The organism is Candidatus Paralachnospira sp. LCP21S3_A2, from assembly GCF_052118925.1.
Lineage (GTDB): Bacteria > Bacillota > Clostridia > Lachnospirales > Lachnospiraceae > Lientehia.
Window position 1 is genome coordinate 1 of record NZ_JBQKGG010000003.1, and the last position, 115,343, is coordinate 115,343.

At 49.1% G+C, this 115,343-nt stretch carries 94 protein-coding genes and 3 pseudogenes (1 of these 97 running past the window's edge); 86 read left to right on the plus strand and 11 right to left on the minus strand.

The features are described 5' to 3' along the window. Nucleotides 1–318: 318 nt before the first annotated feature. The 26 genes and pseudogenes from ACTQ3K_RS03395 (at nt 319) to ACTQ3K_RS03520 (ending at nt 37,188) form a co-directional block, all read left to right on the plus strand. On the plus strand, nt 319–807 hold the full coding sequence (locus ACTQ3K_RS03395; protein ID WP_441566084.1) for a pyridoxamine 5'-phosphate oxidase family protein: 489 nt from the start codon (nt 319–321) through the stop codon (nt 805–807). Between the two features lie 49 nt (nt 808–856). Further along, the gene (gene sfsA / locus ACTQ3K_RS03400; protein ID WP_441566083.1) at nt 857–1,561 is read left to right on the plus strand and encodes a DNA/RNA nuclease SfsA; all 705 of its coding nucleotides are present in this window, start codon (nt 857–859) and stop codon (nt 1,559–1,561) included. Then, nucleotides 1,558–2,148, plus strand: a complete 591-nt coding sequence (locus ACTQ3K_RS03405; RefSeq protein ID WP_441566082.1) for a nitroreductase family protein — start codon at nt 1,558–1,560, stop codon at nt 2,146–2,148. Before sfsA ends, ACTQ3K_RS03405 begins: the two co-directional genes overlap by 4 nt. 2 nt (nt 2,149–2,150) lie before the next feature. Then, nucleotides 2,151–2,882: pseudogene (locus tag ACTQ3K_RS03410) on the plus strand (SIR2 family NAD-dependent protein deacylase); the annotation flags it as partial. A 59-nt stretch (nt 2,883–2,941) separates the two neighbouring features. Then, a complete protein-coding gene (locus tag ACTQ3K_RS03415; RefSeq protein ID WP_441566090.1) occupies nt 2,942–3,877 on the plus strand; it encodes a DUF1848 domain-containing protein in 936 nt (311 codons plus the stop codon). Nucleotides 3,878–4,192: 315 nt separating this feature from the next. Continuing rightward, nucleotides 4,193–5,320: an Ldh family oxidoreductase gene (locus tag ACTQ3K_RS03420; RefSeq protein WP_441566089.1), complete on the plus strand. Its 1,128-nt coding sequence runs from the start codon at nt 4,193–4,195 to the stop codon at nt 5,318–5,320. 457 nt (nt 5,321–5,777) lie between these two features. Beyond that, entirely contained in the window at nt 5,778–7,433 is a 1,656-nt protein-coding gene (gene leuA, locus ACTQ3K_RS03425; RefSeq protein WP_441566081.1) for a 2-isopropylmalate synthase, read from the plus strand. Nucleotides 7,434–7,753: 320 nt separating this feature from the next. Then, nucleotides 7,754–8,872: a UDP-galactopyranose mutase gene (gene glf, locus ACTQ3K_RS03430; protein WP_441566080.1), complete on the plus strand. Its 1,119-nt coding sequence runs from the start codon at nt 7,754–7,756 to the stop codon at nt 8,870–8,872. A 1-nt stretch (nt 8,873) separates the two neighbouring features. Beyond that, complete coding sequence (locus ACTQ3K_RS03435; RefSeq protein WP_441566079.1) at nt 8,874–10,136, plus strand: lipopolysaccharide biosynthesis protein; 1,263 nt, start codon at nt 8,874–8,876, stop codon at nt 10,134–10,136. Nucleotide 10,137: 1 nt separating this feature from the next. Beyond that, on the plus strand, nt 10,138–11,136 hold the full coding sequence (locus ACTQ3K_RS03440; RefSeq protein WP_441566078.1) for a glycosyltransferase family 2 protein: 999 nt from the start codon (nt 10,138–10,140) through the stop codon (nt 11,134–11,136). After that, on the plus strand, nt 11,133–12,098 hold the full coding sequence (locus ACTQ3K_RS03445) for a glycosyltransferase family 2 protein (RefSeq protein ID WP_441566077.1): 966 nt from the start codon (nt 11,133–11,135) through the stop codon (nt 12,096–12,098). The genes ACTQ3K_RS03440 and ACTQ3K_RS03445 overlap by 4 nt, the downstream gene beginning before the upstream one ends. Nucleotides 12,099–12,118: 20 nt before the next feature. Beyond that, on the plus strand, nt 12,119–12,844 hold the full coding sequence (locus ACTQ3K_RS03450) for a glycosyltransferase family 2 protein (RefSeq protein WP_441566088.1): 726 nt from the start codon (nt 12,119–12,121) through the stop codon (nt 12,842–12,844). Continuing rightward, a complete protein-coding gene (locus ACTQ3K_RS03455) occupies nt 12,841–13,215 on the plus strand; it encodes a DUF2304 domain-containing protein (protein WP_441566076.1) in 375 nt (124 codons plus the stop codon). Before ACTQ3K_RS03450 ends, ACTQ3K_RS03455 begins: the two co-directional genes overlap by 4 nt. A gap of 1 nt (nt 13,216) precedes the next feature. Next, nucleotides 13,217–14,050, plus strand: coding sequence for a glycosyltransferase (locus ACTQ3K_RS03460; RefSeq protein WP_441566075.1), 834 nt, complete (start codon nt 13,217–13,219; stop codon nt 14,048–14,050). Nucleotides 14,051–14,072: 22 nt separating this feature from the next. After that, entirely contained in the window at nt 14,073–16,034 is a 1,962-nt protein-coding gene (locus ACTQ3K_RS03465) for a DUF2142 domain-containing protein (protein ID WP_441566074.1), read from the plus strand. Nucleotides 16,035–16,133: 99 nt separating this feature from the next. Then, nucleotides 16,134–18,632 carry a glycosyltransferase family 2 protein gene (locus ACTQ3K_RS03470; protein ID WP_441566073.1) on the plus strand — a complete coding sequence of 833 codons (2,499 nt, stop codon included), beginning with the start codon at nt 16,134–16,136 and terminating at the stop codon, nt 18,630–18,632. A gap of 121 nt (nt 18,633–18,753) precedes the next feature. Continuing rightward, on the plus strand, nt 18,754–19,308 hold the full coding sequence (gene rfbC / locus ACTQ3K_RS03475) for a dTDP-4-dehydrorhamnose 3,5-epimerase (protein WP_441566072.1): 555 nt from the start codon (nt 18,754–18,756) through the stop codon (nt 19,306–19,308). Between the two features lie 26 nt (nt 19,309–19,334). After that, the gene (locus ACTQ3K_RS03480; RefSeq protein WP_441566071.1) at nt 19,335–20,777 is read left to right on the plus strand and encodes an ABC transporter permease; all 1,443 of its coding nucleotides are present in this window, start codon (nt 19,335–19,337) and stop codon (nt 20,775–20,777) included. Between the two features lie 19 nt (nt 20,778–20,796). After that, nucleotides 20,797–21,531 (plus strand): ABC transporter ATP-binding protein, encoded by a 735-nt coding sequence (locus tag ACTQ3K_RS03485; RefSeq protein ID WP_441566087.1) that lies wholly within the window; start codon nt 20,797–20,799, stop codon nt 21,529–21,531. Nucleotides 21,532–21,580: 49 nt separating this feature from the next. Then, nucleotides 21,581–22,414, plus strand: coding sequence for an NAD-dependent epimerase/dehydratase family protein (locus ACTQ3K_RS03490; RefSeq protein ID WP_441566070.1), 834 nt, complete (start codon nt 21,581–21,583; stop codon nt 22,412–22,414). A gap of 24 nt (nt 22,415–22,438) precedes the next feature. Then, the gene (locus ACTQ3K_RS03495) at nt 22,439–24,634 is read left to right on the plus strand and encodes a rhamnan synthesis F family protein (RefSeq protein ID WP_441566069.1); all 2,196 of its coding nucleotides are present in this window, start codon (nt 22,439–22,441) and stop codon (nt 24,632–24,634) included. 27 nt (nt 24,635–24,661) lie between these two features. Then, nucleotides 24,662–29,308, plus strand: a complete 4,647-nt coding sequence (locus ACTQ3K_RS03500) for a GH25 family lysozyme (protein WP_441566068.1) — start codon at nt 24,662–24,664, stop codon at nt 29,306–29,308. A gap of 20 nt (nt 29,309–29,328) precedes the next feature. Then, on the plus strand, nt 29,329–32,100 hold the full coding sequence (locus ACTQ3K_RS03505) for a L,D-transpeptidase family protein (RefSeq protein WP_441566067.1): 2,772 nt from the start codon (nt 29,329–29,331) through the stop codon (nt 32,098–32,100). Between the two features lie 91 nt (nt 32,101–32,191). Beyond that, complete coding sequence (locus ACTQ3K_RS03510) at nt 32,192–33,736, plus strand: glucosyltransferase domain-containing protein (protein ID WP_441566066.1); 1,545 nt, start codon at nt 32,192–32,194, stop codon at nt 33,734–33,736. A gap of 49 nt (nt 33,737–33,785) precedes the next feature. Then, on the plus strand, nt 33,786–35,627 hold the full coding sequence (locus tag ACTQ3K_RS03515; protein WP_441566065.1) for a hypothetical protein: 1,842 nt from the start codon (nt 33,786–33,788) through the stop codon (nt 35,625–35,627). A 229-nt stretch (nt 35,628–35,856) separates the two neighbouring features. Next, nucleotides 35,857–37,188, plus strand: a complete 1,332-nt coding sequence (locus tag ACTQ3K_RS03520) for an N-acetylmuramoyl-L-alanine amidase family protein (protein WP_441566064.1) — start codon at nt 35,857–35,859, stop codon at nt 37,186–37,188. Between the two features lie 99 nt (nt 37,189–37,287). Here ACTQ3K_RS03520 and ACTQ3K_RS03525 read toward each other — a convergent pair whose 3' ends face one another. Further along, nucleotides 37,288–38,328, minus strand: a complete 1,041-nt coding sequence (locus ACTQ3K_RS03525) for an acyltransferase family protein (protein ID WP_441566063.1) — start codon at nt 38,326–38,328, stop codon at nt 37,288–37,290. Nucleotides 38,329–38,347: 19 nt separating this feature from the next. Further along, the gene (locus tag ACTQ3K_RS03530; protein ID WP_441566062.1) at nt 38,348–39,697 is read right to left on the minus strand and encodes a glycosyltransferase; all 1,350 of its coding nucleotides are present in this window, start codon (nt 39,695–39,697) and stop codon (nt 38,348–38,350) included. Nucleotides 39,698–39,932: 235 nt separating this feature from the next. On the opposite strand from ACTQ3K_RS03530, the gene ACTQ3K_RS03535 reads away from it, so the two are divergent. From ACTQ3K_RS03535 to ACTQ3K_RS03575, 9 genes are all read left to right on the plus strand, one after another. After that, the gene (locus ACTQ3K_RS03535) at nt 39,933–42,062 is read left to right on the plus strand and encodes a glycosyltransferase family 2 protein (protein ID WP_441566061.1); all 2,130 of its coding nucleotides are present in this window, start codon (nt 39,933–39,935) and stop codon (nt 42,060–42,062) included. A gap of 109 nt (nt 42,063–42,171) precedes the next feature. After that, the gene (locus ACTQ3K_RS03540; RefSeq protein ID WP_441566060.1) at nt 42,172–43,182 is read left to right on the plus strand and encodes a glycosyltransferase family 2 protein; all 1,011 of its coding nucleotides are present in this window, start codon (nt 42,172–42,174) and stop codon (nt 43,180–43,182) included. Between the two features lie 140 nt (nt 43,183–43,322). Further along, nucleotides 43,323–44,723 (plus strand): undecaprenyl-phosphate glucose phosphotransferase, encoded by a 1,401-nt coding sequence (locus tag ACTQ3K_RS03545; protein ID WP_441566059.1) that lies wholly within the window; start codon nt 43,323–43,325, stop codon nt 44,721–44,723. 29 nt (nt 44,724–44,752) lie between these two features. Further along, nucleotides 44,753–46,378, plus strand: a complete 1,626-nt coding sequence (locus tag ACTQ3K_RS03550) for an LCP family glycopolymer transferase (protein ID WP_441566058.1) — start codon at nt 44,753–44,755, stop codon at nt 46,376–46,378. A 371-nt stretch (nt 46,379–46,749) separates the two neighbouring features. Then, on the plus strand, nt 46,750–49,596 hold the full coding sequence (locus tag ACTQ3K_RS03555; RefSeq protein WP_441566057.1) for an NYN domain-containing protein: 2,847 nt from the start codon (nt 46,750–46,752) through the stop codon (nt 49,594–49,596). A gap of 48 nt (nt 49,597–49,644) precedes the next feature. Continuing rightward, the gene (locus tag ACTQ3K_RS03560) at nt 49,645–50,556 is read left to right on the plus strand and encodes an RluA family pseudouridine synthase (protein ID WP_441566056.1); all 912 of its coding nucleotides are present in this window, start codon (nt 49,645–49,647) and stop codon (nt 50,554–50,556) included. 18 nt (nt 50,557–50,574) lie between these two features. Continuing rightward, nucleotides 50,575–51,090, plus strand: coding sequence for a hypothetical protein (locus ACTQ3K_RS03565; RefSeq protein WP_441566055.1), 516 nt, complete (start codon nt 50,575–50,577; stop codon nt 51,088–51,090). Between the two features lie 250 nt (nt 51,091–51,340). Then, a complete protein-coding gene (locus tag ACTQ3K_RS03570) occupies nt 51,341–52,714 on the plus strand; it encodes an MATE family efflux transporter (protein ID WP_441566054.1) in 1,374 nt (457 codons plus the stop codon). Then, entirely contained in the window at nt 52,711–53,643 is a 933-nt protein-coding gene (locus ACTQ3K_RS03575; RefSeq protein WP_441566053.1) for a ketopantoate reductase family protein, read from the plus strand. The genes ACTQ3K_RS03570 and ACTQ3K_RS03575 overlap by 4 nt, the downstream gene beginning before the upstream one ends. A gap of 51 nt (nt 53,644–53,694) precedes the next feature. On the opposite strand, the gene ACTQ3K_RS03580 is transcribed toward ACTQ3K_RS03575, so the two are convergent. Further along, on the minus strand, nt 53,695–54,219 hold the full coding sequence (locus ACTQ3K_RS03580; protein WP_441566052.1) for a TetR/AcrR family transcriptional regulator: 525 nt from the start codon (nt 54,217–54,219) through the stop codon (nt 53,695–53,697). 200 nt (nt 54,220–54,419) lie between these two features. On the opposite strand from ACTQ3K_RS03580, the gene ACTQ3K_RS03585 reads away from it, so the two are divergent. Continuing rightward, nucleotides 54,420–55,277: a DegV family protein gene (locus ACTQ3K_RS03585; RefSeq protein WP_441566051.1), complete on the plus strand. Its 858-nt coding sequence runs from the start codon at nt 54,420–54,422 to the stop codon at nt 55,275–55,277. Between the two features lie 183 nt (nt 55,278–55,460). Here ACTQ3K_RS03585 and ACTQ3K_RS03590 read toward each other — a convergent pair whose 3' ends face one another. Further along, entirely contained in the window at nt 55,461–55,853 is a 393-nt protein-coding gene (locus ACTQ3K_RS03590; RefSeq protein ID WP_441566050.1) for a VOC family protein, read from the minus strand. A gap of 136 nt (nt 55,854–55,989) precedes the next feature. Between ACTQ3K_RS03590 and ACTQ3K_RS03595 the strand changes: the two genes are divergently transcribed. From ACTQ3K_RS03595 to ACTQ3K_RS03685, 19 genes are all read left to right on the plus strand, one after another. Next, nucleotides 55,990–58,098, plus strand: coding sequence for a M28 family peptidase (locus ACTQ3K_RS03595; protein ID WP_441566049.1), 2,109 nt, complete (start codon nt 55,990–55,992; stop codon nt 58,096–58,098). Beyond that, nucleotides 58,088–58,738: a GNAT family N-acetyltransferase gene (locus ACTQ3K_RS03600; RefSeq protein ID WP_441566048.1), complete on the plus strand. Its 651-nt coding sequence runs from the start codon at nt 58,088–58,090 to the stop codon at nt 58,736–58,738. Before ACTQ3K_RS03595 ends, ACTQ3K_RS03600 begins: the two co-directional genes overlap by 11 nt. A gap of 36 nt (nt 58,739–58,774) precedes the next feature. Then, nucleotides 58,775–59,332: a flavodoxin family protein gene (locus ACTQ3K_RS03605; protein WP_441566047.1), complete on the plus strand. Its 558-nt coding sequence runs from the start codon at nt 58,775–58,777 to the stop codon at nt 59,330–59,332. A 155-nt stretch (nt 59,333–59,487) separates the two neighbouring features. After that, the gene (locus ACTQ3K_RS03610) at nt 59,488–59,967 is read left to right on the plus strand and encodes an RNA polymerase sigma factor (RefSeq protein WP_441566046.1); all 480 of its coding nucleotides are present in this window, start codon (nt 59,488–59,490) and stop codon (nt 59,965–59,967) included. Next, a complete protein-coding gene (locus tag ACTQ3K_RS03615; RefSeq protein WP_441566045.1) occupies nt 59,964–60,719 on the plus strand; it encodes a hypothetical protein in 756 nt (251 codons plus the stop codon). The genes ACTQ3K_RS03610 and ACTQ3K_RS03615 overlap by 4 nt, the downstream gene beginning before the upstream one ends. Before the next feature lie 264 nt (nt 60,720–60,983). Then, a complete protein-coding gene (gene malQ, locus ACTQ3K_RS03620) occupies nt 60,984–62,489 on the plus strand; it encodes a 4-alpha-glucanotransferase (RefSeq protein ID WP_441566044.1) in 1,506 nt (501 codons plus the stop codon). Nucleotides 62,490–62,540: 51 nt separating this feature from the next. Continuing rightward, nucleotides 62,541–63,167 carry a hypothetical protein gene (locus ACTQ3K_RS03625; RefSeq protein ID WP_441566043.1) on the plus strand — a complete coding sequence of 209 codons (627 nt, stop codon included), beginning with the start codon at nt 62,541–62,543 and terminating at the stop codon, nt 63,165–63,167. A gap of 117 nt (nt 63,168–63,284) precedes the next feature. Beyond that, a complete protein-coding gene (locus ACTQ3K_RS03630; RefSeq protein ID WP_441566042.1) occupies nt 63,285–63,743 on the plus strand; it encodes a hypothetical protein in 459 nt (152 codons plus the stop codon). Further along, nucleotides 63,709–64,848, plus strand: a complete 1,140-nt coding sequence (locus ACTQ3K_RS03635; protein ID WP_441566041.1) for an ABC transporter permease — start codon at nt 63,709–63,711, stop codon at nt 64,846–64,848. Before ACTQ3K_RS03630 ends, ACTQ3K_RS03635 begins: the two co-directional genes overlap by 35 nt. After that, nucleotides 64,832–65,713, plus strand: a complete 882-nt coding sequence (gene cdaA, locus ACTQ3K_RS03640) for a diadenylate cyclase CdaA (protein ID WP_441566040.1) — start codon at nt 64,832–64,834, stop codon at nt 65,711–65,713. The genes ACTQ3K_RS03635 and cdaA overlap by 17 nt, the downstream gene beginning before the upstream one ends. Next, a complete protein-coding gene (locus ACTQ3K_RS03645; RefSeq protein ID WP_441566039.1) occupies nt 65,691–67,028 on the plus strand; it encodes a CdaR family protein in 1,338 nt (445 codons plus the stop codon). The genes cdaA and ACTQ3K_RS03645 overlap by 23 nt, the downstream gene beginning before the upstream one ends. A 28-nt stretch (nt 67,029–67,056) precedes the next feature. Continuing rightward, nucleotides 67,057–67,320: an HPr family phosphocarrier protein gene (locus tag ACTQ3K_RS03650; RefSeq protein WP_441566038.1), complete on the plus strand. Its 264-nt coding sequence runs from the start codon at nt 67,057–67,059 to the stop codon at nt 67,318–67,320. Further along, the gene (locus tag ACTQ3K_RS03655) at nt 67,321–68,715 is read left to right on the plus strand and encodes an O-antigen polymerase (RefSeq protein WP_441566037.1); all 1,395 of its coding nucleotides are present in this window, start codon (nt 67,321–67,323) and stop codon (nt 68,713–68,715) included. Continuing rightward, on the plus strand, nt 68,708–69,601 hold the full coding sequence (locus ACTQ3K_RS03660; protein ID WP_441566036.1) for a radical SAM protein: 894 nt from the start codon (nt 68,708–68,710) through the stop codon (nt 69,599–69,601). The genes ACTQ3K_RS03655 and ACTQ3K_RS03660 overlap by 8 nt, the downstream gene beginning before the upstream one ends. A 30-nt stretch (nt 69,602–69,631) precedes the next feature. Beyond that, nucleotides 69,632–70,834: a class I SAM-dependent rRNA methyltransferase gene (locus ACTQ3K_RS03665; RefSeq protein ID WP_441566035.1), complete on the plus strand. Its 1,203-nt coding sequence runs from the start codon at nt 69,632–69,634 to the stop codon at nt 70,832–70,834. 291 nt (nt 70,835–71,125) lie between these two features. Further along, nucleotides 71,126–72,601: a 23S rRNA (uracil(1939)-C(5))-methyltransferase RlmD gene (gene rlmD / locus ACTQ3K_RS03670; RefSeq protein WP_441566034.1), complete on the plus strand. Its 1,476-nt coding sequence runs from the start codon at nt 71,126–71,128 to the stop codon at nt 72,599–72,601. Nucleotides 72,602–72,841: 240 nt separating this feature from the next. After that, nucleotides 72,842–73,450, plus strand: a complete 609-nt coding sequence (locus ACTQ3K_RS03675; protein ID WP_004844708.1) for a type IV toxin-antitoxin system AbiEi family antitoxin domain-containing protein — start codon at nt 72,842–72,844, stop codon at nt 73,448–73,450. Further along, nucleotides 73,450–74,382 carry a nucleotidyl transferase AbiEii/AbiGii toxin family protein gene (locus ACTQ3K_RS03680; RefSeq protein ID WP_118646003.1) on the plus strand — a complete coding sequence of 311 codons (933 nt, stop codon included), beginning with the start codon at nt 73,450–73,452 and terminating at the stop codon, nt 74,380–74,382. Before ACTQ3K_RS03675 ends, ACTQ3K_RS03680 begins: the two co-directional genes overlap by 1 nt. Further along, nucleotides 74,366–75,010 carry a hypothetical protein gene (locus ACTQ3K_RS03685; RefSeq protein WP_441566033.1) on the plus strand — a complete coding sequence of 215 codons (645 nt, stop codon included), beginning with the start codon at nt 74,366–74,368 and terminating at the stop codon, nt 75,008–75,010. The genes ACTQ3K_RS03680 and ACTQ3K_RS03685 overlap by 17 nt, the downstream gene beginning before the upstream one ends. 255 nt (nt 75,011–75,265) lie before the next feature. Here the strand turns inward: ACTQ3K_RS03685 and ACTQ3K_RS03690 are convergent, their stop codons facing one another. Continuing rightward, the gene (locus ACTQ3K_RS03690) at nt 75,266–75,802 is read right to left on the minus strand and encodes an IS3 family transposase (RefSeq protein ID WP_441566032.1); all 537 of its coding nucleotides are present in this window, start codon (nt 75,800–75,802) and stop codon (nt 75,266–75,268) included. Then, nucleotides 75,799–76,083, minus strand: coding sequence for a transposase (locus tag ACTQ3K_RS03695; protein WP_441566031.1), 285 nt, complete (start codon nt 76,081–76,083; stop codon nt 75,799–75,801). Before ACTQ3K_RS03695 ends, ACTQ3K_RS03690 begins: the two co-directional genes overlap by 4 nt. Nucleotides 76,084–76,371: 288 nt before the next feature. On the opposite strand from ACTQ3K_RS03695, the gene ACTQ3K_RS03700 reads away from it, so the two are divergent. From ACTQ3K_RS03700 to ACTQ3K_RS03710, 3 genes and pseudogenes are all read left to right on the plus strand, one after another. Continuing rightward, nucleotides 76,372–77,670, plus strand: coding sequence for an SEC-C metal-binding domain-containing protein (locus ACTQ3K_RS03700; RefSeq protein ID WP_441566030.1), 1,299 nt, complete (start codon nt 76,372–76,374; stop codon nt 77,668–77,670). A 441-nt stretch (nt 77,671–78,111) separates the two neighbouring features. Continuing rightward, nucleotides 78,112–80,016 (plus strand): annotated as a pseudogene (locus ACTQ3K_RS03705) (TIGR02452 family protein); the annotation flags it as partial. Between the two features lie 138 nt (nt 80,017–80,154). Beyond that, nucleotides 80,155–80,775, plus strand: a complete 621-nt coding sequence (locus ACTQ3K_RS03710; protein ID WP_441566086.1) for an O-acetyl-ADP-ribose deacetylase — start codon at nt 80,155–80,157, stop codon at nt 80,773–80,775. A gap of 306 nt (nt 80,776–81,081) precedes the next feature. Here ACTQ3K_RS03710 and ACTQ3K_RS03715 read toward each other — a convergent pair whose 3' ends face one another. Then, nucleotides 81,082–81,531, minus strand: a complete 450-nt coding sequence (locus ACTQ3K_RS03715) for an Rrf2 family transcriptional regulator (protein WP_441566029.1) — start codon at nt 81,529–81,531, stop codon at nt 81,082–81,084. 318 nt (nt 81,532–81,849) lie between these two features. Between ACTQ3K_RS03715 and ACTQ3K_RS03720 the strand changes: the two genes are divergently transcribed. Next, complete coding sequence (locus tag ACTQ3K_RS03720; protein ID WP_441566028.1) at nt 81,850–82,476, plus strand: DUF3786 domain-containing protein; 627 nt, start codon at nt 81,850–81,852, stop codon at nt 82,474–82,476. Here the strand turns inward: ACTQ3K_RS03720 and ACTQ3K_RS03725 are convergent. After that, complete coding sequence (locus ACTQ3K_RS03725; protein ID WP_441566027.1) at nt 82,398–83,045, minus strand: TetR/AcrR family transcriptional regulator; 648 nt, start codon at nt 83,043–83,045, stop codon at nt 82,398–82,400. The genes ACTQ3K_RS03720 and ACTQ3K_RS03725 overlap by 79 nt on opposite strands. A gap of 173 nt (nt 83,046–83,218) precedes the next feature. Here ACTQ3K_RS03725 and ACTQ3K_RS03730 point away from each other — a divergent pair, with 173 nt between their 5' ends. The 3 genes and pseudogenes from ACTQ3K_RS03730 to ACTQ3K_RS03740 form a co-directional block, all read left to right on the plus strand. Further along, nucleotides 83,219–83,989, plus strand: coding sequence for a nucleotide-binding protein (locus ACTQ3K_RS03730; RefSeq protein ID WP_441566026.1), 771 nt, complete (start codon nt 83,219–83,221; stop codon nt 83,987–83,989). A gap of 17 nt (nt 83,990–84,006) precedes the next feature. Continuing rightward, on the plus strand, nt 84,007–84,219 hold the full coding sequence (locus ACTQ3K_RS03735; protein ID WP_441566025.1) for a nucleotide-binding protein: 213 nt from the start codon (nt 84,007–84,009) through the stop codon (nt 84,217–84,219). 118 nt (nt 84,220–84,337) lie between these two features. After that, nucleotides 84,338–84,499, plus strand: a pseudogene (locus tag ACTQ3K_RS03740) (nucleotide-binding domain containing protein); the annotation flags it as partial. A gap of 82 nt (nt 84,500–84,581) precedes the next feature. Here the strand turns inward: ACTQ3K_RS03740 and ACTQ3K_RS03745 are convergent. Next, complete coding sequence (locus ACTQ3K_RS03745) at nt 84,582–84,914, minus strand: sporulation initiation factor Spo0A C-terminal domain-containing protein (protein WP_441566024.1); 333 nt, start codon at nt 84,912–84,914, stop codon at nt 84,582–84,584. Between the two features lie 259 nt (nt 84,915–85,173). On the opposite strand from ACTQ3K_RS03745, the gene spoIIID reads away from it, so the two are divergent. The 10 genes from spoIIID to ACTQ3K_RS03795 all read left to right on the plus strand — a co-directional run bounded on the left by spoIIID (nt 85,174) and on the right by ACTQ3K_RS03795 (nt 96,804). Beyond that, nucleotides 85,174–85,428, plus strand: a complete 255-nt coding sequence (gene spoIIID / locus ACTQ3K_RS03750; RefSeq protein ID WP_441566023.1) for a sporulation transcriptional regulator SpoIIID — start codon at nt 85,174–85,176, stop codon at nt 85,426–85,428. A gap of 83 nt (nt 85,429–85,511) precedes the next feature. After that, nucleotides 85,512–86,501 carry a putative ABC transporter permease gene (locus ACTQ3K_RS03755; protein WP_441566022.1) on the plus strand — a complete coding sequence of 330 codons (990 nt, stop codon included), beginning with the start codon at nt 85,512–85,514 and terminating at the stop codon, nt 86,499–86,501. A gap of 477 nt (nt 86,502–86,978) precedes the next feature. Continuing rightward, a complete protein-coding gene (locus ACTQ3K_RS03760; RefSeq protein ID WP_441566021.1) occupies nt 86,979–87,983 on the plus strand; it encodes a rod shape-determining protein in 1,005 nt (334 codons plus the stop codon). A 122-nt stretch (nt 87,984–88,105) separates the two neighbouring features. Continuing rightward, entirely contained in the window at nt 88,106–90,316 is a 2,211-nt protein-coding gene (gene recD2 / locus ACTQ3K_RS03765; protein WP_441566020.1) for an SF1B family DNA helicase RecD2, read from the plus strand. Nucleotides 90,317–90,364: 48 nt separating this feature from the next. Next, nucleotides 90,365–91,069 (plus strand): ComF family protein, encoded by a 705-nt coding sequence (locus ACTQ3K_RS03770; RefSeq protein ID WP_441566019.1) that lies wholly within the window; start codon nt 90,365–90,367, stop codon nt 91,067–91,069. Between the two features lie 81 nt (nt 91,070–91,150). Further along, nucleotides 91,151–92,089 carry a SpoIID/LytB domain-containing protein gene (locus ACTQ3K_RS03775; RefSeq protein WP_441566018.1) on the plus strand — a complete coding sequence of 313 codons (939 nt, stop codon included), beginning with the start codon at nt 91,151–91,153 and terminating at the stop codon, nt 92,087–92,089. A gap of 51 nt (nt 92,090–92,140) precedes the next feature. Further along, nucleotides 92,141–92,941: a peptidoglycan DD-metalloendopeptidase family protein gene (locus tag ACTQ3K_RS03780; protein ID WP_441566017.1), complete on the plus strand. Its 801-nt coding sequence runs from the start codon at nt 92,141–92,143 to the stop codon at nt 92,939–92,941. Nucleotides 92,942–93,084: 143 nt separating this feature from the next. Further along, nucleotides 93,085–93,678: a TetR/AcrR family transcriptional regulator gene (locus tag ACTQ3K_RS03785; RefSeq protein ID WP_441566016.1), complete on the plus strand. Its 594-nt coding sequence runs from the start codon at nt 93,085–93,087 to the stop codon at nt 93,676–93,678. Between the two features lie 278 nt (nt 93,679–93,956). Beyond that, a complete protein-coding gene (gene putP, locus ACTQ3K_RS03790) occupies nt 93,957–95,498 on the plus strand; it encodes a sodium/proline symporter PutP (protein WP_441566015.1) in 1,542 nt (513 codons plus the stop codon). Between the two features lie 85 nt (nt 95,499–95,583). Continuing rightward, complete coding sequence (locus ACTQ3K_RS03795; RefSeq protein WP_441566014.1) at nt 95,584–96,804, plus strand: PrsW family glutamic-type intramembrane protease; 1,221 nt, start codon at nt 95,584–95,586, stop codon at nt 96,802–96,804. A gap of 407 nt (nt 96,805–97,211) precedes the next feature. Here ACTQ3K_RS03795 and ACTQ3K_RS03800 read toward each other — a convergent pair whose 3' ends face one another. Further along, complete coding sequence (locus tag ACTQ3K_RS03800) at nt 97,212–97,643, minus strand: CYTH domain-containing protein (protein ID WP_441566013.1); 432 nt, start codon at nt 97,641–97,643, stop codon at nt 97,212–97,214. 297 nt (nt 97,644–97,940) lie between these two features. Between ACTQ3K_RS03800 and ACTQ3K_RS03805 the strand changes: the two genes are divergently transcribed. The 11 genes from ACTQ3K_RS03805 (at nt 97,941) to ACTQ3K_RS03855 (ending at nt 111,772) form a co-directional block, all read left to right on the plus strand. Next, a complete protein-coding gene (locus ACTQ3K_RS03805) occupies nt 97,941–98,414 on the plus strand; it encodes a MarR family winged helix-turn-helix transcriptional regulator (RefSeq protein ID WP_441566012.1) in 474 nt (157 codons plus the stop codon). Further along, on the plus strand, nt 98,404–100,146 hold the full coding sequence (locus ACTQ3K_RS03810; protein ID WP_441566011.1) for an ABC transporter ATP-binding protein: 1,743 nt from the start codon (nt 98,404–98,406) through the stop codon (nt 100,144–100,146). The genes ACTQ3K_RS03805 and ACTQ3K_RS03810 overlap by 11 nt, the downstream gene beginning before the upstream one ends. After that, nucleotides 100,130–101,788, plus strand: coding sequence for an ABC transporter ATP-binding protein (locus ACTQ3K_RS03815; RefSeq protein ID WP_441566010.1), 1,659 nt, complete (start codon nt 100,130–100,132; stop codon nt 101,786–101,788). The genes ACTQ3K_RS03810 and ACTQ3K_RS03815 overlap by 17 nt, the downstream gene beginning before the upstream one ends. 209 nt (nt 101,789–101,997) lie before the next feature. Beyond that, the gene (locus ACTQ3K_RS03820) at nt 101,998–102,546 is read left to right on the plus strand and encodes a DJ-1 family glyoxalase III (RefSeq protein WP_441566009.1); all 549 of its coding nucleotides are present in this window, start codon (nt 101,998–102,000) and stop codon (nt 102,544–102,546) included. 319 nt (nt 102,547–102,865) lie between these two features. After that, nucleotides 102,866–104,152: a trigger factor gene (tig, locus tag ACTQ3K_RS03825; protein ID WP_441566008.1), complete on the plus strand. Its 1,287-nt coding sequence runs from the start codon at nt 102,866–102,868 to the stop codon at nt 104,150–104,152. Nucleotides 104,153–104,174: 22 nt separating this feature from the next. Next, nucleotides 104,175–104,762 carry an ATP-dependent Clp endopeptidase proteolytic subunit ClpP gene (gene clpP / locus ACTQ3K_RS03830; protein ID WP_441566007.1) on the plus strand — a complete coding sequence of 196 codons (588 nt, stop codon included), beginning with the start codon at nt 104,175–104,177 and terminating at the stop codon, nt 104,760–104,762. 4 nt (nt 104,763–104,766) lie between these two features. Beyond that, nucleotides 104,767–106,032 (plus strand): ATP-dependent Clp protease ATP-binding subunit ClpX, encoded by a 1,266-nt coding sequence (gene clpX, locus ACTQ3K_RS03835; RefSeq protein ID WP_441566006.1) that lies wholly within the window; start codon nt 104,767–104,769, stop codon nt 106,030–106,032. Nucleotides 106,033–106,096: 64 nt separating this feature from the next. Beyond that, on the plus strand, nt 106,097–108,394 hold the full coding sequence (lon, locus tag ACTQ3K_RS03840; protein WP_441566005.1) for an endopeptidase La: 2,298 nt from the start codon (nt 106,097–106,099) through the stop codon (nt 108,392–108,394). Nucleotides 108,395–108,499: 105 nt separating this feature from the next. After that, a complete protein-coding gene (yihA, locus tag ACTQ3K_RS03845) occupies nt 108,500–109,141 on the plus strand; it encodes a ribosome biogenesis GTP-binding protein YihA/YsxC (protein ID WP_441566004.1) in 642 nt (213 codons plus the stop codon). After that, nucleotides 109,110–110,492, plus strand: a complete 1,383-nt coding sequence (locus ACTQ3K_RS03850; RefSeq protein WP_441566003.1) for a 5-bromo-4-chloroindolyl phosphate hydrolysis family protein — start codon at nt 109,110–109,112, stop codon at nt 110,490–110,492. Before yihA ends, ACTQ3K_RS03850 begins: the two co-directional genes overlap by 32 nt. A gap of 134 nt (nt 110,493–110,626) precedes the next feature. Beyond that, nucleotides 110,627–111,772, plus strand: a complete 1,146-nt coding sequence (locus ACTQ3K_RS03855) for a toxic anion resistance protein (protein WP_441566002.1) — start codon at nt 110,627–110,629, stop codon at nt 111,770–111,772. Between the two features lie 55 nt (nt 111,773–111,827). Here ACTQ3K_RS03855 and ACTQ3K_RS03860 read toward each other — a convergent pair whose 3' ends face one another. After that, nucleotides 111,828–112,343, minus strand: coding sequence for a DUF4364 family protein (locus ACTQ3K_RS03860; protein ID WP_441566001.1), 516 nt, complete (start codon nt 112,341–112,343; stop codon nt 111,828–111,830). 323 nt (nt 112,344–112,666) lie between these two features. Between ACTQ3K_RS03860 and rho the strand changes: the two genes are divergently transcribed. From rho to ACTQ3K_RS03875, 3 genes are all read left to right on the plus strand, one after another. Next, the gene (gene rho, locus ACTQ3K_RS03865; RefSeq protein ID WP_441566000.1) at nt 112,667–114,496 is read left to right on the plus strand and encodes a transcription termination factor Rho; all 1,830 of its coding nucleotides are present in this window, start codon (nt 112,667–112,669) and stop codon (nt 114,494–114,496) included. Between the two features lie 207 nt (nt 114,497–114,703). Next, entirely contained in the window at nt 114,704–114,910 is a 207-nt protein-coding gene (rpmE, locus tag ACTQ3K_RS03870) for a 50S ribosomal protein L31 (protein ID WP_441565999.1), read from the plus strand. A gap of 73 nt (nt 114,911–114,983) precedes the next feature. Next, nucleotides 114,984–115,343, plus strand: the 5' end (the start) of a protein-coding gene (locus ACTQ3K_RS03875; protein ID WP_441565998.1) for a DUF1385 domain-containing protein. The gene runs 588 nt beyond the window's last position; 360 of the gene's 948 nt are visible here — the first part of the coding sequence; the start codon lies at nt 114,984–114,986; the stop codon falls past the right edge of the window.

A 115,343-nucleotide genomic window follows, 5' to 3' on the forward strand; every position in this document is an offset into this window, starting at 1 on the left:
TGTTGAGTTTTCTTACATGACATGATGAGTTCCTCCTCTTGTTATTATACATTTTATTTGTATCAAGGGAATATCTCATTTTTGTTTTGTACTAATTAGATGCTAACATCATAGCGACTGTTGGTGGAAGATAAGTGAGTACAAGATATACGAAAGAAGAATTGGAAGAATATAATGGCAGACTCCATTATGTCTGAATACGCTACTCTGAGACTTGAAAAGGCTGCTGATGAGATTCAAAATTGCTAGGGATCAAAGTGATGTTCGGGAAGAAGACAGCCATAAGAAAGAGCAGAAAGGAAAAAGGTAAGGATTTTTATGCGAAGAAGAGATAGAGAAGTAACAGACAGCAATGAAATAATACATATCCTTGATTCGGGCAAGGTTTTGCATCTCGGTTTAGTGGATCAGGGAAAGCCATACATAGTTCCCATGAACTACGGCTATGTTTTGGAAGGTGATAAGCTCGTATTTTATTTGCATGGGGCGTTAGAGGGGCGTAAGCTTGACATTATCAGAAATAATTCTGATTGCTGCGTTCAGATTGAGTGTGATGTACAGCCATTTTCAGGTAAAGTTGCCTGCCAATATGGATGCAGCTACTATTCTTTTGATGGATTTGGAACGGCAAAGATTGTGGAAGTGCCGCAGGAAAAAATCAAGGCATTAAGTGTATTGATGAAAACACAAACGGGTAAAGATTTTGTGTTTAATGAAAAATTGGTTTCAATTGTTAGTGTTATTCGAATTGATTGCGATTATTATACGGCAAAGTACAGGCCGCTTCCAGTGAATCCAATCGTGTAATAATGAATGCTTCAGCACATAGAAATCATCAGATAATAGGAAACGGCACATGAAATATGATAAGATAGTGGAAGCCTTTTTCATAGAACGTCCCAATCGTTTTATCGCGCGGGTAAAGATTGATGGATCGGAAGAGGTAGAATCGGTTCATGTAAAGAATACGGGACGTTGTCGTGAATTACTGCTGCCGGGGGCGGAAGTGATTTTGGAAGATTGTATAGAAAAGAGCCCAAATCGAAAGACTCGTTATGATTTGGTTGCGGTTAAGAAGAATAAGACATGGGTTAACATTGATTCTCAGGCACCGAATAAAGTGGTAAAAGAATGGCTGATGAAACAGGGGTATGATTGTATTAAACCAGAGTATACCTTTGGAAACAGCCGGATGGATTTCTATATGGAAAAAGGAAAGCAAAAATATCTAATGGAAGTCAAAGGCTGCACCCTTGAGATAGACGGAGTTGGATATTTTCCAGATGCCCCGACGGAAAGAGGAGTTAAGCATTTGCGGGAACTTGCAGCTGCGTGCGGACAAGGATATAAATGCTTGATTGCATTTGTGATTCAAATGGAAGGCATCAGTGAAGTCAGGCCGAATACGGCAACGCATCCCGAATTTGGCGTTGCACTTCACGAGGCGAAGGCAGCAGGTGTTGAGGTGCTTTTCCTGAAATGTCATGTTGGGATGGATAGGTTGGAAATCATAGGAGAAGATGAGCCTTGGGGTCAAGGCACTAAGAGAGAGGAATTATGATACGAGAAATTGAGAATAGAAGAAGTATAAGAAAATATAAGCCGGATGAGATCGAAAGGAAGTTAATAGAAGAGATCATATACAGTGCTTCCCTCGCACCATCTGCTAAAAACAGGCAGCCTTGGAAATTTATTGTATATCAGGGTGAAGAAAAGGATAAACTGGTTGATGTCATGCGTCATGGTATAAATTCAGAAAAAATGACCCATGAGCTTATGCCGGAATGGGCATTTGCGATACCGGATGCTGAGAATTCCGTCAGAATCATGCAGGAGGCTCCCTGCCTCATTGCAGTGCTTAACACCAATCAGCATACGCCATTTGCAAACATTGAAAATGAAAAGCGAATTGTTGAAATATGTGATTCATTGTCCATAGGTGCAGCGATTGAAAACATGATTCTGACAGCAACGGGATATGGATTGGGCACCTTATGGATTGCCAATACTTGTTTTGCCTATAATGAGCTGATGGATTTTATCGGAACAGACAGCCAGTTGACGGGAATTGTTGCGGTTGGCTTTGCCGACGAAGCTCCGGCCAAAAGACCAAGAAAACCATTCGAAGAAATCGTTGAGTACAGATAGGTAAATCGGGATTTTCTGATATGTATGCAGGAGGCTTCTATCCATATAAAACCTTGGAAAAACACTGGGGATACTGGTGCAGATATATCTATATTAATCGATATATGGATGCGCCAAAACCGGTATATCAGAACCTGTATGATCTGGTGAAAGAGAAGGATTATTTTGTACTGACGACAAATGTGGATCATTGTTTCCAAAAAGCCGGCTTTTATAAAAACAGAATCTTTTATACACAGGGAGATTATGGTCTGTTTCAATGTAGTGAGCCTTGCCATAAGAAAACCTATGACAATGAAGAAACAATTAAAAAAATGGTGCTGAGTCAGGGATTTCAGATAAAAGACGGGGAACTGCAAAAACCGGAAGACGAAGAAATAAAGCTTACAGTTCCGACAAGTTTGATTCCATATTGTCCGCACTGCGGTAAGCCGATGAGTATGAATCTCAGATCGGATCAGACATTTGTTGAAGATGAGGGATGGCACCAGGCAGCAGAAAAGTACGAGAAATTTATACAGGATCATAAAAAGCAGAGAATAGTGTTCCTTGAACTTGGTGTAGGATATAATACTCCCGGTATTATAAAATATCCGTTCTGGCAGATGACAAACACATTTCAACATGCATTTTATGTGTGTCTGAATCAGGGTGAAGCATATGCACCTGCAGAAATAACGAGAAAGTCTGTTTATATGAATGAAGATATTGGAGAAATTCTGAAAGAACTGTAGATTTGTGATAAAGGGCGGCTGTGAACGGGGTGAATAGCGACAAGAGAGGGTGTGATAAAATGATAATACAAACAGGAATGAGAACAGATATACCTGCATTTTATTCAAAATGGTTTTTGAATCGGATAAAAGAAGAATATGTATGCGTGAGGAATCCCTATAATCCCAAACAGGTGACGAAATACAGCCTTTCACCAGAAGCTGTGGATCTGATCGCATTCTGCACGAAGAACCCTTTTCCAATGCTGCCATTTCCGGATGAATTAAAACCATATGGTCAATACTGGTTTGTAACAATTACACCTTACGGAAAGGATATTGAGCCAAACGTTCCGGATAAAGAAACTGTGATGGAAGGTTTTAAAGAATTGTCGGATGTCGTGGGTGTAGACAGTATGGGATGGAGATATGATCCGATTTTTATAGATAAAAAACATTCTGTGGAGTGGCATATATCTGAATTTGAAAAAATGGCTGAAATTCTTGCCGGATATACAAAGACATGTGTGATCAGCTTTATAGATATTTATAAAAAGGTGGAGCGCAATTTTCCGGAAGCAAAATCAGTACGGGCAGAAGACAGGACTACGATAGGAAAGGCATTTGTAAAAATAGCGTCTAAGTATGGAATGGTGTTGAAGCCTTGTGCAGAAGGAGAAGATCTTGCAAAATATGGCGCAGATTGCTCCGGATGTATGACGGTTCATACATTTGAGACAGCTCTCCATAACAGGCTGGAAGTTCCAAAGAGAAAGAAAAATCAGAGAAATGGGGAATGTGCATGTCTTTTGGGGACAGATATAGGTGCCTATGATACTTGCGGACATTTGTGTAAATACTGTTATGCGAATGTAAATCCGGTTTTGGTCAAAGAAAATATGAGAAAGCATAATCCTGAGTCCCCGTTTTTAATTGGTGGATATATGCCAGGTGATATGATTCGTGAGGCAATTCAGAAAAGCTGGATTGACAGACAGATTCGATTGGAATTTTAGAATAAAATTGCATAATAACGGTAATGCCAGTCTGTTGGTCACCGTAACTCCAAACATATAAGACATTTGTCAGACGATTCGACAAGAATATCAGGAATATGGCGTTCTGGGGAATAAAGCTTCAAAAGAGGGGGTAAACATAAAACCTGCTTGCAATTTTAAATTGTCTATAGTATAATCAGGTTAATTGGTAATACCAATATATTTACAGGTATTACCGTAAAAGATCGAAAAATAGAAATGCAGACAGTAATCGGAGACGGAATCGGAGACGGAATCGTTGTCTGTGGGAAATTTTTATCGGAGGAAACTGCTATGGGATATGTAACCTGGGGATATGAAAAGCTGGATCGTTTTTGCCATGATGTATTCTGCCGGTTCGGCTTCAGTGAAGAGGAAAGTCGGATCATCAAGGATGTGCTTCTGACAGCAGATCTGTTTGGAATTGAAAGCCACGGCATGCAGCGGATGGTCCGTTATCATAAAGGAATCGAAAAGGGGACGATCCACCCGGAGGCGAAGCCGGAGGTAGTATTTGAGACACCGGTTTCGGCGGTCATTGACGGACATAACGGCATGGGACAGCTGATTTCGGTTTATGCCATGAACAAGGCCATTGAAAAGGCAAAGACCACAGGCATCGGTATGGTAAGCGTCCGCGAATCCAACCATTTCGGGATTGCCGGTTACTATGCGAAGATGGCTTCCGATCAGGGACTCCTCGGAATGGCCTGCACTAACTCGGAGGCGATCATGGTACCGACTTTCGGAAGAAAAGCCATGCTGGGCTCCAATCCCATTGCGGTGGCCATGCCGGCAGATCCGTATCCGTTTCTGTTTGATGCCTCCACGACAGTTGTAACCAGAGGAAAGCTGGAGATGTACAACAAGATGGGAAAGGCGCTGCCGGAGGGCTGGGCGCTGGATAAGGATGGTCATGAGAGCACGGATGCCCCGGATGTCCTTGCCAACATTGTTGCAAAAAAGGGCGGCGGGATCATGCCCCTTGGAGGTTCCGAGGAGATAAGCGGAAGCCATAAGGGCTATGGCTACGGTATGCTCTGCGAGCTGTTCAGCTCGGTTCTGTCCCAGGGCATCAACTCAGACCGGTGCTGCACTTTCCCCGACAAGACCGGGATCTGCCACGGCTTCATGGCAGTGAATCCGGAGATCTTCGGTGATGCTACCGAGATCCGGAAGAATTTTTCCTGTTATCTGGAGCGGCTGAGGGAAAGCCCGAAGGCGGACGGAAAGGACCGTATCTACACCCACGGCGAAAAAGAAGTATTCGCCGAAAAAGAACGGCGGGAGCATGGAATCCCCGTCAATGACAATACCATGGTGGAGCTGGCAGATCTCTGCCGGTATCTGAAGATGGATTTCAGTTCCTACTTCGAGGGCTACAAGGTGAAGAACGGAGGATTCTTCGAGGGAAATTATTAAAAGCAAGCCAACACCATTTTATTTCTCAGGAACCATGTTTCCTGTACCCTTCCTATAGAGAGGCACAGACCGGCAGGCCTGTGCCCTTTGTTTATCGGAAAAGCCCTTCCTGATAAACAAAAATGCTGTACAGGAGGCTTTTGATCCATGCCACGATGGAATCTCTCCCATTAAAAAAAATCATACCTGGCGGTCCGGGAAAAGAATTGTAATCCGAAAATCGCTGTGTTATAATCGTAACGGATTAAAATATAAACGATGGGACTGATGAAATATGGGGCTTCCGCTAAGAAGTGCATTAGAAAGAGTAAGATGTATATTATAGAAAACTACAGCGTGATCTATCGACTATGAACGCGGGAATCGATCAAAAACGGTGAAAATCAGAAAAGAAATCCGACATAAAAACAGAAGAAGTGTCTGGATCCTGCAAAGAAGAAAAGAGAGGAAATAGATCATGTTAAATTTTAAAAGATATAAACGAGTACCTGTCATTGATTTTCCGGAGCGTACCTGGCCGGGGAAGGAGATCGAGAAGGCACCGATCTGGTGCAGCGTCGATCTGCGTGACGGCAACCAGGCCCTGATCGAGCCCATGGTTGTGGAAGAAAAAATCGAGATGTTCAACCTTCTGGTGAAGCTTGGCTTTAAGGAGATCGAGGTCGGTTTCCCCGCCGCGTCCCAGATCGAATATGACTTTTTAAGACAGCTTGTTGACCGGAAGCTGATTCCCGATGATGTGCTGGTTCAGGTTCTGGTACAGTGCAGAGAGCACCTGATCGACCGGACCTTTGAGGCCCTGAAAGGAATCAAGCGTGCCGTTGTCCATATTTACAATTCTACCTCTACCTTACAGCGTGATGTGGTGTTCAACATGGACAGAGAGCAGATCAAGCAGATCGCCATCGACGGCACCAATATGGTAAAGGAACGGGCGAAGGATTTTGACGGTGAGATCATTCTGGAGTATTCGCCGGAGAGCTTTACGGGAACCGAGCTGGATTATGCTCTTGAGGTATGTACGGCTGTTCAGGATACCTGGAACCCTACCAGGGAGCACCCCATGATCGTCAATCTGCCTGCAACGGTGGAGATGACGACTCCCAATGTGTATGCGGATCAGATCGAATGGATGAGCACCCATTTTAAGAACCGTGAATCCATTATTTTAAGTGTCCACCCTCATAATGACCGTGGAACCGGCGTGGCGGCAACAGAGCTGGCCCTGCTGGCAGGCGCAGACCGTGTGGAAGGAACCTTGTTCGGAAACGGCGAGCGTACCGGAAACGTAGATGTACTGAATGTGGCTTATAACATGTTCTCCCAGGGCATTGATCCGAAGCTGGAGATTGAAAATATCCGGGAGATCATCGATGTATATGAACGATGCACCAAGATGAATATCGATCCGAGACATCCTTACGCCGGAAAGCTGGTATTTACAGCATTCTCCGGATCTCATCAGGATGCCATCAACAAGGGCGTCAAGGCACTCAAGGCGAGAAAGAATCCCTACTGGGAGGTTCCGTATCTGCCGGTGGATCCCTCGGATCTGGGCCGCGATTACGAGCCCATCGTCCGGATCAACAGTCAGTCTGGCAAGGGCGGCGTAGCCTTTGTTATGGATACGCTCTACGGCTTCAAGCTTCCGAAGGATATGCACAAGGAGTTTGCCGATGTGGTACAGGGCGTAGCCGAGGAGCACGGCGAGGTTGCGCCTGAGCAGATCATGGAGCTGTTCAAGAAAGAATATCTGTCCGCAAAAGAGCCGTTTGGCTTTATCCGCTGCGAGACTCACGACGTAGGTGAGATCGATACTGAGGCCAAGCTGACCTATAAGTATAAGGGAAGCATCTTATCGGCAAAGGGCATCGGAAACGGCCCTATTGATGCGGCGCGTGCAGCTATCGAGGACACCGCCGATGTGCATGTAAAGGTCCTGGATTACTCCGAGCATGCGCTGGGTGAAGGCTCCCATGCACAGGCTGCTGCCTATATCAAGCTGATGGATGTGAACACCGGAAGAGTAACCTTCGGCGTCGGTGTAAGCCCCAATATCACAAGAGCATCTCATCGGGCACTGTTCAGCGCACTGAACCGGTTATTCAGATAAAAATATAAAAATAAAGAAAAACTGCTGCTTTGCAGAGAAGTGTATTCTCTGCGGGCGGCAGTTTTTGTGTGATAGAAAGGCTGCCAGCACATTCCTTCGCAGATCCACTGCTCTGGCCGGGACAGTGGCAGCCTCGATATGTGCCGGCTGGCCTGGAGGGCCGCGAAGGAGGGAGCTTCAGGAGTCACGGAACACACTGCATGAAAATATGGTGGCTTTCTTGCATTTACAGGCCTTTTATAGTAGAATAAGGTATAATTATGGGCTTTTGCGGGAAAAGTGCGCCCTTTCGCGCATGTTTTCACCAGAGAGGACAAAGAATGAAGCATTATGATTATGTGATCGTGGGCGGTGGTCTGTTCGGAGGCGTGATGGCATGGTATGCCGGACAGAACAGAAAAACCTGCCTGGTGGTAGAGAAGCGGAAGCATCTGGGCGGAAATATCTACTGTGAGGAGATTGAGGGAATCCCGGTGCACCGGTACGGCGCGCATATTTTCCATACGTCCAGCCGGGAGGTATGGCAGTTTGTGAACCGGCTGGCGGAGTTCAACCGCTACACCAACTGTCCTGTGGCCAATTACCACGGAGAAATGTATAACATGCCCTTTAATATGAATACCTTCAGCAGGCTCTGGGGCGTGTCCACGCCGGAGGAAGCCAGAAAGAAGATCGAGGAGCAGCGCGCAGGCGTGAGCGGTGAGCCGAAAAACCTGGAGGAGCAGGCAATCTCGCTGGTGGGACGGGACATTTATGAGCGTCTGATCAAGGGCTACACGGAGAAGCAGTGGGGACGGGACTGTAAGGATCTGCCCAGCTTCATTATCCGCCGTCTGCCGGTCCGTTACACCTATGATAATAATTACTTCAATGACCGGTATCAGGGGATTCCCGTCGGCGGCTATAACGGTCTGGTGAAGGCGCTGTTTGAGGGCTGTGATGTGCTTCTGGAAACCGATTATCTGGCGGATCGGGATCGGTTTGATGCCATGGGAGACAGGGTGATCTACACGGGAACCATTGATGCCTATTTTGGTTACTGTTATGGAAAGCTGGAATACCGCAGCCTGGAATTTAAGGATGATATTTTTGAAACGGACAACTATCAGGGCGTTGCGGTGGTGAATCATACGGCCCGTGAGGTTCCTTATACGAGAACCATCGAGCATAAGCATTTTGACTGTACCGTGGATTACCAGAATAATCCGAAAACCGTGGTGACAAGAGAATATCCCGTTGCCTGGGAGGAGGGCATGGAGCCTTATTATCCGGTTAATGATGAGAAAAATCAGAAATTGTATCAGAAATATGCGAAGCTTGGTGCAGAAGAGCAAAAGGTGCTTTTTGGCGGCAGACTGGCAGAATACCGCTACTATGACATGGACAAGGTGATCGAATCGGCCATGAACGCGGCGGAAAAGGAATTTGGAAGCAGGTAGAATGATGAAAAGCTGGAGAGCCCTGATCCTTGGGGACGGAACCAACCAGGTACGGAAAAATATTATATGGAACATGATCGGAAGCCTGCTTTTCGCGCTGGCAAGTATTTTACTGTTCGCTGTGGCGGCGAGAGCCACCGGGGAATATTACGGCGGGATTTTTTCCATCGCATTTACCACCGGACAGATGCTTCTGACCATCGGCTACTATGAGGTACGGCCTTTCCAGGTGACGGATGTGGCCGGCGAATATTCCTTTTCGGAGTACCTGTCGGCAAGGGTCATTACCTGTATTGCCATGGTGATCGCGGGGATTCTCTATATCCTGATCTCCGGGGCCACAGGTGTCCGGGCGGCGGTGATCTTCCTCATGTGCCTCTATAAGCTGGTGGACGGCGCGGCTGATGTGTTCGAGGGAGAGTTTCACAGGAAGGGCCGTCTGGATCTCTCCGGAAAATCCATGGCATTCCGAACGCTGTTTTCCGGCGGTGTCTTTGTGATCGTGGTGATCGTGACGAAGAATATCGTGGCGGCCAGTGCAGCGGCAGTGATCGCGGCGGTGCTGGGATTTGTGGTGTTTGACCTGTTTGTGATAGGAAGCTTTGAGCCGCTTCGGCTTTCTGCGTCAAAGAAACGGGTGCTCCGTCTTCTTCGGGACTGCTTTTTCCTGTTCCTTGGAAGCTTCCTGTATCTTTATATCTGCAACGCAGCAAAATATGCAGTAGATGCCTGTATGAGCGAGGAGGCAGTGACCTATTATACGGATCTTTATCTTCCTACCTCGACCATCAATCTGTTAAGCGGATTTATTTTCAAGCCGCTTTTGACTACCATGGGAGAAAGCTGTGAACACGGGGAGTGGGAACGGTTCCGCTCCATGGTCTACAGGCTTCTTCTTGGGATCACCGGATTAACAGCGGTCTGCTGTCTGGGTGCTTTTTTGCTGGGAATCCCGGTGCTGTCCCTGGTATTCGGACAGGATCTTTCCCCGTATCGCGGAGCTCTGGTTCTGTTGATCCTTGGCGGCGGCTTCAATGCGGCGGCCATGCTGTTATACTATGCCCTGACGACCATGCGCCAGCAGAGAGGGATCCTGCTTTGCTACGGGGCGGCGGCCATCCTGTCGCTGATCCTGTCCCGCGTGCTGGTGCGGGCTTTTGGAATTCTGGGCGGAGCCCTCTGTTACACAGGCGCCATGGGTGTTCTGGTCCTGTTGTTTTTCTTTTATGTACGGAGCCGGTATCGCCGGGAGATGAGAAAATAAAATGACGATTGACGCAGTAATTCCTGTATATAAGCCGGACGGGAGGCTTGAACAGCTTCTCCGTATGCTGAACAGGCAGCATGTAAAGCCGGAAAAAATTGTATTGATGATCACCACGGCCGATGGGCGCCCCGAGGAATCACCGGCTGTACGGCTGGCAAAGGAGAGCGTGATCCCTGTAGAGCTTCACTGGGTTGCAAAGACAGAGTTTGACCACGGCGGCACAAGAAACGCCGGATTGTCATTCTGTACCGCGGAGCTGGTGCTGTTTATGACTCAGGATGCTGTTCCGGAGGATGATCACATGATCGAGGCACTGATCCGTCCCTTTGAGGAGCCGTTCTGCGGCGCGGAGCATGGCGTTTATGACGGACATGAGATCATGACAGCCTACGGACGCCAGATGCCTGCAAAGGATTGCCGGGTGGTGGAGCGGTACACCAGAAGCTTTAATTATCCGGCAGAAAGCAGGGTGAAAACGGCGGAGGATCTTCCGCAGCTGGGGATCAAGACCTTTTTTGCTTCCAATGTCTGCGCGGCCTATAAACGGGAGCTGGTTCTGAAGCAGGGCGGTTTTCCGGAGCATACGATCTTCAATGAGGATATGATCTTTGCCGGTCATGGCGTAAAGGCAGGCTATGCCATCGCTTATGTATCGGATGCCCGTGTGATCCATTCCCATAACCTGTCCGGCAGGGAGCAGTTCCACAGAAATTTTGACCTGGCTGTTTCGCAGGTGGAAAATCCGGATGTTTTTTCGGGGCTTCGATCCGAAGGTGAGGGGATCCGTCTGGTAAAGCAGACCATGAGCTATCTCTGGAAAGAGGGAAAATGGTATCTGATCCCGGGGCTTGTCTGGATCAGCGGATGCAAATATCTGGGCTATCTCATGGGGAAAAAGTATAAGCGCCTGCCGAAGGGCCTGGTGGTAAAATGCAGTTTGAATAAAACGTATTGGGGGACGAAAGAGGATTTGAGCCAAAAGGAGAGAAAAAGATGATAAAAGAGCCTGTTTTGTATATGGTCATTCCCTGTTATAACGAAGAAAAGGTATTGCCGCTGACAGCCCCGATGTTTCTTGAGGAACTTCATACATTGCGGGACGCAGGAAAAATTTCCAATGACAGCAGGATCATGTTTGTGAATGATGGGAGTAAGGATTCTACATGGGAGATCATCTGCGATCTGGCGGAGAAGGATGAACATTTTATCGGAATCAGCCAGAGCAGAAACCGCGGTCATCAGAACGCCGTGCTGGCGGGGTTGATGGAGGCAAAGGATCAGTGTGATATTACCATATCCATTGACTGCGACGGGCAGGATGACATCCGTGCAATGGAGAAGATGGTAGATGAATACCAGAACGGAGCGGAGATCGTTTATGGCGTGAGAGCGAAACGGACGACGGATACATTCTTTAAGCGCAGTACGGCGCAGATGTTTTACAAGCTGTTAAACTGGATGGGCGCAGAGACTGTTTATAATCATGCGGATTATCGTCTGATGAGCAGCAGGGTACTTCAGGAGTTCGCGAATTTTAAAGAAGTCAATCTGTTCCTTCGCGGAATGGTACCTTTGGTGGGATTCAGGAGCACTTCTGTTTATTATGATAGAAATGAAAGAATCGCCGGAGAAAGTCATTATCCTTTATCAAAGATGCTGAAGCTGGCTTTTGATGGGATCACAAGCCTCAGCGTGAAGCCGCTTCATATGATTGCCGGGGTCGGTATTTTTGTATCATTGCTGAGCTTTGCCGGGATCATCTGGTCGATCGTTGCATGGGCAATCGGCAAGACGGTAGCCGGATGGGCAAGTATTATCAGTATTATCTGCTTCATCTGTGGCCTGCAGATGCTGGCACTTGGAGTGCTTGGAGAATACGTCGGGAAGATTTATATGGAAGTGAAGGAACGTCCGAGATATATCATCAGTGAAAGAACGACTGATAAAAAAGAAGATTAAGAAAATTGGGGGAACCGATGATGTCAGATCTGCTGATCGTAATACCTGCCTACAATGAAGAGGAAAACATTGAACGGGTGGTAGATAACCTGATCCGGAATTATCCGGAGTTTGACTATGTAGTCGTTAATGACGGATCGAAGGACCGGACGGCTCAGATCTGCCGGGAGAAGGGGTATAACCTTTTGGATCTTCCGGTAAATCTGGGACTGGCCGGTGGCTTTCAGGCGGGATTGAAATATGCCTGGAGAAACGGCTATGAATATGCAGTCCAGTTTGACGGAGATGGCCAGCACCGGCCGGAGTTTATCCAGACCATGAAGGAAAAAATGGCAGAGGGTTATGACATTGTGATCGGCTCCAGGTTTGTCACAGAGAAAAAGCCGAAGACCATGCGGATGCTGGGCAGCAATCTGATCTCCGGGGCGATCCGTCTGACCACCGGCGTAAGAGTGAAGGATCCCACATCCGGTATGCGGATGTTCCAGCGGAAAATGATCGAGGAGTTTGCTCTCAGCCTGAACTACGGGCCGGAGCCGGACACGGTATCTTATCTGCTGCGTCAGGGCGCAAAGGTGGCAGAGGTGCAGGTAAAGATGGATGAGCGGATCGCTGGTGTCAGCTATCTGAATCCGGTCAATGCAGTAAAATATATGACTAAGATGCTTTTTTCAATTTTAATTATTCAGAATTTCCGGAAACGGGAGAATAAATATCGGAAGAAGAACGGAGGAGAGAAACAATGACAACTGTGCTTCGTGTGGTACTGATCATCGTATCGCTTCTGGTATTCTTCGTGATGATGAAGAAGATCCGCCAGGCAAAGGTGAAAATCGAGGATTCCATGTTCTGGGTGCTGTTTGCCCTTCTTCTGGTGGTGTTCAGCATCTTTCCGGGGGCGGCAGACTGGCTCTCCGATCTGGTGGGAACCATGTCCACGGCAAACTTTATTTTTATGCTGATGATCTTCCTGCTTCTGATCAAAAATTTTGCCATGTCTCTGCGGATCTCTCAGCTGGAGACCAAGGTAAAGGAACTGGTTCAGCGGATCGCGCTGGACGATAATGAACTGCAGAAAGAGATTCATGACTGCGAAACAAAAAAAGAGGAAAAGTAAGATGGAACCTTTGGTAAGCGTCTGTATTCCGGCGTACAACAGCAGCGTTTATATTAAACGAACCATGGAGTCCGTGCTGGAACAGAATTATAAAAACATTGAACTGGTCGTGATCGATGACCAGTCGAAGGACAATACTGTGGAAATCGTAGAGTCAGTGAAGGATCCGCGGGTACGGCTGGTGAAGAATGAGAAAAACCTGGGTATGACCGGAAACTGGAACAAGTGTCTGGCGGAGGCAAGGGGTGATTATATCAAGCTGATCTGTGCCGATGATGTGCTTTATAAGGACAGCATCGAGAAGGAGCTTGGGGCGCTTCTGGCCCATCCGGAGGTCACGCTGGTCATGAGCGATACGGCCCTGATCGATGAGAATGGAAAGCGGACAGGCTGTTTTAAGCGCTATCCAAAGAGTGGACTGCTGGATGGGAAAAAGGTGGCAAAGCGGGCACTGATCTTCAAGAGCTTTTTCGGAGCACCCTGCAATACGCTGTTTCCGCGGAGCTCCTATGAAAAAGCAGGCGGCTTTGATCCGAAGTTCCCGTTTATCCTGGATTTTGATATGTGGATCCGTATGGCCTGCCTTGGAAAAATTTTCGTGATCCATGAGGAACTGAACGGATTCCGTGTCCGGAACGATTCCAATACCGGAAATCTCATCAATGATGACCGGAAAACCTATAATAACGAGCATCGCATGCTTTTGAAAAAGCATAATGCCCTTGGCATTGTACATTTAAACCGGTTTGAGCTGGGGGTCAGCATGCTGATCCGCCATGCAAGAAATGAACTGATCCAGATTTATCTGAAGGTCAATGCGAAGAAAAAACGATAGAGGTCCGGGGCGGGAGAATAATATGGAAAAAAAGAAAAATCGCAAAGCGCTGAAAACCTGGCAGAAGCTGGTGCTTGGACTGATTGCTACAGTCCTTGCCGCAGTGGCACTGGAGCTGTATTGCAACCGGGGAGTGCTCGGACTTCCGTCCTCGGAGCGGGGCATCCATGCCATCGAAGAGGAAATGATTACGGCACAGGGCTTTGAGAAAACGGAAGAAGGCTATCGTCTTGGGGAAACGGGCGGAACGCTCCGCCTGGAATTTGGCGGAAGCTACGTGGAAAAGCTCTGTTATACCTATGACCATGAAAGCATCTTCAATGTGCTGGTGACGGTTCAGTACCAAAATGCTTACGGTCAGGCGGAAATAAAACAGTTTTATGATAAAAACAGTGCGGTGATCAGCCGGTCTGTGATCAATCTGGGAAAGAAAATTGACTGGATCGAGCTTCATACGGAGCAGGGTCTGCTGGATCAGAGTGGTGTGGGCTATGAGGCAGGAGATCCTTATGAGGCAGTGATCACCGGAATTTTCGTAAAAAATCAGACTCAGGTCAATCTGTTCCGGATATTGTTTGTGTTCCTGGCGGGCTGTCTGATCGTATGCGGCATTGTGTTCCGAAAGAAGTTTGGACAGAAGCTGGAATGGGCGTTCCTGGCCGTGAGCCTGACGGCAGGCGTGTTTATGATTGCCTGTCTTCCTGCGACTAAGGTCGGCTGGGATGAGGAAACGCACTTTATGAGAAGCTACCAGCTTTCGCTCTATCCCGGAGGACAGCAGGTGACTCCGGAGGTTCGAGACCTGTTTGTCTGCGGGCTGGACACCTGGCCCTTAAATCTTCCGGATTCCATGGAGGAAAAGGAAGAGGTCAATGAATTCTTTTTGGAAACATGCAAATATAACGAGGGGACAGAGGTGGCGGTGGGAAGCCATTGTGGGATCTATACGCCGGGATATTTCGGTTCTGCGATATTCTTAAAAGTGGGACGGATATTCCATATGCCGTTTACGATGCTGTATCAGTTCGGGCGGCTGGGAAATCTTCTGGTCTACTGTTTCCTGATGGCGCTGGCAATCCGGCTTTTGCCGGTTGGAAAGCGGATCTTGATGGCTGTGGCCCTGATGCCGACGCCAATGTTTCTGGCAGCCTGCTATTCCTATGATCCGTCGGTATTTGCCTTTTCCATGGTGGGATTTGCGCTGGTGCTGCGGGAGATCCTGGATTCGGAACGGACCGTTTCCTGGAAGCCTTATCTGGCGGCGTTATTCTGTTTTGCCTGGGGGATCCTTCCGAAAGCCGTATATGCGCCGTTAGCGCTGACCGGGCTTCTGATCCCGGCTTCCCGTTACCGGAATAAAAAAGAAATGTGGATCATGCGGGCGGGCTTTGTGCTGCTGTTCCTGTTTTTAATGTCAAGCTTTGTGCTGCCGAGCCTGTTATCACCGTCCAGCTACGGAGATACCAGAGGCGGCGCGGTGAGCGTCGGTACACAGATGAAGAATGTTTTATTCCGGCCGCTGACGTATACAGAGATTCTGCTGATGAATATCTGGAAGAGTCTGCCGTCTTACTTAATGGGAGACGGGATCTTCCTTTCCATGGGGCATCTGGGACTTGCCGGCTTCGGAAGTGTCACACTCCTTTATACCTGCGGCGTGATGCTGACAGAGGATCAGTCCATGAGATCAAAGACGTTTTCAAAATGGCAGAAGCTGGGGCTTCTGGTGATCGTGGTATTCACCGTTGCCCTGATCTGGACTGCGTTTTACCTGACATTTACCGTTCCGGGAAGCACCTGGATCCAGGGCGTTCAGGGAAGATATTTCCTTCCGGTGCTGCTTCCGCTGTTCCTGGTCTGCGGCTGCAGATGGGTAAAGCTTCAGGTTACCGAGCAGACGAAGAATCTGCTGGTGATGAGTATTTCGGGATTCCTGATCTATGCCATGATCTGGAGTCAGCTGATCATCGGAAGAAACTGGTAAAGGCTTTTGATATGGTAAGAAATGAAAACAGAAACAAAACTATCTGCGGTAAAGCAGAGCAAGAAAATGGAACCCGTTAGTTAAAAAATGGAGAGAAAAATGGGACGTATTCAGTGTCATATTGACGGACTTCGAAGCTGTAAAAATAAGGAAAAACTTCGTGTGTATATCTGCGGCTGGTGTGCCGTGGACGGTGCCGGAGATTATACGCTTTCAATCGGAACCGAAAAAAGAAAGCTTTCGTTTCTGGCGGAAGAACGGGTTGTCCGTCCGGACGTGGCGAAGGCCATTGCCGGAAAAGGCTCAGTCTCGGAAAAAGCGCTGTTCGGCTATTACCTGGCTATCGAGCTTTTACCGGAAGAAACCGAAAGAAAGCTGATCCTGTCAGCAGTGAAAAACGGGGAGACGAAAAAGATCGCTTCCTGGAAGCTCAGAAGTCTGGAAGAGATGAGCGGAAATGCACCGGTGCTGTATGAGATCGAACAGGCAGGAAAGACAGAAAAACAGGCAGTGATCCAGGGCTGGGCGGTTAGTGTCCATGGAGAGAAATTATCCTATAAGCTGACTGACGATCGGGGAAGATCAGTTCCCGTTAAGGAGCGCAGAATGCTCCGGCCGGAGCTGGGGCTTCTGTTTCCGGATCTGGACATGAAGGAAGAAGATGCGGCAGGATTCCGACTGAAAGTGGAAAATCCGCAGAGCGCGTATTATGATCTGGATATTTCGGACGGTACCGAAACCAGAACGATCCATATTTCCCAGCGGGAGTTTGCACGGGCAGAAAAGAAGGGAAAAAAGAGGTATCATGCCTTGAAAATCCTGGCAAAAGAACTTCGTCCCAGTGTGCTGCGCCATGATACCAGTGTGCTGGTAAAGAAGGGGCCGGGGGCACTGTCAAAGGAGTGGCGTGACCGTTATACGGTGCAGGAATATAAGTATGACCGCTGGTTCCGCGACCATGCGGTGACAGCAGAAGAGCTGGAAAAACAGCGCAGTGAGACCTTTGCCTATGCACCGAAGATCAGCGTGATCGTTCCGGTTTATCATACGCCAAAGGCGTTTTTAAAGCAGATGATCGGTTCGTTACAGGATCAGTCCTACAAAAACTGGGAATTATGTCTGGCGGACGGCGGGACTGATGATCAGATCGTGGAACGGATCGTAAAGAAATATATGGAGCGTGATGCCAGAATCCGTTATAAAAGGCTGACAGAAAATAAAGGAATCGCCGGAAATACAAATGAGGCTATGACACTGGCCACCGGAGAATGGATCGCACTTCTGGATCACGATGATATCCTGACACCGGATGCGTTGTATGAAGTAGTAAAAGCCATAAATGAACATCCTGATGCTGAGGCAATTTATTCCGATGAAGATAAGGTTTCCATGGATCTGAAAACCTACTTTGAGCCACATTTTAAATCGGATTTTAATCCGGATCTGCTCCGCTCCAACAACTATATCTGTCATCTGTTCACAGCGAAAAAGAGTCTGGTGGATACGGTCGGCTGGTTCAATTCCGAGTTTGACGGTTCCCAGGATTATGATTTTATCCTGCGGTGTACGGAACGGGCAAAGGAAACGTATCATATTCCCAAGGTGCTTTACCACTGGAGAATGCACCAGAATTCCACAGCGGCTGATCCGGAGAGCAAGCTGTACTGCTTTGAGGCCGGAAAACATGCTATTGAAGCGCATTTAAAGCGGCTGGGCCTGAAAGGCGAGGTCAGCATGTTCCCGGGCTATTATGGATTTTACCGGGTTCGCTATGAGGTGCAGAAAAAAAGTAAGGTATCGATCCTGATTCCCAATAAGGATGAGAAAGAAAGTCTGAAAAAGTGTGTGGATTCGATCCTGGAAAAGACGATTTATCCGAATTATGAGATCGTCATTGTGGAAAATAACAGTACCACAAAGGAAATCTTTGAGTATTATAAGGAACTGGAACAGAATAAGCGGGTCAAAGTACTGACCTGGAAGGATAAATTCAATTATTCTGCTATCAATAATTTTGCGGAGCAGAACAGCGACGGAGAGTATCTGGTGCTTTTAAATAATGATACGGAGATCCGAAAGGGAGACTGGCTGGAACTGCTTCTGGCAGATGTCCAGCAGCCGGGCGTTGGCATTGTCGGCGCAAAGCTTCTGTATCCGGACCGCTCGATCCAGCATGCCGGTGTGGTAATCGGGCTTGGCGGAGTGGCCGGTCATGTGTTTTCTACGTATCCTGGAAATTATATGGGCTGCAACGGACGTGCACAGCTTCAGCAGACGGTCGGCGGTGTGACAGCGGCCTGCCTGATGGTGAGCAGGTCGGTATATGAAGAAGTCGGCAGGCTGGAAGAAGATATTGCGGTGGCATTCAATGATGTGGATTTTTGCCTGAAGGTACGGAAGGCCGGATATCGGATCATGTATGAGCCATGGGTTGTGCTGAATCATTATGAATCCAAAAGCCGTGGCGCGGAGGATACGCCGGAGAAACAGGCACGGTTTGTCGGAGAGGTTCATTATATGGAACACAAGTGGGGAGAAGAACTGACCAAGGGTGATCCTTATTATGGGAAAAACTGTCTGATGGAATTAAAGCTGTGATCTGTCGTCAGAGAAGACGGTAAGGGAAAAATGCCTGGGTTGATAAAGAACGGAATCAATGCTATAATTAAAGCAATATTGCCTAAAAATAAAAACGAAAACCAGAAAGGAAATTAAAATTATGGGAAAAATAAAAGTAACGACCTGTGGAATTAAGGGACTTTATGTGATCGAGCCGACGGTGTTCCCTGATGAACGCGGCTATTTCATGGAAACTTACAATCTCAATGATTTCAAGGAAGCCGGACTTGATATGGTCTTTGTACAGGATAACCAGTCCATGTCCAAGAAGGGCGTGCTGCGAGGCCTTCATTTCCAGAAGCAGTTCCCCCAGGGCAAGCTGGTCCGCGCTGTGAGAGGAACCGTATTTGACGTGGCTGTGGATCTGAGAGCAGATTCCGAGACATACGGAAAGTGGTTTGGTGTGGAGCTGTCCGCAGAGAATAAGAAGCAGTTCTATATTTCTCCCGGATTTGCACATGGATTCCTGGTGCTGAGCGATGAGGCTGAGTTTGCCTACAAGTGCACGGACTTCTATCATCCCGGTGATGAGGGCGGTGTAGCATGGAATGATCCTGACATCGGTGTGGAATGGCCTATCGAAGAGGGAATGGAACTGATCATTTCCGAAAAGGATCAGAAGTGGAAGGGCTTAAAGGAAACCTTTAAGTTTTAAGGATTTAAGGTGGTAAAGGTAGATCAATGAGTAAAAAGCATAGTTTAAAGAAAACCTGCGGAGCCATTCTCGGACTGTACGTGCTGCTTGCTGTTTTATTTGTGGTGCTTGCACAGGACTATATCCGGTATACGCCGGAGGAAACGACTGCCGTCGGAGAAACAACGGAAAAGGATCTCGGCGAACTGACGGACGGAATGAGCGTCATGCAGGTCCTGGATCAGGAACTGCGATATGTGAGCCGGGTGGAAGCATATTTCCTGACATACGGACGGGAAAATAAAGGAACAGTCCGTATGGAGGCAGTCGACACGGGAAATGACGAGGTTCTGGGTACAAAGGAGATCACGGCAAAGGAGCTGGGAAACGGCGCCTGGCAGAATTTTGAGTTTCAGAACAAGATTGATACCAGTAAATTACAGGGAAAGCTGGGGATCCGTTTTGTGTTTGAGGGAAGCGAGGACAGCAGCGCTGTTACCATGACGACCGAGGCGACACAGGACGATACGCAGGAGCTTCTTGTAAACGGAGAAGTAAGACCGGGCCAGGTGCTTTGTATCCGGATTGGCCAGTTTACGGATTCCGATAACACAGCCTGGTATTATGTGATCCTGGCGGCGGGCTTCGCGATCCTCGCAGTGTTCTGCGGCTGGAATCTTATGCAGGAGAAAAAAGGCCGGATCACATTCTTTGTGAAAGCGGAGCTTATGCTGGAACGGTATGAGTTTCTGATTCAGCAGCTTGTGTCAAGAGATTTTAAAACAAAATATAAGAGGTCTGTCCTCGGTGTGTTCTGGAGCTTTTTAAATCCGCTGCTGACTATGTCGGTTCAGTATATGGTATTTTCCAGAATCTTCCGGTTTCAGATCCCGGCCTATCCGGTTTATTTGCTTACCGGTGTGGTAATGTTTAATTTCTTTAGTGAAGCAACAACCCAGGCTATGAATGCAATTACCGGAAATGCGTCGCTGATCACGAAGGTGTATGTACCGAAATATATTTATCCAATATCCAAGGTGCTGTCAACCTCGATCAACCTGCTGTTTTCGCTGATCCCGCTGTTTTTGGTGGCCTGGCTGACCGGCAGGGGAATCCACTGGGCATATCTGATGATTCCCTTTGGTATAATCTGTTTCCTGGTATTTGTCGTCGGGGTATCGTTTTTTCTGTCAACGGCGATGGTATTTTTCCGGGATATGCAGTTCCTCTGGGGAGTATTTACCATGCTCTGGATGTATGCGACACCAATTATTTATGATATTTCGATTCTGGAAGGAACTTTCCTGTATTCTTTCCAGAAGATCAACCCACTCTATTATTATATCACGTTCTTCCGGACGATCATAATTGATGGAGTTTCACCGGCACCTGCTATGTATGTATCCTGCGTGCTGTTTGCGCTTCTGGCGCTTCTCATCGGCGGAGCTGTATTCCGAAAAGCACAGGATCAGTTTATCCTGCATATTTAACGAGGTGTGAACAATGGTGATGATAAAAGTAAACGACGTTTCCATGCGGTTTCTCATGGCAAACGATAAAATATCCAGTATTAAAGAGTTTGTGACGGCGTTTCTGAAGCGGAAACTGAAGTTTAAGGAATTCTGGGCGCTGCGTGACATTAACTTTGAAGTAAACAAGGGCGAGGTCGTCGGGATCATCGGCCGGAACGGAGCCGGAAAAAGTACGATCTTAAAGATCATTTCCGGGATCATGAAGCCCACCACGGGGAATGTGGAACGGTATGGAAATATCGTTCCCATGCTGGAGCTTGGATCTGGTTTCGATATGGATCTCAGCGGAAAGGAAAATATTTTCCTGAACGGGGCAATCCTCGGATATTCCAAAGAGTTTCTGGAGAGCAAGTATGACGAGATCCTGGAGTTTTCGGAGCTGGGAGATTTCATTTACAGCCCGATCCGGAATTATTCTTCCGGTATGCTCATGCGTCTGGCTTTTTCCATCGCAACGGTGGTGGAGCCGGAGATCCTGATTGTTGATGAGATCCTGGCAGTGGGAGATGAAAACTTCCAGCAAAAAAGCCGCAAGCGCATGATGGAGCTGATGAGCGGAGGAACTACGGTACTCTTTGTATCTCATAACCTCTGGCAGATCCGGGAAATGTGTGACCGGGTGGTATGGCTGGAGGGCGGACATGTAAAAATGTTTGGGCCGGTGAATGAGGTATGTGACGCATACGATATTTCCGGGCCTGACGGACGATAAAAAGCAGGAGACTCAGTCAATCTCAATGAATGAACGAAGAGGTGGAAAAATGGAGAAAAGAACGGTATTGGTAACAGGTGCAAACGGCTATATCGGACGCCATGTGGTAAAGGCGCTTCTCGATATGGGAAACCGGGTGATCGCAGATGACCTGGTGCTGGACAGCATTGATGATCGGGCAGAGAAGATCTCAGTTCCGATTTTTTCCGGTGATGAAAATATTTATGAACAGCTTGGCTCTCCCGATGTCGTAATACATATGGCATGGAGAAACGGGTTTGTGCACAATGCGGATTCGCATGTACTGGATCTGCCGGCCCATTATACGTTTATCAAAAATCTTCTTGCAGGCGGTTTAAAGCATATTGCGGTAATGGGAACCATGCACGAGATCGGTTACTGGGAGGGCGCCATCGATGAAAACACTCCGGCGAATCCCGGTTCTTTATATGGCGTAGCAAAAAATACGCTCCGCCAGTTAACCCTTCAGCTTGCGAAGGAATATGACGCGGTATGCTACTGGATCCGTGCATATTATATTTTAGGTGATGACATCAAGAGCCATTCTATCTTTACAAAGATCGCCCAGATGGAAGCGGAAGGAAAAGAGACGTTCCCGTTTACCAGTGGGAAAAACAAGTATGATTTCATCCAGGTGGACGAGCTGGCAGATCAGATTGCACATGTTGTAAATCAGGATGAGGTAAATGGTGTGATCAACTGCTGCAGCGGTGTTCCGGTATCTCTGGCTGATAAAGTTGAGGAATATATCGAGACCCATCAGTATAAGATCCGTCCGCAGTACGGTGCATTTCCGGACAGACCGTATGATTCTCCCGGTGTATGGGGAAATGCGGAAAAGATTAAAAAAATCATGGGATAAGTTCAGGGAAAGGATAAGAACTGCATGAAGCTGAAAAAGGGAAGTACCAACAGAGGAATCGTTTATTTCTTTTATGACAGACAGGGTGTTGTTGACCGCTATGTGATCTATATGCTGGAGCATTTGAAGCAGTGCTGTAAGGACCTGTTTTTTGTTGTAAACGGAACTCTTACCGATGACAGCAGAGAAAAGGTGGCAAAGGTAGCAGACAAAGTCTGGGAAAGAGAGAACAAGGGACTTGATGTAGCAGCATATAAATATGCGCTGGAGCACATCGGCTGGGAAAACCTGGGAAATTACGATGAACTTGTTCTTATGAACCACACGATCATGGGACCGGTCTATCCGCTTATGGAAATGTTTGACAGCATGGGCAGCCGTGATCTGGATTTCTGGGGAACAAACATTTTCTACAAAGTCGGATTCGATCCTTATGGAATCATCGAGTGCGGTTATATCCGGGATCATTTACAGTCCCATTTTATTGTGGCGCGCCAGTCGCTTCTGAAGAGCAAGGATTACCGGGAATACTGGGAGACTCTTCCGCCGATTACCAATTACAAGGAATCGGTGGCTTACCATGAGACGTATTTTACCCATCATTTTGCAGAGCTGGGCTATAAGTGGGAGGCTTATGCACACTGGGACGGCCTGGAGCAGTACAGCGAATATCCGCTGTTAAAGATGCCGACAGAGCTGTTAAAGCGGACCCACTGTCCGTTCTTCAAGCGCCGCAGCTTTATGCACGACAATCAGAACGATTATATCTGCTCTACATTCGGAGAGCCGACAGCGAAGCTGATCGAATTCTTAAAAACGGAAACCGACTATGATACCGATATGATCTGGGAGAATGTGCTCCGCTGCGATAATCAGGCAGATATCAAGCAGTGTGCAAACCTGAATTATGTGCTGTCCTCTGTTCAGTCCGAAGATATGGGCGAGGTAGTAAAGAAAAAGGGCGCAGCGCTGATCTATCATTTTTATTATGAGGATTGTCTCGCAGACTGCCTAAAGTATGCGGCGTCCATGCCGCCGGAAGCAGATATTTATATCACCGTTGGCAGCGAAGAGAAAAAGAAACTGGTGGAAAAGGCGTTTGCATCGTTCCCCAACAAGGTGGAAGTGATCCTGATCAAAAACCGGGGACGTGACGTGAGTGCGCTTCTTATCGGAGCAAGAGAGGTAGTTCCGAAGTATGAGTACATCTGTTTCGCCCACGATAAGAAAGTTACACAGCTTCGCCCCATGACCCAGGGAGCGGGATGGTCCTATAAATGTTTCGAGAGTGTCCTGAAAAACCGGGATCTTGTAAACAATGTGATCCGTACTTTTGAGGAAAATCCGAGACTTGGTATGCTTTCCCCTGCACCGCCTAACCATGGCGGGTACTATTCACTATTGGGAGACGAGTGGACCACGAATTTTGACCATGTGAAAGAACTGGCGGAAAAACTGGGCTTTGGTGTTTCCATTAAAAAAGAGAAAGAGCCTATTGCTCCGATTGGAACGATTTTCTGGTTCCGCAGCAAGGCGTTAAAGCCGCTGTTTGATGTGAACTGGAAGTATGAGGATTTTCCCAAAGAGCCGTCTGCCAATGATGGCACCCTGTCCCATACCATTGAACGGTTTTATCCTTATGCAGTTCAGGAAGCTGGTTATTATCCGGCCTGGGTGTTCAGTGACAATGTGGCAGCACAGGAGATCACAAATCTGACTTATATGCTCCGCGGCTATAATATTACCTTAAAAGAAGCCGGTCTCAACGGCGCATATTATAACGATGCCTATAACAATCTTCGGAGAAAGTTAGAGATGGAAAAGAAAGTCCTGGCACCGAAGCTGTATCTGGACTACGGAAAGGACTTTAACGAGAAGGATACCATCGAAGTTCCCAACTGGGATCGGGAAAATCTCCGGGCAGAGTTTTACTGGCCGGAAACGCAGGGCGTTCCGATAAATGTGCGTCTGGATCCCAATGAGAATGGTGGATTTATTCTGAAAGATCTGGAACTGTTTTATATTTACGGCCCGGAGAAAAGGAAGCGGATCCAGGCTCAGAAATATTTTACCAATGGAGAGGGAGTTCCTGGCGGAATTCTGTTTCGTGGAGAAGATCCCTGGATCATTATCCGGGAGGTTCCTTCAAAACAGAGACCAGTCGGTATCTCAGTTTACGCAAAGGTTGACTTTCAGGAAGACGAAAAGAAAAAGGATTAAGCATACGGAGGTGAAACACGGTCTGGCATGAGGAAAAAGAGAGGAATCACAGCAGTTGGCTTTGGGGTATTGTTTCTGGGGCTCCTGATGGGAGGCAGTATGAAGGCGAGAGCAGAAGCTCCCTTAACACTGGGAAATCTGCCGGAGATCGCAGTCAACGGAGGAACCATCGTATCTGCGGAAGCGGGAACGGTATATTATGCAGATACGGAAGCAGGGGGGGTGTTCTGCACTCAGAACGGAGAAGCTGTTCAGATCACCGAAGATGAGGCAGCAGGACTGAACCTGAACGGCTCCCTTCTCAGTTACATTACAGAAGAGGACGGCAGTTATGTGATCCGGGAAAGAAATCTCGATTCCGGAGCAGAGCGGGATCTGTACCGGTCTGAGACAGAGATCAGCCAGCTTTACCGGTCATCGGAACAGGAGCTGTATTTTCTGACAGACGGTGCAGTTACGGCCTACGATCTGGAAAGCCAGACGGAAGAACGGTATGCGGATGGGGAGATCACCTCGTTCATACCGGTTCAGGACGGATATTTCTATACAAAAGAAAGCCGTCTGCCGGATGCAGCGCTTTATTATAATGGACGGCTGCTGAAAGAGCACGTAAGCAGCTATTACATAAACAAAGACCGGCTGATCCTGACACAGGACGGTTTCACCTATCAGATCACCTTATCGGATCTGGCAAACGGAAAAGATCCCGAAGCACAGATTCGTATTTATGAAGCAGAGGAAACGTCCGGAATTGCCGTGCAGACTGCGGAAGAAGCACGATGCACGTATGAGGCGGACAATGCGGACGTAGTCAGCACTTATGCGCAGACCCGAACCAGGGCATCAGCACCGCAGAAAGTGACCTCCGGGTATGAGACTGCGTCAAAACGGCAAAAAAATATGGTAAAGCGGATCCGCCAGATGACGGAGATCCAGTGGACACCGCTGGAGGACATCATCGGCTGGGATGCGGATTATGTGTTCCATAAAGGGACGACCTACACTGGACTTCCTTACGGACAGCCCATTGACGGCGTGTTTGTTCCGTGGTCTACGTCTTTGTCAGGCTTTATTAAGGCAGTCAATGATATTCAGAGCAAGATGTATACGGACTATTCTGATTATGCAACTACGCGGGCTCCGTATTATTCATCAGACTGCAGCGCCTTTGTTTCCTGGGCATGGAACCTGACCGGACGACGGACGACCAGCAGTCTTCCGACTTACGGAGATAAGATCGATTCTTCCAGTATCTATAACATTCAGATCGGAGATGCGTTTGTTTATCCGGGAAACCATACGGCGATTGTATCTGACATCGGATATAATGCCAATGGAACCATTGTCTACATTGATATTGCGGAGCAGACACCGCCACAGACGCAGGTGATCCGTTACGGAACCGGAGGAAGGTATACACTGGCATATCTGCAGACAAAATACTGGAACGGTGGATATACGCTGTACCGCCTGAAAACTCAGTATTCGGTGACATACACCCATGACTGTGCTGTGCCTATTGATGACAGCTGCGATAATTGCAGTCTGTTAAAGGCTCCGCCTGTGATTTCGGTAAAGCAGACGGGAAACAGCACCGTGCGGTTCCAGTGGAATCCGGTGCCGGAGGCTTACGCTTATGGAGTCCTTCGTTCCACAAGCCGGTATGGCACTTATACGCTGATGGACATTGTAGGGAGCGACAGGCTCTATTATGATGATTCCGATATTAAAGCAGGAACGACGTATTATTATAAAGTGTACGGGCTTGCCTATAAAAACGGAACGTGGATCGAAGGAGATATATCAGACAGCCTGAGGCTTTCCACCGTTGCGACACCGAAAAATCTGAAAGTGGAGGCAGAGACGGATACTTCGCTGAAGCTGACCTGGGATGCGGCATCCGGTGCGGATATGTATGGAATCCTCCGTTCGGAGTCACGGGACGGTACCTATCAGTGGCTGGTGGCAACCAATCAGACTTCCTATATTGATACAAACTGTGCAGAAGGAAAGTTTTACTATTATAAAGTCTATGCGGCGGCAGGCTCCGGGACGGAATGGGTCAACAGCGATTGTACAGATGCCGTACCCGGGAAAACAGCAGTAGGTACGGTCAGAGATCTGGCAGTCAGTGCGGACAGTAAGGCCGGGACAGCAACGCTGGGCTGGACAGCAGTTTCCGGGGCATACGGATATGGAATCCTCCGTTCTGAGAAGGAGAACGGAACATATACCTGGATCAGTAATACCGGAGAGAATTCCTATACAGACCGGAATCTGAATACCAGAAAGACTTATTATTATAAAGTATTTGCTCTTGAATATGATGGAAACGCGTGGACAAGAGGAAAGGAATCGGCAGCAGCAGGAGCTTATTTTATGAAGGCTCCCCAGGTGAAGGTACAGATGAATACGGCCGGTGTGGAGCTGAACTGGACCGCAGTTGGTGGGGCCGGGGTATATGCTGTGCTCCGGGCAGACAAGGTAAATGGAACGTATGAATGGCTGGGAGCGTCCTATGGAACCAGCTATTCTGATGAAAGCGGAAGTCCGGGAAAAGATTATTATTATAAAGTATATGCGGCACGCAGCCAGAATGGAGTCTGGAGCAATGGAGATGTTTCTGCCGCGGTGATCGGTGTCCGTACATTTGGAAGCGTATCCGGGCTTAAGAGCAGTTACGGAGAAGGCATCCGCGCCGTCAAGCTCACTTGGAATGCCATGGATCATGCCGCTATGTACGGCGTGCTCCGGTCAGACAAGGTAGGCGGACCGTACGAATGGCTGGGAGCCGTGAACGGAACCAGCTTTACCGATGAAAATCTTCAGCCGGGAAAGACGTATTATTATAAAGTATATGCGACGGCAGTTTACGGCGGAACCTGGTACAATGGTACAACCGGAGCAGCTGTCTCCGGAAGTGTCCTGGCAGCGCCGAAGAATGTTCAGGTGACAAGCAGAAGGGGAGATGCCCTGGCAGTATCCTGGAGTGCAGTTGCAGGGGCAGACTATTACGAAGTATACATGGCACGGCAGGAAAACGGGACATTGGAAAAAGTCGGAGAAGTGCAGGAAAACCAGTATGTGTACGAGAACCTGAAGCCAGACGATGTCCGGTATTTTGTGATCCAGTCTGTCTGCATGGTTGACGGAAAAAGAGGTATCGGCGGGTTCAGTGGTTACGCAAAAGGAATGGTAGAGATGGGAATCCCGGAAAAGCTGGCGGCAAGACCGGGAGGAGAAAATTATTCCGTCAAACTCACATGGAATGCAGTTGCCGGCGCAGAGGTATATGGAGTACTGCGGGCCGAGTCTGAAAATGGAACGTATCAGTGGATTGGTATGACAGGAGTGGCTGACTATACGGATGCCGGACTTGATACACAGAAAACTTATTATTATAAGGTGTATGCGGCACGGATGACCGGTGGAACATGGGAGAATGGCGCGCATTCGGAGGCTGTACGCGGAAGCGTATGCCCGGGGCCGGATGGAGTACAGGTATATGCAGAATCTTCCTCAGCGCTGAAACTTACCTGGAATGCGGTTCCGGGAGCATCAGCTTATGTGGTCTATCAGGCTGCCAATGGTTCCCTCATACAACGTGGGACGGTATTTGGAACAGAATATGTCGATCAGGGACTGATCTATGGAACGGAATATCGGTATCTGATCCAGTCTATGGTCTATGTGGATGGACGATGGGCTTTAGGCGGGACCGGAAGCTATGTTGGCGGAACAACACAGATCCAAAAGGTGACACAGGTTTCTGCATCGATCAATACGATTAACGGAATCGTACAGCTTTCCTGGAATTCCTCGGATCCCAATGCATTGTACGGGATCCTCCGCTCGGAACAGGAAAATGGTGATTATCAGTGGCTGGGCGTTGTGAATGGATCCATGTACGAAGACATTACGGCTCACGCAGAAAAAACTTATTATTATAAGATATATGGTACGATCAATTCCAATGGAATGTGGTATAATGGAGAAAGCAGTGATCCGCTTCTGGTCCAGATCCCCAGAACCGCACAGTCGATCGGCATTGACGTATCGTATCATAACGGCGCCATCGACTGGAATGCGGTGGCACAGACGGAAGTCAGCTTTGCCATGATCCGGATCGGATACCGGAGAAATGCAGACGGTGCGCTGATCGAAGATGTCCGCGCGGCGGAGAATCTGAGAGGGGCGCTGGACGCAGGGCTGGATGTGGGCGTTTATTTTTTCTCAACGGCAGTGAATGTGCAGGAAGCCCAGGAGGAAGCGCAGTGGGTACTGAATTATATCAGCAGATACAACATCACGTATCCGGTGGCTTACGACTGTGAAGGCTATGGCGATTCGTCAAGCCGTATGTATCAGGCAGGCCTGACAGCAACACAGCGAACCGATCATGCTGTATCATTTATGGACATGATCCGGGAGGCCGGTTATGAACCGCTTATGTATGGAAGCAAGTATCACCTGGTGAACAGCTGGGAACTTGGCCGTCTGGAATCTGCGTATCCTATCTGGGTTGCACAGTGGCCGTCGCAGGTACCTGTTTATCCGAACCTAGGACAGTCAACGTATGGCCGGGTACATAAAATGTGGCAGTATACAGACCGGGGGACAGTTTCCGGGATTCGTGGAAATGTTGATATCAATATCTGTTATGATGGATCATAAAAATATAAAGGAGTAGAAAAATGAGCAAAAAAAGACGATGGAAGTATGGAATGCTTGCAGCAGTACTTACAGCCAGCGTCTGTGTGCAGAGCATAGGCGTGTTAGCGGAAAATGCGGCGGAAGATCCGTATGGAATCCAGACCCAGGCGAATGAAGAAGTCCTGGGGAAACCGGAAAATATTTCGGTACAGTCAGAAAATGGGAAAAAACTGATGCTGACATGGGACAGTGTAAAGGGAGCATCTACCTATATTCTGTTCCGGTCAGAAGATCAGGGTGAAAAGAAAAACTGGACACAGATCGGATCGACGAATGACCCGTTCTATGAGGATCAGGCAGAATGGGGGAAAACATACTTCTATCAGATCCAGAGCGCTTATTATGATGCGGAACATAATCAGTGGCTTGGCGGAGGCTACAGCGATCCGGTCTCCGGAGAACTGTCTGTGGCTGTTATCAGTAATGTTACGGCATCCGTCAGTGGAACTTCGGTAAAGCTCGCCTGGAGTTCCGAAGGAGCTGCCGATGTTTTCGGAATTCTGAGATCAGAAGACAAGGACGGGAGCTATCAGTGGATCACGGCTGTTTCCGGAAATGAATATACAGATTCTGTGAGCGAAACAGAGAAAACCTATTATTATAAGATCTATGCTGCCGCAGACATGGGAAACGGCTGGGAAAATGGGGAAAAGTCGGAACCAGTTGAGGTGTATGTGGAGAATCCTTATAAGATGAATGCGCCTCAGAATGTCCGGATTTCTAATACGAACGATAAGGGACTGACCATCCTGTGGGATGGAGATAAAAATGCCACAGCCTATGTGATCTATCGTCTTGAAGCGGATGGTTCCTGGAAGTGGTTGAATGTAACCAGCGCCTGTGATCTGTTTGATGATTCGGTCAAGATGGGCGAAACTGCCGTATACAAGGTACAGAGTATGCGATATGCAGATGGTAAATGGGAAAACGGACCGATGAGTGATGCGGCAGAAAAACAGATGATTCCGGCGGCACCAGTAAATCTTTCCGCATCGGCAGGAAGCGGTAACCAGGCTGTGAAGATCAGCTGGACTCCGGCTGGAACTGCCGGCATTTATGGAATCCTCCGTTCAGACAGCCCGGACGGAGATTATACCTGGATCGGAGCATCCCAGTCCAACCACTTTACAGATGCCGGCTTGACATCAGGAAAGTCTTATTATTATAAGGTTTACGCAGCTGTCTGCATTAACGGTGTATGGTATAACGGTGAGGATTCTGCTCCGGTTAAGGGGGGAATTCTGGAAGCACCCGTGAATGTAGTAGCAGAAGGAGAATCTCTCACAGTACTCAGACTTAGCTGGGATGCGGTTACTGATGCAATCGGCTATATGATATGGAGACTGGACGATAATGGGAACTGGCAGCCGGTTGGAACAGCAAATCAGACGGAATATATTGATACCGGTTTAAACGGTTACAGATCGTATCAGTATAAGATCCAGTCCTTGAGCTATAGCAACGGAGTCTGGGGGTACGGCGGTTTTTCGGAAGCTGTTTCCGGACAGCCGGAAGTCGGAAAAGTACAGGATGTAACAGCCAGTCCGGACAAGAACTGGTATTATGGGATCCATGTAGGCTGGAGAGCGCTGCATGGAGTAAGTTGCTATGGAATCATGCGTGCAGAGCATGGAACAAATGATTATCAGTGGATCGCAATGACAAGCGCCAGTGAGTTCCTGGATCTTTCCGGAAATGCATCCCATCAGTACGATTATAAGGTATATGCGGCATATTATGACGGTGTATGGCATAACGGCGCAAACTCCGATGCGGCGACTGCCGCAGTTCGGGAATGGAACGGCGCTCCGGCAATCTCTGATGTCCGGGTTCAGTATGTTAATGGAGATGGCTATCTGGTAACCTGCACCGTAGCAAGCCCCAATAGAATTGCAAGTGTTGTATTTCCCAGCTGGACGTCGGCAAATGGCCAGGATGATATTGTATGGAAGTACGGAACCGTGAACGGAAACCAGGTAAGCTGCTGGATCTATCCGAAAGAACATGGATATCAGATCGGACAGTATGAGACCTGTATTTATGCGTATGATACCAATGGAAAATACAGTGGTACATGGGCGGGCGCAGATGTTCCGGTATATAACCGGGGAACGATGACCGGCTGGTACGATACGAACAGCACATCCGGAGAGCGTTATTATCTGAACAAAGGACAGGCAGTTACCGGCTGGCATTATGTCGGTGGATTGAAATTCTATTTCTATTCTAACGGAACACTTTGTCAGAACGTGGACAGTCTGATCGGGGTTCAGAAAAATTATAAGATCAAGGTCAACAAGCAGGCCAACTGCGTTACGATCTATGCGTCAGACGGCGCCAACGGCTATGTGATCCCGGTAAAATCCATGCTGTGTTCTACCGGTGATGATACGCCTCTTGGAACGTTCTATACACCTGCAAAATACAGATGGCAGGGAATGTTTAACGGAACGTATGCGCAGTTTGCAACGAGACTGACGGCGGGACAGGGCTTCCTGTTCCATTCGATCACCTACAGTCAGCGCGGAAATAATCACAGTCTTCTGACAGAAGGATACAACGGACTTGGTGTTACCCGTTCGGCGGGCTGTATCCGTCTCCTCTGTGGGGAGGCTTACTGGATCTATACCAGATGCCCGATCGGAACACAGGTGGAGGTATATAACAGCAGTACACCGGGACCGTTCTACCGGCCGGTACTTGTACCGATCCCCGGAAATCAGAACTATGATCCGACAGATCCGTTCTTATAAAAACTGAGTAGTTGAAGGCTGTAAAATGGGTGGCTAAAAATCAAACCACCCATTTTATGTTTATGTAAAGAAATAAAAGGAAGAAATCGGTATGGATAGGTATATGAAGGCTGAAGCAGGAAGAAAGACATGGAAAGAGTATTGCCGGAAAAACAGAAATCAGATCCTTTTCCTGGGCTTTTTTCTGCTTCTGGCATACGGGATCAAGGTATTTAATCTGTCTATCTCACATGATACAGAAGCCATTATGGCAGTTCCGGAGAACTTATATGATTCGTGGCTGCAAATGGGAAGATTTGGTGAGATTGTTTTAAAGAAACTTTTAGGAACATACAGTATAAATATTTACATTGCTTCGTTCATGATGGTAGTCAGTATGATGATCGTGAGTATTCTCTGCGGATATCTGTTCTTCCTGATCAGCGGCAGCATGGAAAAAATCGTGCTTTGGATCTTTGGAGCACTGTTTTTTACGTCCATGATCTCGGCAGAGCAGGCTGCGTTTCTTCTTCAGTCATACGAGGTTACCGTAGCCATGGCGATATTGGTCGTGTCGCAGATTTTATATCTGGACGGGCTTGACAAGAAACAGTGGTATAAGCTGGTTCTGGCAGCAGTGTGCCTGATGCTGTCTTTTGCAGTTTATCAGGCGATGGTTGTTTTGTATGTTGCAGTCGCTGTAATGTCCTATATTCTCTGGTATGAAGGCAGAGAGGATAAAATTCCTTTGAAAGAGCATTTTATTTATATCGGACAGGTGATCGCATTGTTTTTGTGCGCATATCTGTTATATACCTTAGCAAATAAGGGCTTGATGTTTGCATTAAAGATTGAAACAACGCCTTATATCACCGGTCAGATTGCCTGGAAAGAACAGGGATTTTCAGCATGTGTGCTGGATATTATCAAACATGTGAAAAAAGTTCTTACAGGGGAGGGCCTTTTTTATACAAAAGCGCTTCCGATCCTGATGGTATTATTTGTGATCCGTACAGTTTTCATGAGAAAAAGGGATCATTACTGGCTGTATGTTCTGGCTGTTTTGTTCTTATTTATCTGCCCGTTTCTTATGGTGATCGTTCTCGGTGGAGCAACAACATATCGGACCGAATTGAATATTCCGTTCGTAACTGCATTTTTAGCCTGCCTGGTACTGGAGTATTTTGGAAAGAAAAAACGGGCTTTGTATGGGGTACTGATTTTTGGAATCTTTGTACAGTGTATGCATCAGGCACAGCAGACGTCCCGTCTGTTCTATACGGAGTATGAAAAAAGACAGGAAGATTATATGCTTGCAACAAAGATCACCAACCGGATTGAAGAACTTGACGCCGATACATCGACACTTCCGGTCGTATTTATAGGAAGCCGGCAATCTTATGGAAATAAGTCCTGCTTTCCTACATCAGAACTGGAAATGACAGGCTATTCTTTCTTTGAAGTATCGTTCAGTACAGCGCACGGCACCTGGGTAATGCAGCATTATCTGGAAACGCTGGGAATCGATTACATTTATCCGAATCAGGATCAGATGGAAGCAGCGGAACGGGAAGCAGAGAGTATGCCGGGATGGCCGGCATCAGGAAGTATAAAGAAAACAGATCAGGTGATCATTGTAAAGCTGTCGGATATATAAGAACAGGGGAGTGAGGAAAGTTCAGAGTATGGAGATAAGAGGCAATCGCATGAGAAAAACAGTATTGTGTACAGTATGCTGTCTATGCCTTCTGGGGGCAGGAAATCTGAAGGCATATGCAGAAACGGTACCGGAAATAAGTTTCAGGGAAAAAACCGCACAGGAAACAGAAGAAGAAGAAAAGCAGGAAAATGAAAAAGTAATTGTGCAGGAAGCCATGCTGTCTGCTCAGCAAGAGGAAACCTGCCATGGAATTGTCATAACCGGAGATGTATGGTATGTTTACGGGGAAGATGGAGAACTGATCCGGAATGCAACACCAGTCATTGATGGAAAAAAATATTATGTAAACGGTGAGGGAATCGCTCAGTCCGGCTGGCTCCGACTGGCCGGCTGGCAGATGTACTTCGATCCGGAAACCTATGAGGCGTCTGTCGGAATTACTGAGATCAACGGAAAAACCTATCTGTTTGATGAAAATGGCGTGGAAATCCTGAAATCCAGGACGGAAGTCATTAACGGAAAGAAATACTGGTTTCAGCCGGATGGAAGTCTGCTGAGCGGCTGGTGCCGTCTTGGAGACTGGCAGATGTATTTTGATCCGGAAACGTATGAAGGCGCATGCGGAATCGTTTCGATTGAAGGGAACCGTTATGCCTTTGATGAAAACGGAGTTCTCCTGAAAAATGCAACACCGCTGATCAACGGAAAGAAGTATTATGTGAATCAGGAAGGGCACCTCAGATCCGGGTGGCTCCGGCTGGCAGACTGGCAGATGTATTTTGATCCGGAAACCTATGAGGCATCGGTTGGAATTACCGCGATCAACGGAAAAGCGTATCTGTTTGATGAAAATGGTGTGGAGATCCTGAAATCCAGGACCGAAGTGATCAACGGAAAGAAATACTGGTTCCAGCCGGATGGAAGTCTGATGTCAGGTTGGTGCCGTCTTGGAGACTGGGTCATGTATTACGACCCGGAAACTTATGAGGCGGCCTCCGGTCTGGTGAAATTTGGAGAGAGCCGTTTTCTGTTTGATGAAAACGGAGTTCTGCGATTGTATTACTATTACTCGGAAAAAGACGGATCGTGGGAGCAGATCAGTGATATTATCACAGTCGGAAAGCGCGGCGCAGAATACCAGACAATTTCAGATGCAGTGGGAGAAGTGGAAAAACGTCATCCTCAGATCATTTCCAGTCCGGAAAATGATCTTTGTTCCGTGATCCTGATCTGGGAGGGAGTTTATGAGGAGGGCATTACCCTGGGAGAAACGTCAGGACTTTGTTTTGTTGGTGCAGGGAACGTTGAGATCACCAGTTCAGATGAGTATCCGACGGGCGCTGTAAATGGTTATGGCTGTAATATCTGGGAAAATCTTACGTTTTCCACATCTGGAAAAAATGCGTATGCGTATCATTATGAAGCAGGACCGGTGGCGTTTATAAAAGAAGGAAGTAAGACGGTTTTCCGGAATTGTAGTTTTCAGGCTGTTGAGAATGCAGGCTGTGGGATCGGAATGGGAAGAATGAATTCGACACTGGAATTCTACAACTGCCGATTCAGCAGCCAGTCAAGAAAGGGACTTTATATCCATAATTCAACGTTGCCAGGCAGCCGAAATGCGAAGGTAGTCCTCCAGAATTGTTCGGTCGATGTGTTCTGGCTGGAGGATGCCGCTAGGATCAATACAGGGATAGGACGGAGCAGTGAATTATTACTGAAAGTACAGGATTCCGTGATCGGAAAATTTACGTTTTACGGAGGGAACTGTGGAAATCTGGCGGGACAGATTCTGGATTATATCCCGGAGGAGAGTGAAAATATCAGACTGGATCCGGGAAGTCTGGGAAACACACCGGAAGGATTGAATCATAAAAAAGAATCTTGATCACAGGATTCTTTTTTATTTACAGGTAAGTACGTCCTGTGAAACAAAAACGTTCAGTAGTGGGAAAGGGAAATCCTCAAAAAATGAAAAATACAGGCGGAGGAACAAAATAAACTGAAGAAAATAGAAAAACAGAAGAAAGAAGAAAAAATTCTGAAAAATCGTTGACAGCTTAGACGGACTGCTTTATAGTAGAAATTACTATACTATATAAAAGGGGCGATGTACTATGAAGAAGAACTTGTTGTATGCAGCACTCTGCGTAGCAGTCCTGTCGGCAGGAAGCCTGGCGGTTCATGCGGAAGGTGACCCGGCGGTTGCGGTACCGGCAGTCGTGTATGGAGCAGACGAAAACGAGACTCCGATCATACCGGCTGAAGAAAAAAAGGTCGGCCTGGTGATCGAGGACGGTGTGCCGTATGTTTACGGGGAGGACGGAGAACTGATCCGGAATGCAACACCGGTGATCAACGGAAAGAAGTATTATGTAAACGGAGAGGGAATTGCCCAGTATGGCTGGCTCCGCCTTGCCAATTGGCAGATGTATTTTGACAAAGACACGTATGAAGCGGCCACCGGAATTACCCATGTGGACGGAAAAGCGTATCTGTTTGATGAAAACGGTGTGGAGATCTTGATGTCCAGAACCGAGGTCATTAACGGAAAGAAATACTGGTTCCAGCCAGACGGAAGTTTAATGAGCGGCTGGTGTATTCTTGGAGACTGGACCATGTATTACGATCCAGAAACGTATGTGGGTGCTGCCGGATTGACCTGGATCGATGGAATGCCGTATGTGTTTGATGAGAATGGCGTGCTGATGAAAAATGCCACTCCGAATATTTTTGGAGCGAAGTATTATGTGAATGGAGAGGGAATTGCCCAGTCCGGCTGGTTGAAACTCGCAGACTGGCAGATGTATTTTGATCCGGAAACTTACCAGGCGGCTACCGGAATCACTCATGTAGATGGAAAAGCATATCTGTTTGATGAAAACGGCGTGGAGATCTTAAAGTCCAGAACCGAAGTCATCAATGGAAAGAAATACTGGTTCCAGCCGGATGGAACGCTCATGAGCGGCTGGTGTATGCTTGGTGAATGGATTATGTATTATGATCCGGAAACTTATGTGGGAGCAACCGGAGAGACAGTGATCAATGGGGTAGGATATTTATTTGATGAAAATGGCGTCCTGATCAATTATACCCGTTACAGTTCCTATGAGGAACATGAGTGGTATTATCTGCTTGATGAATCCGGAACGAATATGGATACGTTGTATGTGTGGGACGTACCGGGGCTTTACGGACATACCGGAAGGGTTGTTGTCAAAACAGAGCTTGAAGGATGGGAAATTGAAGCAGAGATGGATGAAGATGGTATTGCTTATGCAGAATACGATGATGACGGATATGGAAATTCGGGCGTGATTGTCCTTGTATTTAAGCCGTATGCAATCGTGATTGCTGTTGAGGAGACTTATCATAATCCGAATGCCCAGTATGGCGCAGCTGAATTGGATGGAAGAGTTTATTATTCAGATGCTGTGATTTTGAGATAAGAAATTTTGATTTATAACTTAAGGCCGGCCGCAGGAATTTGAAATCCTGCGGCCGGCTTGTCGATTCTTCCAAGAAATGAACAGTAGTTTTGGCTGTTCTTATTCTGTCGGTTTTGCAAACATGCGCTTCAAATAGTTCATAACGCTGGCGTGAAGATGATACAGCAGCCAGGAAGCAAGAGAGGTTACAGCCAGACACAGAAGGAACAGCGTATATCTGGCGGACCGCGTCAGGCTTTCCATAGGAAAGCGGGAGCAGATCTGGTCGATGATAAAATGATGGGTTAAAAAAACCGCATAGGAATACTTGCTGACACTGCCGCAGATCACGCGGATCGGCTGGCGGTTCAGATACTTGGAGATAAAGACCAGAACCAGGAAAAAGGAAATTCCGACATAAGTAGTCTGGAGACTCTCCGGAAGATTCGGCTTTAATACCGTATTCAGGATCAGGATGATGACTGCAGAAGCAAGCATCCAGGGTTTTACCCGTTTGATCTTATCAAGGAAGACCATTCCGAACAGAAATTCCGGAAGCCGCACGAACAGGATCTTCGAGGAAGGAAACTGGGGAAGCCATTCATGGCAGGCAAGCGGAAGATACAGGATCAGGACCACGATGCACAGACCGACCGGATGGGAAAGATATCCTTTCCGGATCAGGGGGAAGACCAGGTAAAGGATCACGATGAAGCCCAGGAACCATTCTCCGAGGAGATAGAAGGTCGGAACAACACCGGTAAGATATCCGTCCATACCGAAAATAGTAAGCAGAAAATTCACCTTCGGTGTTTCCGGCCGCAGCATCTGTCTGGATACGAAAAACATGAACAAAAATGCGATGATGTAAGCAATCCAGAACATGGGATACAGAGAGAGAAAACGCTTCCGATAGAACGTTTTCACTTCACATCGTTCTTTGTAGACATGGAACAGTGCGGCTCCGGAGATAATGAAAAACAGGGCGACTCCCAGATTGCCGATATAAATGTTAAACGGATTCAGGGTCAGGATCGCGTTCTGCGGCATCTCCGGCGTCATGTAGAAATAAAGATAGCGGGCATTAAAATGAGTCAAAAAAATCAAAAAGACCGCAAGGGCGCGGACAAAATCCAGATAAAAGATGCGTTCTCGTTTCATGTTTGTTCTCCGTAAAAAGTTATTTTTTATGCTTCAGAGCCCGAAGCGGTTTTGTGAGCTTCCAGGAGGTGGAGTTTTTCAGGGACTCCACCTCCTGTTTAGAAGCCTGGAGTTCGGTACGCAGTGAAGCGGTCTGCGCATCAGAAGAAGCCAGTCGCTCGTTCAGATCCTGGATCTGAGCGGCAAGAACGTCGATATGGGGCTGGCGGGAATGGAGGTCCTGCTCCAGATTTTTGATATAGGCCTGCTGGGCGTGGGAAGCTTCTTCCAGATTTTTGATATAGGCTTGCTGGGAGGAGATACTCTCATCTTTCAGCTTCAGGAGATTTTTTTGATACTCGGAAAGATGAAAAAGGTCATAAGAATAATATAAAGGCTGAAAATCCAGTTCATAATAAGTTTTCGGAGTAAACTGGTATACAGATTCCAGGACCTTGCAGGTATCCGGATTCTGAAGCAGTTCAGCCAGTCTGTATAATCCCAGAATGGGATAATTGTCTTCCGGATTTTTATAGCAGCATTTCAAAAGCAAAAATGCTTTTTCACATTCCAGTTCTTCCGGGGTGGAAGCGGCCGGATTGCGGAAGAGCTCATGAAAGGTATGGATAAAATCCTCCGGAGACAGCCGGTCCAGAAATTTTGAACGGATCATCATGTATTCGTTCAAAAAACGGGTATCCTGTTTCGGACTGATGCCGGAAGCATTATCTGCTGGATCTTGAAATCTTCTGATGTTAAGTAACGGTTCTTCCAGGATCAGGAAGGAATACTGGCAGGTAAAACGAACCCACCAGTCGAAATCATGGGCCTGAACCAGTGCAAGTGTATGATCTCCGACGGTACGGGCTGCCTCCATGTCAACGAGGGCCGCTGGTTTCGGAAGCCGGTTTCCCTCAAAGAAAAAGTGGCGGAGCCATTTTTCACGGTTGTCTGTATGACTCTGATACATTTTGATCAGATTAGGGTAGTCCTGATTGCAGACAGTTCCGTTTTCATCGATGATGTTCACCCAGGTAAAACATGCTTTAGCAGAAGGTGTAGATTGAAGAAGCCGGAGCTGTTTTTCCAGCTTGGTCAGTTCCCAGACATCATCACTGTCGATATATGCCAGATAGTCGCCGGAAACCTTTTTCAGACCGACGTTAGTCGCATAACTGATATGATGATTTTCATTCAGATGAAAGGCTTTGATGCGTGGATCATGATAACGCCTGATCAGATCCATGGAGGAATCGGTGGAGCCATCGTCGATGATGATAAATTCCAGATTTTTATATGTCTGATTCAGCACGCTTTCAATACAATAAGAAAGATATTTTTCGCGGTTATAAGTTGTCAAAAGTACAGAAACTAAAGGGGTGTTTTCCATGTCAGATCTCCTTAGGATGCTTGTCTGCTCAAAGAGGTAATTCCCTAAATGAGATACGGCTTTGAACTGTTTTTTATAAAAACAAAACCGGCAGAAGTGATTTTCTGCTATCTGTTCATTATACCATGAAGAAATTCAGCAGGCAATAAAGTGTTTCTGCGGTTTACTAATCTTTCTTCTGGTGCTAGAATAACAGGATAGAATGAAATGAAAGCGGAGAAAATGAGGGTTCCCCATGAATTATTATATCGACAGTATGAAACTTCAAAATTCCACATTCACAGTCCTGGGCTGGGCGGCGGGCTCCGGCCCGGAGGTGCCGGTGGAGCTTGAGATCCGGAATAAAAAGGGTGAGGCGGTAACGTTTACCAGAACGGATTCCGAGCGGTACGATGCCAACAAGGACCTGTTCCAGGGAAAGAGCAAGCTCCAGCTTGGCTTCTGTATTTCGTTTCCCTATGAAGAGGGCGAGACGTATTACCTGGTGCTGCGGGCGGACGGGAAAGAGATCCGGGAGCGTCTGAAGCCGGGGGCAGATCAGAAGAACCTGGCACAGAAGGTGATTTCTGTCTGGAAGCAGTATGGCTGGAAAACCGTCTGGAAGCGGGTAAAGAGAAAGCTGGAAGGCTCCGGGCGGGCGTATCAGGAATGGCGGCTGAAGGTGATTCCATCAGAAACAGAGCTGGAAGCACAGCGGAAGAAAACCTTTCCGGTTATGCCGAAGTTCAGTGTCATCGTGCCCCTTTACCGGACACCGGAAAAATATCTGCGGGAGATGATCAAGTCTGTACAGGCACAGACATATGGAAACTGGGAGCTGTGCCTTGCGGACGGAAGCGGCGATGCAGAGGCGCAGAAGCAGGTGGAGCAGGTCGTATCGGAATATCAGAAGAAGGATCCGCGGGTGCGTTACAAGGCGCTTTCGGAGAATTTCGGAATTGCCGGAAATACCAACGAGGCCCTTTCCATGGCGGAGGGCGAGTATCTGGTGCTTCTGGATCACGATGATACGCTGGCTGCACAGGCGTTGTTTGCCTGCGCGGAGCGAATTAACAAGGAGACAGAGGCGGGACGGAGCGCAGAGGTGCTTTATTCCGATGAAGATAAGGTCTGTGAGCGTCGGGGAAAAGAATTTTATTTTGATCCCCATTTCAAGCCGGATTTTAACCCGGATCTGCTGCGGAGCGTCAACTATATTTCCCATCTGTCGGTGATCAAAAAGAGCCTGGTGGACCGGGTAGGGATGTTCCGAAAAGAATTTGACGGCTCTCAGGATTATGATTTCATGTTCCGCTGTACCGAGCAGGCGACAGGGATCTGCCATATTCCCCAGGTGCTGTACCACTGGCGGGTCAATGAAGGCTCCACGGCGGAGGATCCGGCAAAGAAGCTCTATGCCTTTGAGGCAGGAGCAAAAGCCATCAAAGCCCACTGTGAGCGTGTGGGGATCGGAGAGGTGGAGGTACTTCAGAATGAAGTATTGGGCACATACCGGCTCAAGTATCCCGTAAAGGGAGAGCCTCTTGTGTCGGTGATCATTCCCAACAAGGATCATACCGATGATCTGCGTGTGTGCGTCCGGTCGCTGTTTGAAAAAGCTTCCTATAAAAATATGGAGGTTTTGGTGGTGGAAAATAACAGCACCGAACCGGAGACCTTCGAGTGCTACAAAGAACTGGAACAGCAGTATGAAGCGCTCCATGTTCTTTACTGGAAAGGCAGGGGATTCAATTTCTCGGCGGTCAATAACTTTGCGGTGCCGTCGGCCAGGGGCGAGTACCTGCTGTTTCTGAATAATGATACGGAGCTGATCAATGAGGACTGCATCGAAGAGCTGTTAAGTTACTGCCAGAGAGCTGATGTGGGTATCGTCGGCGCGCAGTTATTCTATGGCGATGATACGATCCAGCATGCCGGAGTGATCGTGGGCTACGGCGGGATCGCGGGACATGCCTTTGTGGGGTATCATAAGGGGGAAAAGACCTATTTCCTCCGTTCCATGTGTGCCCAGGATTACAGTGCTGTGACGGCGGCCTGCATGATGACAAAGAAATCGGTGTTTGAGGCAGCCGGAGGCTTTGATGAGAAGCTTGCGGTGGCCTTCAATGATGTGGATTATTGTTTAAAGGTACGGGAGCTTGGAAAGCTGGTGGTTTATGATCCGTTTGCCCAGCTTCATCATTATGAGTCCAAATCCAGAGGCGTCGAGGATACGCCGGAGAAAATTTTAAGATTTGACGGAGAGGTGAGCCGGTTTCGGAGGCGGTGGGCGAAGGTGCTGGAGGCGGGAGATCCGTTCTATAATCCCAACCTGACCCTGCTCCATTCGGATTTTTCCTTAAAGGATCTGGAAAAGGAGAGCTAAGAGAAACGGAATGCCTTGCATTTCTATTATTTTTTCGCTATACTAATTTACGCTGAAATTCGACGGAATCTGCGGAAACGGAATAAACGGCACAGAAGGAGAAACAGGAATGGCAAAGGTGACGATCATCATTCCCAATTATAACGGAAAACGGTTTATGAAAGACTGCATGGAGGCGCTGTATGCCCAGGACGGGGAAGAAGCGCGCACCGGAGCGGAGCCGTTTGAGGTTCTTGTGGTGGATAACGGTTCCACCGATGGGAGCTTGGAATATATGGCGGAGTGTTATCCGGAGCTTCCGGTGATCGCGCTGGGGAAGAACTACGGGTTCAGCCGGGCGGTCAACGAGGGAATCCGGGCGGCAAAGACGCCCTATGTGATCCTTCTGAATAATGATACAAAGGTGCGGCCGGGGTATGTGAAGGCACTGGTGGAGATGATGGACCGGCATCCGGAGGCATTTTCGGCAAGCCCGAAGATGATCCAGATGTACCATCCGGCGCTGATCGATGATGCCGGAGACCAGTACACGGTGCTGGGCTGGGCTTTCCAGCGGGGCGTGGCTCATTCGGTGAAGCGTTATACAAAGCCGGCGCGGGTATTCTCGGCCTGTGCGGGAGCCGCCATCTACCGGAGAGCGGTGTTCGAGGAAATCGGCTGTTTTGATGAAATGCACTTTGCCTATCTGGAGGATCTGGACGTGGGCTACCGTGCAAGAATCTATGGATGGCAGAATCTGTACTGCCCGGAGGCTCAGGTGGAGCATGTGGGCAGCGGGACCAGCGGTTCAAAGTACAATTCCTTTAAGGTTAAGCTGGCGGCGCGCAACAGTATCTATCTGAATTATAAAAATATGCCGCTTCTTCAGCTTGTGATCAATTTTCCGACATTGCTTCTCGGTGTGCTGGTAAAAATGCGGTTCTTTAAAAAGAACGGTTTCGGGGAAGAGTATAAAGAGGGGCTGAAAGAGGGCTGGCGGACACGAAAGAACTGTAAAAAGGTGCGATTTTCGGTGAAGCACCTGGGACATTACCTGTGTATTGAAGGACGTCTTATCGGTGGAACCTTCTGTTATGTCTATGAATTTTTACACAGAAAGCTTGGAAAAGCTGAAAGTTAAGAAATATTTAAGAAAGGTTCTGTGGCTTTTTCGTTGCCTTTTTGGATCAAATTCGATATGATAGAGAACGATAAAGTCGGAAAAAGGCAGGATTTCGGCGGTTCCATGAGAAGGACGGCCGATTTTAAGGGTGAATTCTATTGGTAAAAGATAATCAGAAGCATCTGAACCGTCTTCATGTGGTGATCGATGCGGTAATCATAATTATATCCTATCTGCTTGCGTATTGGCTGATATTCGGGTTTATGAAGCGGAATGCCGGCCTTCCGAGGGGCGTTTATTTCTTCGGTCTGCTCTATGTAGTTCCGGGATTTCTGATCCTGTACTGGTTTTTCCATCTCTATGAACCCATGCGGGTCATGGGACGGCGGCTGGAGCTTTTTAATGTACTGCGGGCAAACGTGGTGGGGGCGCTGCTCATTACCATGGTGCTGTATCTGGCCAAGGATCGGCTGATCCATTTCTCCCGCTGGCTGGTATTCTGGTTCATCTGCTTTAACTTTGTATTTGAAGCGGCGTTCCGGCTGACACTGCGGAGTGTGCTCCGGTCGTTCCGGCGAAAGGGATATAATCAGAAGCATGTGCTGTTAGTCGGTTACAGCCGGGCGGCACAGGGATATATTGACCGGGTGCTTGCAAATCCCGACTGGGGATACCTGATCCGTGGAATTCTGGATGATCATGCACCGCGGGGAACAGAATATAAGGGAATTCGGGTTCTTGGCCCTATTGCAAACCTGGAAGAGATCCTTCCCATGAACCGACTGGATGAGATCGTGATCACTCTGGGACTGAAAGAGTATGAAAAGCTGGAGCAGATCGTGAATGCCTGCGAAAAATCCGGTGTTCATACGAAGTTTGTTCCTGATTATAATAAGGTAATTCCAACAAAGCCATATACGGAAGATCTTTTGGGACTTCCTGTCATTAATATCCGGAATGTGCCGCTGACGGATTCCTTTAATGCGGCATCAAAACGGCTGGTGGATATTTTCGGAGCCACCATTGCGCTGCTTCTGTTTTCGCCGATCATGCTGGTCGTGGCACTGCTGATCAAGCTGACCTCACCCGGTCCGGTGATCTTCAGCCAGGAGCGTGTGGGACTTCATAACCGTCCGTTCCAGATGTATAAGTTCCGGTCCATGGCGGTACAGAAGCCGTCAGAGGAGAAGAATGCGTGGACGACAAAAAATGATCCGCGTGTTACGCCTGTCGGAAAGTTTATCCGGAAGACCAGCATTGATGAGCTTCCTCAGCTCTGGAATATCCTGAAGGGAGATATGAGCCTTGTGGGCCCCAGGCCGGAGCGGCCTCATTTTGTCGAGAAATTCAGGGAAGAGATTCCCCGTTACATGGTCAAGCATCAGGTGCGTCCCGGTCTTACCGGCTGGGCGCAGGTCAATGGCTACCGTGGCGATACATCGATCACGAAGCGGATCGAGTATGATCTCTATTATATTGAAAACTGGAGCCTTGGATTGGATTTCAAGATCATTTTCCTGACATTCTTCAAGGGATTTGTCAATAAAAATGCGTATTAAATGGACGGAAAAGAAGAAAGGAACAGGCCATGAAATACAGAGATGATGAGTATGATTACGAGTACGAGAAGCGCAGACGTGAGGTAGAGCAGCGGAAACGGGTTCGCCCCGATGCCCAGATGAACTCTCAGAGACGGAGAGCTTCATCTGGAGATACGGATTCTTATGCAAAGCGCTGTGCCCAGTCTTATGAAGGCAGCCGCCGTGCCGGAAGCCAGTCCTACAGCACCACAAGAGGGACTGCGTCCAGAACAGCAGGAACGTCCGGAAGCAGGAGCATGCAGGGCAGCAGAAGCGTTCAGGGAACGAGAACCACACAGGGAACAAGAGCTCCTCAGGGGAACCGGAGCGTGCAGGGCAGCAGGAGCATGCAGGGCAGCAGAAGTGTTCAGGGAACGAGAAATCCTCAGGCTGCAAGAAACGCTCAGACGAGAGGCGCCCAGACCGGAGCAAGACGTCCACTGGGAGCAGATCCCTATGACAGACGCTACAGCAGCAGTTCCTATGCTTATGAGGATATGTCCTCCAGAAAGCGGAAGCGTCCGGCGGAAGAACCGGTCCGCAGCAGAGGAAGGGCGGATAAGCCGAAGGCGAAAAAAGGAAAGCGGAGGGGCAGAAAGATTCTCTTTGCCATTGAGGGAATTCTTCTGGTTATCGTACTGGCAGCCCTGTTCGTGATCTCCAAGTGGGATCTGATCCAGAAGGCATCGTTTGGCAAGAAAGATGTTCATGTAAATGAGCTGTCAAGTAATACCATTGAAAGTATGTCCGGTTACCGCACCATTGCTATTTTCGGAAAAGATGAAAACGGAACCCACAGCGATGTGATCATGGTCGCCAATATCAATAATGAAACAAAGGAGATCACATTGACCTCGGTTCTTCGTGATACCTACTGGAATGTACCGGATCTCAGCACCGGTGATACTGAGAAATATGCCAAGGCGAATAATGCTTATCATACCGGCGGTGACCTGGGGGCGCTGAATGCGTTAAATAAGAATCTGGATCTTTCCATTACCGAGTATGTGACAGTCAACTGGTATGCGGTTGCACAGGTGGTCGATCAGCTTGGCGGCCTGGACATTGATGTGCCGGAGAGCATGATGGGTGAGATCAACGGATATATCACCAATACCGTCCAGGAAACAAAGAGTATTGCCACCGGTCTTGGAAAGGGCTCTGTTCAGATAAAGCATTCCGGTCTTCAGACCCTGGACGGGATTCAGACAGTTGCTTACTGCCGGATCCGTCATAACAACGGTGGTGATGACGGCCGTGCCCAGAGACAGCGTGAGGTTGTCGGGATGATTCTGGAGAAGCTGAAGACCCAGAGCATCGGCCGCGTTCTGGAGATCTGTAACATCGTATTCCCGGAGGTGACAACGAACATGTCTCTGGCGGATATTCTTGCGCTGGCTCCTGATGTGGGTGAGTATTCCATTGCGAAGACGATTGCATTCCCGTATCATCAGCTTGATGCGTTGGTTGGCTCTGCGTCCGTAAAGGTTCCTCTGGGACTGGCGGAGGACGTGACTCAGCTCCATCAGGAATTGTTCAATGATACCTCTTATACGCCGTCTGACACAGTTCAGCAGATCAGCAATAAGATCGAGAAGCTGACCGGACTGGGCGTGGAGGATCGGACAAATTAAAGTTCTGTGGTGACGGAGCCGCGCTCCCACCCCCCATCTGCTCCACTCGGCGCAATCGGAAGTCGCCTCTGGATCAGATGGGAAGTGGGAGCGCGGCTTTTGTACATACCAGAAATTTTGAGAGGAGATTCAGAGCCATGTCCAGCGGGATACAGCGTAGCTGCATCCTGCTGTGGCTTCTCGCCAAATAGATTTTCATTCGAAAATGCTCACTCGTACAAGTACGATTCGCCTTTTCTCTGGAAATCTGCATGGCTCTGAAGAGGAACACGTTGTACCTGTATTGCTCTTATGTTATGATAGGAGAATACAGGTACTTTTGTATTATAGGAAATGATATAGAAAACGATATAGAAAATATGAGGTGCATTATGGGCGGGAAACAGCCTGAATATCGAAATCAACATCTCTGCGTTGGTCTTCTGGCCCACGTGGATGCGGGAAAAACGACGCTGGCGGAGAGTATTTTATATGAGACGGGGAAGCTCCGGAAAGCGGGACGCGTGGATCATGGCGATGCGTTTCTGGATACGTATGCGCTGGAGAAGGCACGGGGCATTACGATTTTTTCCAAGCAGGCAGAGACGGTTATCGGGGACAGACAGGTGACGCTTCTGGACACACCGGGCCATGTTGATTTTTCAGCGGAGATGGAGCGGACGCTGCAGGTGCTGGACTATGCGATTCTGGTCATCAGCGGAGCGGATGGCGTTCAGGGGCATGTGGAGACTTTATGGAAGCTTTTGCGCCGCTATGAGATCCCGGTATTTCTGTTTGTCAATAAAATGGATCAGCGCGGGACTGACAGGAGACGGTTATTGCTGGAGCTGCGCCAGAAGCTGGATGACCGGTGTGTGGATTTCGGGCAGGGGCTGGAAAATGAAGAGACAAAGGAAACGCTGGCCATGTGCGATGAGGCGGTGCTGGAGTCGTATCTGGCCACAGGAGAGGTCACGGAGGAGCAGCTTGTTTCCATGATCAGCGAGCGGAAGGTGTTTCCCTGTTATTTCGGATCGGCGCTTAAAATGACCGGGATCACGGCCTTTCTCGGAGGATTTTCCCGTTATACCAGATGCCGGGAGTATCCGGAGGAGTTCGGTGCGCGGGTATACAAGATTTCCCGTGACAGCCAGGGAACGAGACTGACGCATTTAAAGGTAACGGGAGGCTGCCTGAAGGTCAAGCAGCTTCTTTCGGGGAGCGTTATCAGGCATGAGAAGGCGGAGAACTGGGAGGCCAAGGCCGACCAGCTTCGGATCTATTCGGGAGCCGGCTATACCACGGTGAAGGAGGTGGCTGCCGGGCAGATCTGTGCGGTCACCGGTCTTGATCAGACATATTCCGGGGAGGGGCTGGGCTTTGAGCATGCTTCAGAGGTCCCGATTCTGGAGCCGGTGCTCAGCTATCGGCTGATTCCGCCTGCGGGGACGGACGCCCGCCAGGCATTTTTGAAGCTGAGTCAGCTGGAGGAGGAGGAGCCTCTTCTGTCCCTTGTCTGGGTGGAAGAACTCAGCGAGATCCATGCTCAGATCATGGGAGAGGTTCAGATCGAGATCCTGAAAAGTCTTATTAAAGAACGGTTCGGTATGGATGTGGAGTTTGGTGTCGGACAGATTGTTTATAAGGAGACCATTAAAAATACTGTGGAGGGCGTCGGACATTTTGAGCCGCTGCGCCATTATGCGGAGGTTCATCTTCTGCTTGAGCCCGGGGAGCCGGGGAGCGGGATCCAGATCGCATCAGACTGCCGGGAAGAGATACTGGGAAAGAACTGGCAGCGGCTGGTTCTGACTCATCTGGAGGAGAAAAAGCACCGCGGCGTTCTGATGGGAGCGGAGCTGACCGATGTGAAGCTGACACTGGTGGCAGGACGCGCCCATGTGAAGCATACGGAAGGCGGCGATTTCCGCCAGGCTACGTACCGGGCAGTACGCCAGGGGCTGATGCAGGCAGAAAGTGTTCTGCTGGAGCCGGTGTATGAGTTCCGCCTGGAAATCCCCACGGAGAATGTGGGACGGGCACTGACAGATCTCCAGAGAATGCACGGATCCTTTCAGACACCGGACCAGCTTGGCGACACAGCAGTGATCGCGGGAACAGCGCCGGTGGTCTGCATGAGAGGCTATCAGACGGAGGTGACGGCATACTCTCACGGAAAGGGACGGCTGTCCTGTCTGCTGAAGGGCTATGAGCCTTGCCATAATCCGGAGGATGTGATCCTGGAAGCTGCGTATGATCCGGAGGCTGATCTTCGGAATCCTACCGGCTCGGTGTTCTGCACGCACGGGGCAGGCTATGCGGTGCCCTGGGACGAGGTTTTTTCCCATATGCACCTGGAGCCTTATCTGAAGCAGGAAAAGCTGCAGAACCAGAGGCTGGAAGCGAACGGATATGACGGAGCAGCCGGGGCGGTTAGTAGGATGCAAAGCGCTGTGAACGTACAGGAAAACGCCCGGGGCGGGCTGGATTATATGGCAAGCCGGGCTGAGGACAAGGAGCTGGAGGAGATCTTCGCCCGAACCTATGGACGGGTGGAGCGGAAGCGCAGCGGCTTTGAACGGACAGTTTACCGGGCACCGAAGGTAAGTGCCGATTCAGAAACCGGCTCATCCGAAAGCAGAAGCGCGTCCGGAGCGGGAAGCAGTTCAGGCGGAAACAGAGGTGCGGACAGCAGAAAGCTGAAAAATAGAAAGCCGGAAAAGGAGTATCTTCTTGTGGACGGCTATAATATCATTTTTGCCTGGGAGGAGCTTTCTGAGCTGGCGGCGGCAAACATCGGTGCGGCAAGGGGAAAGCTGATGGACATTCTCTCCGGCTATCAGGGCTTCCGGAAGCAGGAGGTAATCCTGGTATTTGATGCCTATAAGGTGGAGGGCGGCATCGGCGAGATCTACCGCTATCATAACATCCATGTGGTGTTCACAAAGGAGGCGGAAACCGCTGACCAGTACATCGAAAAGACCGTCCATGAGATCGGAAGAAATTATCAGGTAACGGTGGCAACCTCCGATGGACTGGAGCAGGTCATCATCATGGGACAGGGGGCAAGGCGTCTGTCGGCGCGTGATTTCCGGACGGAGGTGGAAGCTGCCAATGTGGAGATCCGCCAGATCTGCATGGAGAAGCGTACCGGTGGGAAGTCTTATTTATTCGATACGGTTTCCGGCGAAACTGCGAAAGCCATTGAACAGCTCCGGTGGGGAGAAAACCGGGATTAGCCGGGGAGTACACAGTGGAGCAGGAAACTTTACAGAGAGGAAGCACAGGTGGAACGGATTCTGGAGTATTTGACAGATCATGAGGCAGACGGCCTTCGGATCGAGCAGTTTTTAAGAAGAAAGGGATATTCCCGCCAGTGTCTGGCACGGATCAAGCAGACACCCGGCGGCGCCAGAGTAAACGGTGAGGCTCGTTATCTGAACCAGCGCCTGACAGCGGGAGACCGGCTTCGGATCCTTCTTTCGGAGGAGCACTGCTCCGAGAAAATCGTTCCGGTGAAGCTGCCCCTGGATATTGTTTATGAGGATGAGGATCTTCTGGTGGTCAATAAGCCCGCCGGAATGCCGACTCATCCCTCCATGAATAATTATACCAACTCCTTGGCCAATGCCCTCGCCTGGTATTACGAAGAGCGGGGAGAACCCTTTGTGTTCCGCTGTACCAACCGGCTGGACCGCGATACCTCCGGCCTTACGCTCGTGGCGAAAAATATGCTGAGCTCCTGTATTCTGGCGCAGATGACAAAGAATAAGGAGATCCGCCGGGAATACCGTGCCATTGTCCGGGGACATGTGGAGCCGCCGGAGGGAACCATCGATGCGCCTCTGTCCAGAAAACCGGGCTCCATCATTGAGCGGGAGGTGGATCTTCAGCATGGTGAGCGGGCTGTGACCCACTACCGCATTGTGGAAGAAAAGAACGGATACAGCCTGGCTGCACTGGTGCTGGAGACTGGCCGTACCCATCAGATCCGTATCCATATGAAGTATCTGGGCTATCCGCTGATCGGAGATTATCTGTATAATCCTGATATGGAACGGATCAGCCGGCAGGCCCTCCACTCATACAGACTGTCGTTTATACATCCCATTACCGGGAGGCAGATGGAATTTACGGAAGAATTGCCGGAGGATATGAGGAGAGCATTTTACAGAACCGAAAACTATGAGCGGGATTGATTAGGGAGGAAATATACAATGAAAAGCATAACATCAGCCTGTGCAAATAAAATGTTAAGAAGCCTGGAGGATGAAAAAAGCTACTGGGTGGAAAAAGAAGAGTTGTCCAGCACATATGTGGCGGCAGTAGGAGAAGAACCGGTGATTCCGGAATATGATTATGCGGAGGTATCGACAAAGATCGAAGAGCTTGATGAAACAATCTGTAAAATCAAACATGCACTGAACGTCTCCAATGCCAATGCAGCGATTTCAGTGGACGGACAGACCATGAGCGTGGATCAGATCTTTGTCCGCATGGCACAGCTTAACCGTAGAAAGACAGTGCTGGACCGCATGAGAAAACGGCTGCCCAAAGAACGGGAGGGACAGCGGATGTATGGTTCCGGAAACGCAGTGCCGGAGTATCGCTATATCAATTATGATCTGGAGCAGGTGAAAACAGATTATGAGCGGATTACCGGAAAGATTCTGGAAATGCAGATGGCACTGGATCAGTACAATCAGACCGTTTTGTTTGAGGTGGAGATTTAAAAGAAACGTTTTCCGTGTCAGGCTGTAAATGAAAAAGATGACATTGTTTGTTCTGTGAATGTTCAAAGATATGGATTATATTGTTATTGGTTATCGGTCAAAGTAATTGTTCATGATTATGGTCGTTTTGGAGTGCAATTCCGATGATAAGATTGACAGCCGGACAGAAAACTCTGCGCGTGGAAGTACGGTTCAAAGCGCGCTGCGGCACCGGTTATCCGGTGCCGTGAAACAGAAAGGAATGGAGTAAATGGAAGGGAAAAAGAAAAGGAAGCAGGTAGATATGCTGCATGGCAGCCTGTTGGATAAGATTTTACTGTTTGCGCTGCCACTGGCAGCCAGCAGTATCTTACAGCAGCTGTTCAATTCGGTGGATGTGGCTGTGGTCGGCCGGTTTGCCAGCAGTCAGGCGCAGGCGGCGGTAGGCTGTAACGGGCCGGTTGTCAACCTGATGATCAATCTGTTTGTAGGTATCTCGGTGGGAACCAATGTGGTGATTGCCAATTACATTGGTCAGAAAAAGACTGACCGGATCCATGACGCAGTACATACCTCAATTCTTCTGGCACTTATCTGTGGTGTGATTATGATGGTCCTGGGAATGTTCATTGCAAGGCCAATCCTGGAGCTTATGGATACACCGGCAGATGTTTTGGAGTATGCAGTTCTGTATCTGCGGATTTATTTTGTGGGCATGCCGTTTATTATGGTATATAATTTTGGCGCAGCGGTTCTTCGGAGTATCGGTGATACCAGACGTCCGTTGTATTGTCTGGTGCTTTCCGGCATCATCAATGCGATTCTGAACCTGGTCCTGGTGATCGGATTCAAGATGGGAGTGGAGGGTGTAGCGATTCCGACGGTGCTCTCCAATGTGGTCAGTGCGGGAATGGTATGGTATTTTCTGACCCATGAGACCGGAGCAATCCGTCTGGAGCCGAAGAAACTGTCAATAAAGAAGCAGGAGCTGGTGCTTATGCTTCAGATCGGAGTTCCGGCCGGACTGCAGAATATGGTATTTTCTGTCGCCAATGTCTTTATTCAGGCATCACTGAACGGATTTGGATCTGATGCGGTGGCAGGCTCTGCGGTCGGAATCAACTGCGAATATTATACCTATTACATGATTACTGCGTTTAACCAGGCAGCAGTGACCTTCATCAGCCAGAATTTCGGAGCCGGCTTCAAGGATCGCTGCAAGAAGGTATTTCGTCTGACAATGGCTTCCAGCATGATCATTACAGCGCTTATGAGCCTTGCATTTATTTTTGGGCGTGTGCCGTTTGTGGCATTGTTTACGGGACAACAGGCAGTGGCAGAGTTTGCGTATGTGAGGATCCTTCATATTATGCCGCTGTATATTCTCATCAATACCTATGAAATTGGCGGCTCGGCACTGCGAGGTGTAGGATGTTCCATGACGCCGGCCATTTTGACTGTGTTTGGAACCTGTGTACTTCGTTTAATCTGGATTTACACAGTCTGCCCGCGGTATCATACGCTGGATATGCTGTTTAATGTATATCCGATTTCCTGGTTTGTAACGGGGGCAGCGGTTCTGATCGCATACGTTCTGGTATGGGGAAGAATTGATAAGGGCATCAAGGGGAGAACTGCATTATGAAAAAGGAACTGAACTATCTGGTGATCGGGGCCGGAGGAACCGGCGGCTGCATTGCGGCATATCTGACGCGGGGCGGGAAGCATACCGTGGTGATCGCCCGCGGGGCGCATCTGGAGGCAATGAAGAAACAGGGACTGGAGATCCGAAAGCCTCATGAGCAGTGGACGGCTCCGGTTCATGCGATGACGGAGCAGGAATACCTGGAGTGCGGCGGGAAAGCAGATATTATCTTTGTCTGCGTGAAGGGGTATTCACTGGACAGTGTGTATGACTGTATCAGGCGGGCGTCTCACAAAGAGACAGTTGTGATCCCTATTTTAAACATTTACGGTACCGGGGAACAGATGCAGAGGAAGCTTCCGGAGCTGACCGTGTTAAATGGCTGTATCTATGTGGCGGCGGCCATTGAGAAGCCGGGAATGATCCGTCAGAACGGAGATATTTTCCGGATTGTTTACGGGCGGCTGGATGGAGATGTGACAAGCCCGGTGTTAAAGCAGGTGGAGCAGGATCTCCGGGATTCGGGGATTACGCCCATCTTTACGGATCAGGTGCAGCGTGATACGCTTCAGAAATTTTCGTTTGTATCGCCGATGGCGGCAGCAGGAGCGTATGGGGACTGGAGTGCTGGAGATTATAAACAGGACGGGGAAGCGAGAGCATTGTTTATCCGCTGTGTGAAAGAAATTGATGCGCTGGCGTGCGCCATGGGGATCCCGTTCCCGGTGGATATTGTGAAAACAAACATGACGATTATGAATGGGCTGGATGATGAGTGTACAGCGTCTCTGCAGAAGGATCTGAAAAAGGACGGTACGACCGAGGCGGACGGACTGATTTCGGAGGTGGTCCGCATGGGAGAGCGCTTTGGCGTGGAAACGCCGGCCTACCGTATGATCGCAGAAAAAATCTGCGGATTTCGGGGATAACCATAGCCTGGAATAACCGGGGAGGCCGATCATGATACAAAAAGAAGGGGGCTAACGGTAGAGCTCATCCAGGACGGAGGCAAGATCCTCGATGGATTCCCGGTAACCGCCGTCTGCCCAGGCAATATAAAGACTGATGATGGAGCCGGTGAAGGAGATCAGGTGAAGACGTTCCTGTTCTGTTTCATAGCTCCATTTTTTTAAAATAAACCGCATGAGATACTCGATGAAAATGTTTCCGAACCCACAGTGGATCAGGCTGTCAAAGAAATCCCGATAGCGGAACCAGTACTGGAAGCAGTGGATCATATGGTTTTTGTCAAAGTAGTTTCCGTTTTTCTGATCTTCCGTTTCCTCTTTTCCGTATTCCTCCAGAAGCTCCAGCAGGCGGGAGGAAAACACCTCTTCCTTGGAGGCATAGTTCCGGTAGAAGGTCATGCGGGAAACCCCGGCACGGTCACAAAGCTCTGAGACCGTGATGGCAGATAAGGGCTTTTCTTTTGTCAGAACAAGCAGCGCGTCAACGATACATTCTCTGGCAAAGCGGCCGGAGACGGATTTCTTCTTCTGGTTCATGAGTGTCCTTTCTGAAACAATGATTCTGATATTGTAACAGTTTGAAATTTCTGATTGAAATAAGCCTGTAAAAATGTTACAATCTGTAACATTAGAGTGGGAAGCTCTTTTCTAATTATAAAAGAAGAAACAGAGAATGGCAAGGCACGGGATTTGTTTCATGGAGTCCGGTGCAGTTTGAACGATAAGGAAGGTTGCGGATGAAAACAGTAGTGGTTACAGACACAAACAGCGGGATTACCGGAGAGGAAGCGGCAGCACGCGGAATCTATCTGATCTCCATGCCGGTGATCATCGACGGAGAAAGCTATTTTGAGGGACAGAGTATCACAGAGGAACAGTTTTATGCGGCACTGACCGGAGAAAGGAAGGTTTCGACCTCCATGCCGTCTCCCGGAGATGTGATGGAGCTGTGGGATAAGGCACTTTCGGAGCATGAGGAGCTGATCTATATTCCCATGTCCAGCGGTCTCAGCCATTCCTGCAGCGTGGCTCAGGGGCTTGCGGAGGATTATGACGGGCGGGTGCAGGTGGCAGATAACCACAGGATCTCTGTAACCATGCGGGAATCGGTGTTCATGGCGGCAGATCTGGCGGATCAGGGCCGGTCGGCAAAGGAGATTAAGGAAGCACTGGAGCAGGATGCCTATAATTCCAGTATTTATATTTCCGTTGATACGCTGATTTATCTGAAACGGGGAGGAAGGATCACACCGGCGGCTGCCATGCTTGGCTCGGTTCTGAACATCAAACCGATCCTGACCATTCAGGGGGAACGGCTGGATTCCTTTGCAAAGGCACGCAGCATGAAAAAATGCCGGGAGAAGATGATCGATGCCATCCGAAATGATTATGAAAAGCGATTTGCTGACGAAGATCCGGCAAAGCTTCGGATCGGCACCGCAGGAGCCGGACTGACAAAGGAAGAAGCGGAGATCTGGCGAAGCGCTGTGGCAGAGGCATTTCCCCAGGCAGATGTTTACTACAATCCTCTGTCGGTGAGCATCGGCTGTCATGTGGGGCCGGGAGCGTATGGGATCGGGATCAGTTTTCGGTAGGAAAGCATATAAGCCTGCGTCAGATCTTTCACGTGGGATCCCTGGTATCAGAAAAAACAGACTGTCTTTTGCGGTGATGAGCCGTGGGACAGTCTGTTTTGTTGTATCTGCGATATGCAGGTGAATTCCATACGATTCACGTGTTTAAATGCTGGGTGAAACCTGTTTTGAACCCTGCAGCGCCTACAGTACCTGGCAGAATTCCAGCTGTTCGCCGGTGGGGCTGGCGATTTTGAAGTAACGGACGCCGTTTGCCCAGAACTGGGGGATTCCTTCGATGCCGTCGGTGGTGATGGTATAGCCCTGCTCTACACAGAACTTGTAGTCGGCCTCGATGTCCTGAGAATCAAAGCTGTAATGATCGATCTTTCCGGCAGCAGCTTCGGGGAGAAGCGGATTTGCCTGGAACATTTCATACATCACATCATCATTCTTTAAAAAATAAACGTTGGTGCCGTCGTCGCCCTTGAACTTTCCGGCAACCTCAAAGCCGAGGACGTCGATGTACCACTGTGCGTCCTTTTCCACATCATTGGTGGCCAGACCGATATGACCCATTTTTCTGTTTTTAATCATGAGAATATCCTCCTTATCAAATCGTTATCCCTATTTTACTTCTTTCTCTTGGATTCGGCAAGTAAAAGTGCTATGCTAAAACAACGAGGAAGCCTGCACCGCATAAGTGCAGTGCTTTCAATTACGGAGGCAGAACATGAAGATACAGGAGGAGATCCTGCGGCGGCTGGACACGGAGTATTCCTGCCGGCTGGCAAAGGAGATGGAGCAGTTTAAATGCAACGAGGTTCTGGGCTATCGGAGTGCAGGATCGCGGGCGGAGTTTGAAACCGGGGAGTTTCTGGCACAGGAAATGCGGCGGATCGGTCTTACGCAGGTGCAGAAGGACGCGGTGACCGTGGACGGCTGGGAGTTTAAGCGGGCAGTGCTGTCCTATAAGGCGGAGGACGGAACGGAGCGGAAGCTGGAGCTGGGGGCTTATCAGACCACCATGGTGACAGACGGTTTTCAGGAGTTTTCGCTGGTTTACGCCGGAAAAGGCACAGAGGCGGACTATGACGGACTGGATGTGACGGGAAAGCTGGTGCTGGCGGACATCAACCAGCGGGACGAGTGGTGGATCAACTACCCGGTTTACCAGGCACATTTAAAGGGTGCTGCGGCACTGCTTGCGGTTCAGGACGGCGGCTATGGAGAGATTGATGACGGGGCTCTTAATGCCCAGGATATTGCGGGACCGGAGTATGCACCGGCCTTTTCGGTTTCCAGAAAGGACGCCAGGGAGCTGAAGGAGCTGCTTCGAAAAAAAGGCGAGCTTCCGGTACGGTTTTATGCCGATACAAGAGTCATGCGCGGCTGCACCACCTACAACATTGAGGGGCGGATCGAGGGCATACATAAGGATCGGCTGGTGCTTCTGTCGGCCCATTACGATTCCTATTTCAGCGGATTCCAGGATGACAACACGGCCGTTGCCATGATGCTCGGCATTGCAAAGGCGTTTCTGGAAAGCGGGTACAGGCCGCGGAATACCATTGTCTTCTGTGCCATGGCGGCAGAGGAATGGGGGGTGGCGGATTCTAACTTTGACTGGTCCACGGGGGCCTATGAGCAGGTCTTTACGGCGCACCCGGAATGGGCAGGTACGGTTATTGCGGATCTGAATTTTGAGCTTCCGGCACTGGCGCACGGTACGCGGGCACGGATCCGGAGCTGTTATGAATACCGGAAATATCTGGAGGAGTTTCTGGAGGAGCTGCCGGCGCTGACTCGTGCATATCCGGAGGAGACGACGGTAACAGCGCCCATCGAGACCTGGTCCGATGATTTTTCCATGGCCATTGCGGGGCTTCCGTCCATGGTCAATGATTTCACCGGCGGCAGCTTTATGGACACCCATTATCATTCCCAGTTTGACAACGATGAGTTTTATGACAGGCAGGTTTACCGTCTCCATCATGAGCTGTTTGCGTTACTGATCGAGGCACTGGACCGGACGGCGGTGGTTCCGCTGGATTTTTCACCGGTCATGAAGCGGGCGGCGGAGGCTCTGGACGGAGAGCTTTTATCGGAAGCCGGAATCAGCGAAGCACAGCCGGTCAGCCGGGGCGCAGGCGATGATACCGGAAAAAGAAAAACGGAAGCGGAGACAGAAGCAATCCCGCAGGAATCGTTCTGTACGCCGAAGCAGGTCCGGGAGGCATTAAAGACGCAGGAGGAGCGTGAGCGGGAGGCATACAGACAGATTCGTGCACTCAACCGCCGTTACAGCGCACTCCTCGAGGCCGGAGAGGAGAAGGAAGCGGAGCGGCTTTATGAGAAACAGCGTCCGCTGGAGAAGGCATTATTAAAGAAATTCAAGGCGGAGCAGGATACGCTCGTACGGATCGACTGGTACGGGAATGTGCGGTATCCCCATGAGATCCTGCTGGGGAATTTAAAGCTTCTGTCGGGGGCGGCGGAGAATCTGGAGAACGGCGATGTATCCAGGGCGCTTCGGAAGCTGTACCAGGTGGACAACAATGCCTATGCGTTCATGTTTGATGAAGATGTCTACCGTCATTTTACGGATTATGTATATCATCAGCCCAGAGAGCGGCTGAAATGGGGCTATCAGCGGCTCATGCCCCATGAGAACCTGTATCATCTGGTAAAGGAGCTGCTGAAGAAAGAAAAGGAAGGAGCCTCCGAGTATGTGGGTGAGGCGGCAAGGCTTCGGGCAGCATGCGAGAAGCAGAAAGCACTGCTTGGCGAGGTGGTCTGTATGCTGGCCAAAACCGCGGAGGACTGGAATTATGACAAGTGATAAACTATATCAGGTAACGAGGGAGGATCTTCCCCAGCTGGAGAAGCTGCTCAATGTCTGCTTTGCACATGATCCGCTCTATGAGACGCTGATCCCCGATGAAGAGATCCGGAAGCGTCTCATGCCGGAGCTGTTTCAGTGTGACATGGATGAATTTTACGAGACCTGCGAGATTTTTGCGGACAGCAGGGAGTTAAACGGTGTACTGGTGGTGTCCGATGAAGCTGAGCCGTACAATGTGTTCCAGTATTACTGGAGCGAGGCAAAGGCGGCGCTCCATACCGATTCGTTCCTGATCAAAGAGGATCCGTCCATGAAAACCTTTTTCAATTTCATGAAGGGCGGCGATTATTTAAATTCCAGCTGGACCGACCAGCTTCATCAGAAGAACCGCCTTCATATCATTTATCTGGCGGTGGATCCGCATATGCAGCACCATGGGATTGCGGCGGCACTCATCGATGAGGCTGTGGATTATGCCGAGAAGCATGGCATGATGATTTCCCTGGAGACTCACAATGAAAAGAATGTGGCATTTTATCAGCAGTTTGGATTTAAAATCTACGGCGTGGTGGAAAAGAACTTTCCGCTGAAGCAGTATTGCATGATACGGGAGCTTGGAAGTACCGGACGTATCTGAAGGAAAATCAGGTTCGTCTGCAAAGGAGGATCATAAGTGAGAGTGACGGTCATAAACGGAAGTCCGAGGAAAGGCGGGAACACAGCAATCATGGCAGATGCGTTTTCAGAGGGCGCACAGGAAGCAGGGCATATCGTCCGGCGGATCGATCTGGCGGATCAGCATATTGCGGGCTGTCTCGGCTGCCAGTACTGCAGAAATCATCCCGGGGAGTGTGCACAGGATGATGATATGAAACATATTCTGGAAATTCTGAATCAGACGGATATTCTGGTACTGGCAACGCCTGTCTATTGTTTTGATATGACCGGTCAGATGAAGATCATGCTGGATCGGACATATGCAAGAGGGCGTGACGGCGCTCCAATCCGGAAAGCAGTTCTTCTGGTGGATTCCGTATCGGAAAATGTCCATCGGGCGGTGACTGCCCAGTTTGAAACCATGCTGGATTATTTCGGATGGGGAAACGGCGGAATCGAAATCATTACCGGAATGACAGTATGGAAGGATGGCGCCATGAGACATGCGAAGGGCCTGAAAAAAGTACGGGAACTGGGCAGCTCCTTACCGAAGGATATGGCCTGTCCTTTCTGATGCCGGTTGGCTCCGCAGTGCGTGTTTTTGATATCGTCATATTCTGACAGCATATTTTTCTGCATTTCTGCATTTGAATCCAGAAAAATGTGCTGTTTTTCTGTTCTGAATTGTCTTATAAGTGAGATCTCAATTTGGTGTAGGGAGGTGATGCAGTGGACAGGGAGAGCGTGCTGGAGCTTTATGACCGTTATGCGCAGGAGGTTTACCGGCTGTCGCTGAGCTTTCTCGGAAGGAGGGCGGACGCGGAGGATATGGTACAAAGTGTTTTTCTGCGGCTCATGGAAAAGAGGCTCGGGATCGGAAGCGGAAAGGAAAAGGCATATCTGCTGACCATGACGGCGAATCTCTGCCGGAATCAGTTGAAATCAGCGGCGGTCCGGCTGGCGGCAGGTTATGAAGAAGGGCGTGAACCGGCGGCGGAGCTTTACACAGAGGCGGAATCCGATGTGTACCAGGCGATGATGAAGCTTCCGGAGACTTACCGCGTCTGCCTGTATCTCCATTATTATGAGGGATATGGTTATCGGGAAATCGGAAAGATGTTAAAGCTGTCATCATCGGCAGTCTCCATGCGGATCAGCCGCGGGAGAGAGGCGATGAAGCAGGTACTCAGAGAGGAGGACTGGACATGAAGCAGAGATCAGAGGCAGAACGGAACAGGATAAACGAAGCAGACGGAACAGAACGGATCGGAGCTGAGGAGGGAAAACGCGGCACAGGCCTGTTTCGGGATACAATGGAAAAAACGGTCATGAGCCCGGAGCGTACCATGGAGATCCGGACGGAGCTGGAAGCAGCGGGAAAGAAACGGCGGATTCCGAAGCTTGCAGGTGTGGCCGCGGCAGCCGTCCTGGTGGTGGCCGTTATGGCGGCTCTCCCGGCAGGAAGAAGCCTGGCGGCAGAGGCCATCCGTTATGTGCAGGAAATCTTCCACATGGCAAATGGCGGGGAAGTGGTCTATGAGCAGAATGAGGACGGAAATCAGGTGGTGTTCCGCATTACGGCCGGGGAAGAGGCCTGGCAATATGCCCAGGTGGAAAATGGCCGGCTGTACTGTGTGATCGGAGATACAAAGGAGGATGTGACCGATCAGTGCAGCGAGACGGCTTACGTCCGCCGGGAAGTGAAAAACGAGGACGGTTCGAAGAGTGTGATCCTTGTAGGTGGAACACCGGAAGAACCCGGCTGGGTGGAACTGATGTTTGATGCACAGGGAAACTATGTATTTAATTCCATGAAGGTTCCGGGGCGCGAGCCGGCCTGGGTCAACGAGGCCATGCATGCGGAGGGTGTACCGACCGGAGATCCGGAGCTGGACGAGAAACTGACAGAGGATCAGACAGACGTGCGGACAGAAGTACAGATACAGGAAGAAACCAGATAAAAGAACAGCAGACAGCCCGGATCCCGGCAGGGAGACGGGCTGTTTCTGCACTTAGAAGACTTCGCGGCCCGCGGTTCCACCCCTGCTCCGCAATCGGCACATACTTGAGTTGCCTCTGCGGAGCAGGGGCAGTGGTCCCGCGGGCCGCGAATCCAGATGAAGATCGGTGCAGCACCACACTTCTTTCAGATACCACGTTGCGAAACCACTTTGGAGATGGTAAAATGGAATTATTCAGAGCAAAGATAAAGCGAGGTAATGGTTATGAAAGAAACGCATATGGACCGCGGCGCGGGAATTCTCCTCCCGGTTTCCAGCCTCCCCTCCCCTTACGGGATCGGAACTCTTGGAAAAGACGCCTATGAATTTATAGATTTTCTGAAGCAGGCAGGACAGAAATACTGGCAGGTGCTGCCGCTTGGACCGACCAGCTTCGGAGACAGCCCGTATCAGTCCCTGTCGGCATTTGCCGGAAATCCGTATTTTATTGATCTGGACATTCTCATTGAGGCCGGACTTTTAAGCAGGGATGAGGTAATGCACCAGAACTGGGGAGACAACCCCACCTCGGTTTCCTACGATGTGATCTATGAAAACCGGTTCAGGGTCCTGAAATCGGCGTATCATAACAGCCGTCATAAAGAAACAGCGGAATATCGGAAATTTGTGAAAGAAAACAGCTACTGGCTGGAAGACTATTGTATGTATATGGCACTCAAATTCCATTTCCACGGAGCAGACTGGCTCCACTGGCCGGATGATGAGATCCGCCTGCGGAAGCCTGAGGCCATGAAGCAGTATCGGGAGCTCCTGGCGGATGAGATCGAATTCTGGGCCTTCTGTCAGTTTGAATTTTACAGCCAGTGGGCGAAGCTGCGCGCCTATGCAAAGGAAAAGGAAATTCAGATCATTGGGGATATTCCCATCTATGCGGCCATGGACAGCTCCGATGTCTGGGGTCATCCGGGCCTGTTCCAGCTGGATGAGGAGAACCTGATGCCGAAGTTCATCGCCGGAGTTCCGCCGGATGCATTCAGCGCAACGGGACAGCTTTGGGGCAATCCGTTGTATGACTGGGATGCCATGGAGAACGAGGATTTTTGCTGGTGGCGGGAACGGATCGGAATCTCCGGCCGGCTTTATGATGCGGTGCGGATCGATCATTTCATCGGAATCACAAGATATTATGCCGTTCCCTGGGGTGAGAAAACCAGTGTCAACGGAACGTATCAGCCTGGCCCCGGCAAAAAGCTGACCGATGTCATCAATGAGGCGGCAGGTGAGTCGCTTCAGATTATCGCCGAGGATCTGGGAACGGTAACGCCGGAGGTGCGGAAGCTGTTAAAGGACAATGAATATCCGGGAATGAAGGTGCTGGCCTTTGGCTTTGACGGTGATCCGGCCAATGAGCATCTGCCCCATAATTTCAAGGACAGCAACTGTGTGGTCTACGGCGGAACGCATGATAATGAGACCTTGACGGGACTGTTCTGTGACAAGTCCGATGAGGTTCTGACCTATCTCTTTGAGCTGATCGATACCAGAGAACGCCACCGGATCGTGGATCATCTGTTCCGGCTGGCATACGGAAGTATTGCGGACGTGGTGATCTTCCAGGCGCAGGATGTGCTGAAGCTGGACAATTCTGCCCGGATGAATTTCCCATCCACGACCGGAAACAACTGGAGATGGAGATTATGGAAGGGACAGTTAAACTGGCAGCAGGCAGGCTGGCTGGGATTTCTTGTCCATGTGTATCATAGATATTAAAGGAGACAGTTGGTTATTCCACCAGAGCGGAAGCTCGGAAGGGAAGTGCAGATGGCAAAACCGGGAAATCAGAAGCTGAAGATCTTGTATATCATACGACTGCTGGAGGAAAGTGACGAGGAGCATGTAGTCACAACAAGGGATATTCTGGAGGAGCTGGAGTCCCGCGGGATTCCGGCGGAGCGGAAGGGAATCTATGATGATCTGGAGGCACTGCGGGCGTTTGGCTTTTCCATCATCGGAAAGCGGGGACGCAGCGCAGGGTATTATCTGGAGGACAAGGAGGCTGTTCCGGCGCTTCTGAACATGAAACCGGCTTCTGGCATGGAACGCGGAACGGAAGAAGCCGGCACGGAAGAACACGCGGCAGCTCAGAACGGAGAAAAAGCACAGGGCGCAGCAGCTTCCTGGTTAGGTGGAGATACGGAGCTTCTGCTGCTGTGCGCGGAGAAAACAGCCGGACAGATTCTTTCAGAGCTTGGGGAATGTGTGACCGTAAGCAGCCCGGCGAAAAAGAAAAACGGTTTCCGGACAGAACTTCGGATCATGGGAAGCATCGGACCGGCGTTTTTTGGCTGGCTGACGGAAAAAGGCTGCCAGGCGGAGCTGCTTTCCCCGGCATCTGCAGTGCGGGGTTATCGGAAATACTTAAAGGAGATCCGGAATCTTTACAAATGACACGGAACCTTTATAGAAAAATAAGAATCTTGCAGGAAAAATAAGAATATCTTCTCGAAATTTTCCGGTGGGTATGTTATACTATCAGAAAGTGTGTCCGTACAGGGAGTGAAAGAGTTGGTAAACGAAGAGCGAACAAAGCTGATGACAAAAGCAGAGATTTTCCGGGTAAAGGAAGAGCGGAAAGCACTTAAGATAAACAGGTTTCATCAGTCAGATTATGTGAGCTGTAAAATGATCTATTCGGCGATCTCGTTTACGGCCGCCTACTTTCTTCTGGTGATCATGTGGATCCTTTACAATGCGGAGCCGCTGATGACTCAGAAAAGTATTTCAGAGCTGGCCGATATGGGAATAAAGGCTCTGATCGTTCTGGCATGTCTGCTGGCATGCTTCCTTGTGGCGGCGTTTTTTGTGTTTCGCAGAAGCTATCGGAAAGCAAGGGAAAAGGTAAAACGTTATCAGGCGGTCCTGAAGCAGATCAGCCGTCTGTATGAAAAAGAAACCGTCCGTGTCTGGCGGGAATCGGAGGAGTTAAGGGATGACAACGCTGCTGGTTTTAAGGGAACGCGTTAAGCGGTTTTATGCCAGATATGGCGGCCATATCATACGGATCCTGCGGTTTTTGACGGCCTTTTCGGCACTTTTGCTGACGGATCTTTATATTGGCTATATGACGAAGATCAGCCACATCGGGATCGCACTGGGGGCGGCCGTGATCTGTGCCTTTCTGCCGTGGAGCGTGACAGTCGGTGTCTGTGCTGTTTTTGTTCTGGTGAATTTATATGCCGTTTCGATGGAGGTATTTTTCGTGACGGCGGCGGTATTTTTCCTGTTTTTATGCGTATACGGTGTGTTCCAGCCGGGAAACAGTATCCTGCTGGTGCTGATGCCGGTGCTGTTCATGGCAAAGATGCCGCTGGTGGTGCCTGTGGTTCTCGGACTGACCGGGACCATGTTCGGCGTGATCCCCATGAGCTTCGGGATCGCCATTTATTATATGTTAAAGTATGTGAAGGAAAACGCAGGGATTCTGGCCTCCACAGGTTCGCTGTCCATGCCGGGACGCTATACCCAGATGATCAACGGCGTTCTTGGAAACCGTACCATGTGGGTCGTGATGGCGGCCTGTGCTCTGACGCTTCTGGTGGTCTATCTGATCCGCCGGCTTTCTGTGAACCATGCATGGGAGATCGCCATTGTCGTTGGAACGATTGTGAATATCTTATGTCTGTTTATTGGTGTCTTCGTGGCGGATATCAGCGTGCCGGTGGTGACGATCATTATCAGCAGCTTTTTCGCGGCAGCGGTGGGAATGGTTCTGGAGTTTTTCCTGTTCCATCTGGATTACACCAGAACGGAGATTGTCCAGTTTGAAGATGATGATTACTATTATTATGTGAAGGCTGTTCCCAAGGTGGCGGTAACCCAGCCGGAGGTGACAGTGACGAAGATCAATGCCAAGAAAAATGAGGATCAGGCGGTGGAGGAGGAGCTTTTCACGATCCGCCAGGAGCTTGGAAATACGGCGGAGATCATGACGGCAAGAAAAGATCTGGAGGAAACGAAGGAACTGTTAAAAGAAGGAAAAAAGAAAGATTTGGAGGAAACCCAGATACTCTCCGACCGGACAGAGCCGCTGGAGCAGATACCGGGTGACGATTATGGCAGAACTGATTAACAGTATGAAAACCTATCTTGCACGGAGCATACCGGATATCCGGATCACGGATGTGATCGAAATGATCATCATTGCGGTGCTGATCTATAACCTGATGCTCTGGATCAAAAATACCAGAGCGTGGGTACTTTTAAAGGGAATCCTCGTACTGCTGGGGTTTGTTCTTCTTGCATATATTTTCCGTATGAATACGATTCTGTGGCTTGCGGACAAGACCATCAATGTAGGCATTATTGCCGTTGTTGTGATCTTTCAGCCGGAGCTTCGGAGGGCGCTGGAGCAGCTTGGGCGGAATAAGGTGCTGGGATTTCTGGTGTCCGAGAATCCGAAAGTGCTTGATGACCGGTTCAATACCAAGACCATGAATGAGATTGTGAAGGCCAGCTTTGAGATGAGCAAGGTAAAGACCGGTGCGTTGATTGTCATCGAACGGAAGACGCCGCTTTCCGAGTACGAGCGTACCGGAATTGTTGTGGACGGCGTGGTGACCAGCCAGCTGCTTCTGAATATTTTTGAACATAACACACCGCTTCATGATGGCGCGGTGATCGTCCGCGGAAACCGGGCTGTGGCAGCGACCTGTTATCTGCCCCTGTCGGACAATATGAGCATCAGTAAGGATCTTGGAACCAGACACCGTGCAGGTCTTGGAATCAGCGAGGTCAGCGACAGCGTGACTGTGATCGTATCCGAGGAGACCGGAAGGGTTTCGGTGGCATATGAGGGAACCTTAAAAAGCGGCATGGATCCGGAGGGACTGAAGGAGGAACTGAATCGAATCATAGAGGACAATGAGGGCGGCGGACGCCGCAGACTTAGGATATTGAAAGGAAGGCAGAAACATGAAAGAAAAGCTGACAAATAACCTGCTCCTGAAGATCCTGTCTGCGATTGCAGCTATTGTTGTGTGGGTGGTAGTCGTTAATATCGACAATCCGACCGATACCTATATTATCAGCGGGATCCCCATCAAGGTGCTCAATGAGCAGAGTGCCATTAAAGATAATAACCTGACTTATGAATTTACCGGTGAAAAGACCGCCAGCGTCCAGGTGACCGTGCGGCGGACCGATAAACGGCGGGTATCTGCCGAAGATTTCGAAGCAACCGTGGATCTGAGCCAGATTTATGGTGCGACAGGTTCTGTGGCAGTAAATATTTCTGTGGTCAATAATAAGACCCTGATCCGTTCCTGGAATCCTATTACCAGAAGCGTTAAGATTGATGTGGAGGAAATGCAGACCAGGGAATTTGAAATTCAGGTGGAGCACAGCGGAACGGCACAGGACAGCTACACGTTCAGCGATGAAACTGTGTCACCGTCGGTAGTAAAGGTAACAGCACCGGAATCCATTATGGATACCATTGATCATGCGGCGGTGAACATCAGTATTGATGGCCTCAGTGACGATGTGGATACGAAGGCAGAGATCAAGCTCTATACGAGGGCCGGACGGGAAGTAGAGACGGATGACAGGGTCATTATGAGCGTCACGGAGGCAAGTGTTTCCATGAGCGCGGTAAAAACAAATCAGATCAGCGTGGACGTTCAGGTGACCGGTCAGAACCAGGTCGCAGACGGCTATAAATATATTACCTATCAGTGTGATCCCCAGTCGATTTCTGTCACCGGGGCAAAGGCGCTGATTGCGGAGTTCGACAAGCTGACAATCCAGGAGGATCTGACCGGGGCCTCGGGGAACATCACAAAAACCTATAAGGTCAGCGAGCTTCTTCCGAGTGGTCTCGAGGTGGCGGACAAACAGCCGGATACCATCAAGGTGACATATCAGATCGAGCCTCTGGTGAAGAAAACATTCCGGATCACAGGCAGCCAGGTGGAATTTCAGGGTGCAGCTGCGGAGTTCCATTATCAGATCGGAGACGATAATTCCTTTACCGTAACGCTGGAAGGATTGTCTGAGGATCTGGAAAAAATCGAGACAAAGGATTTAAAGGCGGTTCTGGATGTTGCAGGAATCCGGCAGACCGGTGTTTATGAGCGGGAGCCGCAGGTAGAACTGCCTCGGGAATACAGTGCTTATTTTGAAGTGAATATACCGACGGTCCGCGTGATCGTTACCGGGGAGAATGAATCTTCCGAATCCTCAGGGGAGAGCGGATCCGGGAGTGAAGCTGCCGGAGGAAGCGGTTCTTCCGCAGAGCCTTCCGGAGAATAACGGAGAGAAAGAGAATGGAGGGATTACTATGGTAAGCGAGAAGGTGGTTGTCAAGAACCCCACGGGACTGCATCTGCGTCCGGCAGGGGCGCTTTGCAAAGAGGCGATGAATTATACCTCTTCCGTAAAATTTCGGTTCAACAATACAACGGCCAATGCAAAGAGCGTGCTCAGTGTTCTTGGTGCCTGCATTAAAACCGGAGATGAACTGGAATTTATCTGTGAGGGACCGGACGAGGAGGAAGCACTGAAGGCAGTGGTCGAACTGGTAAAGAACGGTTTGGGAGAATAAATGAACAGAAAAAAAATAAAATTCGAAGCATCATTCGATAAAACGAACGGGATTGCACTGGCGGGCTATGTCCTCGCTGTGCTCCTTGCTTACGGATTTGCCGGGGCCGGAGAATATTTATTTTCCGGCCTTGTTTTAATCCTGGCGGCGATTTCAGAGTACTTGTTTTATTATAAAAAAAGCGGATTTATCCTGCAGGCAGAGGCCGTGTTCTCACTGTTCTGGGTCGGTGGCTGCGGCCTGTCGGCCATGAAGCTGTCCCGCCTGGCAACGGAGTGGACAGTCACCACCTGGCTGTGTTTTTCCCTGGTGTATCTTTGCTTCATCGGCGGATATGAAGGTGCGGCAGCGCTGGAGAGAAAACGGCGCGGAGGCAGTCCTGTAAAAAGCACAGGAGCTCCGGAAGTAAATTTAAATAAGAAATCGAAGAAGAAACCTTCTGACAGTCCGAATCGGGAGCTTCAGGCAAAACGCATCCTCCATTGTATTTACGGGATCCTGTCGGTGTCTGTGATCTGCTTTCTCATTGAGGCGATGTTCTGTGAGGTTCCGTTGTTTTCGGATAAGCCCCACGCCTATTCCTATTTTCACATTTCCGGAGTCCATTATTTTACTGTGAGCAGTATCTTTGCCCTGCCTCTTTTGGTGCTCTATATTTATACCAAGGGCAGGACGGAAAAGCGGGATTACATACGCCTCGGAAGCTGCTGTCTCATCGGCCTTATGATTCCGGTGCTCTGTGTTTCCCGGTTTCAGCTTATGCTGGCGGTGCTGCTATCGGTCTGCGTGGCAGTCTCGGCATGGCCGGGAATCCGTTTCCGTTATGTGATACTTGCCGTAGCGTCGCTGGTTCCGATCTATGTGATTCTCACGGTGGCAAGAAATCATGATGTGGCCTATTTAAACGGAATCTTTGAAATGAAGAACAGCAGTACTCCAATCTTTATTACCCAGCCCTATATGTATGTGGCCAACAATTTCGATAACTTCAATTGTCTGGTAAAGGAGCTTCCGAGCCATGCCTGGGGACTGCGCCAGCTGTTTCCGCTGTTTGCGCTGACAGGACTTAAATTTTTAAAGCCGGAGCTGGTGAGCTTTCCCATTTATATCACGAAAACAGAGCTGACCACGGTAACACTGATTTATGATGCGTATTATGATTTTGGTATTCTGGGTGTGGCGCTGTTCGGGCTGCTCCTGGGAGCGGTCTGCTTCCTGGTGCTCAGGGAACAGGGGGAAAAGAAGAATCCGCTGCGGTTTTTATTCTATGCCCAGCTTGCCATGTATCTGGTGTTTTCGTTTTTTACTACCTGGTTCAGCAATCCGACCACCTGGTTCTGGTTTGGACTGACCGGGATCTGTTACTGGTATGTGGGGAGAAAAAGCCATGCTTGATAACTGTACACTCTGTCCGCGGGAGTGTCATGCGGACCGGCTCCATGGAAAAGCAGGAGTCTGCGGCGTTTCCGGAAGCGGGATCCTGGGGGCGAGAGCAGCGCTTCACATGTGGGAGGAGCCGTGTATTTCCGGAAAAACCGGATCAGGAGCCGTCTTTTTCAGCGGCTGCCCGCTGCGGTGCGTGTACTGCCAGAATTATGCCATTGCACATGGAGAAGCGGGAAAAGAGATTTCGGTGGGACGGCTGGCAGAAATATTTCTGGAGCTTCAGGAGAAGCAGGCGGCCAATATTAATCTGGTGACGCCGACGCACTATACCCCCCAGATCATAGAGGCAGTGACACTGGCGCAGGATCAGGGACTTGCGATCCCCATCGTGTATAACTGCGGCGGTTATGAAAAGCTCCGGACGCTTCGTATGCTGGAAGGAATCGTTGATATTTATCTGACGGATTTTAAATATATGGAGCCGGAGACGGCAAAGCGCTATTCCCATGCACCGGATTATCCGGCGGTGGTAAAAGCGGCCCTATCCGAGATGGTGCGCCAGACGGGAGATGCACAGTTCTCGGAGAACGGCATGATGAGGCGGGGGGTGATCGTGCGTCATCTTTTGCTTCCGGGCCATCTGAAGGAAGCGAAGGCGGTGGTTTCTTATGTGCATGAGACCTATGGAGATCAGGTGTTTTTAAGCCTCATGAACCAATATACGCCGCTGCCCCAGGTGAAGGACTGGCCGGAGATCAACCGGCGGGTGACGAAACGGGAGTATGACCGGCTGGTGGATCATGCTGTGGCCATCGGTGTGGAAAACGGTTTTATTCAGGAAGGAAAGACCGCAAAGGAAAGCTTTATTCCGGCCTTTGACGGTGAGGGATTATAGAAAGTACAAACGAAAAACAGGAGGAGACAGATGAGCAGTGCAGTAGTGGTACTGAAAAAGGGCGAGGGACGTTCCTTAAAGGCGGGCGGCCCCTGGATTTATGATAATGAAGTGGCAAGCATCATGGGAACCTTCGAGGACGGCGATATGGTTCTTGTCCATGATTTCGACGGCTATCCTCTGGGACGCGGATTCATTAACCGGAATTCCAGGCTGATCGTCCGCATGATGACACGGGACAAGGATACGGAGGTGGACGAGACCTTTATCCGCAGACGGGTGAAGGACGCCTGGGAATACCGGAAAACTGTGGTAGATACGGGGAGCTGCCGGGTGATTTTCGGAGAAGCGGATTTTCTTCCCGGTATTGTGGTGGACAAATTTTCCGATGTGCTGGTGGTGCAGTCTCTGGCACTGGGAATTGACCGGTTTAAGGGACTGATTCTTGATACCCTGAAGGAGCTGATGGCTGAGGACGGCATTATGATCCGCGGCATCTATGAGCGCAGTGATGCCAGGGTGCGGAAGCAGGAGGGCATGGAGCTTTACAAGGGCTTCATCGGCGAACCCTTTGACACCAAGGTGGAGATTGTGGAGAATGGCGTTCATTATTACGTAGATGTGAAGGAAGGCCAGAAGACCGGGTTCTTTCTGGATCAGAAATACAATCGAAAAGCCATCTGGAAGCTCTGTAAAAATGCCAGAGTTCTGGATTGCTTTACCCATACCGGTTCCTTTGCCTTAAATGCAGGACTGGCCGGCGCCGCTCATGTGACCGGTGTGGACGCCTCGGAGCTGGGCGTGGAGCAGGCGAGAGAGAATGCAAGGCTCAACGGATTGGAGGATCGGGTAGAATTTCAGTGTGCCGATGTGTTTGAACTGCTTCCGGAGCTGGAGAAAAAAGGCGAGAAATTCGATGTGGTGATCCTGGATCCGCCGGCATTCACCAAATCGAGAAGCTCCATTAAGAACGCCGTCAAAGGCTATCGGGAGATCAACCTGCGGGCGATGAAGCTTATCAGGGATGGAGGCTATCTGGCCACCTGCTCCTGCTCCCATTTCATGGATTACGAGCTGTTCACCCAGACCATCGGCCAGGCGGCTCGCAATGTCCATAAGCGTCTCCGCCAGGTGGAATACCGCACGCAGGCGCCGGATCATCCCATTCTCTGGGCAGCGGAGGATTCCTATTATTTAAAATTCTATATCTTCCAGGTGGTTGATGAGAAATAGGACGGAAAAAGCTCAAAAATCCAGTGTTCATGCGGGTTTGCAGGAATTAGGCTGAAATTGAGAATATGAATACTGCTGGTTGGGATCCGGGGTTATGAAAATCTGGTGGAGGTCGGAGAACTGGTCTGCTATAATGGCAGGCAGCAGATCAGTTCCCATTGGATCCACAGAGAGCTCAGGTTGGGGATGAGAAGCAGAGTAATGGAAACAAAAACAGCGAAAAAGAACATTCCTTCATGTAATACATAAGAAATACATGAGCAGCAGTGTTGGAAAAGACAGGTGAAAAGAATGAAGAGTACGGAAAAAGCTCCGGAAACATGTCCGGTGTCAAAAAAATGCGGAGGCTGTGATTATCAGGGTATTTCCTATGAAGAACAGTTGAAGAAGAAACAGAAACAGGTGAACAGCCTCTTCGGGTCGTTCTGTCCGGTCCATCCCATTATCGGAATGGAGGAGCCGTACCATTACCGGAATAAGGTTCACGCAGTATTTGACCGGCGGCGGGACGGAACCATCGTGTCCGGTGTCTATGAAAAAAACAGCCACCGGGTTGTGCCGGTGGAGCACTGCATGATTGAGGACTCCATTTCCGACATGATCATTCAGGACATCAAGGGCCTGTTAAAGTCCTTTAAGATCAAGGTCTATGACGAGGACAGTGGTTACGGCCTTTTGCGTCATGTGCTGATCCGGCGGGGCTTTTCCTCCGGGCAGGTGCTGGTGGTGCTGGTGGTATCCTCACCGATCTTTCCATCGAAAAATAATTTTGTGAAGGCCCTGCGGAAACTTCATCCGGAGATTACCTCTGTTGTTCTGAACCTGAATGATAAAAAGACCAGCATGGTGCTGGGAGAGCGGGAAATCCTTTTGTTTGGAAAAGGCTATATCGAAGACACTCTTTGCGGCAAGATATTCCGTATTTCAGCAAAGTCTTTCTATCAGGTAAATCCGGTTCAGACGGAGCTCCTGTATCAGAAGGCCATCAGCCTGGCCGAACTGACAGGAAAAGAACGGATCATCGATGCCTACTGCGGAATCGGAACCATCGGTCTGACAGCCAGTGACAAGGTCAGAGAGATCATTGGTGTGGAACTGAATCCGGCGGCGGTAAAAGATGCCGTTGCCAATGCCAGACGGAATAACATCAAGAACGCACGGTTCTTCCAGGGAGACGCCGGCCAGTTTATGACAAAGATGGCAGAAAATGGTGAACACGCCGATGTAGTCTTTATGGATCCGCCGCGAAGCGGAAGCAATGAAGCATTTTTATCATCCGCAGTCCGTCTCGCACCAGCACGAATTGTCTATATCTCCTGCGGCCCCGATACCCTGGCGAGGGATTTAAAATACCTGACAAAACATGGGTATCGCGCAGAGGGCGCCTGGCCAGTAGATATGTTCCCCTGGACGGGACATGTGGAGACGGTAGTACTGCTTTCCCACAAAAAGCCAGACGGACATATTAACGTAAAAGTTGAGTTTGGCGAAGGTGAGGGAAAAGTTCCGCTTGATGATATCGCTCAAAGAGCGGAAAGCTATAAGCCCAAAGAACGAGTGACCTACAAAATGATAAAGGAGTACATAGAAGCTAAATACGGCTTCAAAGTACATACCGCATATATCGCAGAGGTAAAGAGAGATTTAGGCTTGCCAATGTACGATGCTCCTAATGCGGTAGAAGAATTGAAACAGCCGAGGAAGCATCCGACAGCAGAGAAGGTGGAAGCGATAAAGGATGCGTTGAAGCATTTTGAAGTGATTTAATGAGGATAGGCGTATCATTAGAAATAGTGGTACGCTTATTTTTTTACATAGTTGTCTTTTCGTTGACCAATATTTTATTTGGTTATAAAAGCGGAGGACAGATTTTATACTAAACTGCCTAATTGATAGAATTAAAAGCGTTCACTTTGCTATTATTGACTTAAAGAGAAAAATCAAATATAATATAGTAAAGTGCCCAATCGTTGACTTGATTAGGGGCGATTAAATAGAGGTGAAGATATGCTTCAGAATAAAGATATTGAGACACTGAGAATGTTGTTTAGCAGTCATAATTATGTTATGACTACTGCTGAACTTACAGCTTCAAAGTTATACTATGCAGATATAAAACAACTTTTAGATGAAGGATTGATTGAAAGAGTCAGGCGAGGTTACTATCACTGGACTCAAGATTATGGAGAAAGTGAAGTTGTCATTATCAATCGATTGTTTCCCGATGCAGTGCTCTGTATGGAGACTGCCCTATTCTATTATAGATACAGTGACAGAAATCCTGCCGAATGGAACTTTGCAATAGATAAAAATGTCTCTAAGCGGCGAACAAAAATCGATTATCCGTTTATAAAGGCATATCGTGTAGAGTCAGAGTTGGTTACGCTGGGCGAAACCGAAGGTGAAATTGATTTCCACAAAGTCCGCATTTATGACCGTGACCGTACTATTTGCGATGTGCTGCGAAATATGAACAAGATAGATAAGGAGGTTTTTAATAAAGCAGTACAAGGCTATGTTAAGGACCCGAAAAAGAATATACCGAATCTTATAGAATATGCGAAAGCTTTGCGTGTTCAAACGCGTGTAAAAGAATTGATTGGAGTGTGGTTGTAATGGCAGATATAGCAGCTTCCGTTCTGGCAAAGCTGAGAAATAAAGCAAAAGCTTCTGGTATCAGTTACCAGCAATGTTTGCAGCTTTTTGTGCAGGAAGAATTTTTGAGAAAGTTATCAAAATCTGGGTGTGAGGATACGCTTATACTCAAAGGTGGATTGTTCATTTATACTTTAACTAATTTTGAAAGTAGAGCAACAATTGATGTCGATTTCTTGCTCCGTGGATACTCTAATACAATAGATGATGTAAAAGAGTTGATTTGTAAAATCATCGACACGCCGACTGGTAACGATTATATAGAAATGCGAGCAAAAGGCTTTGAAGAGATTTCTCCGCAAAGAAAATATCACGGTATCAGTACACAAATTATTGCTCAAATAAAAAATGTGCGTGTGCCGTTTAATGTTGATATAGGAGTGGGCGATATTATAGTCCCCCGTGCCGAAGAACGCACAATCAACACTCAGCTTCCAGATTTTGAAGCACCTGTAATCAAAACTTATTCCCTTGAAAGCACCATTGCCGAGAAGTTTGATGCCATACTGCAACGCTTTGAACTGACAGGCAGGATGAAAGATTTTTATGACATCTATTATCTTTCAAGGACATTCGATTTTGAGGGTGCAAAATTACAGGCAGCTATATTTGAAACCTTACAGCGGCGTGGCACTCCCTATGACAGAGATAGTTTTAAGCGTGTTGTTGCACTTGCCGATGATGAAGATATGCAGAAGCGTTGGAAATTCTTTTTGAAAACCATAAAAGATAACACACTTGAGTTTCCATTTGTCATTGAAGAAATCCAGACTTTTCTTGAGCCTGTGTTTGATACGATAGTGAATGAGAAAGAGTGGCAAAACATATGGAAAGGCAATGCGAAAAAATGGTCAAATCTGAAGGGAGGTATTGACCGTGACAAGAGCAGTTAATGATGCAACATTGCAAAAAGCTGGTGATATATACCAGTATCTAATAGCTTTAAGAGATTGCTTCGAATTGAACGATGGCGATACTCTGCAAATTGAGACAAATGGTGATGTGAGCATTATAAATGATGTGGGTGGTCGCTTTCAGAGAGAAGTAAAACATCATTTTGGGAATACATCTATTTCGGACAGAGATATAGATTTTTGGAAGACACTTGCAAATTGGTATGTAGACTATGAGCGTGTAAAAAACTTTTCCAATTATATACTCAGTACTACAGCTACAATAAAAAGTGATTCTCCGTTTCATAGTTGGAATAATATAAAAAAGACTGAGAAATTAAAATGCTTAAAAGACATAGGAGCTACCTCTAAGAAAACTGAAGAAACATTCAGGAATCAATATAATAGAATTTTCGGTGACTCTTATGACGAAAGTCGCCTTTTGGAAATATTAGATAAATTTACGATTGAAGCTGCAAAAACTTCAATAGACGGTATATCGAATGAATTTTCTAAATATGTAGGTCACATTCCTTCCGAAAATAGAGACGGATATATAGGTGCTTTGCTTGGCGAAATATTAATAAAAGTTAAGGACCCCCCGCATAAATGGGAGGTGACCAAGTAAGCATTTGATGAAATTCTACAGATACAATCAGCAGCATATGGAACAAAAGGAACTGCGCCACTTCCAAATGAGTACGCAAAAGCAGTTGTTCCTAAAGACAAAATTACTACACTAGAACAGAAAAAATTTGTTGCTTCTATTCGTGAGATTAAGTATGACAAATTGATTCCAAATGCAATGTCAGATTATTGGAAAGCTGATTTAACCGTTGCCAAATATTTTAGGGACAACCTTATGTATTTAGAAAGTCTTGAATCATATATGGAAGATTTCTGAAAGCGTCCAGGCTATGATTTTTCTGGAAAATAAATCCATAACACTGGTCAGATAGACAAATCCATCTATTGTCCAGATGTAGGTAATATCCGAACACCAGACTGCATTCGGACGATCAGGATTAAATTGCTCATCAAGGATATTTTGTAATTCAGTGCTGAAATCGGAATCTTTTGTGGTGATTGTCCATGGTTTGCTCCACTGAGCACGGATTCCCATTTGGCGCATATATGTACCAACGGTTCTTTCCGAAATGACTTCACCAGTTTTTCGAAGTTCTACAGTGATTTTCGGAGCACCGTAGTTCTGCTTGGAATCATCATAAATATCCTGTATTTTTGCTTTTACAGCTTCACGACGTTTTTCTGTATCAGAAGGTACGTGGTGGAGCCATGCAAGATATCCTGAGCGGGAGACGCCTAAAAATTTCAACATTCCGGAGACGGAAACCCGGCGTCCAGCCTTTTTGGCAGCTTCCGTCTTCTCAGACACTTCGAGATAAATGGCTTCCGTCATTTTCCCAGAATGTTGATTGCTTTTTTTAACACATCAAGTGCATCTTGGGCATCACGTAATTCACGTCTGAGACGGGCAATTTCCTTCTGCTCGTCAGATGCATAATTACCAGAACCACGAACAGGAATATTACCTGATTCCCGGAAGTCTTTCAGCCACTTTGTTAATGTGCTGTATCCGATGCCAAGATTTTCTGCACATCCACGTACACCAAGATCTTTATGATCCTCGTAGTACTGGACTGCATCAAGTTTAAATTGTTTGTCATGTTGCTTTGCCATATGAGATCCTCCTTCAGCATGTCTCTATTGTATCATGCTTATGTGTATTTGGGATTTCTCATTTTGGCTTGTACTATTTATATTCTAGCACCAGTATATCAAATGCATGGCAATCAGATAAGTGTTAGAACGCTAGACTTGAATCTTCCGTTTGAGCAGGTTGCAGGACAGATGGATAGAATTGCTGAATCACATTTTGATGATGTTAAAAAATACCTGTAGAGAGGGGAGCATTAAGTGGTACATAATTGTTATATTAAATGCCAAGTGTGTGGATGTATTACTAGAGTGCGACTTCAAGTAGGGTGGCAAGAGTCTCACCCGATTGTAGTGACTTGTGGTGAATGTAGGACTTCCTTGTTTGGTCGAGTAAAGATTGGACAGGATACTCCCGGTTTAGAATACCATTTTGATAATGCTGATATTTGCAATGAAGAAGACAAAGAAAAATACATTGTGGAATGCTCTGGAGAGTTCCCTGTCTTTAAGCAGAGGTCGGTGGCTGAAGATGAGGGATACGTGCTTACTCCATTTATTCGAGCTACGGAGATAATGGATGAAGGGTATGAAGAGTTTTCCACGTCTGTAAGGCAGTTATCTGACGCTGCAAAATGCTGGACAAGCTATAAAAGAATTCAGGATTTATCTAAAGTAAATAGTCCTTATGTAAAGCAAGAAATTCAAAAAATATTCAGCGGAGAATATTTTCAGTGCAGGGATGAGTATGAACTATTAAGAGCAATTCATATGATTGATATACATGCATTTTATACCCCACTGAAAAAAGAACTTTTAAATAATATGGATTTTAGCGCTAACATACTTAAATTGGATAGAGCACAATTGAGAAAACTTCTGAATTATCTTGAAAACCACAGCGGATATCGTTTGGAAGAACTTCAAAATTTAATATATAAGCTGATGGATGAATTTATGTCGGTCTATCAGGCATTGATTCCGGCATTTGCGTTACAGTTTTATACAGATAAATTTGATTTGAGTGTTGAAGGATCTACAACAAGTACATTTGATACAGTTAAACAGTTTTATTTAGATGTATACGAAGGATTAGGCAATTTGCTTATTATTCCTATTGCGTTGGATAATATAAAAATCAGAAATGATTTTGAAAAAATGGCACCAGTAGAGAAGAATATTTCTTCTATTGATGAGTTTGTTGCTACAACAAAAGCGACTAGATTTCACTACATTTTTTCAAATGAGCCACATGTTGCTCTTGCAGATATAATCTTAAATGCAAAATTGAGAAACGCTATAGGTCATAATGATGTGGAATACGATACCGTTACACAGTGCATTACATATATACCCAATCCTAAAGACCGTTCAAAACGGAATCAGGAGTATTTGTTGCAGTTTGAAAATGAAGCATTGAGAATGTTTCAGGGAGTTTTGGTTATCTCAGAATATATTTACAGATTAAGACAATTGACTTTGATGGAAAAGGGGATAACACCAATTAGACCAAATGTTCCTATCGTTAAATCTAAGAAGATTGGGCGAAATGAACCCTGTCCGTGTGGTAGTGGTAAAAAGTTCAAACATTGTCATGGAAGAAACGGATAAATTAAGGTCGAGTGCATGGAAACTGTATCATTTACAGATGGTGAAAATAGTTGTTGACTTATTCCTTGTACAGCAAACAGACAGGGTTGAGACGATGGCGTTTTCTAAGGTATTGACCTTGGCATTATAAGGGTAAGAGCAAAGGAAAAAAGCAGAGCAGTTCCCATATACAGGTGAGGTTTAGGGGGCGATATAGATAACAACAGATGCGGTCAGATTTCTACTACAGATATGAGTTGATATGTTTCTGTAGACAAACGGACTATTCCGAAATATCCCGATTATGTTGTTATCAATCAGGGCCTTTCAAGCCATGTGGAGACGGTAGTTCTGTACATAATGGATAGTGTGAAAATGCTTGAAATATAAGGTTTTTTCAGCGACTTGTGATAAATCCAGGGAAGGAGAGGACTCATGAGAGACAGATCAAAAGAAATCGCTATGCTGGAGGATACTCTTAAGATCTTAAAGCAGGGCTGGTATGAAAAAAATGGCAAAAGGATACAACTGAAACTTTCCGCAAAAGAAATGCAGGAGATACAGGTGTACCTGCCGGAAGCGGTGAAGAAAAATTGTTCTGATCCTGAGTTCAGCAGGCCGTTTGTGATTGGACGCTGCGGACATGGCTGTGAAAATATAGATTCTTTTGCGCTTGCCAGAAAACGCCTTGGCGATACGTATCTTTTTACCGGGGATGATCACGGCATTCTGGTTTTGAATTTTGCCAATCCTGTGCATCCGGGAGGCGGCGTTCGTAACGGTGCAAGAGCGCAGGAGGAAGACCTTTGCAGGAAAAGTTCACTTCTTCTTTCTCTGGAGAGCAAAGAAGCTCGGAAATATTACGATTATAACAAGAGCCTCAATACCTATATGGGTTCAGATGCCCTGATGATCACACCTTATGTAGAAATTATAAAAGATGCGAATGGTGACCTGCTGGACGATACAGTAGTCGTTTCTGTCCTTACCTGCGCCGCACCGATGATATCACATGGCAAGGAGGGAATGAGCGAGTCTGAGTATGAGGACATGGTATATAACCGTATCATGGGAATGCTGAAATGCGTCGCATATCTTGGGTACAGGCATCTTGTTCTTGGAGCCTGGGGCTGTGGTGCTTTCGGTAATGATGCGCATGTAATCTCAGATCTTTTCTGTAAAGCACTGAAGGAACTGGATTACAATGGATTAAGAGAGAAGGATCTGTTCCGCAGGATTGATTTTGCGGTGCTTGACCGGACGCAGGATCAGTATAATTTTAAAGAGTTTTATAGAAATTTTGCCTTCGATAATTTTTACCGGGATGAGGATCAGCAGGAAATGGATGAAGCCATGAAGAGGATCAGAGAGACGGAGGTCAATCTGGACAAAATCCGTGGCTCATTAGCAGGCGGTGCTGTAGGGGATGCTCTTGGCTATGCTGTCGAGTTCTGGGGAGAAGAGCAGATCTTCGGTAAATACGGTGAGAGAGGAATCACGGAGTATGAGCTGGACAGTTTCACTGGGAAGGCTCTGATTTCCGATGATACACAGATGACTCTGTTTACGGCGAATGGGCTCCTTGTGGGAGATACACGAGGAGCAATGAGAGGGATCCAGGGCTGGCCAAGACACTATGTTACACAGGCATATCAGGACTGGCTCTATACGCAGGAGTATCCCTTCGATAAGCAGAAAATACAGGATCGCAGAGGGAATTATTCCTGCAGGTCATGGCTTGCGGATGTGCCGGAGCTTTATAGCAGCAGAGCACCGGGAAATACCTGTCTGTCTGCGCTTTCCGCTCAGAAGAACGGTAAAGGCTTTGTGAACGATTATGTGAAAGAGCCACAGAATCAAAGCAAGGGCTGCGGCGGGATCATGAGAGTGGCTCCGGTCGCGCTGAATTATAAGCATATGCAGATGGGCACACTGGACATGGAAGGTGCCCAGATCGCAGCTATCACCCATGGGCATTCCCTTGGTTATATGCCAGCGGCTATTGTGACGCACATCATCAACCGCATCGTTTTCGGCGAAGAAAAGAAAACTCTTAAAAATATCATAATTGAAGCCAGAGACAAGGTGGCAGAGATATTCCGGGGAGACAAGCATCTGAAGGAGCTTACCGATATGATTGATCTGGCAATCGAATTGTCCGGAAATGAGGAGGAGGATCTTGATAATATCCACAGGTTAGGCGAGGGCTGGGTTGCAGAGGAAACTCTCGGCATTGCTCTCTACTGTGCACTTCGTCATCAGGATGACTTCTCGGCAGGTGTGATTTCGGCGGTTAATCATAAGGGCGACAGCGATTCCACGGGAGCGGTTACCGGTAATATTCTCGGTGCGCTTTTGGGATATGATGCCATAGAGGAGAAGTGGAAGACGAACCTGGAACTGATAGATGTCATTATTGAGATGGCAGACGATCTTTGCCATGGATGTCAGATGAGTGAATTCAGCCATTATGAGGACCCGGACTGGATAAGAAAATACATCTGTATGCAGTGGAAGAATGAAAGACTTGCTCCCGCAAAACAGACAAAGTTTGAAGCAGTACGCGGAGATATTACAAAGAACCATGGCGTGCAGGCAATCGTAAATGCAGCCAATACGAGCCTTCTCGGAGGTGGCGGTGTAGACGGAGCAATCCACAGGGCGGCGGGACCGGAACTCCTGGCTGAATGCCGAATGCTGAATGGCTGTAAGACAGGACAGGCCAAGATCACCAGGGCATATAAGCTGCCTTGTGAGTATATCATTCATACACCCGGACCGCATTGGAACGGAGGCAAGTCAAAAGAACGTGAGCTGCTCGCTTCCAGCTATCGTTCCTGCCTGCAGGTGGCTGTAGATAACGGCATACGAAGTATTGCATTTCCGTCTATTTCCACGGGCATATATCATTTTCCACTGTATGAGACAGTGAAGATCGCGGTAAGGACTGCCAAGGAGTTCGCAGCAGAGTATCCGGGAGAACTGGATGTGATCAAGTGGGTACTTTTCGATGACAATACTCTGAAGGCATACGCGGATGAGATAGAACATTGGAGGGTATCCGAAATGGTGCAGTCTCCGAACTTTTATTCCATGAATAAGATGCTTCGGGACGGCGGGTGTTGACCAATTTCCCGTCCCGACCGCCCCATGTTGACAAGTCCCCGTTTACGACCGAAACCGATTGATAAGTTCGCATTTACGACCGGAGGGAATGCTGAAATGTCAAAGAATGCCTGCGTCATTTTTGAAATGAAAGACGTAAACAGACAGGGTACCTATTGGCATGCAGGGAAGTGTATTGTGGAACAGGAACACCGGATGAGCAGATTGTGAACACATGTGTTCACAATCTGTTGTGCCAAATGGGAATCCGTGCTCAGTGGAACAAGCCATGGACAATCACTACAAAAGATTCTGCCGATTCTCCTTTCATATAATGTTTTGCAAATTATTTTGCATGGATATTCTCTGATAATAGGTATTTATGATATCCTGTAAAGTAATCGTATTCATTTTTTTTTCAGCAGTTTTTTGGATTTCATTATAGAATCCCTGCAAAGACAACTGAATATTAATGCCAACGCCGCAATCAGGGTTGGTATGAGTATCTAAATGAAGCAGTGGTTTCTCGCCTTCAACTGCTTTATAAATATCCAGCAATGTGATCTGGTCTGCTGGTTTTGAAAGAGAAGGACGGGCATGTCCGGCTACACTGGTCATAAGTCCGGCTTTTTTTATTTTTAACATAAGCTGGCGTACAAATCCGGAATTTGTATGGATACTTTCTGCAATTGAAGCACTGGAGAGAGATTTTTCCCGGTTGATAGCAATCAGAACCATCACGTGAACAGTATCGCTTAATTTTGTTGAGTATTTCATGATAAGAAGCTCCTTGTAGTATGATATAAAGATTTTGTTTTCGCATTTTTGAGACAAAATAGTTCGGGTTTATCAAAAATATCTCAAGTTCTTAACAGTTCTTTTTAATGTGTTGAGAACTTGTACATATTTTTTATTTTAATGATTGTAAATAATATAATTACAACTATAATGAAATTTAAAGGAAAAGTCAACATAGGAATGAAACTTACGGAGGATTGTATAACATGCTGATCGTAGACAAATTAAAAGGAATTAATATACCAGAATTACATTGATTATTACATGATGCGATAAAATATTCACAAAGGAGAACTTATGGAATACAAAAATCAAAGAGAAAATCGTGCATTTCAGGAAATGTTGCAGGCAGCAGTAAAACGGCTGAAAAACCGTTCTGGAGAGGATCTTGCTGCAAAAAGTGGGGCTGTTTTTCATAGCAGTCAAAATATGCTTGAGGTACCGAGTTTTCATGAAGTGATTGAAATTCAACTTCCTGAGTTTTATATTAACTCAGATATGGATGCATGGCATTATCTGGCATTGCTGCATTATCTGGATATGGCAGATGGAACAGAAGACTCACAGAAGCTCATTACGTTTGGTAACCTGAAAGATGGATTGATTCGAGGAACCAAGTTTGACCGGACTGCAGAGCAGAAACTGGAAAAGCTTTTGCAGGACAAAGATCCTGAGAAAATTCAGAAAGCATGTACAAGTCTGGGTGCAGAATTCATAGAGACAGAGGCGGACCTGTGTGCTGTTTTTCCGGTTTTTCCAAGATATCCAGTAACTTTAAAGATATGGTTTGCAGATGAAGAATTTCCTGTATCTGGCAAAATATTTCTTCAGGATCATGCTGATCATTATCTGAGTGTAGAAGATGCGGTAACAGTTGGAGAAATTTTGCTGCAAAAATTATTGGAAGCATTTTCTTCCCTCTGATCATGAATCAGAAAACTTTCCAGTCCGGCTTTGATAAATTTGTCAATTGTTGTCTGAATCTGTTTCCAGTCATTACAGTGATTGCGGAGCATCAGTCTGTTGATGGAAAGGCAGCCATTCATTTGAAAATAAAAAACCGATTCTGCCTGCTCAAAGGTCAGGAGGCTGTGTGACATAAGCCAGGTCACATAGCCTTCTTTTGTATTTTCCGTTATTTTTTCCAGAAGAATGGGAGTAATCGTGTCATCCAGAAACAGAGATCTGTATTTTGTTTCCATTTGAATTTTTTGGCAGAAGGGATAGGAACAGCTGTTCTGGTTTGGGCAAAATAAATGTTCTACCGTTGTTTTCATATCCTGTGCTATATCATTTAAAATATCTTCCAACACGTCATGGACATCGTAATAATGCAGATAAAAAGTACCTCTGTTTATTTCAGAAATTTTACAGATTTCAGTGACCGTGATTTTTGTGAAATCTTTCTGCTTTAATAATTCTAAAAAAGTTTCTTTTATGGTTTGCCTGGTATATCTGGTACGGCGGTCCTGCTTTCTTGTTTTTTCCGACATAATGGCCTCCATTGAATGTATGCTTTACAATGTATCATTTCTCAACAGTTTTTGGGATGTGTTGAGGAACAGAACAGATTTCATAGATTGGCTATTGTGATTTATATAGTAACAACTATAATGAGGATTAAGGAAAAAGTCAACAGACTGTTCAGAATTTCAGGAGGAAAAACATGGGATATGTAATCGCGATATCAGGAAAAGGTGGCGTAGGCAAAACTACCCTTTGTGGATTATTGATCCAGTATTTGTGTGAAAGTGGGAAATGTCCGGTTCTGGCCGTGGATGCAGATGCGAATGCCAATTTAAATGAAGTACTTGGCGTGGAGCCGGAGATCACACTCGGAGAGCTGAGAGAAGAAATTGAGCGGGCAGGCGTAGACCCACGATATCAGATCCCATCCGGTATGACGAAACAGACATATCTGGAAATGCGTCTTTCTGATGCGATTGCGGAAGAAGACGATTATGATCTGATGGTAATGGGACGTACCCAGGGACAGGGCTGCTATTGTTTTGTAAATGGTCTTGTACAGACCCAGGTTCAGAAACTGCAAAGCCATTATCCATATATTGTGGTTGATAACGAAGCAGGTATGGAACACATCAGCAGAGGAATCCTGCCAATGATGGAAATTGCGATTCTTGTGAGTGACTGTTCCAGAAGAGGTGTTCAGGCAGCCGGACGTATTGCAAAGCTGATGAAGGAATTGAATTTTAAACCACAGAAAACAGGATTGATCGTGAATCGAGTCCCAGATGGAAAACTGGATGTTGGAACTTTGGAAGAAATCCGGAATCAGGGACTGGAGCTGCTGGGTGTGGTGCCTCATGATAATCAGGTTTATCAGTATGACTGCGATGGAAAGCCGATCATACAGCTTCCAAAAGATTCTCCTGTAAGAAGTGCACTGGGAGAAATTGTAAAGAAGCTAGGACTGTGAGTTGGAGGATTGAAGGTATGGAGATTACAGTATGTGGCAAAGGTGGCTGTGGAAAAAGTACAGTATCAGCACTGCTTGCCAAAGAATTTGAACGAATGGGAAAGACTGTTCTTGTAGCTGATTCTGATGAATCAAATTATGGGCTGCATCGTCAACTGGGAGTAAAACTTCCAAGAGATTTTACAGAGTATTTTGGCGGTAAGGAGAAAGCTTTTAAAACAATGATGTAATGCTTATTTCAAGCGGAAAAATACACCAGGCAAATGAAGGCTGTGCCTGCACGATGAATAGTATTTTAAAGCAATTTATCCAACATCTGACGGTAGGAAAAAATGAAGTTTATGGGCGGTCCGGAAAGCAAATGTTCTTGGGCAGATAAAGCCTGGAATTCCGGTATGGCAGACAGGGGAAGAAAGCAGATTTCCATTGACACCGTATGTGATTTTCCCCGGAAATGTGGGAGAAGATACAACGCTGCGCGAAGCAGTTGAAGTCCTGATGCAAAAATAAGAAAGTGAAAATGCCTGCAGCTTTCGGATCGAAAGCGCAGGCATTTTTGCGTTCATTCAGCACAAGGCTGAATAAACGGATGCTAATCCGGACGGAAACATTCAGCAAAGATCTGAATGACCTCCTTGGGAAAAGGCGGATTCCGGTAATAGAAGCTTTGACCGGTCATTTTTTCAAGAATGGCAAGTCCGTTATTACGGACGATGACATCTCGGATTGTCCGAATATCCTTTTCGATACACGACAGGCTGACATCATACCGGGCAGCCAGCGGCCTGTAGATTTCCTGACGGATGTTGGACAGACGCCAGGGATTTTCGATTGCCATTTCCACGGCCGAGACAAAGTACGGGTATCCCGCATAGCATTGGAATACACCAATGCGGAGCAGGAATTTGGTTAATGTTTCCTTCATTGTAATCCTCCTTTTGGAACTAAACCTGGATTAGCCATCAGAAGTAAATTGGACAATACTATAAAAATAGAGTAAAAGAAACCAAAAGTCCATAGAAGCGATAAAAAACGACCCTAATCGACCAAAATAGACAACATTTTCCAGGGAAAATGGAACTAACAATGTGTGGACTGGCGGAAATGAATGCAGCGAATCTTTTTTGTATACCCCTTACCTCCTCTGCATACACTGTAAAAACAAGCATTGCCGGGGGAAGCCCTTGAAGGATTATATCGAGGAACGTGCAGTGGAAATAGCAGGGTATATTATTGAGGAGAAAGCAACGGTGCGGCAGACCGCCGGGAAATTTGGGGTGAGCAAGAGTACCGTACATAAGGATGTGACGGATCGCCTTGTCCATATTGATTCGGCGCTGGCGGCACAGGCGCGAAAGGTGCTGGATCTTAACAAGTCCGAGCGGCATATCCGCGGCGGAATGGCGACAAAGGAAAAGTATCGTCGTCTTCATGGATAAGGAACCGCAGTGTCCTGCCGGGCACAGACGGCTTGACAGACCGGCCTCCATCGACTAGACTCTAAGATAGAGGAGGTCTGTTTATGTCGTATTCATTTCAGCAGTGGCTTCTTTTTTTCTATATTTATTGCTTCTTTGGCTGGTGCTTTGAGAGTACGTATGTGTCGCTCAGAAAGCACCGGTTTGTCAACCGCGGATTTCTTCATTCACCGCTGCTGCCTATTTACGGCTCCGGAGCGGTGGTCATGCTGCTGGTAACGCTGCGGATCCGGTCCTATGCGGTACTGATGTTTTTTGCCGGAATGATCGGCGCGACAGCACTGGAGCTGGTGGTCGGACTTGCTATGGAGGCGATTTTTGAGGTTAAGTACTGGGATTATAGTAATCAGAAATTCAATTATAAAGGTGTGATATGTCTGTCCTCATCGCTTTGCTGGGGACTTTTTACAGTGCTGTTGAATAAAGTGATCCATCAGCCGGTGGAAGCGTTTGTGCTGGGGCTTCCGGCAGCGGCTGTGACAGTAACGGTCTGTGTGATCTCGGTGATCTTTCTTTGTGATACGGTGGTATCAGTCAAGGTTGCCCTTGGAATCCGGGATATGCTGGACGCCAGAGTGCGACTGAAAAAAGAACTGGGCGAGCTTCAGGAGGGAATTTCCGAACAGCTCGGTACAATCCGCGGAGCGCTTGGTGAGAAGTCCAGTGCGGTAAAGGAACAGATGGGAGCACTGCTGGATTCTCTGGGAGAGCGGGTGGCAGAGCTGTCGCAGACAGCCGGAAGCCGCATGGCGCCGCTGCTTGATACGGTATCAGACAAGCTGAGCGCCCTGATCCGTATGGAGAAGGAGGAAGATGCGGAAAAGGCAAAGGAGATGAGCCGGTTCCGTGAGAAGCTGGTGTCGATCCGGAGTGAGGGTGAGGCCCAGAAAAAGAAAATGGATTATTTAAAGCTGAAAATGCTGAGACGAAATCCTTCTGCCAGTGCCGGAAAAATGTCTGCGGAGCTTTCGGAGCTTCGGGAGAACTATGAGAAATGGAGACTGGAGCGGAAAGAAAAACAAGAGAAGAAATAAAAAAACGCCTCGGAATCATCTTCCTGGCGATATAACAGTGTTTTTTTGGGGGGGGGGACTCGGCAGCCGAAGCTGCCGAGCGTGAGTATGAAAAAGCTTGTTCATAGCAATCTCTCAATTGCTATGGCAACAGTATAAGAAAAAAATGTGTTCAAATTATGTTCAGACTATGAAAAAAGCATGAAGAACATGAAAGAAATTTTACGGAAAGAGAAAAATCCGGGAGAAAATCCCCGGAGTTACAAAAAGGCATTGAAAAAAAGGGGGATTCGTATATAATATAGAAGAATACGGAGTCGAGCCGGACATGGTTCCAACGCGGTGCTCCGGACAGTGTATCGTTGAAGATTCCGGACGGACGAGCCCTGAGCGGGCAGTTCGGACGGCATGTCATATATCGTCATATATCGGATAGAAGAAAATGTGTGAACAAAGACAGAGAGCAGAAAGTGCAGTTTCAGTACAGGAGGAAAACAGATGTTATTATCGACAGATATAGGAATTGACCTTGGTACAGCCAGCATTCTGGTATATATCAAAGGGAAGGGCGTTGTGCTCAAGGAGCCTTCGGTTGTGGCGTTTGACCGCGACACCAATCAGATCAAGGCCATCGGTGAGGAAGCGCGTCTGATGATCGGACGTACCCCCGGAAACATTGTGGCGGTGCGGCCGCTGCGGCAGGGTGTTATTTCTGATTACACCGTAACAGAAAAAATGTTAAAATACTTTATCCGCAAGGCGCTCGGCAAGAAGACATTACGAAAGCCCCGAATCAGCGTTTGTATCCCCAGTGGTGCAACGGAAGTGGAAAAGAAGGCGGTTGAGGATGCAACCTACCAGGCAGGGGCAAGAGAGGTATCCATCATCGAGGAACCTGTGGCGGCGGCTATCGGTTCCGGGATCGATATTTCCAAGGCCTGCGGAAACATGATCGTCGATATCGGCGGTGGTACGGCGGACATTGCAGTAATCTCCCTGGGTGGAACCGTAGTAAGCACTTCGGTAAAGGTTGCCGGCGATGATTTTGATGAGGCAATCGTCCGTTTCATGAGAAAGAAGCATAACCTGCTGATCGGTGAGAGAACCGCGGAGGAGATCAAGATCCAGATCGGCTGTGCCTATAAGAGACCGGAGCTGGTAGCCATGGATGTCCGCGGACGGAACCTGGTAACAGGCCTTCCCAAGACGATCACCATTACTTCCGATGAGACGCTGGATGCACTCCGTGAGCCTGCGATGCAGATCGTGGATGCCGTACACAATGTTTTGGAGAGGACACCACCGGAACTGGCGGCGGATGTGTACGACCGGGGAATTGTTATGACCGGCGGCGGAAGCCTTTTAAGCGGTCTGGATGCGCTGATCGAGGAAAAGACCGGAATCAATACGGTGATTGCGGAGGAACCGCTGACTGCCGTTGCCATCGGAACCGGAAAATTCATCGAGTTCATGCACGGACAGCGTGAGAAAGAGCCGGAATAAAAAAATAAGCTGGAGAGAAAACAGGGCTGCCGAAAAGTCTTTGGACTTTTTGCGGCCCTTTTACCGTCAAAGATGGAAAATTCCGCTCTGTGTGCTGCACAGAACTACGGAAGGAGAGACAGATGGATACCATATCAGGCTATGTCAACAAGATCGTATACCGCAATGAGGAGAACGGTTATTCGGTGGTGGAATTATTCGGCGGCGGGACGGATCATACCATCGTCGGGATCCTGCCGCTTCTGGAAGAAGGCGAGTATATCCGGGCGGAGGGGATCATCAAGGCACATCCGCTTTACGGGGATCAGCTGGTTGTGGAGGAATACGAGATCCAGGAACCGGAGGACACGGCTTCCATTGAGCGCTATCTGGCGTCAGGGGCCATTAAGGGAATCGGGGCGGCTCTGGCGGCGCGGATCGTGAAAAAATTCGGAACCGATACCTTTCGGATCTTTGAGGAAGAGCCGGAGCGGCTGTCGGAGATCAAAGGGATCAGCAGCCGTATGGCCATGGAGATCGGAAGCCGGGCGGCGGAGAAGCGGGATATGCGGGACGCCATGCTGTTTCTTCAGAAATACGGGATCTCCGTCAATCTGGCGGCAAAGATCTTTAAGGAATACGGACATGAGCTGTATTCGATCATTGAAGAAAATCCGTATCGGCTGGCAGACGATATCGCCGGGGTGGGCTTTAAGATCGCCGATGAGATTGCCGTAAAGGCCGGAATCCGGGCGGATTCGGCATACCGGATCAAAAGCGGGATCCTTTATACGCTGCTTCAGGCCATTTCCAACGGACATACGTATCTGCCTCTGGAGGAACTGACAAGGCTCACCGGCCAGCTTCTGGGGGTGGAACTGGAGTCTGTTGAGCCACTGATTTCGGATCTTATCATGGAGCGGCGCCTGGTGGTGAAAAAGGAGGAGGAGCAGACCCTCGTCTATGCCGCCAAGTACTATTATATGGAGATCAACACGGCAAAGCGGCTTTTGGAACTGGATTCGGTCTGGGCAGTGGAAGAACAGAAGGCGCAGTCTCTTCTGGCACGGATCGAACGGGAGGAAAAGCTTCAGCTGGATGAGCATCAGCGGGAAGCGGTTTTAGAGGCGGCAAACCATGGCGTACTGGTGGTGACCGGCGGCCCCGGTACCGGAAAAACAACGACCATCACGGCACTGATCCGCTTCTTCGAGATGGAGGGCATGGAGGTGGCACTGGCGGCGCCCACAGGCCGGGCGGCCAAGCGGATGTCGGAGGCCACCGGCTATGAAGCCAAAACGATCCACCGGCTGCTGGAGGTTTCCGGTCCCCAGGAGGAGGTTCAGACGGAGGGACGCTTTAACCGGAATGAAGCAAACCCTCTGGAGGCAGATGTCATTATCATTGACGAAATGTCCATGGTGGATATTCAGCTTATGGAATCGCTGCTGGAGGCCATTGCATCCGGAACCAGACTGATTCTTGTGGGCGACCGTGACCAGCTTCCCAGCGTCGGTCCGGGCAATGTCTTAAAGGATATTATCCAGTCGGAGCGGTTTCATGTGGTGCGCTTAACCAGGATTTTCCGCCAGGCGGCGGCAAGCGATATTATCTTAAATGCCCATAAGATCAACCGGGGAGAGCCGGTAGACATTGCTGTGCGGAGCCGTGATTTTCTGTTTATCCGCCGGCTGGATGCCAATGCGGTCATCAATGCGCTCATCACACTGATCTGCCAGAAGCTTCCGGATTATCTCCATATTTCCATGAATGAGATCCAGGTGATCGCTCCTATGCGGAAGGGGATTCTGGGGGTAGAACGGCTTAACAGGATCCTTCAGGAATATCTGAACCCGCCGGCACCGAATAAAGCGGAGCATGAGACGGGACAGGGGCTGTTCCGTGAGGGCGACAAGGTCATGCAGATCCGGAATAATTACCAGATGGAGTGGGAGATCCGCGGGAAGGTGGGAACGGTGCTTGATGCCGGAACCGGAGTGTTCAACGGGGACATTGGTGTGATCCGTGAGATCAACAGCTTCGCGGAGGAGCTGACGGTAGAATATGACGAGGGGCGCATGGTGACTTATGAGTTTGGCGGTCTGGAGGAGCTGGAACTGGCTTATGCCATCACGATTCATAAGGCACAGGGCAGCGAATATCCGGCGGTAGTGATTCCGCTGCTGTCGGGGCCGCGTATGCTGATGACCAGGAATCTTCTTTATACGGCAGTGACCAGGGCAAAATCCTGTGTCTGCATTGTGGGACTTCCAGAGACATTTCTTTCCATGGAAGCCAATGAGACGGAACAGAGAAGGTATTCCAGTCTGGATAAGCGGCTGGAGGAATTGTAGAAAAAAGTATGAGGTACATAGCCGGGAAACGGCAGGGAGGAGGCACACATGAAACGGCTGGATGAGATTTTGTTTCCGAGAAATTGCCTGCTTTGCGGACGGGAGCTTACATGGGCCGATCCCGATGTCTGCTGGGATTGCCAGGGAGAGAAGCTTTCACTGGTCGAGGAGCCGGTCTGCCTGTGCTGCGGAAAGGAAATTTCCGGAGACAGCTGGCGCTGCCCGGACTGCCGGAAGAACCGGCGGAGCTATTATGGCGGTATGGCAGTGTACAATTATAATGATGCGATGCGGACACTGATAGGCCTGCTAAAATATAAAAACCGGCGGCGGGCCGCCGAGTTTCTGGCCCAGCGTTATTATAAGCACTGCGGAATACAGACCATAAATCTGTTCCCTGATGCGCTCGTTCCGGTGCCGCTTTATAAGAGAAAAAAGAGAGAGCGAGGCTATAACCAGGCGGAACTGCTGGCAAAGAAGATCGGGGAGATGCTGGAGATTCCGGTGGAAAATCTGCTGGAGCGGGTGGAGGATACTGCGGCTCAGAAGGATCTGAGTTACGAGGAACGGCTGGAAAATGAGAAGCATGCGTTCCGCGCGGTGAAGGATCTGCATGAGTATTCTTGCCTGGTTCTGATCGATGATATTTACACCACCGGTGCCACAGCGGAGAGCTGTACCAGAGCGCTTCTGGAGGCGGGAGCGGGAAGGGTTTATCTGGGGAACATTGCAATTACCATGAGAGGAAAATAAAGCAAAGCCGGAAACGTATAGGACTGGCAGAGCCTCGCGTATACTGTAAGGAGGATCCTCGGAAATTGTCCGGAGGCATTTATGAAGCGGAAGATCCTTGCGGCAGCTGTCTGCTGCCTGCTGATTCCTTATGTGATCACGTTGCTTGCGGCCGGAAAACAGAACCGGAAAAATAACGGACAGAAGCCGGAGAGCGGCCGTGTGGTGCTCTGCCAGGGCGAGCCGGACAGACAGATGGATCTGGAGCAGTATGCGCTTGCCATGGCGGCGGCGCAGATTCCGGCGGAATATGAGAAAGAGGCAGTCAAGGCGCAGATTATTCTGGCGCGGACATATATTTATAAGAAGCTTTCCGGCAGAAGCCTGATGGACGAAGCAGAGCTTGGAACAGAAGCATGGAAGGAAACAGAGCGTACAGAGGCATGGGGAAGCACTGCCGGGGAGGCGGAGAAAAAATTTCAGGCGGCACTCTCGGAGACGGAGGGTATGGTGCTGACTTGTAATGGAACGCTGATCGACAGCGTGTTTCACAGACGGAGCGCCGGAAAAACCAGGGACGGAGGCGTGAGCTTTCCTTATCTGAGATCTGTGGACAGCTCCTGGGATCTGCCGGAAAAGGAACAGCCTCCAATCAATGGGGCAGCCGGAACCTGGTTCCCGGCGGCGGAGCTGGCGAAAAAACTGAGGACAGTCCGCGGGCAGGAAATTCCGGAGCAGCTGGCAGCGGAGCTTCAGATCATCGGGAGAGATGAGGCCGGATATGTAACCAGCGCGGTGCTCGGCACAGAAACGTATTCCGGCGATGAGATCGCGGAGGCACTTTCCCTTTCGTCTCCGGCCTTTACCATCAGCCGGTCGGGAAACGTGCTGTGGATCACAGCAAAAGGCGAGGGACACGGGTATGGCATGAGTCAGACCGGGGCTCAGTATCTGGCAGAAGCCGGGCAGACTGCGCAGGAAATCCTTTTTTATTATTTTCAGAATGTGACCATTGAAATCCAGCCAAAAGCTGGAAGTTAATTTTTGAATAGGACACGGTAATCGGGCAAAACTAATACCGAGGTGATTATCGTGAAAAAAAAGCAAGGATTGCTGGTCATGCTGCTGGGGTGTCTGGTAAGTGTAACTGCCATCGCCGGAGTTCTGGCGTGGCAGAAGCCCGGGACGAAAGACGGGGAGAGCCGGAGTTACCTGGAATCCGGAGAAACGTCTGAACAGCTTCTGTGGAATGACGAAACAACAGTGACAAAGGAAGAAACGAAGCAGGAGACAGAACAAACGAACGAGGAAACGCAGAAGCCGGGCGGTATCCTACAGGAAGCACAGGCGGAAACAGAGACGGAAGCAGAGACGGAAAACGAACAGCCGGCTGCCCCGGGTCCGGAGATGGCTGTGGCAGAAACGGAGGAAACCGATGGCGAAGCGCCTGCGGCGGCAGAGGAGGTCCGTGCGGTGGCATACGATGGGACAAGCCGCCTGATCTGGCCGGTGGAGGGAAACGTCCTTCTGGATTATTCCATGGAACACACCATTTATTTCCCAACGCTGGACGAGTATAAGTGCAGTCCCGCGGTACTTCTTCAGGGAGAGGCCGGGACCCCGGTAAAGGCTCCGGCAGACGCACTGGTAAAGACCGTTGGAAGTGACGAGGAGCTGGGAAATTATGTAACCCTGGATCTGGGGAACGGTTATGAAGCGGTCTGCGGACAGCTTGAGGAGCCTGCGCTTTCCGAAGGTGATTTCGTGGAAGCGGGCAGTGTCATCGGAACCCTGGCCGAGCCGACAAAGTATTATGTGGTGGAGGGCACCAGCCTGTATTTTGAAGTGACAAAAGACGGAGCGCCCATAGATCCGCTGGAGCTGATGCAGTAAAAGGGCATCATGCGGTCTGCTGCGCGTAAAATGACAGAACGCCGCCCTGGATTCCGGACTGCTTCTCATCGGAAGTACAATTCCCCGGAAGCCGGGACGGCGTGAAGCATTCAGTATAAAAAGGGAAGGCAGAGTTTTAAAGCATGGCGAGGAAAAGTACAAGAAACACAAGAGGAAGGATTGTTGCGGCGGCCTGGAAGCTGTTTTATGAGCAGGGCTATGAGGATACGACGGTGGAGGAGATCATTGTGGCTTCTCACACCTCAAAAGGTTCCTTTTACCATTATTTTGACGGGAAGGATGCGCTGCTCAGCACACTGAGTACGTTGTTTGATGAAAAATACGAGGAGCTGGAGGATTCCTTTCCGGAGGATATGGGTGCCATGGAGAAGCTTTTGTTTCTTAATGAAGAGCTGTTTGACATGATCGAAAACAGCGTTTCCATGGAGCTTTTGTCCCGGCTTCTTTCAACCCAGCTTGTTACCTCCGGAGAGAAGCATCTTCTGGATCACAGCCGTACCTATTACCGGCTTCTCCGGAAAATCATAGTGGAGGGACAGAAAAGCGGAGAGCTTGGAACGGCCATGAGTGCAGGCGAGATGGTGAAGCTTTATGCGCTCTGTGAGCGGGCACTGATGTATGACTGGTGTCTGTGCAGCGGAGAATATTCTCTGAAGCAGTATGCACAGCGAATGATGCCGGTATTTTTGAGCGGATTCCCTGCACCGCAGAGTTGATCAGAGGAAACAGACAGCTTTTTATGCAGCAGGATTGCAGACCAAAAGATAGCGGGAGCTTCCATGAGAAAGCTGTGTATCAATAAAAATACAAACAAGACTATAAATAGAATAAAAATCGTACAGCCGATTTTCTTTGATAATACACGGATAATCGGCATTTTATTATAAAAAAGTACAGGATATGGTCTATACCTCGTTCTGTATTGCGTGCAGAAAAAACCTGTGTTATACTGATGCCGTTGCCCGAAAACGGGCGGAGAACGGAGGAACAAGCTATGAGTATGAAACAGATCTGTATTCTGATCACCATCCTTGTATACCTGGCAGGTATGCTTTACATTGGATTTTATTGTACGAAAAAAGGCGGCAGCGGAAACACCGGAGAGTTCTACCTGGGCGGCAGACAGCTGGGACCGCTGGTGACGGCCATGAGCGCAGAGGCGTCGGATATGAGCAGCTGGCTGTTGATGGGGATGCCCGGCGTGGCATATCTCACCGGTGTGGCGGATGCAGCATGGACGGCTATCGGGCTTGCCATCGGAACGTATTTGAACTGGCTGATCGTGGCCAAGCGGCTTCGCCGGTATTCGGTAAAGACCGATTCCATTACGATCCCGGATTTCTTTTCCAGACGTTATCATGATAAGAAAAATATCCTTTCCTGCATCGCGGCCATTGTGATCCTGATCTTCTTTGTGCCGTACACGGCATCCGGCTTCAAGGCAGTGGGAACCCTGTTCAACAGCCTGTTTGGACTGGAGTATCATGCGGCCATGCTTCTTGGAGCGGCAGTTGTTGTGGGCTATACCATTATGGGCGGTTTTCTGGCGGTATCGACCACGGACCTGATCCAGAGTATCGTCATGAGTATTTCTCTGATCGTGGTCGTATTCTTTGGAATCAGCTATGCCGGCGGCTGGGGAGCAGTCGTGGACAATGCAAAGAGCATGAGCGGTTATCTGAGCATGACCCATCTGTATCATGCAGGTGAGCAGACAACCTCGTCCTACGGATTCCTGAGCATTGCATCAACGCTGGCATGGGGACTGGGCTATTTCGGTATGCCCCATATCCTTCTGCGGTTTATGGCGATCCGGAAGGAAAGTGAGCTGAAAACCTCCAGACGGATCGGTTCCATCTGGGTGGTGATCTCCATGGGCGTAGCGATCCTGATCGGTGTCATCGGAAACGCAGTGTCGGCAGCAGGTAAGATTGAGCTTCTCGGAACAAGCTCTGAGGCAGAGACGATTATCATCCGTCTTTCCAATATCATGGGACAGAACGGCGTGCTTCTGGCACTGCTGGCCGGTGTGATCATGGCAGGAATCCTTGCCTGCACCATGTCCACAGCTGACTCCCAGCTCCTGGCGGCGGCTTCCAGTGTTTCCCAGAATTTGCTTCAGGATTTCGCCGGGATCAAGATGAAAGAAAAGACAGCCATGCTCATCGCAAGACTGACGGTTTTAGGTATTGCAGTGATCAGTATTCTGCTGGCATGGAATCCAAACAGCTCGGTATTTAAGATTGTGTCCTTTGCCTGGGCAGGCTTCGGCGCGGCATTCGGACCGGTCGTGCTGTTCGCACTGTTCTGGAAGCGCAGCAACAAGTGGGGAGCCCTGGCAGGCATACTCAGCGGCGGAATTATGGTATTTGTATGGAAGTTCCTGGTTCGTCCCCTTGGCGGCGCCTGGGATCTGTATGAGCTGCTTCCCGCATTCCTTGTGGCATCGATGATGATCCTGGTGGTATCTCTTGCGACCGGAAAACCTGACGCAGAGATCGAGAGAGAATTTGAGGAAGTGAAGCAGGGAAAGTAAAGATATATGGACAGCGGAAAAAACTTGCGAAAAATCCCGAAGAGAGTATAATCTAATGTCGGAATAAAAGCAAAGGAGAAAGAGCATGGAAAAACGTTGTCCAAATTGTGGAAACATCTTAAATGAGCAGGCTAAATTCTGTCCACTGTGCGGAGCAAAGCAGGATGCGCAGGCGGAAGCTGCCGGAAATCACTGCCCGTTCTGCGGCGAGGCGCTGGAACCCGGTGCAAGATTCTGTGGAAACTGCGGAAGGGATCTTCTGGCGTCTGGGAAAGAAAACAGTCATGTCAATGCAACTGCGGCGGATTATGTGAAGAGCAGCTTTGACAAAGTGGCAGGAACATTAAATGAAAAGATCGGCGAGAGCGGGCCGGTAGAGGTACATCTGTCCGATCTGGTATCAGAGGTATTTAAAAAGCATACGCAGGAAGAGACGGAGGAGCTTTTCATCGCCGGAACGAAGAAAACAACGCCGAAGGAATCCGAGATCACAGCACAGTGGCCCAAGCCGTGGCTGTACTCCAGAGTATTTGTATTTCTGGCTGTGACCAGCCTGATCCTGTATTTTATCCTTCTGGAATTCCAGAATATCAATGCGATACCGGGATTCATCTTCATGGGAGCCATGACAGTTCCGTTTGCGCTTCTGGTATTCTTCTGGGAAGTCAATGCGCCGAGAAATATCAGTATTTTCAGCGTGGTTTCCATGTTCTTTGTGGGCGGTGTGTTATCACTGGTCTGCACGCTGATTCTGTATAAGATCACAGGAGCCGGAAACCTTTCCTATATCGGCGCACTCCTGGTCGGCCTGGTAGAGGAAGCCGGAAAGATCGTGGTCGTTGCGTATTATATGAAGAAAACCGATTCCAAATATATCCTGAACGGGCTGCTTCTCGGAGCCTGCGTGGGAGCCGGCTTCGCCGTGTTCGAGTCTGCCGGTTATGCGTTCCGTAATCTTCTTGAAACCAGCTCTACAGATGTGATGCTCAATGTCACGCTGTTACGCGGCGTTCTGTCCCTTGGCGGCCATGTAGTGTGGACAGCCATCGCCGGTGCGGCTTTGGCTGCAACGAAGGGAGAACGGCCCTTTAACTATTCTATGCTCACAAGCGGAAGATTTCTGTTTTTCTTTGCCATCTCCGTTGTGCTTCATGGAATCTGGGACTGCCCGTTACAGTTCCTGGGCGCCTACGGGAAATACATTGCCCTGATCGTTGTGGCATGGGTGGTAACGCTGCCGCTGATCAGCTCCGGTCTGAAGCAGATCACAAGACTGGCAAAGCAGCGGGAGAATGGAATCCTGTAAGAAAGGATTTTTGGCGCTGGATTTGTGAGTTGAGCTTTGAAATGAAAATAAGAAAGTCGGGAAAGGCAGGTTCTTCGGAATCTGCCTTTTTACATTCGGGATTCAAGGTCTGGGACACGGGGAGCTGATCCCCGACGGATTGTTGCGCTGCTGAGCAGCTCTCACAATCCTGCTCTCATTCGGACTGCGCGCATTTTCCAGGAAAATGGCTTCGTCCTCATGAGAGGGCGGGTCCCAAGGCCTGTGTGGAGATCTGTTCCACGGATTGCTTCGCTGCTGAGCAGCTCCCACAATCCTGCATTCATTCGGAATCCGTCCTGTCGGACTACTTCCTCATGAATGAGCGGGAGTCAAGGTCATGCGGACACATGCGGGCATGTGCCGCACGACTTTGACTCCCTTGTGGATCAGATCATATTACTATTATGATACCTGGGATCCATGGTGACGTCCTGGGCGAACCATTCCGGGGGAGTGAAGGCGAGGGCTTCTTCTTTGGTGGGGAATTCGACTTCGGCCATGATGAGGCCCTCGGGGCAGGTGAAGAGATCCAGCTCGATGGTGTAGTTTCCCAGAGGAATTTTATAGCGCCGCTTGGTGATGGTGCGGCCGTCGGCTTTTGTTTTCAGATGCTCATACGCTTCTTTGTTGAGGGGAAGATTATACTCTTCCCTTGCCATGAGGCCGCCGCCTTTATAGGTCATATAGTAGTCATCGTCTTGGCGGCGGATCCGCACAACCGGTTTGGTGCAGAGGTAAGCCTGTTCGATGAGATGAGAAGGATAAGTTTCCAGATTTTCGGGAAGCTCTTTTATGAGAAATTTCCGTTCGATTTCCATGAGAGGTTCGTCCTTTCCTGTGTGATGACCGGAAGCGGATCCATGCCGGAGACGGCAGGGAGGATCGGTTGTCCGGATAAATGGAGTGCCAGAGCTGGTTTGCGGCTGTCATGGTATTTTCTTTATTGTACGCCGCGAAGGGGAGAAATGGCAAGGGGGAGGGTGAAAATTTTGATTCAGATTCCTTTACAGGAAAGCCTCCGGTTGACAAATCGGAAAGTCCTACTATAATGGTTGTATATACAACGATGTAGTTACATCATTTTAGGGAAACTACCATGGAACACGGAGGAAACGATGGATATTACGGGAAGAAAAATCACAAAGATCGCCCGCGAGGCGGAAAAGCTGGTCTTATGTAAGCTGCGGAACAAGGATGTGGGAACGGCGGAGATCGACCTGATCCATGCCCTGCGACATAATCCGGGCTGCACACAGGCTGCACTGGCGGAGCTTCTGCATACTGACAAGGCTGCCATTGCACGGAGAACGAAAAATCTGGAGAACAAGGGGTACCTTGTCCGCCGGGATGCACCGAATGACCGCCGGAGCCAGCTCCTGTATCCCACGGAAAAGGCGGAAAGCCTGAAATCCTCCAAGGCGGAGATTGAGGCTTCTTTTTATGAATATCTGACCGGCGTGCTGGCACCGGAGGAGGCGGAAGCCTTTGCGGAGACACTGGATAAGCTGTATCGGGCCTCCAAAACGGAAAGCCGTGCAGGCTTCCCGCATTTTCAGAAAGCAGGAGGGGAAGATACCGATGAAGAATGAAACGTCATTTCGTCCGGACAGGATCAGCGCGTATTTCCGCGCGGAATGGCTGCCGCTGGCATTAGTGACGCTTTCCGGTCTGATCTATAATATCGGTCTGCTGGCCGGACCATGGTTTGAGGGACGGCTGGCACAGTGCCTGGCTGATATTCTTGACGGAAACGAGATTGCTGCAAAGATGGCGGTGCTGGTGCCGGCCTATATTCTGGTCACCCTGACGATACAGGCCGCGCGGTTTATCAAACGGTTCTATGTCCGCCGCTTTGCCAATAACATCAACCGCCGGATGAAAGGAATCCTCTATGCCAATCTGGTGCGGCAGAGCCGGGAAACGCTGGGACAGGAAGGCGTCGGAGAGCTGATGACGAAGGCAATTTCCGATGTGGACGACTGTGTGGAGGGAATGCGGAAATTCACAACAGAAATTTTCGATACAGGCGTTGCGCTGGCGGGCTATGCAGGGATGCTTCTGGTTTATGACTGGCGTCTGGCATTGCTCAGTCTGCTCTTTACACCGGTGTCCTATGTCTGTGCGGCATGGATGAAAAAGCCGGTTCAGCGGGCGGGAACTGCTTATAAAAAGGCTGCGGGCGCCCTCAGCACGGCCACTCTGGACCGGGCACAGAATGCGGTGACTTACCGGATCTATGGCTGTGAGAAAGCAAGAGAAGAACGGTACGAAGAGGCACTGAATATCTATGAAAAAACGGCGGTGAGGAACCATGTATGGCAAGCGTCCCTGCCGCCGTTGTATCTGGCGGTATCGGAGGCCGGTGTGCTGTTTATTTTGTGGTTCGGAGCAAAAAATATTCTGGGGAGCGGCTGGAATACCTGGGATATTGCGGCGCTGACCACATTCCTTTCCTGCTTCACCAGGCTGACAGTGAAATCATCGAAGGTGGCAAAGCTGTTCAATTCGGTTCAGAAGGCGGAGGTTTCCTGGAAACGCATCAGGCCGCTGATGAAATCACCGGAAGAGCTGGAACCGCTGGCTGTCCCGGAATCGTCTGATGTGAAGCTGGAAAATCTTTCTTTTGCATACGATGATAAGCCGGTTTTCTCCGGATTGACGCTGACTGCCCATCCTGGCGACATTATCGGTGTTACCGGGCCGATTGCCTGCGGAAAGTCCACGCTTGGCCGGGTGTTCCTCTGTGAAGCGCCATACGGCGGTTCGGCAAGGTTCGGAGAGAAAGAATTTTCAGAGCTTTCCCCACGGCAGATCGCGGCTTTGGTCGGTTATCTGGGGCATGATCCGGAGCTCACTGCTGATACGGTAGAGAATAATGTACTCTGCGGCAGCGAGCAGGAGGCAATGCCTTATCTGGAGGCGGCGGCACTGAAGGACGAGGTGCTTGCCATGGAAAAAGGAACGGATACGGTCATCGGCAGCAGTGGAACCCGTCTTTCCGGCGGGCAGGCACAGCGTCTGGCGCTGGCGAGAACCCTTGCGCATCCCCGGCCGGTCCTGATTCTGGATGATCCGTTTTCCGCACTGGACCGCCGTACCGAGGATACGATATTTGCAGCTTTGCAGGATTATGGAAAGGACAAGGTGGTGTTCCTGATCTCCCATCGTCTGTATCATTTTCCGCAGATGCAGAGGGTGATCTTTATGGAAAACGGAAAAACGACGGTCGGCACCCATGAAGAGCTGATGAGCTCTGAACCGGTGTACTGTCAGTTATATGAAAGCCAGGCAGGAGGAAAGCAGCATGAAGAACAGGCATAAAAGCGGTGTATTTACGGCCATTCGCATGGCAATGGGGACGAATCGCATGCTTACGGTGGGTACACTTCTGTGTGTGGCAGCATCGGTAGTGGCTTCTCTGATCCCCCCGCTCTTGCTGGCACGTGCGATCGACCGTCTGAGTGCGGGAATCCCGCTGACAGGATTTGCAGTGCTGTTCTATTTCGGAAGCCTTGCGCTGGAGGGCGTGCTGTCCTCAGCACAGGAAAGTCTGCTGGTGCTGTTCGGGCAGAAAATGACGCATGCACTTCGTACAGAAATGTCGCAGAAGCTGACAAAGCTTCCGGCCGGCACTCTGGCGGAGCAGAATCCTGGAGAGGTGGCTGCGTGGTTTTCGGGAGATGTGGATACGGTAGAGGCGTTGTTTACCTCCGGTATCATCAGCATGGCGGCGGATGCGTGCCGCATTATTTCGATCATGGCGGTCATTGCGGTGAAGAACACCGGACTGGCACTTCTTCTGCTTCTGGTGCTGCCGCTGTTTGCCGTGTTTACCCGTCAGGTACAGAAACGGATGCTGGCGGCACAGCTGGACAACCGGCGTGCCGTTGCGGCTGTATCCGGGCAGGTGCCGGAAACGCTTCATAATATCCGCACGATCCGGGCACTGGGAATGGAGACCTACATGGAGCGGCGCTATGACCGGAGCATCGGCGACAGCTATGCAGCCATGGAACGGACGAACTTTTATGATGCAGTTTATTCGCCGGCAGTACTTGTATTGAATGCAGCTGTGGTCGGCATGGTCATGCTGCTGTCTGCATCCGGCAGTCCGCGCGTCCTGCGTCTGTTCGGCATGTCGGTGGGGACCTCGGTTGCGGTCATGAATTATATTTCCCGTATTTTTGCACCCATCGAAAGCCTTGGCATGGAGATCCAGACCATTCAGACGGCCATGGCAGGAGTCAGGCGGATCGATGCCTTTCTTGACCAGCCGGAGCGGATGATCGGGAGAGAGCAGGAAACAGCAGCGAGAGGGGAGGTGGAGTTTTCCCATGTGACCTTCGGCTATGGGGAAACGCATGTCCTGGAGGATTTTTCCATGAAAGTAAAGCCGGGGGAACCGGTCACGTTGACCGGCCGGACAGGCGCAGGAAAAAGCACGGTGCTCAAGCTGTTGCTGGGACTGTACCCGCCGGAACGAGGTACGATCACCATCGGCGGCAGGAATGTTTCCGATATTACGGATCAGGAACGACGGACCTGTATCGGCTGTGTGGAGCAGCATTTTCTCTGCGTGCCCGGAACGATACGGGAACAGATCACCCTGGGTGATCCGCGGATTACCGGGAAAATGGCGGAAAAGGCGGCAAGACTGGCCGGAATCCATACAAGTATTGAGACGCTGCCGGATGGCTATGATACGGTATGCACGGAGGGGCTATTTTCCCAGGGAGAGTGGCAGCTGTTGTCCATTGCCCGTGCCGTGGCAGCAGATCCGGCTGTTCTTCTTCTGGATGAGATTACAGCAAATCTGGACACTGAGACCGAAGCGCGTGTGCTGGAAGCGCTGAGCTGTGCATCAAAGGGACGGACTGTCCTTTCAGTTTCTCACAGGATTTATGAAAGCCTTGGAGGAAGGACAGTCGAAATAAAAGGCGGTATAAACAAAAAACAGCAGTAAAAATGGAATTTTGTGGACAAGTGAAGCGGAAATTACTATAATAGGGGAAAATCAGGACGAGGAGCGTGCTGTTCACAGAGCAGCCGCGGAAATGGTTCGGAAATGCGCAGAAATGTGCGGAAATACACGGATGCAGAAGCATGAAATCATTCGGAAACACATGAAAACAGGGAAAACGGACGGCTGCATGACAGCAGAAAGGAGCAGGTATGGCAAAGGTATATGTGTGTCTGGCGGAGGGACTGGAAGAGGTAGAATGCCTGGCAGTGGTGGATATTTTACGGCGCGGAGGCGTGGAAGTGACGCTGGCATCCATGAGCGGAAAACAGGGGATTACCGGCTCCCACGGGATTACGATCAGGACGGACAGCCTCTGGTCGGAAGCAGACTGTGAGAAATGTGATGCCATCTTTCTTCCGGGCGGTATGCCCGGTACGGCCCATCTGGCGGAGCACGTGGGACTCGGAAAAATGATCCGGAAATTCCAGGCAGACGGAAAGGTACTGGCGGCCATCTGCGCGGCGCCCAGTGTACTCGGAAAATACGGTGTTCTGGAAGGAAAGCGTGCTACCTGTTATCCCGGCTGGGAGGAGAAGCTTCTGGGTGCCAAGGTCACAAGAGAAGGCGTTGTCCGCGACGGCAGCGTAGTGACCGCAAGAGGCCTTGGATTCGCCATCGATGAAGGACTGGAGCTGTTAAAGATGCTGGTCGGAGAGGAGATTTCCGCGCAGGTAAAAGAAGCAATCCAGCATCCGTAAAGGAAGCATTCGCGGTTTCACCCCAATTTCCAGAGCCAAGCCCAGCTCGATTCCGCTGCGCTTCATCTCGCTGTGGCTTCTCGCCAAATAGATTTATGGTCAGTCATGCTCTTTTATGCAAGCATAGCGCATGGCTGCCCATAAATCTGCTTGGCTCTGAAGGAGTGCAAAAAGTGCTGGAAATTAAATATATTCTATGATATAATGGTAACTTGTCAGACTGTGAATACAGACAGAAACGCTTTTGTGTAATGGGGAAGCTCCGGGAGGGCTTCTATTGCGCATTCTGAATCTATATTATTAAGGAGGATACACGGAAATGAGTGTACAGGTAGAGAACTTGGAAAAGAACATGGCGAAGCTGACCATCGAGGTTCCCGCTGAGGAAGTAACAAAGGCGATCGGCGATGCGTATAAGAAGAATAAGGGCAAATTCAATGTTCCCGGCTTCCGTAAGGGCCATGTACCCCAGAAGATGATCGAGAAGATGTTCGGCGTTGGCGTATTTTATGAGGACGCTGTTAATATCCTGCTTCCCGGCGCTTATGCAAAGGCATGCGACGAGAGCGGTCTTGATATTGTTTCCCGTCCGGAGATTGATGTAACCCAGATCGAGGCAGGAAAGCCCATGATCTTTACTGCAACCGTAGCGGTAAAGCCTGAGGTGACGCTTGGACAGTATAAGGGCGTTGAGGTTGCAAAGCAGGATCTCATCGTAACCGATGATGATGTGATGGCTGAGATCAAGAAGGAGCAGGAGAAGAATGCAACGGTTGTTACCGTTGAAGACCGCCCGGTTCAGAAGGATGATACCGCAGTGATCGACTTCGAGGGCTTCTGCGACGGCGTAGCATTCGAGGGCGGAAAGGGAACGGATTTCCCGCTGGTGATCGGCTCCGGCCAGTTCATCCCCGGCTTTGAAGATCAGCTTATCGGCAAGAATGCAGGCGAAGAAACAGAAGTAAAGGTAACCTTCCCGACTCCTTACCAGGCAAAAGAGCTGGAAGGCAAGGATGCAATCTTCAAGGTAACTGTGAAGGAGATCAAGGAGAAGCAGCTTCCCGAGATCGATGATGAGTTCGCAAGCGAGGTTTCCGAGTTCGATACTCTGGAAGAGTACAAGAAGGAAGTTGCCGACAAGTTAAAGGCACAGAAGGAAGCAGACGCCAAGAGAGCAAAGGAAGACGAGGCTGTACAGAAGGCTGTTGCAAACGCGCAGATGGAGATTCCGGAGCCCATGATCAAGACTCAGGCTTCCAACATGGTTGATGAGTTTGCTCAGAGAATGCAGGGCCAGGGTCTGACTATGGAAATGTATATGCAGTACACCGGAACCACAAGAGAGCAGCTGGAGCAGCAGATGGTTGAGCAGGCGAAGAAGCGCATCGAGACGAGACTTGTTCTGGAGGCGATTGCAAAGGCTGAGGATATCCAGGTGTCTGATGAAGAATTAGACAAAGAGATCGAAGAGATGGCAAAGGCTTACCAGATGGAAGCAGACCAGCTCAAGAAGTATCTTGGTGAGGCAGAAGCCGCACAGATGAAGACTGATATTGCAGTACAGAAGGCTGTAGATCTTCTGTGTGCAGAGGCAGTAGAGGTTTAATTGAATTACAGGAGGTATCTGAATGAGTTTAGTTCCTTACGTCATTGAATCAACCAGCAGGGGCGAGCGTTCCTACGATATTTATTCCAGACTGTTAAAAGAGCGGATCATCTTTCTGGGCGAGGAAGTGAATGAAACGACGGCCAGCCTGATCGTGGCCCAGCTTTTATTCCTGGAATCGGAGGATCCCGGAAAGGATATCCAGCTTTACATCAACAGCCCCGGTGGAGTTGTGACAGCAGGTATGGCAATTTATGATACCATGCACTATATCAAATGCGATGTATCCACCATCTGTATCGGAATGGCAGCCAGCATGGGTGCATTCCTTCTTGCAGGCGGAACAAAGGGCAAGCGCATGGCGCTTCCCAATGCGGAGATCATGATCCATCAGCCCTCCGGCGGTGCCCAGGGCCAGGCCACCGATATCCAGATCGTGGCAGATAAGATCATTGCAACAAAGAGAAAGCTCAATGAGCTGCTGGCGCAGAACACCGGCCAGCCGTTAAGTGTTGTTGAGGTGGATACGGAGCGCGACCATTATATGAGCGCGGCCGAGGCCATGGAATATGGAATCATCGACCAGGTGATTGAAAGCCGCCAGAGGTAAGCCAATGGCAGGAAAATTTGACGTTCGCTGCTCTTTCTGCGGAAAGACCCAGGAACAGGTAAGAAAACTGATCGCAGGCGGAAAGGATGTCTATATCTGTGATGAATGTGTGGAGCTTTGTGCGGAGCTGATCGCGGAAGATCCCGATCTGAACCACAAGGACGCACTGGCAGAGGGGATCAACCTGTTAAAGCCGAAGGAAATCAAGAAGTTCCTGGACGAATATGTGATCGGACAGGATCAGGCAAAAAAAGTCCTTTCCGTTGCGGTTTACAATCATTACAAGCGGATCATGGCGCCGGAGGAAACCTCCGATGTCGAGATACAGAAGAGTAATATCCTTCTCCTCGGGCCTACCGGATCAGGAAAAACCTTCCTGGCCCAGACCCTGGCAAGGATCTTAAACGTGCCCTTTGCCATCGCAGACGCAACCTCTCTCACTGAGGCCGGTTATGTCGGCGAGGATGTGGAAAATATTCTGCTGAAGATCATTCAGGCCGCCGATTTTGATATTGAGCGGGCGGAATACGGAATCATTTATATTGATGAGATCGATAAGATCACGAAGAAGTCCGAGAATGTGTCCATTACGAGAGACGTTTCCGGCGAAGGCGTTCAGCAGGCACTCTTAAAAATCCTGGAGGGAACGGTTGCCAGTGTGCCGCCTCAGGGCGGAAGAAAGCATCCCCATCAGGAGATGTACCAGATTGATACCACCAATATCCTCTTTATCTGCGGCGGAGCCTTTGACGGCCTGGAGCAGATCGTGGAGAGCCGTCTCGGAGCCGGATCTCTTGGCTTTGAGAACCAGTTAAAGGATGAGAGCGAGCGTGATGTCAGTGAGCTTCTGTCTCAGGTAACACCGCAGGATCTGATCAAGTTTGGCCTGATCCCGGAGTTCATTGGCCGTGTGCCTATGGTGGAGTCACTGGAGTTACTGGACCGTGATGCTCTGATCCGGATTCTGACAGAGCCGAAGAATGCCATTGTGAAGCAGTACCAGAAGCTGTTTGATCTGGATGGTGTGGAACTCCAGTTCACGGATGATGCCCTGGAATCGATTGCAGACCAGGCGGTGGAGCGCAAGATCGGCGCCCGCGGACTTCGTGGAATCATGGAAAAAGTAATGACCGATATTATGTATGAGATCCCGTCAGATGACAACATCGGCCGGTGTATCATTACAAAAGAAGTCGTGGAGGGCAAGGCCCAGCCGCAGCTTGTCTACCGTGATACGGAAGTAAAGAAGCGCAAGGGCGAAACCGCCTGACGAAAGGGGCCGCAGAACAATGCGGTCCCTTGTTGTGTAAAAGGAAACTAAAGGAGGAAAGAACATGACAATCCCTGCACTCGCACTTCGCGGATTATGTGTGCTGCCGAAAATGGTGGTACATTTTGATGTCAGCAGGAAAAAGTCTATTCTTGCATTGGAAAAAGCCATGGTGGCGGATCAGAAGATCTTTCTGGTGGCACAGCGTTCGGTTCAGGATGAAGATCCGGGCATGAAGGAGCTTTATGAGATCGGAACCGTTTCGTCCATCAAGCAGATCGTAAAGCTGCCCGGCGGCATGGTAAGAGTTCTGGCGGAAGGTCTGCTGCGCGGCCGTCTGACAGAGCTTACCGATTCGGAGGGGTATCTGGAGGCAGAGTTTGAGCCCTGCCCGACAGAGCCCTTTGCGGAAGCAGACGAGATCACAAGAGAGGCCATGAGCCGGATCTTAAAGGGACTGGTAGAGCAGTACGCCGATGCAAATCCGTCCATGAACCGGGAACTGATCGCGGAGCTGCTGGAAAGCACCAGTCTGGAGGAGCTGGTTGATGATATTGCAGTCAACATTCCCTTCAGTCTGGAGAACCGCCAGCAGCTGTTGGAGGCTATTTCTCTGCCGGAGCGGTATGTGCTGGTGGAAAAGATCCTGACCATGGAGGTTCAGGTCTGCCGCATCAAGCAGGAGTTCCAGGAAAAGGTCAAGGAACGGGTAGACCAGAACCAGAAGGAATATATTTTAAGAGAACAGCTGAAGCTGATCCGTGAGGAGCTGGGCGAGGACAGCGAATCAGAGGCGGAGGAGTTTGAGGAGCAGCTTTCCCATCTGAGGGCAGGAAAAGAGATCAAGGATAGGATCACCAAAGAGATCAACCGTTATCGTGCCATGCCGGCCGGAAGCCAGGAGGCGTATGTCAGCCGCAACTATGTGGAAAATCTGCTGGAGCTTCCATGGGAGAAGCATTCCAGAGACAATAAGGATCTGGGAAAGGCCGAGGCGATTCTGGAAGCGGATCATTACGGTATGGAGGAGATCAAGGAGCGGATCATGGAATTCCTTGCCGTCCGTTCCCTGACCGGAAAGGGAGAAAGCCCGATCCTCTGTCTGGTCGGACCGCCCGGAACAGGAAAGACATCCATTGCCCGCTCCATTGCCCGGGCACTCAGTAAAAAGTATGTGCGGATCTGTCTGGGAGGCGTCCGTGATGAAGCGGAGCTGCGCGGCCACCGGAGGACCTACGTGGGCGCTATGCCGGGACGGATTGCAGCTGCCTTAAAGCAGGCGGGAACATCCAATCCGCTGATCCTTCTGGATGAGGTGGACAAGCTGGGCGGTGATTACAAGGGAGATCCCTCATCGGCGCTTCTGGAGATCCTGGACGGAAACCAGAACAGCAAGTTCCGGGATCATTACATCGAGCTTCCCATTGATCTTTCTGAGGTGCTGTTCATTGCGACGGCCAACACTACGGAGACAATTCCGCGTCCGCTTTTAGACCGTATGGAAGTGATCGAAGTAAGCAGCTACACGGAAAATGAAAAGTATCATATTGCCGTCAACTATCTGGTGGACAAGCAGAGAAAGAAGAACGGTCTTTCGCAGGCACAGTTTTCTGTGACCGGAGGAGCAATCCGGAAAATCATCCACAGCTATACCAGAGAGGCCGGTGTCCGTTCCCTGGAACGGAAGATCGGTGAGCTTTGCCGGAAGGCAGCAAGAGAGCTTCTGGAGGGTAAAAAGAAGACGGTAAAGGTGACCGAGCGGAACCTGGAAAAGTATCTCGGAAGAGAGCTTATTCGGTTTGACAAGGCCAATAAAGAGGATCTGGTGGGCATTGTCCGCGGCCTGGCATGGACCAGTGTGGGCGGCGATACGCTGGAGGTGGAGGTGAGCCTCCTGCCCGGAAGCGGAAAGCTTCAGCTTACCGGAAAGCTGGGCGATGTCATGAAGGAATCCGCTCAGACCGCTCTCAGCTATGTCCGTTCTGTAAGCTCCGCCTATGACATTGACAACAATATTTATGAGAAGAATGATATCCATGTCCATATCCCGGAGGGAGCTGTTCCCAAGGACGGCCCGTCCGCCGGAATCACCATGGCGACGGCGATGATGTCGGCGGTGACCGGAAAGAAGGTCAAGGCGGATCTTGCCATGACCGGTGAGGTGACGCTGCGCGGCCGGGTTCTTCCCATCGGCGGCCTGAAGGAAAAGCTTCTGGCGGCAAAGATGGCGGACATCCATACGGTTTTAGTGCCGGAGACGAACGAACCGAATGTACAGGAGCTTTCCAGGGAGATCCTGGACGGCATGGAGATCCGGTATGTGGAAAACATGGAACAGGTATTGAAGGCAGCGCTTGTGTAATCGGGAGATTTCGGAGGAGTCCGATGCCGGGCGCATAACATAAAAGGAATGCGTTCCGGCCGATGGGGCCGGTCTTCGCAGTGAGAGAGCCGGGAGGCAGAGAAAATGATAATCAGAAGTGTAAATCTGGAAACGGTCTGCGGCGTGACCAGCCGTCTGCCGGAAAATGACAAGCCGGAGATCGCCTTTGCAGGAAAATCCAATGTAGGAAAATCGTCTCTGATCAACGCGCTGATGAACCGAAAGGCGTATGCCAGAACCTCGGCGCAGCCGGGAAAGACCCAGACCATTAATTTTTATAACATCAATGACATCCTGTACTACGTCGATCTGCCGGGCTACGGATATGCGAAGGTATCCCAGGCGGAAAAGGAAAAGTGGGGGCGTATGATTGAAAACTATCTGAAGAAATCCAGACAGCTCCGGTGTGTGTTCCTGCTGGTGGATATCCGTCACGAGCCGTCAGCCAACGATAAGCAGATGTATGACTGGGTGGTTCATAACGGTTACCGGCCGGTGATCATTGCCACCAAGTTAGATAAGATCAAGCGCAGCCAGATCCAGAAGCAGATCAAGACTGTGCGGACCGGTCTGGGGATCGGAGCCGATGTGACGGTGATCCCGTTCTCTGCCGAGACAAAGCAGGGACGGGAGGAGATCTGGACACTGATCGAGCACCTTACAGAGCCGGAGCAGGAAATGGAGGAGGCCGCGGATGAACGAGGAATGGCAGAATCTGGGGAATAATATCAAGGATATGGTACAGGACGCCGTAAACTGCGGTGATTTCCAGAAGCTGAACCAGAATATCCGAAGTACCATCGACCAGGCTATGGCGGCAGTCAGTGAAAATAAAGAGAATTCCGCCGATGAGACGTCTGGCAGTGAGACGAAAAGCTGGCGTGCAAGAACGGTAAGGACGGAATACTCTGATTCCCAGGGGCGAGCAAGAAAGAGCGATGAAAGCGTGTACGGACGGGCGGTAAAGACCGACGGAACCATGCGGGGCGGCAACTGGCAGAGCAGCAGCAGAACCAGTACCAGAAACTGGAGCAGCTTCTCTCAGAACGTCAGAAATGCAGCCGGGGTACAGAGCCAGTGCTCTGATCACCGTCCGGCAGTACAGAAAACATCGTTTCCTGTGCAGATCAATCATACCATGGCGGGAGGAATTGCCCTGTCCATCTGCGGCAGTGTACTTGCGGGCGGGACGGCCATGGCAGTTGTGGGACTTCTGGCAGCACTGGGCGTCTGGGGACTCAGTAAGGGTGTCCTGACCGGACTGATCTGTATTCTGCCTCTTTTTGCCGCAGGACTGGTGCTGCTTAAAATGGGAATCGGAAAATATTCTCTGGTGAAGCGGTTTAAGCGCTATGCGGCAAGGCTCCGCGGAAAGACCTACTGCGAGCTGAAGGAGCTGGCGGACAGCATCGGAAAGAACACGGCTTATGTCACAAAGGATCTGAAAAAGATGATCGCCAGGGGCTGGTTTCCCCAGGGGCATATGGATGATGAGGAAACCTGCCTGATCACCGATGATGCCACCTACCGGCAGTATCGCCAGACCATGGAGCAGGCCAGCCGTCAGAAAAGTGAAGAGGAGGCGGCAAAAAAGCAGGCCGCCGTTATGGAGGAGAGCAGGCCGAAGCTGAGCCCGGAGGCCGAGGAGACGATCCGGCAGGGAAAGGTGTATGTGAAGCGGATCCGGGCCTGCAATGATGCGATACCGGGCGAGGAAATCTCTGCAAAGATCCTCCAGATGGAGACCATCATTTCAAAGATCTTTGACCGTGTGGAGCGCCATCCGGAGAACATTCCGGACCTGCGGAAGATGATGGATTATTATCTGCCGACGACAGTAAAGCTTCTGGAGGCATATCAGGAGCTGGACGGCCAGCCAGTTCAGGGAGAGAATATCACCACCTCCAAAAAGGAGATCGAGGATACGCTGGATACGTTAAACGAGGCATTTGAGCGCCTGTTTGACAGCATGTTCCAGGAGACTGCCTGGGATGTGTCCACAGATATTTCGGTATTGAAGACCCTGCTTGCCCAGGAGGGGCTTTCCGGAGGGCAGATTGATAAGAAACAGATGTAAAAGGAACGTAAAATGAAGGCACGGTTCTTGGCGGGAGCGCGAAACCGTGATATGATAAAGCATATCTGTGAACGCAGAAACAGCTGCGGAAAGCATGGAAGCTTAACAGAAATAAAATAGCGAAATTGGGGAGGATGGCCATGGAAATGAATGAAGTTCAGACAAAAACGGTATTGACACTGGATCCGTTCGGGGAGACAAAAGCTCCGGAGCCGGAGCTTCCGGCAGAGAAAAAAGAGCCGGAATGGAACGATAATATGCTTTCCGAGGAGGAAAAGCAGATGGTAGATGCCTTTGCCGGACAGATCGATCTGGCAGATTCGGCAGCTGTTCTTCAGTATGGAGCGGGCGCGCAGAAGAAGATGGCAGACTTTTCCGAGTCCGCCCTGAACAACGTGAAGACCAAGGATCTCGGAGAGGTTGGGACTCTGCTTGCCGATGTGGTAACAGAGTTAAAGGGCTTTGATGCGGAGGAGGAACGTGGCTTCTTAGGCATTTTCAAAAAGCAGGCCAATAAGGTTACCGCTATGAAGGCAAAGTATGCCAAGGCTGAGGTCAATGTGGACAGGATCTGCAAGGCTCTGGAGGATCATCAGGTGCAGCTCTTAAAGGACGCTGCCATGCTGGATAAGATGTACGAAACAAACCTGACCTACTTCAAGGAGCTTTCCATGTATATCCTTGCCGGAAAGAAAAAGCTTTATGAGGTGGAGAATAAGGAATTGCCGGAGCTGACTGCAAAGGCGGAGAAGAGCGGACTTCCGGAAGATGCTCAGGCAGCGCGGGATCTGGATGCCAGATGCAAGCGGTTTGAGAAGAAGCTTCATGATCTGGAGCTGACCCGCATGATCTCCATGCAGACAGCCCCTCAGATCCGTCTGGTGCAGGACAATGACACAGTAATGGTCGAGAAGATCCAGTCCACGATCGTCAATACGATTCCTCTGTGGAAGAACCAGATGGTTCTTGCGCTCGGTGCGGCCCATTCCGCAGAAGCTGCTCAGGCACAGCGCAGGGTTTCAGACATGACCAATGAGCTGCTCAAGAAGAATGCCGAGACCTTAAAGACGGCATCTGCCGATGTGGCACGGGAATCCGAACGTGGAATCGTAGATATGGAAACGCTGAAATCCACCAACGAAACGCTGATCGCAACGCTGGATGAGGTACTTCAGATCCAGGCCGACGGCAGAAAGGCAAGAGCTGAGGCAGAGGTGGAAATGAACCGGCTGGAGGGCGAGTTAAAGGACAAGCTTCTGGAGATCGCAAACCGGAAGTAAGAAATATCGAATGATGGATCAAAATAAAAAAGAATGTGCCGCGGCACATTCTTTTTTATTTCATTAACAGCTTCATGATGTTCTGATAAATCGCCTGGTTTTCTTTATTCCAGCGGCTGCACATATGCTCGGCCTGTTCCTTGTCCGGGACGGAAATGCTCAGGTCCAGAAGCGAGGTCTTACCCTCACGGATCGCACAGTGAACCACATAATCCTGGGCGGTGGAACGGTAATAATCAGAGATCAGTCCGACTTCATCGCGGAGGCGGACTTTATTTTCTTTTAAATAGGCGTCGATATCGTCAACGATCGCAGAAGAGATTTTCTTCCCGAAATAGGAGAGGGTTTCTTCACCTTCACTGGTGATCTCATAACGGGAGCTGTTGCGCGTGGATTCCATTTTTACCAGGTGAGATTCGCTGAGTTCAGAAAGCGCCTGCTGAAGCGTAAAGTAAGTGGTATATTCCTTATCCAGAAAAAATTCCGAAATCTGGGCATTGGAAAGCGGGAACTTTACCTGCTTTAACATATACAGAATCATCAGCTTATACAGAGTCAGCGGTTCAGACATGGAATCTTCCCTCCCTTCGGATATGAGATACAAACAGAATTCCGTACGGACGGAACCGTGGAATTCGTGAGTCCTGGTATCATCATACCAACTTTAAAAGGTGAAATCAAGCGGTATTTTGGGGGTGATTTTTGTCCCGGTAAATCCGGGTACTTGCCAAAAAAAGAGAAGTGTGCTATATTATGTCATTATAAGAGTCTATGTTCTGATATGCCGATTTCAAGGCAGATGAATCCCACAAAACGAGAAAACTGAAATTAAATCTGAAAAATCGTTCCTCTTGTTCTTATTTGTTTACCCATTGCAGAAAGGAAATAAAATTTATGAAAGAAAAACTGGAGACTTTGCCGCTGGCACAGATCCGTCAGATTGCCAGAGACCTGGGAATTAAAAATGTAACCTCCTATCGGAAAGCACTTTTGATCGATATGATCCTGGAACGGGATGAGGCGTCCAGACAGAACGGTCAGGCTGATTCCCGGAATGAGGCATCCAGACAGAACAGTCAGTCCGATGCCCGGAATGAAGCGGCACAGACCGAAAATCAGGCCAATGGACAGGGAGAGATGAAACCGGCCGAAAATCAGGGCAGCGGTCAGGGGTATATACCGAATGGAGCGGTACAGTCCGGAAGTCAGAACCGCAGTCAGAACTATAATCAGAATTATAACCAGAATTATAACCAGAATTATAACCAGAACTATGCGGCCGGCGGGGCAGCGCAGATGGACCGGCCGTATGGACAGAATGGGGAGAATCCCCGGTACCGGACTGTGTCCAATGGAATGCAGAGACAAAGAAATGTCCAGACAGGCGGCACAAGATACGGGAATATGGCCAGACCGGCCGGCCAGTCTGCACAGCAGGGATATAATCAGCCTCAGAATCGTGGCCCGCAGAATATCCAGCAGGGAGGTCCTGCTGCAGCAGGAAATAACGGAAGAACCGGCGATTATGTGAAGAATGAAGCTGTTCAGGAGCCGTCCATGGTGCCCAATATCAATCCCGAGGAGCTTCAGGCACTGGACAGCGGGATCCAGGCCAACGGAATCCTGGAGGTCATGCCGGATGGATATGGATTTATTCGTTGTGCAAACTTTCTGCCGGGAGATGATGATGTATATGTATCGCCGTCCCAGATCCGCCGTTTTAACCTGAAAACCGGAGATATCGTATGCGGAAGCAAAAGAGTGAAAACGCCGACGGAGAAGTTTGCGGCGCTGCTCTATGTCTCCAAAGTCAACGATATGCCGCCGTATCTGGCAGAACGAAGACCTAATTTTGAGGATCTGACGCCGATCTTTCCCAACGAGCGGATCCACCTGGAAACGCAGGGAGGAAGCGTTGCCATGCGGATCGTGGATCTTCTGGCACCGGTGGGCAAGGGACAGCGAGGCATGATCGCCTCCCAGCCCAAGGCCGGAAAAACAACGCTGTTAAAGGAAATCGCGCGGGCGGTGAAGATCAATCACAAGGATATGCATCTGATCGTGCTTCTGATCGATGAGCGTCCCGAGGAAGTAACGGATATTAAGGAGTCCATTGAGGGGCCGAATGTAGAAGTAATTTATTCTACCTTTGACGAGCTTCCCGAGCATCATAAGCGGGTATCGGAGATGGTTCTGGAGCGGGCCAAGCGCCTGGTGGAGCATGGAAAGGATGTTATGATCCTGCTTGACAGTATCACAAGACTGGCGAGAGCCTACAATCTGACAGTGCAGCCCAGCGGCAGAACGCTTTCCGGCGGCCTTGATCCGGCGGCGCTCCATATGCCGAAACGGTTCTTCGGTGCGGCCAGAAACATGCGGGAGGGCGGAAGCCTGACGATCCTGGCGACGGCGCTTGTGGAGACAGGAAGCCGTCTGGATGATATGGTATTCGAGGAATTTAAGGGAACCGGCAACATGGAGCTGGTTCTGAACAGGAAGCTTTCGGAAAAACGGATCTTCCCGGCCATTGATATACTGAAATCCGGAACAAGACGGGACGATCTGCTTCTGACGAAGGAAGAGCAGGAAGCCGTGGAGCAGATCCGGAAAGTAACCGGCGGCCTGAAGCAGGAGGAAGCCGTGGAGCGGATCCTGGATCTGTTCCGCCGGACCAGAAATAACCGGGAATTCCTGGCACAGGTGGCGAAAATCCAGATACCGTAGGACAGAATGATAAAAATCCGGAAAAGTATTGATCTCATGTATGGAAAAGCGGCGGAAAACCGCGAAAAATCTCCGAAACCGCGGAAAACTTTATTTAAAAGACTTGCATAACCGGAATGCTTATGCTATAATTAAATTCGCTGTTTTAGAAAGAAAACAGGCGTATCTATGCCTAGCGATAGAAATCGTTTGAGAGAGGTGAATGAAATGAGAGAAGGTATCCATCCTAATTATCAGACTGCAAAGGTAGTTTGCAACTGCGGTAATGAGTTCGAGACAAGATCCACAAAGGGCGATATTCATGTTGAAATCTGCTCCAAGTGCCATCCGTTCTACACCGGACAGCAGAAGGCTGCTTCCGCACGCGGACGTATTGAGAAGTTCAACCGTAAGTACGGCATGAACGCAAAATAAGGTGCTGTAAAGAAATGGGCTGCGATTTCGGAAAAAGGGATCGCAGCCTTTTTGTAATGAAAGGGGACTGCCAATGAAATCATCGGGAATCGGCGGCCAGGCAGTGATTGAGGGCGTTATGATGCGGAACGGCAGCAAGTATGCGGTGGCGGTTCGCAGGCCGGACGGAGAGATCCAGGTGGAAAAGGATACCTGGGTATCCTTTCTTGATAAGCATAAGGGACTGAACATTCCCTTTGTACGAGGAATTTTTAATTTTGTGGATTCCATGCGTATGGGCATGAAGACATTAAGCTTTTCTGCCAGCTTTTACGATGAGGAAGAGCCGGTTCAGAAAAACGGAAGGACGGAAACAGAACCGGATCCAGGAAAGGCCCGGAAAGAGGAACAGACAGATAAAAAGGACGGCATTATCATGGGGATCACGATGGTA

Bases quoted from the DNA above. Each gene is read 5' to 3' on its own strand.
- ACTQ3K_RS03770 (WP_441566019.1), top strand. From the start codon at position 90,365: ATGAAACGGCTGGATGAGATTTTGTTTCCGAGAAATTGCCTGCTTTGC.
- ACTQ3K_RS03655 (WP_441566037.1), top strand. From the start codon at position 67,321: ATGAACAGAAAAAAAATAAAATTCGAAGCATCATTCGATAAAACGAAC.
- ACTQ3K_RS03710 (WP_441566086.1), top strand. From the start codon at position 80,155: ATGCAGTGGAAGAATGAAAGACTTGCTCCCGCAAAACAGACAAAGTTT.
- ACTQ3K_RS03690 (WP_441566032.1), bottom strand. From the start codon at position 75,802: ATGACGGAAGCCATTTATCTCGAAGTGTCTGAGAAGACGGAAGCTGCC.
- ACTQ3K_RS03675 (WP_004844708.1), top strand. From the start codon at position 72,842: ATGCTTCAGAATAAAGATATTGAGACACTGAGAATGTTGTTTAGCAGT.
- ACTQ3K_RS03450 (WP_441566088.1), top strand. From the start codon at position 12,119: ATGTCAGATCTGCTGATCGTAATACCTGCCTACAATGAAGAGGAAAAC.
- ACTQ3K_RS03530 (WP_441566062.1), bottom strand. From the start codon at position 39,697: ATGGAAAACACCCCTTTAGTTTCTGTACTTTTGACAACTTATAACCGC.
- ACTQ3K_RS03600 (WP_441566048.1), top strand. From the start codon at position 58,088: ATGACAAGTGATAAACTATATCAGGTAACGAGGGAGGATCTTCCCCAG.
- ACTQ3K_RS03855 (WP_441566002.1), top strand. From the start codon at position 110,627: ATGGCCATGGAAATGAATGAAGTTCAGACAAAAACGGTATTGACACTG.
- recD2 (WP_441566020.1), top strand. From the start codon at position 88,106: ATGGATACCATATCAGGCTATGTCAACAAGATCGTATACCGCAATGAG.
- ACTQ3K_RS03625 (WP_441566043.1), top strand. From the start codon at position 62,541: ATGGCAAAACCGGGAAATCAGAAGCTGAAGATCTTGTATATCATACGA.
- ACTQ3K_RS03745 (WP_441566024.1), bottom strand. From the start codon at position 84,914: ATGAAGGAAACATTAACCAAATTCCTGCTCCGCATTGGTGTATTCCAA.
- ACTQ3K_RS03535 (WP_441566061.1), top strand. From the start codon at position 39,933: ATGAATTATTATATCGACAGTATGAAACTTCAAAATTCCACATTCACA.
- clpX (WP_441566006.1), top strand. From the start codon at position 104,767: ATGGCAGGAAAATTTGACGTTCGCTGCTCTTTCTGCGGAAAGACCCAG.
- rho (WP_441566000.1), top strand. From the start codon at position 112,667: ATGAAAGAAAAACTGGAGACTTTGCCGCTGGCACAGATCCGTCAGATT.
- ACTQ3K_RS03805 (WP_441566012.1), top strand. From the start codon at position 97,941: ATGGATATTACGGGAAGAAAAATCACAAAGATCGCCCGCGAGGCGGAA.
- ACTQ3K_RS03495 (WP_441566069.1), top strand. From the start codon at position 22,439: ATGAAGCTGAAAAAGGGAAGTACCAACAGAGGAATCGTTTATTTCTTT.
- glf (WP_441566080.1), top strand. From the start codon at position 7,754: ATGAAGCATTATGATTATGTGATCGTGGGCGGTGGTCTGTTCGGAGGC.
- ACTQ3K_RS03635 (WP_441566041.1), top strand. From the start codon at position 63,709: ATGACAACGCTGCTGGTTTTAAGGGAACGCGTTAAGCGGTTTTATGCC.
- ACTQ3K_RS03480 (WP_441566071.1), top strand. From the start codon at position 19,335: ATGAGTAAAAAGCATAGTTTAAAGAAAACCTGCGGAGCCATTCTCGGA.
- ACTQ3K_RS03500 (WP_441566068.1), top strand. From the start codon at position 24,662: ATGAGGAAAAAGAGAGGAATCACAGCAGTTGGCTTTGGGGTATTGTTT.
- ACTQ3K_RS03460 (WP_441566075.1), top strand. From the start codon at position 13,217: ATGGAACCTTTGGTAAGCGTCTGTATTCCGGCGTACAACAGCAGCGTT.
- ACTQ3K_RS03595 (WP_441566049.1), top strand. From the start codon at position 55,990: ATGAAGATACAGGAGGAGATCCTGCGGCGGCTGGACACGGAGTATTCC.
- ACTQ3K_RS03735 (WP_441566025.1), top strand. From the start codon at position 84,007: ATGGAGATTACAGTATGTGGCAAAGGTGGCTGTGGAAAAAGTACAGTA.
- ACTQ3K_RS03555 (WP_441566057.1), top strand. From the start codon at position 46,750: ATGGGCGGGAAACAGCCTGAATATCGAAATCAACATCTCTGCGTTGGT.
- ACTQ3K_RS03660 (WP_441566036.1), top strand. From the start codon at position 68,708: ATGCTTGATAACTGTACACTCTGTCCGCGGGAGTGTCATGCGGACCGG.
- ACTQ3K_RS03445 (WP_441566077.1), top strand. From the start codon at position 11,133: ATGATAAAAGAGCCTGTTTTGTATATGGTCATTCCCTGTTATAACGAA.
- ACTQ3K_RS03485 (WP_441566087.1), top strand. From the start codon at position 20,797: ATGATAAAAGTAAACGACGTTTCCATGCGGTTTCTCATGGCAAACGAT.
- ACTQ3K_RS03575 (WP_441566053.1), top strand. From the start codon at position 52,711: ATGAAAAAGGAACTGAACTATCTGGTGATCGGGGCCGGAGGAACCGGC.
- rlmD (WP_441566034.1), top strand. From the start codon at position 71,126: ATGAAGAGTACGGAAAAAGCTCCGGAAACATGTCCGGTGTCAAAAAAA.
- ACTQ3K_RS03645 (WP_441566039.1), top strand. From the start codon at position 65,691: ATGAAAGAAAAGCTGACAAATAACCTGCTCCTGAAGATCCTGTCTGCG.
- ACTQ3K_RS03395 (WP_441566084.1), top strand. From the start codon at position 319: ATGCGAAGAAGAGATAGAGAAGTAACAGACAGCAATGAAATAATACAT.
- ACTQ3K_RS03525 (WP_441566063.1), bottom strand. From the start codon at position 38,328: ATGAAACGAGAACGCATCTTTTATCTGGATTTTGTCCGCGCCCTTGCG.
- ACTQ3K_RS03405 (WP_441566082.1), top strand. From the start codon at position 1,558: ATGATACGAGAAATTGAGAATAGAAGAAGTATAAGAAAATATAAGCCG.
- ACTQ3K_RS03550 (WP_441566058.1), top strand. From the start codon at position 44,753: ATGAAATACAGAGATGATGAGTATGATTACGAGTACGAGAAGCGCAGA.
- ACTQ3K_RS03680 (WP_118646003.1), top strand. From the start codon at position 73,450: ATGGCAGATATAGCAGCTTCCGTTCTGGCAAAGCTGAGAAATAAAGCA.
- ACTQ3K_RS03755 (WP_441566022.1), top strand. From the start codon at position 85,512: ATGTCGTATTCATTTCAGCAGTGGCTTCTTTTTTTCTATATTTATTGC.
- leuA (WP_441566081.1), top strand. From the start codon at position 5,778: ATGTTAAATTTTAAAAGATATAAACGAGTACCTGTCATTGATTTTCCG.
- ACTQ3K_RS03650 (WP_441566038.1), top strand. From the start codon at position 67,057: ATGGTAAGCGAGAAGGTGGTTGTCAAGAACCCCACGGGACTGCATCTG.
- ACTQ3K_RS03440 (WP_441566078.1), top strand. From the start codon at position 10,138: ATGACGATTGACGCAGTAATTCCTGTATATAAGCCGGACGGGAGGCTT.
- rpmE (WP_441565999.1), top strand. From the start codon at position 114,704: ATGAGAGAAGGTATCCATCCTAATTATCAGACTGCAAAGGTAGTTTGC.
- clpP (WP_441566007.1), top strand. From the start codon at position 104,175: ATGAGTTTAGTTCCTTACGTCATTGAATCAACCAGCAGGGGCGAGCGT.
- ACTQ3K_RS03415 (WP_441566090.1), top strand. From the start codon at position 2,942: ATGATAATACAAACAGGAATGAGAACAGATATACCTGCATTTTATTCA.
- ACTQ3K_RS03800 (WP_441566013.1), bottom strand. From the start codon at position 97,643: ATGGAAATCGAACGGAAATTTCTCATAAAAGAGCTTCCCGAAAATCTG.
- ACTQ3K_RS03570 (WP_441566054.1), top strand. From the start codon at position 51,341: ATGGAAGGGAAAAAGAAAAGGAAGCAGGTAGATATGCTGCATGGCAGC.
- putP (WP_441566015.1), top strand. From the start codon at position 93,957: ATGAGTATGAAACAGATCTGTATTCTGATCACCATCCTTGTATACCTG.
- ACTQ3K_RS03540 (WP_441566060.1), top strand. From the start codon at position 42,172: ATGGCAAAGGTGACGATCATCATTCCCAATTATAACGGAAAACGGTTT.
- ACTQ3K_RS03665 (WP_441566035.1), top strand. From the start codon at position 69,632: ATGAGCAGTGCAGTAGTGGTACTGAAAAAGGGCGAGGGACGTTCCTTA.
- ACTQ3K_RS03815 (WP_441566010.1), top strand. From the start codon at position 100,130: ATGAAGAACAGGCATAAAAGCGGTGTATTTACGGCCATTCGCATGGCA.
- rfbC (WP_441566072.1), top strand. From the start codon at position 18,754: ATGGGAAAAATAAAAGTAACGACCTGTGGAATTAAGGGACTTTATGTG.
- ACTQ3K_RS03420 (WP_441566089.1), top strand. From the start codon at position 4,193: ATGGGATATGTAACCTGGGGATATGAAAAGCTGGATCGTTTTTGCCAT.
- ACTQ3K_RS03850 (WP_441566003.1), top strand. From the start codon at position 109,110: ATGAACGAGGAATGGCAGAATCTGGGGAATAATATCAAGGATATGGTA.
- malQ (WP_441566044.1), top strand. From the start codon at position 60,984: ATGAAAGAAACGCATATGGACCGCGGCGCGGGAATTCTCCTCCCGGTT.
- ACTQ3K_RS03505 (WP_441566067.1), top strand. From the start codon at position 29,329: ATGAGCAAAAAAAGACGATGGAAGTATGGAATGCTTGCAGCAGTACTT.
- lon (WP_441566005.1), top strand. From the start codon at position 106,097: ATGACAATCCCTGCACTCGCACTTCGCGGATTATGTGTGCTGCCGAAA.
- ACTQ3K_RS03455 (WP_441566076.1), top strand. From the start codon at position 12,841: ATGACAACTGTGCTTCGTGTGGTACTGATCATCGTATCGCTTCTGGTA.
- ACTQ3K_RS03580 (WP_441566052.1), bottom strand. From the start codon at position 54,219: ATGAACCAGAAGAAGAAATCCGTCTCCGGCCGCTTTGCCAGAGAATGT.
- ACTQ3K_RS03715 (WP_441566029.1), bottom strand. From the start codon at position 81,531: ATGAAATACTCAACAAAATTAAGCGATACTGTTCACGTGATGGTTCTG.
- ACTQ3K_RS03470 (WP_441566073.1), top strand. From the start codon at position 16,134: ATGGGACGTATTCAGTGTCATATTGACGGACTTCGAAGCTGTAAAAAT.
- ACTQ3K_RS03695 (WP_441566031.1), bottom strand. From the start codon at position 76,083: ATGGCAAAGCAACATGACAAACAATTTAAACTTGATGCAGTCCAGTAC.
- ACTQ3K_RS03510 (WP_441566066.1), top strand. From the start codon at position 32,192: ATGGATAGGTATATGAAGGCTGAAGCAGGAAGAAAGACATGGAAAGAG.
- ACTQ3K_RS03730 (WP_441566026.1), top strand. From the start codon at position 83,219: ATGGGATATGTAATCGCGATATCAGGAAAAGGTGGCGTAGGCAAAACT.
- ACTQ3K_RS03565 (WP_441566055.1), top strand. From the start codon at position 50,575: ATGAAAAGCATAACATCAGCCTGTGCAAATAAAATGTTAAGAAGCCTG.
- yihA (WP_441566004.1), top strand. From the start codon at position 108,500: ATGATAATCAGAAGTGTAAATCTGGAAACGGTCTGCGGCGTGACCAGC.
- ACTQ3K_RS03720 (WP_441566028.1), top strand. From the start codon at position 81,850: ATGGAATACAAAAATCAAAGAGAAAATCGTGCATTTCAGGAAATGTTG.
- ACTQ3K_RS03820 (WP_441566009.1), top strand. From the start codon at position 101,998: ATGGCAAAGGTATATGTGTGTCTGGCGGAGGGACTGGAAGAGGTAGAA.
- ACTQ3K_RS03590 (WP_441566050.1), bottom strand. From the start codon at position 55,853: ATGATTAAAAACAGAAAAATGGGTCATATCGGTCTGGCCACCAATGAT.
- ACTQ3K_RS03860 (WP_441566001.1), bottom strand. From the start codon at position 112,343: ATGTCTGAACCGCTGACTCTGTATAAGCTGATGATTCTGTATATGTTA.
- ACTQ3K_RS03795 (WP_441566014.1), top strand. From the start codon at position 95,584: ATGGAAAAACGTTGTCCAAATTGTGGAAACATCTTAAATGAGCAGGCT.
- ACTQ3K_RS03520 (WP_441566064.1), top strand. From the start codon at position 35,857: ATGAAGAAGAACTTGTTGTATGCAGCACTCTGCGTAGCAGTCCTGTCG.
- sfsA (WP_441566083.1), top strand. From the start codon at position 857: ATGAAATATGATAAGATAGTGGAAGCCTTTTTCATAGAACGTCCCAAT.
- ACTQ3K_RS03810 (WP_441566011.1), top strand. From the start codon at position 98,404: ATGAAGAATGAAACGTCATTTCGTCCGGACAGGATCAGCGCGTATTTC.
- ACTQ3K_RS03725 (WP_441566027.1), bottom strand. From the start codon at position 83,045: ATGTCGGAAAAAACAAGAAAGCAGGACCGCCGTACCAGATATACCAGG.
- ACTQ3K_RS03785 (WP_441566016.1), top strand. From the start codon at position 93,085: ATGGCGAGGAAAAGTACAAGAAACACAAGAGGAAGGATTGTTGCGGCG.
- ACTQ3K_RS03435 (WP_441566079.1), top strand. From the start codon at position 8,874: ATGATGAAAAGCTGGAGAGCCCTGATCCTTGGGGACGGAACCAACCAG.
- ACTQ3K_RS03465 (WP_441566074.1), top strand. From the start codon at position 14,073: ATGGAAAAAAAGAAAAATCGCAAAGCGCTGAAAACCTGGCAGAAGCTG.
- ACTQ3K_RS03760 (WP_441566021.1), top strand. From the start codon at position 86,979: ATGTTATTATCGACAGATATAGGAATTGACCTTGGTACAGCCAGCATT.
- tig (WP_441566008.1), top strand. From the start codon at position 102,866: ATGAGTGTACAGGTAGAGAACTTGGAAAAGAACATGGCGAAGCTGACC.
- ACTQ3K_RS03515 (WP_441566065.1), top strand. From the start codon at position 33,786: ATGAGAAAAACAGTATTGTGTACAGTATGCTGTCTATGCCTTCTGGGG.
- ACTQ3K_RS03585 (WP_441566051.1), top strand. From the start codon at position 54,420: ATGAAAACAGTAGTGGTTACAGACACAAACAGCGGGATTACCGGAGAG.
- cdaA (WP_441566040.1), top strand. From the start codon at position 64,832: ATGGCAGAACTGATTAACAGTATGAAAACCTATCTTGCACGGAGCATA.
- ACTQ3K_RS03615 (WP_441566045.1), top strand. From the start codon at position 59,964: ATGAAGCAGAGATCAGAGGCAGAACGGAACAGGATAAACGAAGCAGAC.
- ACTQ3K_RS03490 (WP_441566070.1), top strand. From the start codon at position 21,581: ATGGAGAAAAGAACGGTATTGGTAACAGGTGCAAACGGCTATATCGGA.
- ACTQ3K_RS03775 (WP_441566018.1), top strand. From the start codon at position 91,151: ATGAAGCGGAAGATCCTTGCGGCAGCTGTCTGCTGCCTGCTGATTCCT.